This window comes from Neorhizobium galegae, from assembly GCF_017877055.1.
Lineage (GTDB): Bacteria > Pseudomonadota > Alphaproteobacteria > Rhizobiales > Rhizobiaceae > Neorhizobium > Neorhizobium galegae_D.
On the sequence record NZ_JAGIPG010000004.1, the window covers coordinates 224,687 to 337,981 of the forward strand.

A 113,295-nucleotide genomic window follows, 5' to 3' on the forward strand; every position below is an offset into this window, starting at 1 on the left:
GTTAGGCAGTCTGCTGGCACCCGCATCATCCGAACCAATGATGCGGGTGCCCATTCTTGCGGCGGTCATCAAAGTCCTGGCTTGACGGCCATTGCCGGCGGACACGCGGTGTTCGCTGAGCCATTTCCCTGCCGTATCGTCGCCATCGCCGTTGATCACGGACAGCCAATAGGCAAAACGGACCGCGGGCACACGATGGCGCAAGCGCTGCGGTCTGCGGGTTTGGAGAAGTACGTCCTCGGGATCTAGAGAACGGTCCGTTGCGGAGCCCGGATCGGTGGCGTCGAGTTGTGCAACAGCTGCAGGAGCTTGGTCTGCCGGGACGTGCCTGTCTTGGAGAAGATGTGCTTTAGATGCGTGCGCACGGTCGGCTCGCTGATGCCGAGCATGTCAGCCGCCTCTTTTCCGCCCAATCCCTGGGCAAGTGTCAACAGTACGCGAAGCTCGCTGCCGGTCAGCTGGTGAAGCCTTGCAAAGGCTTCACCAGGCATGAGCGGCGCCTGAACAGGATCCTGCATGAACACGGCGCATGAAGCTGCAAATGGCGCGACAGTGCTGCGGCGCCGACCGCTCTGGACTGGAAGAACGGTCGCAACATAGCCTGTGCCCTGCGCATCCGGGATGGCCAGGGAATATGCCGTCATATCGATATCGACGTCGTCACTCCCTGCTTGTTCAATAGCCCTCGACAGTGCGGCGCGCGCCGCCCGATCAATGGGAGAAAGCCGGTTGTTGATGATGCGAATGGAGTTGCCCGTTCGGATCTGGCGCTCGGCGGCGGCGTTCATATAAACGACGCGGCCATCGCCTGCCGTGAGGAAAACACCCGCAACGAGTGCATCGAGCGTACGTTCGAGGATCTCTGAATTTAGCGTTCTGATATCGAGCGCATCCGAAATGGCGAGCGCACGGCTGACATGCGGTGCGAGAAGCCTGAATAGATCGATATCGCGCTTTTGATAGTGCGCGACATTCACCCTTCGGGAGGCATGCATGGACGCCATGCGGCCCGCGGTTCGCAAAGCCGGGAACCAGATGATATCCTGGATTCCGAAGGGTTTCAGCACGTCTCGAAAGAACCTGGTTCCGAGCAAGTCGGAGGGGTTCATGGAGAGGACTCTGACGTCGCCGATGTTCGAAACGATATCGGCCTCTGCCATCGGACTTTGCGTGTAGTGCGAACCCAGTTTCTCCAAGAATTCCGTCTGGTATCCAAAAACAAATAATTGGTCATTTTGCGTGTGCTTCATGTCGTGCACACATATTCCGCCCGCGGAGCTTTCACATAGATCGGAAATACTTCGACACGCGTCCGGCCATTGGTGCGGATCGAGGGCGCAATCATAGATAGCTCCGATCGTATCTGATAACGCCTGCGCCGAGACTCCGTCTAAACTAACTGTGTTATGATCGGCGATGGGCTTGTATTGCAGCATTATTTTATATTGCCCCTGAGAGGAATTGCGCTACGAAGCATAGTGACTGGTTTCACACTGCCATATCAAATGATGTGGGTGATGATGATTTCGACGGCGACCCGGATTTCGTTGCCGAATTCGTCCACACGCTGCCGATTTTGTCTAAGTTGGCGGGCGATTGACAAGGATGGCGAGGATGGGGGAATTTATATGGCAACCTCTTTATTGAATCCTGCGCTGCTAGGGATGTTCGATATTGTCCGTGCGAAGGATCCAGAAGACCTCAGCGGTACTTTGCGCGTGAGCGAACGTGTTGCGAATTCGCGTCGCGTCTATACCTACCAACTGCAGGATCGTGCGCTCTGGCGCATACGATTTGATCAGCCGATTTTTACACTCGCAACGCGGGGCGCCGGCTCGATTCTGGCAAGTTACGTCGATAGCAGTTTTGCGACCGACGTCTCCGTCGATGGCGACGAAGGAGATCTTTTTTGTTTCACGACAATGCTCGCAGGCCATATGAGATTCGTACGAGGGGAAAAATCTACAACAGCCAGTAAACATGTCGGACTCGCCTGGAGACCCGATCCGAGCACTCGGCTATCGATTAGCGACGATAACGCACGAACGAACGTCTTCTTTAAGGTGACTGATTTGGAGAGTGCGCTCGAACACATGCTCGATGACAACTTGCGCCAGCCACTTGTCTTCGAAACTCATCTCGATTGGAGCGCCGGGCTGGCAGCAAGCCTGAAACGTCAGCTTGATTTCGTTATCCAGGAGTTTCAGCAGGAGGACGGCGTGGTGAGCAGTCCGGTCGCTCTCGCATCTCTGACGGACCTGCTTGTCTCCCTGGTCCTTCGCGGCGCCGCACACAACTATACTGATCGGCTAGCCAGTACAGCCGGGAGCGCAGTTCCAGCCTATGTTCGGCGAGCGGAGGATTTCATGCGCGCTCATAGCGCACAGCCTATTCGAATGTCGCATGTCGCTGCGGCCGCCGGATGCAGTTTGCGAACGTTGACCGCCGTATTCAACCATTTCCGCGGTACCACGCCCCTGGGGATGCTGCACGCTATCCGGCTCGATCTGGCGCGTGGCGAGCTCGCTTCCGGTACATCCGGCGCTTCGGTCAACACGATCGCCCGCCGATACGGTTTCACCAACACGGCAAGGTTCGCTGCCTCTTTTCAACGCCGGTTCGGCGCGACACCCACGGAAATGGCGCGGCGTGCGTCCACCCGGGGCTCAGGTCACCTCCTTGGCAGCGCCGACGATTTTGGATAGTTGCGTTCGACAGAGTTGAGGACCACGCTTTGACGAGAACGACGACTATCACCATCCCTGCAGCTTGGCTGAATCCTCTGCCGAGCGACTTTAAAATCCCGACATGGAAGTGGATATTGCTTCCAACCTCGGCATGGATGCTTTCGCGCAATCGGGGATACTGGGTCGGCGGCGAGTTCTCCCTACGAGCGGATGACGTTCACTTTGTCCAAAAAGGCGTGCTGAAATCTCCCCGCGCCGCGGAATGGACATTAACTCTTTCCGCCATTGACGACGTGGCATTTAAAAAGGGGTTTGCGTCGGACCTCATCGCCGTTCACCACGGCGGACAAGTCACCAAGATCATGAGCGTCCGTTCAGATGAATTCTTCACGGCCCTTAAGGCAGCGGTAGCTCTATCGCGGATCGCGCTTCCCGATTAGTGAGGCTTGGACGGCTCACGGCGCTCCCGCCTCGTGAATCGCCTGCTTTACGAGAACGGCATGGTGACAACCTCACCGATCTGCTGTTCTCCGATCCGGAGGGAATCCACCAATCGTTCCTTCTCCGTTTCGCTGAACATACCGACCCCGAAGCGAATGCCGTCCTGCCATGCTGGGCCGCGCTCCCATGCCTCGGTGTAGGCGAGAGCGAGATCGGCATGCCGTCGCGTCTGGTCGAGAGCTTCGAACAGAAGCACCGACTGGGCGGTGTTCTCAGAGTGCTCGGCCAGAACGCTGGACGGCCGCCATCGACGAACGTGGCGCATGGCTTCACGGCAGCTTTGGCCTTGGGGTGTTCCAGATCGACCTCGCCGGCCCGGCTCGGTCGTGAGTGTCACGCCAGCGATATCAGGGGCGGATGTTATCGCCACCGCTTTACATGGTCGACGAGTGCTCGAAGTTTCGGAGGGAGATTGCGCCGGCTGGGGTAATAAAGAAAGAAGCCGGCAAACGGTGGACAATACTCCTGAAGGAGAGGGACCAACTGACCGGATTCGACATAGGGTTTGAAGGTGTCTTCCATCCCGAAGGTGATGCCGCCGCCGGCACAGGCTGTTCGGATCATAAGCCACATGTCATTGGTGGTGATCTGCGGATCGACCGCCACGTCAAACTCCCGTTCATGCTGGCCAAATTCCCAACGATAGGGTGCGCGGTGTGGCGCTGGGCGCCAGCCGATGCAGCGATGGGTGGAGAGTTCCGAAGGATGTTCGGGTTTGCCGAAACGTTCGATGTAGGACGGCGCAGCGAAGGCGCCCTGACGTTGCTCGCCCGACGCCGGAACGGCGATCATGTCCTGGTCGATGACTTCGCCCAGCCTTACCCCCGCGTCATAGCCTTCCGCAACAATGTCGAATTCCTCGTCCGTGACGGTCACATCGATCTGAATGGCGGGAAAGGTGTCCGCGAAACGCGTCAGAAGCGGCCCTGAGATGAACTGCTCGGCGATGGATGACACCGCCAGCCTCAACAGCCCGCTCGGCGCGCTGTCGCGGTCCGCTGTCGCGTCGAGCGCCAGTCCGACTTCGGAAATCGCCGGCGCCACCCGCTGATACAGTTGTTCGCCGGCTTCTGTGAGACTGACACTGCGCGTAGTGCGCTGCACGAGCGCCACACCCAGCCGGTCTTCGAGACGGCGGATGGCCTGGCTGACGGCGGGCCTTGTGACGCCCAAATTCTCCGCGGCCACGCGAAAGCTCCGCGCTTCGGCGACGGCCAGGAATACAGAGATGCCATTCAGATCGGTCGCCATTGGTTAGAATTAGTTACCATGGTGGTCATCATTGGGCAAGTTGTTCGCTCTCCCTGGCGCGTCTACCTTGGATTTCACAATCAGGAGACAGCCGACATGACGCTTGATCACTACAAACTTCTGGGACGGTCGGGCTTGCGAGTTTCGCCGTTGAGCCTCGGAACGATGACCTTCGGTTCCGACTGGGGATGGGGAGCGGACGGCGACGAGGCCCGCCGTATCTTTGATCTCTACGTCGACCGGGGCGGCAACTTCGTCGACACGTCGGTAAATTATACGGACGGTCGCGCCGAGCGCCTGCTCGGGAGCTTCATCGGCGACAAGCGCGAGCGGATCGTCCTTGCAACGAAATTTACGATGGCACGCGACCCGGGCAATCCGAACTCCGGAGGTAACCACCGCCTGAACATGGTGCGCTCCGTCGAGCAGAGCCTCACGCAGCTTGGCACGGATCGCATCGACCTCCTTTATCTCCATGCATGGGACATGACGACCCGGCCGGACGAGGTCATGCGAGCGCTCGACGATCTCGTTCGGTCCGGGAAAGTGCTCTATCTCGGCATGTGCAACACGCCTGCATGGCGCGTTGCACAGATGCAGACGCTCGCCGACATCCGCGGCTGGTCCCCTTTCGTGGCGCTGCAGATCGAATACAGCCTCGTGGAGCGGACCGTCGAGCACGAGCTTCTGCCAGCGGCTGCGGCTTTGGGCCTCGGAGTGCTTCCGTGGTCCCCGCTCGGCGGTGGCGTGCTCACGGGCAAATATTCCCTCGCCGACATTGAGGATTCACGAGAAGCGACTGTGTCTGCTAGCCGGAAGGGTGTCATAGCTTCGTCCGGTCATCTGAACCAACGTGCGATCGAGATTGCGGGCGAGGTTCGAGCCGTCGCCGAAGAGGCCAACTCCACGCCATCGCGGGTGGCGCTTGCCTGGACACTGACCAATCCGGCCGTCGTCTCTCCCATCATTGGCGCCCGCACGCTCGCCCAGGCCGAGGACAATCTGGGAGCGCTGGATCTGGTACTTGCACCGGAACAACTGGATCGACTGAACCGGATCAGCGCACCGAGTCCCGTCTTTCCCACTCGCTTCACCCAACGTCCCCTCGTCCAGCAATTGATCTTCGGCGGTGCGGCGGTCGAACGCCGCGACTGACCGTGGAAACGACGTGAGGCCCGTCGACGCTGCACTCAGCCTCATTTTCGGTCGACAGGTCCCATCAAGCCCTCAGCAACAGGAAAGGACCGATACCATGACCATTCTCCCGACATACCACCGGGTCGCAGGCCGGAGCCGTGCAGCTCTAATCACACTGGCATTGCTGTCGCTCGGCCTGCCGGGCACAGCTATTGCCAACACCGCGGCAACGCAGGTGCAGGCTCCGGACGGTGCAGCAATCGAACGACAGAACAAGGCTATCGTCGAAGCCGCCTTCGAAAAATGGCGTAGGGGCACCTATGTCTTCGCGGAGCTTCTTGCTCCCGACGTCGTCTGGACGATCCACGGCTCCGGGCCGGTTGCCGGCACCTATCGCAACCAGAAGGACTTCATCGAACAGGCGTCGCGCCCTCTGACCAGCCGCCTTGCGTCGCCGGTCGTGCCGGAGGTGCACGACATCTTTGCCGATGGCGACGCGATCATCATCCGCTTCGACGGAACAGCGACCACGACCTCGGGCGCACCCTATCGCAACCAGTTTGTCTGGATATTCGAGATGAAGGACGGCCTCGTCGTTAATGCGGAAGCCTTCCTGGACCTCGTTGCCTATCAGCAGGTTATCGACAACAACGCGCCGCGTTCTCAATGACCAACGCCGGCTGCCTCGGCAGAACTTAATACCTGCCGAACGGCACCGCGCACCCATGCGCTATCACCTCAAGACCGAGAACATTCACGCTTAATGGAGCCAGACCATGCGACAGGCACTTGCGGCACTCATCACCGCCACCCTTTCAATTCAACCCGCAGAAGCACAGGAGGCCAATTTGCAGCCGAACCATCCCTACGCTGGCATGTGGATCACCGACGACAACCGTGTTCGCCATGAACTTCTGCCGAGCGGACGCTATGTCGAGGCTCGCGGTCAGCGCGAGCGCGCCTACGAGGGGCGCTACCAAGTCAACGGGACGCATATCGAGTACTGGGACGACACAGGCTTCACCGCCGACGGCGATTTCGTCGATGCGAACACATTGCACCATGGCGGCATGATCTTGCGACGTAAGCCAGCGACGCCTTGACGTACCAGGCGAGCAACCGCGATGCGGCAACGGCTTCAGGCCGCAGATCTTCCCAATCCATCTGGCGGGTCGGACGCCATTCACCGTCGCCCCGTTATCGTGACCTGTCCACCTCTCGCAGGAGGTCGATGAAGGCCCGTAACGGGGACGGCACGTGCCGGCTGCGCGGGTAATAGAGTGCCAGCCCCGGTGTCGGCGGACACCACTCGTCAAGTACGGTCACGAGTTGGCGGGACTCCAGAAACGGCCGGGCGAAGTATTCCGGCACATAGGCAATGCCACGGCCGTCCACCGCCGCCTGCACGAGAAGATCATTGTCATCGAGTGTGAGGTTGCCCGGCACATCGATCGCGACTTCGGCGCCGCGTTTGGAAAACTCCCAGCGATAGCGCTTTCCGCTGGGAAGGCGTTGGCGGATGCAGCAATGCGCATAAAGATCGTCAGGCGTATGCGGTCTTGCTTTCCCGTCCAGATAGGAAGGAGCCGCCACGGCGATGAAACGCACGTCGCCCCCGAACCTCACCGCGACCATGTCTTTCGGGACGGTTTCCAGCAGGCGTATTCCGGCGTCGAACCCCTGTTCCACGATATCGACGAGCCGACCTTCCGAAACAAGATCAAGCTCGACGTCGGGATAGAGATCGAGAAAGCGCGGAACGACGTCAGCAAGCAGGATGCGGGCGCCGCTCTTGTTCGCATTGATCCGCAGAGTGCCGCTTGGGGTACCACGTTCCTCCGAGAGCGTATCGAGCGCCTGATCGAGATCCTGAAGTACCGGATCGAGGCATGCGAGTAGGCGTGCGCCAGCATGCGTCAGCGAGACGCTGCGTGTGGTCCGGTTGAAGAGCCGGACGCCCAATTTTGCCTCGAGGGCAATGATCGCGTGGCTGAGGCCGGAGCGCGAAACGCCCATGACGTCGGCCGCTCTGCGAAAACTCTGGTGATTGGCCACCGCGGCAAAGGCGGCGAGATCGTTCAGGCTGGGGCGCACCATTCGTGATTTATCCTCACCATCTCATCTCAAATTGAGGATCTTATATCACCAATCCCGCAGGCCTACATTCGAAGATGAACAAATGAGGAGTTCACATGCCAAAGACTTGGTTCATCACCGGCGCTTCTTCGGGGCTCGGTCTCGAGATGACGCAGCAATTGCTCGCGCAGGGACACAGGGTGGTCGCAACGATCCGCCGCCCTGGGGCACTGACCCAACTCGAGCAGACTTACCGCGAGCGCCTTGATGTCGTTCCGCTCGATCTGGTCGAGCCGGAGAGCATAAGTTTAGCCGTTGAAGCAGCCTTCCAGCAGCACGGCCGTATGGACGTGATCGTGAGCAATGCCGGCTACGGACTGTTCGGTGCGGCGGAAGAGCTGACGAATGAAGAGATCGATCGACAGATCGCCACGAATCTCACGGGATCCATCCATCTGATCCGTGCCGCGCTGCCCCTTCTTCGGAGGCAAGGCGGCGGGCGGATCGTCCAGGTCTCGTCCGAAGGAGGGCAGATCGCCTATCCAGGCTTCAGCCTCTATCACGCAACCAAGTGGGGCATCGAGGGCTTCGTCGAATCCGTCGCACAGGAAGTGGCGCCTTTTGGTATCGACTTCATTATCGCCGAGCCGGGACCGACCGGCACGAATTTCGGAGCCAATCTCGTCCGTACGACACCGATGGATACCTACGACGGAACCCCTGCCGGGGCCGTTCGTCGGGCGATTGCCGAGGGCAGCTTCGAGATCAAGGGAGATGCCGCGCGCACCGTAGCCGCAATCATATCAGCCGCCGAGAGCGCGGCGCCGCCATTGCGGCTGGCGCTGGGGAGCACGGCCTATTCATCTATCTCACAGGCTCTTTCCGCACGCCTGTCTGCCCTTGAGGCGCAGCGCGGAGTGGCGAATTCCGCCGATCAGCAGGATCCGTGAACCGCAGCAGCGGCGGAAACACAGACCTCATGAACAGGAAGGAAAAAACATGTCCATTCGACCGGTTATATTGGCCCTTGCCCTCAGCATTTCGTCTTCTGCCTTCGCGCAGACTGCCGCAGAAAATCAGGTAGTAGGCACTTGGCGGATGATGTCGGCGACGATCGACCCCGGTGGGAAAAATATCTCCGCCTATGGAGAAAAACCCAACGGTCTTCTCGTCTTCACTCCCGACATGCACTTCGTGGAAGTTCTCACCGACGCCGACATCCCGCGGTTTGCTTCTAACGCTCGCGGTGAGGGTACGGACGACGAAAATCGCATGGCCATGTCACGCAGCATCGGGTTTTTCGGAACCTACACCGTGGATGAGAAGGGAGAATTCAGCGGAAACCGTGTCGAAGGGGCGACATTTCCGAACTGGATTGGCAGCGTGCGAACACGTGATGATCTGAGGCTGGTCGTTGACGGCGACCGCATGACTGAACAATTCCGTAGGCCGGAAGGCACTGAAATCAGGATCGAATGGCAGCGCGTCAAATGAGGCACCGACGGGTGGTCCTTTGCATAAGGTCTCTACCTTGCGAGCGTCCGCCCTTCGAGCATGACCAAAAACGAAGTTGAGCTATCCGGAGGAAAAGCATGCTTTTCAATCGCCGCTCCATGTTCAGGGCAGGAGCCGTAACCGCGCTGGCGCTTTCAATGCCTCAGATCATGACACGCGCTGCCTTTGCGGCCGCTCCACCGAAATCGGAAATCACCAACACCGGCTTTTACCGCTTCATGCTGGGTGAGTTCGAGATCACCGTCATTCTCGATGGCATGCGGACATTCGACGGACCTCATCCGACCTTCGGTGCCGATCGGGATGCCGGCGAGGTCCAGTCTCTGATGGAGGCGAATTTCCTGCCGTCGGATCGGATGATCGGGCAATTCAACCCGGTGCTCGTGAACACGAGCACCGACCTCATCCTGTTCGACACCGGCAACGGGCCTGAAGGCAGGGAGTTTGGCACCGGGCAGCTGGCGAGCCGTATCGCGGCATCAGGCTATGCGCCCTCCGATGTGACGATCGTCGCGATATCTCATCTGCATGCCGATCACATCAACGGGCTCATGGAAGGCGATCGCCCAACGTTCGGCCAGGCACGATATGTTGTCGGGCAGGCGGAGTGGGACTTCTGGACCTCGGCCGATGTATCCGGGACGCCGGCCGCCATGCATGCAACAGCTGTTCAGAGGAAGGTCCTGCCGCTCAGGGAGAAGATGACCTTCATCGGAGCCGACGCATCGATAGCACCGGGTGTCACAAGCGTGATGGCTGCCGGACACACCCCCGGCCACATGGCGTTCCTACTGGAATCGACAGGGCGCAATCTGTTGCTGACGGGAGATACGGCGAACCATTTCGTTGCTTCCCTGCAGAAACCGGATTGGGAAGTGTCGTTCGACATGGACAAAGGCGCTGCTGCCAGCAGCCGTAAAAGGATCTTCGGCATGCTGGCGTCCGAGAAAATCCCGTTTATCGGCTATCACATGCCTCACCCGTCGGTCGGCTATGTCGAGCCCTTCGGCGCGGGATTCCGCTTCGTGCCGGTGAGCTATCAATTCCTTATATGACGTCGGCAAGAACGAGTTACTCCTTGGCCTGCCAATCGAAATTCTTCGTATGGTCGAGAAACGTACGCATGGCGCGATTGGGACAGGGCAGCTGGGCCTACTCGCCGCAGCAGGAGGGAAAGATCCCTCCTGCTGTTTCACGCGTCATCGTAATCCGATACTTGACGGTTCGGCGCTGAGTGCGTTTTCGAACAACGTTTTTCCTGGACCGGAAAGCCACTGTTCCACCCTCAACATGGGTCCGAACTCACGTTCGAGGGCAGCGATGTCTGCGATCCCTGCGACCACGCCGTTATCGACGAGAGCAGTCAGCCGTTTCAGAAAGTTATTCTCGCTCAGCAATTCCTCGGAAAACCGCTGGTAGTGAATAGGGTGGCCTGCCGCACGTGAGAAGGCGTCTTGCAGATCCTTGCTTGTGATGTCTTGTCCCGACAGTTCTATCACCCGGCCGACATGGAGGTCTGGCTGGCAAAGGATCTGCGCGTTGATGCGCCCGAGATCATGGAGCGCTATCATCTGCATCGACTGGTCCAGCCGCGTAGCGAGTTCGATGCGGCCGAACAACGCCGGATTTAGAAGATGCTCCGATCTGCTTCTACGCAAGCTGCTGGTCAAATCGCATTAGATCGAGGGCATCCTTCGCCTTCCAGTGGTAACTCCTCATGTAATCGAGAAACGCACGCATGGCTGCGCTCGGGAGGCGGCGGCTGGGGTAGTATAGAAACCAGTGCGGCAAGGTGGGGCTCCAGTCGCAGAGAAGCTCCACCAGCCGGCCGGTTTGGATATACGGCTTGGCGTAGTCATCGAAGACATGGGCGATTCCTCTGCCCGCCAGCGCAGCTTGCAGTTCGTTGTGTGCAGAACTCACCGTCAAGCGTCCAGTTGGAGTGACTTCGATCTCTTCGGTTCCCTCGTCAAAGCGCCAGGTGACGAGCGTGCCACCAGGGAAACGGCGTCTTATACAGTCGTGACCAACAAGTTCGTGCGGTGTCTGCGGCTGTCCGCACCTACTGATATAGTCAGGCGAAGCTACGATTGCATAACGAAGCGCGGGTCCTAGCGGCAGCGCAATCATGTCCTGGGCCAGCTGCTTGCCGAACCTCACGCCCGCGTCGAAACCCTGTTCCACGATATCGATGACGGCCGCATCGCTGATGATCTCGATCTTCACCTCGGGATAAGCGTCCATGAAGTCGAACGCCAGCGGGCAGAGAAAATGATCGACAGCCGGTGCCGGCGCGTTGATCCTGAGAGTTCCGGATGGGCTATCACGCAATTCATCGACCTCTGCGATGGCGAGCCTGATGTCGCTCAACGCGGGTGCCAAACGTTCGAGAAGACGTTGTCCTGCCTCCGTTGGAAACACGCTCCTCGTCGTTCGATTGAGGAGCCGGATGCCGAGGGCCACCTCGAGGGTGTTCATCGTTTGGCTCAAGGCCGATGACGAGACCCCTCGCTCAAGTGCTGCTGCGCGGAAACCGCCACAACGCACGATGGCCACGAAGACATCGAAACTGTCCAAGCGAATTGGATCCATTGAGAAGTATTCCTAATCAGGCTGATAAACTTAACGCAGGTTATCAGAACAATCGACCCGTGTCATGGTTGGCGCAGAGTTTGACGCTTGTGCTTGATCTGCTTCCTTTTCGGTCACTTCGACCGCGCTATTCAGCGAAGCGGAAAGTACCCAATGCAGAAGGGAATACCGATGAACGCCTTCACCCTCAACAGACGCGCTATCATGCTGTCCGCTGTCGCGGGCGCATCGAGCATGCTCATTCCGAGCCTGGGTGGCTCCCGCAGAGCCAACGCCCAGGCCGCGTCCCCGGTGGCCGGCAATGCCGGTCACTACCGCTTCCGCGTCGGCGAAATAAGTGCGACTGTCCTGAGCGATGGTGTGATTGGTGGCCCGCCCCGCATCTATGCAAGTAACGCGCCGGAAGCCGAGCTTCAGGAGGTCCTGCGACAAGCATTTCTGCCGACCGACCACATGACGCTCAACCTCAACACGCTGCTGATCGAGACCGGCGGGCGGCGGATTCTGATCGAGGCCGGAGCCGGCAAGACCATGGGCCCGAACGGCGGGCGCATCTTCGATAATCTCGCGGCGATCGGTCTAGAGCCTGTGGACATTGACACGATCGTCATCTCCCACACCCACCCCGACCATGTCGGCAATCTGAGAACCGCAGACGGCGGCAAGGCCTTTCCTCGCGCCACCGTTTTTGTTCCGAAGGCAGATTGGGATTTCTTCGTCCGAACCGATCCGGACCTCTCTTACATGCCGGTCCCGGAGGAATTCCGTATGCGCTTCGCGGCGAATATCAAGAACAGCCTCACACCGGTCATGAAGGATATCGAGCTTTATGAAGCTGGCGCCGAGATCGTGCCGGGTCTGACGACGTTCGTCGCATCCGGCCACACGCCAGGCATGGCGACCTTCCTTGTCCATTCCGGGAACGATCAATTGCTGCTGACAGCCGATCTTGCCTATCATCCGGTCGTCAATGTCGATAGGCCCTGGCTTCCAGGCCCAGACCGCGACAAGGAGACGGCCCTTGCCTCCCGTCGGCGCATCTTCGATAGGGCGACCGCTGAGCGCATTCCCGTACTCGGCTTCCACTTTCCGTTCCCCGGCCTCGGCCGGATGCTGAAGACCGATGGCGGCTACGCCTGGGTGCCCGCCAACTGGCATTTTTGACGGTTAACAAAACAGGAGAGATCCCATGGACCAGTCAAAGATCAATAGACGTGGCTTCCTCTGCACGGTGGGTGCCGCAGCAACAGGGCTGGCACTCGCCACCAACGCTACGGCGCAGACCCAGGAAACGAATATGGTGTCGCCAGCCACTGGATCAAACCCGGATCTGCTGAGCCGCAGCTTGCCACGCACTGGCGAACGGGTCACAGCCCTGGGTCTAGGCACTTTCCTGACCTTCGACCTGAAGCCTGGCGATAGCCGCGACGCTCTCCGGCAGGTGTTCGAACGGTACGTGGCCGCAGGCGGCCGCGTCGTCGACACCTCGCCACTCTACGGCTCGGCCGAAGTCAGCGTCGGCCAGTTCATGGGCGAGTTTGAAGGATCCGGCGAGATGTTCCTCGCCAACAAGGTCTGGTCGACAGGAGAATATCTCGGAGATGAAAGCCATGCCGCGGAAAGCTTTCGGCAGTCGCGCATGCGGACATGGCGCGACACGATCAACCTCATGCAATGCCACAGCATCACCAATGCGCCTGTCATCATCCCGTTGATGAAGGCATGGAAGCAGGAAGGCCTGATCCGTCATGTGGGGGTGACCCACCACGAGTCGGCGGCGCAGGAGCAATTGCTGGCGATCGTCGAACGTGACGAAGTCGACTTCATCCAGACCAATTATTCAATCTTCAATCGCGATGCCGAGCGTCGCCTGCTCCCGGCCGCTGCCGACAAGGGCGTCGGCGTGCTGATCAACCTGCCGCTGGAAAAGGCACGTCTGATGAAAATCGTCGAAGGACGGCCGCTTCCTGGTTTCGCCGAGGAGTTCGGCGCGACGAGCTGGGCGCAGTTCTTCCTGAAATGGGTCATGGCGCATCCGGCCGTCACAAGTGTGCTTTGCGGCACCTCCAACCCCGACCACATGAGTGATAATGTCCAGGCGATGACAGGCCCGCTTCCGGACGAGCGCATGCGTGCCCGCATGGTTGCACATATGGACACGATTCCCGGCTTCGGCTCCATCGGCACGATGCCGTGGTATCCCGGCAAAGAGAATATGTATTCAGGCCTTATCCGGGAGGCACAGGCGAATTCCGCACAGCGCCTGCGGTAACGCCTCGCGACTATTTCGTAGTCACCGTAAAACAAATCACTGGGAGACCGACTTTGCCCTCCACCAGACGTTCGCTTCTGACGGCCTTTCTGACGCTGCCTCTCATCGACGTGACGAGAATGAAGGCGTTCGCGCAGGCTGCTCCCGACCTGGTGCTGACTCTCGCATGTGACGATGGAGACGAACCGACCCTCGAACGGGAAGCCGGCCCCTTCTTCAGGCCGAACTCCCCGCTCGAACGCGATCTCTATCCCCACGCGCCCGGTGGCGAGCGGATCACCGTCGCGGGGTTCGTCTTCGACAGTCGCTGCCGGCCTCTGCCTGGAAGCCTCATCGAGATTTGGCAAGCGGATGAAAATGGCGACTACGACAGCGTGGGTTTTCGCCTACGCGGACACCAGTTCGCTGACGCCCAAGGCCGCTGGTGGTTCAACACCATCGTGCCCGCGCTTTATCCCGGTCGAACGCGCCATTTCCATTTTAAGGTCCAGCGGCTAGGTGGGCGCGTCCTCACCACTCAACTCTATTTTCCCGGAGAGGCCAGAAATGCCGGAGACAGACTGTTTCACGAGGCACTCCTCCTGGATATCAAGCAAACCCGTGACGGAAAGTTCGGACGGTTTGATTTCGTAGTCTGACGAAGGATGGCATCTATAGCGGGAAGGCCCAGTCGCCCTGGTACTTTCTCGTTTTGATTTGTCGTGCATTGTGTGCATTGCAATTGCACAGCCTGAATGACCGATCCAAACCGGTGCGCGCGTCTCAAGGCCTCTACGGGAAATCGCGCTTACGACCGATCGAAGCAATCAACTCTGATTGCAGACGTGCGGGCAATCACCAACGGAAACTTTTGAAACGCGTGCGGCGAGCTTAGCTGTCTGCGACAGGTCTGCCGTTCTCGAACAAACGGTCGAAACGCCCCACCCTGCGGCAGGTGACGTAGCTCGAGTCAACTATCGAGCGACCATCTGAGGTGCTGTGTTCAGCCGTCGTCGAATCATTCAGGCAATCGCGTTACAAATGATCTCAACTTAACCAAGCTTTACGTCGTCGCATCCAAGGGTACGGGATCCCCCTCTGGTGCGGGCTGAGGGGCGTCGTCAGGCTTGCCGTCTTCGTCTTCCAACCCGAGTTGTTGAAGGATAACCTCTTTGATTTGCTGTTCGATCGCCTCTCGATCCTTTTGGCTCATTGCCGCCAGCTTGTCTTCATTAAGCTCCCGATCTTTCAGGAAGAAATAGCGGATACGTTCGGCCGGCGTCATCTTGGACACCTTCAGAAACTCGTCACCCGCATCGGGTTTCTCGTCTTTACTGAGAGCGGTGCGGTTAGGCTTTTGGTCCAACACAACGCCGTTGCTCTCCATCGACCACAGCGCATCCGCAAGCTTCGAGCCATATCGTGGATCAAGAGAGACGGAGGGGAGATTTCCACCTGCTTTTCCTTGCTGTGCTTCCCGGGCTATATCTTGTCCCGACAAGCGGGAGGTAGACTGCAGAAGTAGCGGGATCCTGGGGTTACCTGCAACGATCATCGTATTGATTCCCTTGAGTTGTTCTGCTCCTGAACATCGCATCGGCGGCTTGCTCGGGGCTGATCGTTTCGTCGACTGACTTGATGACAACGTGCGCGAGCATGCCATGGAGGCGGAGCGATCGCATTGTCGACGGCGGCAATTTTCCGTTCGGCGGTTCACGGTCGATGGTAACCATGCTCGCTTCCCGCTGAGCGCTCTTCAACCGATTGTGCTTATCGGGTGTTAAGCCAAGCATCGACTGGCTGTGAGCCCTTTCCGACAGCAATCAAAGCGTGATTCGAGGCTATCGGACGCCGTGAAGTCCGACGTCCGAAGAAGGCGGAGGATCAAATCAGGCGTTGAAGCCGGCGTCTACATTGAGAACTGCGCCGGTAATCAGACTTGCAGCGGGACCCGCCAGGAAGGCGACTGCGCCGGCGACTTCACGCGGCTCACCAAACCGACCAAGCGACGTGAGGCTCCGCTGATAATCGGCATTCTCGCCATTGGCCGGGTTCATCTCCGTGTCGGTTGATCCCGGCAGAACGAGATTCACGGTAATACCTTGAGGGCCGAGTTCGCGCGAAAGGCCGCGTGTGAACGACAGAAGCGCCGATTTCGACATGGCATAGGCCGTAACGCCCGGGAAAGGCACACGTTCAGCCAGAGAGGAACCGATCGAGATGATCCGGCCGCCGGATGAGAGATGCGGGATTGCTGCCTGTGCAAAAAGGACGGGCGCGCGAACGTTGACATCAAGCATGGCCTGCAGATCGGCGAGCGCCAAATCCGCGGTCATGCCGGCGGTTCCGATGCCCGCACTATTGACCAGAATATCAAGCCCCCCGAGTGTGTCGACCGTCTGGCTGACGGCGCGACCGATGGCCTCCGGGTCGGCACTGTCGGCCCGGATGGCAAGCCCGCGCCGGCCTTTCTCCTCGATAGTCTGAACCACGGACGCAGCCCTGTCCGCTGAGCGCTGATAGGTGAGCGCGACATCCGCGCCATTCTCGGCGAGCGCAATCGCGATCGCAGCCCCTATTCCCCGTGAACCACCGTTCACCAGGGCGCGCTTTCCAAGCAAATCCATGATCGTTTCCTTTTGTGCAGTGATCGATGCATAAATCGGTAAGCCCATTGCAAAGCGCCGTCAACTAATTTATGCAGTGATCGATGCATAATAAAGCTCCAACCCCTCCGGATCTCCCAATGCCGACACGCCCCACACGCGGTCGGCCGCGGGAATTTGATCGCCTGGCCGCGCTAGCAGCCGCGACAAGACTGTTCTGGATCAGGGGATACGAGGCCACCTCGATCGCCGATCTGACGGACGCAATGGGGATCGGAACAAAGAGCCTCTATGCGGCCTTTGGCTCGAAGGACGCGCTCTACGCGGAAGCGCTCCAATACTATTACACGACCTACGAGGGGTTGGTCTGGACGCGCTTCAGGGCTGCTTCGACCGCGAGAGAGGCGGCGCTGGCATTTCTTCAGGATTCCGCGATCGCCATGACGGGTGGAGATTGCGATCTGCCGCATGGGTGCATGGCGACGCTCGCGACCGTGGGCAGCGAAGGACATTCCGAACTCGGCGAACTCATGCGAACGACCCGTGCGGGTGGTTTCGATCTCCTCAAGGCCCGCTTCGACAAAGCAAAGGGCGATGGGGACCTCCAGGCCACGGCAGACACGACCAAACTGGCGAGGTTCGTGCAGACAGTCCAAAGCGGCATGGCGATCCGCGCCCGTGATGGAGCAGATCGCGCTGAACTCGAAGCCGTCGCGGAAATCGCCCTGGCCGGTTGGGACAATATCACTGCCAACATCTATCACAGCATGCAGAGCAAGGCCTGACCCTTTGCAGTGAAGGCCAATCAGAACGGTGGCGGGCTTCAAGGCTCCTCCCTTATGGGGAGCGGGACGAGCTTTCTGCGAAGCGGCTCGGCGAGCAGCCGACGGCGCGTGTGAACGCGGTGCTGAACGCGCTCGCCGACTTGTAACCAATCGAAAAGGCGATTTCCTCCATCCTTGCCGTTCCAGACTTGAGCGCCTCCTTGGCAAGCGCCATGCGCCATCGCAACAGGTACGAGATCGGACCGATCCCGACGATGGCACGAAAGCGCGTGGCGAAGGCGGACCGCGAGACACCGCAAAGCCTCGCCAGGGACTCGACCGTCCATTCTCGCCCGACATTCTCGTGCATGGCACGAATTGCTTTCGCCGCAACGGGGTCTCGAAGGCCGGCAAGCAGGCCGCTGCTGGCGGGGTCGACAGTTTGTTCCGGAAGACCCGATGCAGGCATCCTGAGAATTTCGACCAGCGCCAGCTCGACGAGACGGACGATGATGAACTCGCTGGCCGGTCCAGGGTCGCGGCCTTCGGATTCCATCAGTGTGAGCAGGTTGTGAAGCCGGTGGAGTTTGGGCGAACGAGAGGGGATCTGAACGATGGGCGGGAGAAGCCCCGTCAGGAGATCCTCGTTGGCTGTCGAAAACAGAAATTTGCCCATGTGAAGCGAAATCGGTCTTTCCTGACCGGAGCCCAGCTTCAACCGTCCCTCCTGTTTGGCGGCCACCGCCGCGACGCTGTCCAATGGCTCTACTTCCCTATTTGAGGTCAGCGTAAAGGAAAGCGTTGTCCGCAGCAGCACGAAGTCGCCCTTTTCCAGCGACAGCGGATCGCAACCAGGTCGTATCAACTGGCAAGTGCCGTCTTCTATCCAGCAAAACAACAGGTCTCCCAGCGCTGGAAAGTTCAGGCCCCAGTCACCGGCGGCGTCCATGCCGCGACCCAGAAGAGCGGCACGCGGCCGCAGCAGTCGGATAATATCAAGGAAGGGGTCCATTCTTGGGCTTTAGATAAAGTATTCTGGGGTTTGCATTATGGAACGTGCAGACACGATTGCATAATTTGCCGGGAAGACTGAACGAGGCTGTGGCCCCCATTACCGGAGAATTATGATGATTAAAGTCACCACCGCTGATATTGACCGCTTTCTTGCCGAAGACGATAACCAGCCTATCGTCATGCTCAATCTGCTTCGGTTCAAGGCAGATGGGGGGTGCCAGCGCTATCTCGACTACCTCGCCATGGCGGGACCGATCGTCGCCCGGTATGGCGCTGAAATCCTCTTCGCGGGCGACGGCGCGCCAACGCTGTGCGCCGAACCCGGTCAATCCTGGGACGCGGTGGCGCTGGTGCGCTACCCGAAACGGAAATCCTTCGTAGACATGATCGCCGACCCTGCCTACGCCGTTGCCGATCCGATTCGGATGTCGGCTCTGGAAGAAGCAGTGCTGCAACCAATCAGCATCATGAGGCTATGAGGGCGGAGGCACTCCCGCAATTTGAAAGGCTGTAGGAACGTGCCGCTCTTCGGTTACGCGATTGTGCACAAGAATCGGCAATGTTTACCCTTTCTAAGTCCCGCATGCCTTGCCGTTTAGGAATGGCTTTACAGCAGATCTTCGATGCGAATTGGCAGATGCCGGATCCGTCTGCCGGTCGCATTATAGACCGCATTGACTACGGCTGCGGTCGCTCCGACCATAGCGACTTCTCCCAGACCCTTGACGCCCGATGGGTTGAGCTTGAAGTCCGGTTGGTCGATGAAATCGACATCGATGGCGCCTATGTCGGCGTTGACTGGTACGACATATTCGGCAAGATCGTTGTTGAGCACACCGCCGAAGCGAGGGTCTGTTTCACCGACCTCGCGGAGTGCCGCGCCAATGCCCCAGATCACACCGCCCCTGACCTGGCTTTCTGCCGTGCGCCGGTTCATGACCCGGCCGCAGTCGGCAACGCTGACGACGCGTTTGACGCGCACGCGCCCGGTTGACGCCTCCAAGTGAACTTCAGCAAAATGGGCGATCCAGCTGAACGCCATAAATTCGGGATATTCAGGCCCGGTAGTGGACGGAATGCCTCTGCGCAATTGCTCGATCACCTGTGCGTCCTTGCCGAGCGGGATCGTATTAACTGTGACCTCCAGGACGGGACGGCGGGTCCGGGCAAGCTGGAGATGAATCGGTTCTTCCGACAATGCGCTGCCGGTCAGAAGGTTAAGCTCTTCGCGCAGTTTCACGGCGGCGCTTCGCGCTGCTGGCGCAGCGCTGCCCGTCCCCCATGAACCGGCGGTTACATGCTGAGGCGCATGTCCGGTGTCGCCGATGCGGATATCCAGTTTCTCTGGATCGACGCCGAGAACATCAATGAGCTCTGCTGCAATAACGCTGCGGATGCCTTGTCCCATCTCGTGACCGGACGTTGCGATTTCGCATCTTCCGCTTGCGAAAAGACGAAGCGTTGTCACAGCGGGCGTCATCGACCCCTTGTAACTCCCGCATGCGACGCCAAGACCTATGAGGTCGCCATTCTCCGCGACCAACGCGCCCGGCTCGCGCGAACGTCGGTTCCAGTCAAACAATTCCGCGCCGCGCCTCAAACAGTCCGCGAGATGGCGCGATGAGAATGGTTTGCCTGTGATCGGATCCCTTTGAGCGTCGTTTGCAATACGGAGCTCAACGGGATCCATTCCGACAGCCTCGGCAAGCTCATCCATCGCGCATTCGGTCGCATAGCTCGAGGGATGTTCATGGGGCGCGCGCTGATGGCCGGGGGTCTGGGTATCGACCCGGACGATGCGGTCACTTCCCAGCCAGGCACCATAGCCATACATGCGCGGAGGATTGGCGCCGTGCTCACACCCAAATCCATCATACCGGCTGTTCTGCTGGACCGTTTCATAAAGCCCTGCGAGCAAGCGCCCTTGTTCGTCTGCACCGAGCCGAACGCGGTGGCGGCTTCTTGGGCGATAGGATGCGGTATGGAACAGCTGACCGCGGGGCATTACGAGTTTCACGGGACGGCGCAGTAGAATGGCGGCGCTTGCAACAAGCACACTTTGCTCCTGAATGCCGTTCTTTTGTCCGAAACCTCCGCCGGTGTAGGGGCTAACGCCACGCAGGCGGGTTGGGTCCATTCCCATCATGCCGGCAAGGCCGCCAGCGAAAGCCGACGCCGCCTGCGTTCCCTCATAAATCCTGAGCTCGCCATCCTCGAACGCGGCGGTCGTCGAAATGAGTTCAATAGGGTTGTGATGCTGTTGGGGATGCAGATACTCGACATCGATACGATGACTGGCTGTAGCGAAGGCAGTCTCCGCATCACCGGACGAGAGCTGGCTCTCGGGCTCCGGCTCGCGGCTCGCACGGTCGTCTTCCATCGCTGCGCTGAACGCCTCTTCGGCATAACGCACCTTGACGGCTTCAGCGCCTTCTATCGCCGCCTCCAGCGTCTCGGCGACGACGAGAGCGACCGGCTCTCCGCGATGACGGACGATCGGGCCAGTCATCGGCTGATAACCCTTACTAGGTCGGCCATAGGCGCCACGGGCTGCAGGGGTTGTCTTGATCTGCGAGAAATCGTCATGTGTGAAAATGCGAACGACGCCTCGCACATTCGTTGCGGCAGTCAGGTCAATCGCTTCAATACGTCCCTTGGCGATTGTCGCTGGAACCGTCATCCCATGAAGCAGACCGGCGATCGGCTGGTCTGCCGCGTATAGTGCTCGACCCAGCACCTTTTCATAAGCATCGACCCGAGGGCGGTCAGCAGTCTGTTCCTGCGTCATTGCATCTTCCTTCCAGCTGTCATGATGGCATCGGCAAGGGTGCGAGCGCCAAGTTCAATCTTGAATGCGTTGTGCTTGCCGGCTCGGGCATCGGCGAATGCCGCTCTGCCGGCAGCCAACGCAATCTCCGCGTCGATCGCTCGACCATTCAAAAGCGACTCCGCCTCGCGCGCGCGCCAAGGCCGGGTGGCAACGCCGCCAAGAGCAATATGCGCCCGTCGCACGTGATCCCCATCCATCGCTAGCGCCACGGCGGCCGAGGCCAGGGCAAAAGCATAGGATTCTCGGTCGCGCACTTTGAGGTAGGTTGAGCGTCGGCCGGCCTCTGTCTTCGGAACAGATATCCCGGTTACAATCTCGCCGGGCATAATCGCGAACTCGAAATGGGGCGTTTTACCGGGCAATAGGTAAAACTCGGCAATGGGGATCGTGCGTTCTCCGGTTGGCCCCTGAAGTTGGATCCTTGCGTCCATCGCCGTCAGTGCGACGGGCCAGTCACCGGGTGACACGGCCGTACAAGCATCGCTGACGCCCAGCACGGCCTGCGTGCGGTCAAGCCCGCCGATCGCCGCGCATCCGGAACCTGGCTCCCGCTTGTTGCAGGGATAGGCGCCGATTGTTCCGTTCCGAAAATAGGGACACCGCGTTCGCTGCAGCAGGTTACCGCCGACAGTTGCCATGTTGCGAAGCTGTTGAGAGGCGGCTTTCGAGAGGCTCTCGGCCAATACCGGGTAGTCGCGGCGGACGACTTCATCTTCGGCAACGTCGGCCATAAGCGCTCCAGCACCAAAGAACAGAACGTCGCCGCCCGTATCGATCCGGTCGGCTCCCTCGAGCGATGCGATGTCGATCAGGTGATGAGGGCGCTCGACACCAAGTTTCATCAGGTCGTAGAGAGTGGTGCCGCCGGAGATGTAACAGGCCCCTTCGCCTGCCGCTGCAAATGCTTCGGTCGCTTCGCGAACAGTTTTGGCGCGGATATAGGATAGCGATCTCATGTTTCAGCCCCGCTCGATTTGGGGAGCTGCCTGTTCGATCGCAGCCACAATGCCGACATAGGCTCCGCACCGACAGATATTGCCGCTCATATATTCTCTGATTTCCTCTGGCGTCGACGCATGGCCTTCCTTGACGCAGGCGATTGCCGCCATGATCTGGCCGGGCGTGCAGTAGCCGCACTGCAAAGCGTCATGGTCAATGAACGCCTGTTGCATCGGATGCAGAGTGTCCGCGCTACCGACACCTTCGATGGTTGTAACATCGCGGCCATCGATTTTGGCGGCAAGCGTCAGACAGGAAGCGACCCTGCGCCCGTCGATGTGAACAGTACAGGCGCCGCACTGACCGTGGTCGCAGCCCTTTTTTGCGCCGACGAGACCCAGTCGTTCGCGCAACATATCAAGCAAGGACGCTCGTGCATCGATTTCCAGCACACTTGGCTGGCCGTTGATCTGAAACCTGACCTGGACAGTCACGCCGTTCTCTGGCGCAAGCTGCGAACTCGACGCTTGTGCCTGCGCCGCCACTGGCAGCATTCCAGACACTGCAACGATCGTTCCGGCCTCTAAAACCTGTCGCCGGGTGATCTCGAGAAACTGCCTATCATGCGGGTCTGACATCTGGATTTCGTCTCCTGTTGGATTGCAACAATGCTGGGCGTCATCCGTTTCGGCATGAAGCTTGGAAATCGCATATTTCTTTCAACGTAAGTCAGGCCAGGCGGAAAGATTAGCCGCGAAATCCAGCGCGGACTGATTAGTTACACTTAGCAATGGCATTAGAGGTAGGCACAGCGGCCGCAGCAGGGCTTGCGGCTTTCGCGTTCCGCTCAGGATCCAATCGAGAACCCAGCGTTCATTGCGCTGTTCAGCAACGGCAAGCGCTGCGTCGGCGTACCCGACAACGCGAGGATCGCGTTGGCAACCGCTGGCGCGATTGGTGCCACTCCCGGCTCACCCATTCCAGTCGGCTTGTTGTCAGACGCGACGATATAGGTTTCGACAGCGGGCATCTCGTTCATCCGCAAGACTGGGTACCGATCAAAATTCGTCTCTTGCACAAGTCCCTCCTTGAGCGTGACCGCACCGTACAAGGCGGCTGACAGCCCAAAGCCGATACTTCCTTCGATCTGTGCGGCGATCTGATCGGGCGCAACCGCAATTCCACAATCGACAACGGCAACCACGCGACGCACGATTGGCCGGCCATCGAGCAATCGGACTTCGGCGACCTGGCCGACGATCGTTCCGAATGCTTGGTGAATCGCCAGTCCCCGTGCCCAACCCGCTTCGAGTGGGGTATCCCAGCCTGCCCTGGCGCAAAGCTCATCAAGTACCGCCAGCCGGCGCGTGTCGCCGGCCTTCTGATATAAAAAGCGGCGATAGGATACCGGATCCTTGCCGGCCCGGCGCGCAAGCTGATCCACGACGTGCTCCATCACCATGGCGGTATGCGAATTGCCGACCGAACGCCAGAACCCGACGATGACCGGAAACGCTGGGGTAAAAATCTTGCCGTCGACAGTCGCTGCGGTCGAAAGATTGGGCGAGTCTGCGATCCCCTCAGTCGCCGTGAAATTGGGGGCGAGAGGAAGCAGGTTTTGGCAAACGGAATGGAAGCGCCAACGCTCCGGAAACCCGTCCGAACCCACCTGGACCCAAACCCGATGATGCGACATCGGTCGGAAATAGCCCGACCTCATGTCATCCTCACGGCTCCAGATCAACTTGACCGAACGACCCTCGACGCGCTTTGCAATCCGCACGCATTCGACGAGATAGTCAGAACTCATCGCACCGCGGCGACCGAACGAACCGCCGGCAGGGATCACCTCGATGTCGACCCGGCCCGGAACGGTCCGCGCGGTAAGGGCCGCCTGAACCTGATCGACCGTCGCCAGATGAGCGCCCGATGTGATCGCAACATCCCAGCCATCGACTTTCGCCACGCAATCGAGCGTTTCCATCGGGGCATGTGCCAGATAGGGGAAATCGAATGCAAACTCCACGACGTCGCCGTCGAAAGGTGCCTCGGGCGATTGACCCGTCGACTGGAAACTGCCGGGCTCCACATCGGTGCGGCCGGCTGCGATGTCGTGGAAATAGGCCACAAGATCGGGAGAGGAACGCATCTCAGCTTCGTTATCGTCCCATTCAATACGCAATGCGTCGCGCCCCCGCTTAGCGGCAAACGTCGTCTCCGCGAGTACGGCCACACCCGTCTCGATGGCGAACACATGGCTGACGCCCTTCACCTTCAATGCATCAGATGCATCGAATCGCAGCAGCTTTCCGCCAAAGCGCGGACTATGGGCGACCATCGCAACGAGCAAGTCTGGGCGCTGGATGTCCTGCGTATAGATTTGCGTCCCGGTGCTCTTAGCAAGGCTGTCCTTGCGCCGCACGCGGTCGGTGCCGACCAGCCGATAGTCTTGCCGCCGTTTTAGTACCGGCGTTTGGGGCGGGGTCTGCCGGGACGCGTCGGCCAGGAGCTCAGCGAAGGTCGCCGTTCGATTGGAGCCAGGATGGGATAGGACACCGTCGCGGACAACGACACCACTGCTTTGCATGCCCCAGCGAGCCGCCGCCGCCTCGACGAACATGGTGCGCGCCGCAGCACCCGCATTGCGCATCAGATCCCAGTTCGAAGCAATCGAATTTGAACCGGCTGTCATTTGCACACCGTAGGCGCGGAAGTTGCTGCGCGCGTCAACGACACGCACCTTATTCCAGTCCGCGTCGAGCTCTTCCGCGACGATTGCGGCGAGCCCTGCGTGGATGCCTTGGCCGAGTTCCTGTTGTTTGTTGACGATCGTCACCCAGCCGTCATCGGTGATGCGGATAAATGGTCCGAAGGCGCTTGGCTCCGGGTCGTCGCCGCCGCCTTGCAGGATGGCGCCGATAGCTTGCATCGGGTTGGTTGCGGCATAGCCGACCACGAGCGCACCACCGATCATCGATCCACCGAGGATCAAGCGTCGGCGGGTCACTCGAAATCGTGGCTTCCTGTCTGGGGAGTCGGTCACGGACATTCTCCTGTTGCCATCCTGCTCTCACTTGAGCCTGCTGACTATGGGCACGCTGCGCCGGTATCGAGCCAAGCCTTGATCAATGATCCGAACGCTTCCTGAGTGCCGGGCGCGGGCCTGCGGTTTGCGCCCGGATGCCAGGCCCAGCCAACGAGCTCGTCTTGCGCCATGTGATGAAGCAGCTCCTCACGGGTCATGTGCGAACGTGCCGGATCCAGAAGCTGCCTGCAGATGTCGCCGAGCGTCTTGCCCTGCCAGGCCATCTCGATCGGAGCGAGCCTCCATTTGGCGTTTCCCGGCACACCGGACGCCTCGAAGTTTTCGGCCTGATGGCATGTTGAGCAGCGAAGCGTCGGTGCGCCACGGCCATCGGCGCCACGTGTAACCCAGGGGGTATGCGGGCGCATCGCTTCTGTCTGGGTAGGACGGTCAGTGCGCGGATGGCAGTTCATGCAGCGTGGATGCTCGATCACACGGCCGGCTTCTTCGAATAGCGCCACAGACCGCACGGTCGGATCGGCAATCTCATCGAAGTCTGACACCTGACGCAAACGATCGAGTTCGGCGGGCTGCAGTCTGTCTTCAATCATTTGGGTCTGCGGCATGGTTCGGGGATAAAGGGCGTAGCCAAGGCCCGCGGCGGCGGCGACAAAAATCATCCCGAATATCGACGCAAACGCGATTTTGACCCGATGACGCCATCTTCCCTTTTTAGACGGGTGTCGTGTCATGTCGACGTACCGAGCTTTGCTGCCGCATCGTGGATGGCCGCACGAATTCGGGTATAAGTGGCGCATCGACAGAGATTGCCGCTCATTGCAAGGTCGATATCCTGATCCGTAGGTTGTTTGATGTTCCGCAGCAGTGCAATCGCGCTCATGATCTGCCCCGATTGGCAAAACCCACATTGCGGCACATCGTGCTTAACCCAGGCGTCGCGCAGGGCAACTGCTTCGGCGCCGTCCATGCCTTCGATCGTGACGATTTGCGCCGAGACGGCCGCTCGCACCGCGATCGAACAGGATCGAGCCGGCCTCCCGTCGAGGTGGACGGTGCAGGCGCCGCACTGAGCTGCGCCGCAGCCGTATTTGGTACCCGTCAGTGACAAAGAATCGCGAAGCACCCACAGAAGCGGGGTTTCACCGTCTTCGTCAACATCATGGAATCGGCCATTGACCGAAAGCGTGTAAGACATGGACTAAATCCCTTTGATAACGACAAATTAGGATCGCGCGACTTGATCGGATATACCCGATCCGACAAAAAACATGCCTGATCCTCTAGGCGGCTATAGCGTTAGGCCACTGGCGATTTTGGGACCCCATGTATTGGCGGCGAACATCCAGATGACGAAGGCAATGAAAGCGCTCGCGGCCACGAACAAGGCCGATACTGAGAGGTCGGCGCTCCCGGTACGCTTTTGCCGACCTGCGCGGATGACGAATTCTGCGACAATCAAGTTCGAGATGTAGAAAAAGAAAACCATGAGGGCGTCGAGCCAGTCGCTGAATTCCGCCATTGGGCCCGGCCGTGCGTGGAGATAGGACATGGTTGCGCTCAGCACCATGAGAGCGCCGTAGAGGTCGAACCCGACATCCATCAAAGTGCCGCCGATGGTGCCCTGTCCAACGATGAAAGCCAAACCTCCTGCACCAGCTGCCGCGGCCGAGCTTGAGGAAGTTCACCCAGTGTGGCCTGGAGCAGAATTCGCTGGCCAGACGTATAAGGCTACAGCACCGCGCAAACCCGGACCGTTCTTTACCATCTTCGGTGACCGGTCCCGAAACCAGAATGTGACTGTCACGACGGTGGTGCCCGGGCGCACGGTCTCGTCCAGGAATTTCGATAATCTGGGCATAGCGCTGGTCATCAGATAGCACGTGACGGCATCGGCATCTGCCAGATCGCATTTATAAAAGTTCTTTCCCACTACCGAGACGTTAGGGAGGTGTCTGGTCCGCAGCCTGGCGACGAAGCACGGGAAAGGCGAGATCTCCACGCCCCTCACATGGGCGTCTGGAAAAGCTTTGGTGAGCGCGATCAGAAGCGAGCCCCATCCACATCCCAGATCGTAAATCACAGCCGAGCGAGAAAGGTTCGCATCGCGCAAGAGAGCAACAACATCGGCCGCTTCCGCTTCCGCCAGCGGCCATGAGGGCACTCTCGTCAATGCGTGGAAGAACAACAGCGAAAGGCAGACCAACGAAACAGCGGCAAGCAGAACGACGGAAAATGCTTGATGCATGTGCGATCTCTCGGATTTAGCTTGGCCGGGTGCTGAAGGACCGCGTCGGGCTGTGATGGCATGTCTAATGCGTGCCGGATTCCGCCGGAACAAGAATAGCCATGCAGGTCTAGCCGCTGCTGGCTAGGATGGATTTTTCTGACCTTCGAACAACAAATCCTGATGTACCGGTTCGAGTGCCCTGCGCGGTCTTCGTCGACTGATACGATAGACGGCTGCAGGTGGAATATTGGCGAGGGTCCAGCCGATATACGTTGCCTTCAGGCCCAGACGGTCAAGCAAAGGTCTGGCGATCGGGCATCGTGGCCCGTAAGTGAATTGATAGAATGCTCCACCAGGGCGAAGATGCGAGAATGCCCCCTCCAGGATAGCATGCACCTTGCGCAACGGCATCGATAGAAGAGGAAGGCCACTGACGACAGCACCCACAGGCGCTGAGGCGCGAAGCGGCAACTTGCGCAACTGAGCAGCATCCATCTGGACGGTCTTTGCGGTTGGGAAGCGATCGCTGAGTTGGTTCGCAAACTCCACACCGTACTCGATCAGCACGAGGTTTTCTTCAGCAACACCTTGCTGCAGCAATGCTTCCGTAAAAACGCCGGTTCCAGGACCCAACTCGATGACTGTGCCCGTCTCCGCCGATATCTCGGCGGTCATAAGAGAAGACAACGCACGCCCTGATGGTGTGACGGAGGCGACGCGAAGGGGCGCGGAAAGCCACGCTCGAAAAAACAAAAACGCATCAGCAGTTTTACTTGTCATCGCGGGCTGGCTCCCGGGTTGAGGCGCATCGAATATCGTCGCTGAAGCCGCCACACGAAGGCTGTGAGTACTTCCGCGACAACAAGCAGGACCAGTATCTTTAGCGCGAGCGCGGACGAATTGATGCCAGGAATGGCCAGCACAGCCAGGTAGCCGCCGGCGATGAAAAAGCCGTTCCAAAGAGCGATGCCGACTGCTACTCCAAATACAAACCGCAGCGTATTCGTGCCTAAAAGCCCAGCCGCTATGGGCGAGATCAACCGCACGGTGGGAATGAGTTGCGACAGGATCGTAAGCGCTCCTTCCCGGGCACGCAGCGAGGACAATATCCAGTCGATACGTGACTGCGATAGACCCACCCGTCTGCCGACCCAGTAGAGAAGCTTAACCGACCTTTTTCTTCCGACAGCGCGTATAAGAAGATAGAGACCCAGGGCCCCCATAAAACTCCCGACCGTCGTCGCGATGACAGCGGTGTGGAGAGACCAGACGGCGCCATCGGCCGCGATACCTATGGCAACGAGAACACCATAAGAGGGCAGGGCAGGCAAGAAACGTTCCGCCAGCCCGATGGCAAACAGACCGAATATGCCATAGACCGCAATCCAGTCGACAAGGTTTCCGAGCGGGTCCATATCTCACCCCTCCCGTCTGATCGTTGTCGCGTCCAGACCGGCGAGCTCGCGAGGAGGAACCTGTGCATCGAACGATATTCCCGTCAGTTTTTCCGAAATCTCCCAAAGCTTATGTGCCACATGCTTCTCCATCGCCTGTCGCGGGGTCTGCGCTTCGGTCGGGTGTCCACGGGTCTCGCCGAGTTTATCCGGGCCATAATAGCCACCACCTCGGGCTTTTGGAGATGTAGCCGCAAACAGGGTCGGCAGCGCTCCTTGTGCAACAGGCTGGAACAGAAACCATAGGAAAGATCTGAGAAGGCCCTGAGCGCTGCGGCGACCGGGGCCGTTGTGAAGCAGATCCGTGCGCGATATCCCCGGATGCGCGGCGATACTCGTAATACCCCAGCCCGCTTCTTCGCTCCGCCGTTGGAGTTCGAGAGCAAACATCAGACATGCCAGCTTCGACTGACCGTAGACAGGCATGGGCTTATAGCTCCGCTCCGCTTGCAGATCGTCGAAGTTGATCGCGACGTTTGCGCCTCGCACGGCAATGCTGGAAAGCGTCACGACGCGTGGGGCGTTTGCCCGCATGAGCATCGGCAGGAGGTGGCCCGTCAGGGCGAAGTGGCCAAGGTAGTTCGTGCCGAATTGCAGTTCGAAACCGTTTTTGGTCGTCTGGCGCGTTGGTGGCGTCATCACGCCCGCGTTGTTGATGAGAACGTCGATGTGATTGCGCGTTTCGTTCAGTCTTTTCGCAAGCGCTTCGATTGAGGCGAGGTCGCCGAGGTCGACAATCTCCAGTGCGACCGATGCCTGGGGCGATCTTTCCTTGATGCGCCGGAGGGCTTCGGCACCCTTCGCCGGATTGCGCCCTGCGATGATCACGTCGCCGCCGGCCTGGGCCAGCGCAAGCGCGTCTTCGAAGCCCAAGCCACCGGTTCCGGTGATCAGGATCGTCCGGCCCTTTTGAGACGGCATGTCGTCAAGTGTCCACGGTTGTGACATTGTCAGTTCCTTCTGTTTCTGGTGGGGCAAGATGTCCGCCGAAGACGCATTGTTCGGGGCACGTCTTCGGCGGACAGAAGGTCGCCATGGGGTGAGGCGACCCTTCACGGATCCGGAGCGGGGCGGCTCCGGGTCCGAGCCTATTCGATGGCGTCGATCGGTTTGCTGAGGGGTGGCCTTGCCGCGACCTCGCGCGTTCGCTGCATCCAGGCCGGATATTCGGGAGCGATCCTGCTGACAGCTTCCAATTGGGCGACCTCATCCGCACTGAGCGTGATCTCTGACGCCCCGACGCTGTCGTCGAGCTGCGCGACCGTCTTCGTACCGACGATGACGCTTGCGACGTGCGGCTGATGCAGCAGCCATGCCAGCGCAATCCTTGCAACGCTGACACCTTTGTCGGCGCCAATGCGTTCCATCACATCGATCACGTCGTACGCTCGATCCATAGCGACCGGCGGAAAATCGAAAATGGTCCGGCGGCTACCTTCCTCGCCCTGCTTGTTGCGGCCGAATTTGCCGCTAAGCAGCCCGCCTGCAAGCGGGCTCCAAACCAGCAGACCGAGTTTTTCGGCCTTGATGAGCGGAACGATATCCCGCTCGATATCGCGACCTGCGAGCGTGTAGTAGTTTTGCGAGGTCACAATCTTCGCGATCTGAAGGCGCTCGCTATGGCCCAGCGCCCGCGCCATCTGCCAGGCCGACCAATTCGACACGCCGACATAACGAACCAGACCCTGCTGGACCAGCGCATCCAAGGCAGCAAGGCTTTCCTCGATAGGAGTTACGTTATCGACGTTATGAAGCTGGTAGAGATCGATATGATCGACCTGTAGTCGTCTCAGACTGGCTTTGACGCTATCGAAGATGTGGCCCCGGGAATTGCCGGCGTCGTTCGGCCCATGGCCCATGGGCCCGCAGACCTTGGTTGCGATGACCACGTCTTCTCGCCGGACACCGAGATTTTTAAGTGACTGGCCGACGATCTCTTCTGACGTGCCGCTCGAATAGATGTCCGCGGTATCGATAAAGTTGATCCCGTGCTCAAGTGCGCGGGCGATCAGAGCCTGAGCGTCGTCTTGCTGGACGTTACCCATATTGGCCCAGACCCCCTTGCCGCCGAAGGTCATTGTGCCAAGGCACAGCTCCGAGACGAAAAGGCCTGTATTTCCTAATGTATTGTATTTCATGACGAGGGTGCCCTGTAAGAGTATCCGGTTCCGAATCCGCTGCGGCGCATGTACGCCGCAGCGGTCATCCATCAGGCGATGCCGCCATTCGCGAAGACGTTTTGACCATCGATCCACGCCCCGTCCTGCGAGCAGAGAAGGCCGATGACATTGGCGATATCTTCCGGCTGACCCAACCGACGAAGCGGGGTGGCCTCCGGTATGCCGCGAAGCGCCTCTTCCCCGTGCTGACGCAAGAGTTGGGGGGCACGGCCGCCACCAGGGCGAGGAACGTGTGCCGGAAATTGTCTGTGCTGGACATTGGAATATTTCCTATGACGTTTCGAATGTTTCAGCCTGCTGTGGGGTTTTGCGGTCAGGGTTGGCGAAGGAAGGCGCCAACCCTTTGGTTCGCGATGAGGAGAGTGATGCCTGCCAGCACGGTCGACAGAGGCACGATCAACAAGCCAAGGCCGAGGCCGTTTGAAATATCGGCTGCGCTGGCGGCATCGCTGACTATGCCAACGATCAGAGGGCCCAGTGCAGGCCCGAGGAGGCCGCTTCCGATCATGACGAGGCTGGTCGCCTGCGCTTGACGTCCGGGACCGGCGATCAGATGCGCGGCGCCGAAGCCCCACGGCAGCATGAATGAAAATGACAGCATTCCAGGCACGAAGAGCGCAATGGACATCCAGCCAGTCGGGGCAAACAGTGCCGCAGTCGTCGTTACACTGGCGATCAGGAACAGAACTGCCGGAGGACCGAGCACCTTACCGGTGCCTGAGCGAACGGCAAAATCAAACCATCGGCCACCGCCCAAAGTCCCGATGATCCCCATCAACCCTTGCAACATGCCGAATGAAACGCCGACCTCTGTCGCGGTAAAACCGTAGGTGCGGATCAGAAACGGTATGGAAAAGGCATAGAAAGGCGCGCCTGCGAAGCCCAAGAAAATGGTGCCCGTGAACAACCAGCGGAACGCCGGAGACGACAGTAGGTCAAGGCTGGTTCGCAGAAATGATTCATCGCGAGCGGCTGTTGTTGGGAGAGGCGGAGTGGGACCGGCAACAAGAATGGTCAACAACCCGATCAAGATGCCGAGGGCTCCAGCACCGATCAGAACGACGCGCCAGCCGAAGACATCCGCAATCGCGCCGCCTGCCGCAAATCCCACCATCGTGCCCAAGGGGATGCCCATTGCGAACAGACCAATTGCGAGGCCGCGGCGCTCAGGGCCGATTTTGCGGACAATGAGAGCATGACCAGCCGGGACGGCGCCAGCCTCCCCGAATGCGACGCCGAAACGTGTGAGGGCCAGGAACAGGAAACTGGCGGCAAAACCACCGAGTGTGGTCATGACACTCCACACCAGCACGCAGGACACGAGTACGAACCGGGGTGATCCCCGATCTGCGACGCGGGCAAGCGGCAATGAGAGGAGTGCGTAGCAAACCGCAAAAGCGAGCCCCGTAAGAAGGCCCATCTCGGTGTCGGTCAGCGACAGGTCTGCTTTGATTTTCTCCGCCAGGATAAACGGCAGTATTCGATCGATCTGCGAGAACGCGTTGATCAGGAGAAGCACGATGCATATGGCGGCCATTCGCAGGCCTTTTACGTATTCCCGGTTGGACGCAACGGGTGGCGCTCGTGTCTCTAACGGGTCTATTGACCGGGCGACAATTTCTGTCATCTTGGGGTCACTCCTCGCTTGGTTGCACCCTTAAGCTAGATGGAGTGTCCAATGACCAGAATGCCCGAACCTTCAAGAAACTTGCCTATTCCTGCAGAAGAGGCGATGATGCCGGCGAAGAGCCACATATTGCCGTGGCCCCTGAAACAGCCGGAGCCCCGTTTGAATTCTCCATTGCTCTCTGCCGTATCGGCCTACATCGAAGACCAGGGTGGCGGGCAAGGCCTGTTCCCGACGGCCATAGAAGGCTTCAATATCGTCCGCTCGTTTCAATCGATGATGCCCATGCGCAACATCTATCGGCCGTCACTATGCGTCGTGCTGGAGGGAGCGAAGGAGTTGCAGTTCGGCGATGAACATCTCAACTACCGCAGCATGGAGTGCCTGGTCGTCAGTGTGGGCGTCCCGGCGACCGGAAGGATCGTCGAGGCCAGCGCTGCAACGCCCTATGTCGGCGTCATGGTCGATTTCGACGTTGCAACGGTTCGCGAGGTTCTCGAACAATTGGATGCGCCGCCACCGCAGTCCCACGCGACCGGCCCTTGCGCTTTTATCGCCAAGGTGGATCAACCGCTTTCCGATTGCATTCTTCGCCTCGTTCGACTGCTGGCAACTCCGAAGGCGATTCCGATCCTGGCGCCGTCGATCGTGCGTGAGATTTGCTATTGGCTGTTGAGCGGCCCGCATGGCGGTGAGATCTGCAAACTCGCCTGCCCGGAAACAAACATCGAACGTGTTGTGAGGGCCGTATCCCTGTTGCACACCAACTTCGCGGAAACTTTGCGGGTCGAGCAGTTGGCCGATGTTGCACGTATGAGCCAGTCTTCGTTTCACCAGCACTTCAAGGCACTGACCTCGATGACTCCGCTCCAGTTCCAGAAGCAACTACGACTGCTGGAGGCGCGCCGCCTCATGGTCACGCAAGCTGCCAATGTTGCCGAAGCGGCCTACAAGGTCGGGTACGAGAGCGCGTCGCAGTTCAGCCGAGAGTATTCAAGAACTTTTGGCGTCGCGCCTAAACAGGATGCTCTGAACCAACAGCGCCTCCACAACGAATACGCGAGCCGTACTGTTCGATCCGCCTAATCACGACAGGAAGCCGTTGCGGCTTGTACTCGCGACAGATGGTCATACCGAGTGGTCTTGGCTGTACCTAAAGGGTCAGCCGACCTGGAAAGGTCTCGGTATGAGCGGAAGTCGCCAGTTTTAGGTCGGAGTAACGCGATATTTGTCTTCCGACTGACGTTCGGCTGTTGCCCATCAGCTAATCTTGATGGACTTGAAGTCGTCGCAAGCCTTCTTCAGCGCGATCTCGATCGGGATGCGCTCGAAGCTGGATGCCGCGACAAAGCCGACGGCCTTGGAGTTCAGATTTACATATTGCGCATCCTCTGCCGTCGAGATCGGTCCGCCATGCGAAAGAAGAATGACGTCTGGATCTGCCACAAGCGCAGCATCGAAGATCTCACCGATACGGGTGATCGCGGCATCTATACCAATGGCGCTCTTCGAGCCGATGTCTCCACCAATGGTCAAACCCATATGGCCGACGATCACATCGACGCCGGCCCGTGCCATAGCGCGAGCATCCTCCGGGTTGTAGACATAGGCAAGCGTGAAGAGGTCACGCTCCCTTGCCTTGCGCATCATATCGACCTCGCATGCAAAGCCGAGACCTGCATTTTCCAGGTCGATCCTGTAGTTGCTGTTCTCGTGGCGGCTGAGCGTAGGAAAATTGATGATGCCGGAATATCCGATCGCCTTAACTTCGTCGAGCAGATCGTCGATGTCACGTGTCGGATCGATGCCATAGACGCCAGCGATAACCGGAATGGTCCGTTTTTTGGGCATGATGGACTGGCGTCCAAGTCGCAACATCACCTCATTGGCGTCCCCTACGGGTATTGCGCCGACAAGGCTGGGAAGTCCGTTCACCCGATAGTAGCCGGAGTTGTAGACGACGATGAGATCGGCTCCGCCAAGCTCGGCGCAGCGCGCTGAAAGGCCATTCCCCGCGCCGACGGCAAGAATTGACCTGCCTTGTGCCGTTTCGGTCGTCAGCCGCTGCAACACGTCATTTCGCGAAAATTTCGTCATCTTCTGCCTCGTCAATGGTTATTTCTGGCAAGTTGCAACAGAGTATCGGTCGCGAGCTCGGCGACCTCTGGATCGTTGATATGCGCATCGATCTTTATGAGAGAGATATCTGCTCGCAACGCGTGCTCGAGCTCCTCGACAAATGCCTGATCGGCAATCGGATCGAAGAAAGGCGCTCCTTCCGCATCGTAGGCAGAGAACCCCCGCGTGGGAACGATGGCCGCAACGGGTGCGGTCGCACGTTCGAGTTTGCTGGCGATGAATCTAGCCACGCTTGCAGCCTCTTCCGCCGACGTCCGCATCAGCGTGGTCGTCGGCGTATGCCGGAGAAACTGGCGCCCATGGAATTTTGCCGGGATCGTTTCCATAGGTCCGAAATTCACCATGTCTATCGCGCCGGGTAGAATGACTTGAGGGATCGCTTTTTCCACGGCCGCGTCGAGACGGGTCGGACCTGCCGTAAGAAAGCCTCCGACAACCTCATCCGTGATTTCCGTGGTCGTCAGATCCAGCATGAGGTTGATGCGCCCCTCCCGAATGAAGGTCTCGGCGGCTCGCCCACCGCTGCCGCGAGCGTGAAAGACGAGGACCTCATGGCCGAGTGAATTCAGACGTTCGAAGGCTGCATTCGCCGCCCGCGTCGTGGATCCGAAGGCGGTGATGCCGACACAGTTCGCTGGCGAACTTGTGCGATGCGCTTGGGCGTCAGTGACGAGCGCGCTCATCACAGCAGCGCTCCGGTCGAGAAGCGATCGCAGGTACTGCCCTGTTCCAAGAATGTCGACGACGGAATGGATGAGGACGACATCCTTGGCATCGACGATGCGGGACATATCGCCTGAAACCGTCGTTGCGACCAGAAGTTTGGGGATGCCGTATGGAAGCCGGGCGAAGGCCGCGCTGGCCAAAGCCGTGTTCGTTCCACCGCCCATGGCGAAAAAACCGCGCACCAGCCCATGGGACACCAGTGTGTCGAGGCAGACGGACAAGCCTTCCATCATCGTTCGAAGAGTAGCTTCCCGGTTCGCCAGCCGTCGCAGATCATCGATGTCGGATCCTGCGAGCGCCGCGATTTGTGTTGCCGATATATCCGGCTTCATCGTGGACGAACCCAACACTCCGCAATCAACCAGGATGTAACTGAGGCCATGCCGCTTGAACGCTTTGAGCAAAAGTTCGACTTCGCCAGGCTTCGTATCGAGCGTGGCGGCGATCACTACGCTTGGAGTCAGTTCCCTGCTGATATCTGGATTTAAAATCTCGGCACTCATATCGCTGCTCTTGTTCCGGCTCTCCGTCCGTCTGAAAGCAGGCTAATGTATTTGAGCCTCCGAGGTGAAGAACCAGTCAAACCTTTTGAGCATGACCAGTGTTGAACGAGCTCGCCGAATCCCCGTCTACTATTCGCTGCCGTGCGTGATCTGCAGAACGTCCTCGATCATATCCAGCGTGCTGCGCAGGAGTTCAATCGGACGCACGAAAGGCAGTCTTAGAGAATCCTGGAAGCCGTTTTCCGGCGAGAAGTCGGGACCCGCTGACAAAAGAAAGTTGCGACGCAATGCGCTTTGCCGGAGACTGACGGTGTTGACGCCCGGCATTTTGATCCAGAGCGCCGTGCCGCCGTCCGGCTCGATCCAGCACCAGCGAGATGGTCGCTGCACCAACTCCTGTCGCAACTTCGAAAGATGGTGTTGTAGCTCATTTCGACGATGGGCCCGCGCCTGCGCCAGATGAGGAAACATTCGCGCCGCAATCGCCTGATTCATGATGGGGTTGCCGAGGTCGCTGGCTGCTTTGAAGGCTGTGAGAGTTTTGATCAGGCCACGTCCCGAACGTATCCAGCCTATTCTTAATCCACCCCAGAAAAGCTTCGACATCGTTCCAATCAGTGCCGATCGGTTTTCGTCAAGGCTTCCTGCGAGCGGCGTGTTCGGAAGTTGCGCGGTCAAGCCCAGTTCGTTCTGCGAGCCGTCTTCAATCAGAAACACTTCATTTTTCTGAAGCATGGCGGATACGGCCGATCTCACATCCTGAGACAAGGTCCGGCCAAGTGGATTGGAAACGTCGGAGAAGAAATAGGCGACCTTCGGGCGACGAGATAGACGGGTTTCGAGTGCGGAAAGGTCGAGCCGTAGATCTCGGCCAAGCGGTGCGGAAATCAATCGGGCATTCTGGTGCCGGAAGGCCTCCAGGGCTCCGCGATAGGTTGGGTCCTCCACGACAACGGCGTCGCCTGGCCTCACGAGGATACTCGACAACAGCCAGATCGCCTGCTGGGCTCCGTTCGTGATGATAATATTATCCGGATGGGTTGGTAGACCGAGTTCGGAATAGTATCGGGCAACCTCCCATTTCAGATGAGGCATGCCGCTCGACAGATAACCCACATCCGCAACAGAGGGCAGCAGATCCTTACCCTGAATTCCGGCGACGACCTCCATAGCGACGGGTGACGGTTGAAGGGCGCCGCTGGACATATCGATCGCCGACGGTGGTCTGCCCTCATGCCCTCGCAAACTCACATTCGGGCGCTCTGCGACATGTAAATAAGCTGAAGAGCGCAGGATTCGATGTCCGCTCCCGTGCCTGCTTTCGATCAAGGCTGCTTCCCGAAGACTTGCATAGGCGGCCGTCACCGTTCCACGGCTTGTACCGAGCGCTTCGGCGAGCGGGCGTTCGGATGGCAAGTCGCTACCGATCGGCATGGCATTGTCATTGATGAGGTCCACCAAAGCGTTCTTCAGGCGTTCGGCCAAAGTGCCGTCACCGATAGACCAATTCCCGAGGAGTCTGCTGAGGCGATACGCGCTGACCTTGCTCAACACTCACCTTTGAGCCACTTGCCAATAAGTGGACTTTGCCATCTTCCCGATTTCCGCGCAATCCTTTCGAACGGAATACGTGTTTTCAGGCAATGATATGGAAGGTACTTGGATGACACGACAGGGTGCATCGAGCATCGCATGGGATCATGTTTTGACAAGCCTTGTGACCTCGGAAGAGAAGCTGACCCACGCTACTCTGGCAAAGGGGCTAAGTGAGTGGATTGATGCCGGCCGCCTGCCACGCGGCGCCCGGTTGCCATCGACCCGGGTCATGGCAGGCAAGCTTGGTCTCGGCCGAAACACCGTGCTTTTCGCTCTCAGTTGCCTTGTGGAAAACGGATACCTTGATTCGAGGGAGCGGTCGGGAATCTTCATAGGCGCATCACGCCAGGCGAGAACTGGCGATCGCTCCCCAAGCCAGATAAATAAAGGCCCTGACTGGGAAAAGAGGCTACCATCCAGTCGTCTCCTGCCGCAGTCGTCCGCCATGACAAACGCGGTGCGCGGCAGCATATCGTTGAGATTCGGCGAGTTCGATCTCAGCCTCTTCCCGACCAGTCACTGGCGGGAATGCGAGCGTGCGGCCTCCGGCCTCGGGGAGATTGCAAAATGGGGGCGGGACATGATCGATGGGGACGATGTGGGGCTGATCGAGCAGATCCGCCTCCACGTGCTTCCTCAATCCGGTATATGGGCGCGGCCGGACGAGATTCTCATCACCGTCGGAGCGCAGGAAGGTCGATATCTCGTATCGCGAGTTCTGGCGCGAGCCGGAACGCATATCGGAATCGAGAACCCCTGCAGCCTCGACCTGGCGCGAACCGTTCAACTCTCGGGCGCGATGGCTGTTGGCCTGACAGTCGATGCTCAGGGCGTGCTTCCATCGGAAGCCATGGATGCCTGCGATGCCGTTTTTCTAACGCCAGGTCATCAGAATCCGACGACCGCGCTTCTGTCTGCCGAACGACGGAAGGAAATACTGAAGCGGGCAGACTTCAATGACTTCGTCGTTGTCGAGGACACTTTCGAAACGGAGTTCATCAATGAAAGGGGAGGGCCAAGGGCGCTCAAGGCGGATGATGTCTCGGGTCGGGTGATCTATATCGGAACCCTTTCCCGGCTCATGGCTCCCGGACTCCGGATCGGCTTCATCGTCGCGCCATCCGCTTTCATCGACCATGTGCGAATGTTGCGACGTCTCGTACACCGCCATCCTCCGGCGAATAATCAGAGGTCGCTCGCGATCTTCATAGAACGGGGCTATTATCGCAGGTTCGTCAAACAGACGACCCAAATCCTTGAGCGCCGTGGACAATTACTGCTGACCATGGCTCGGCGCGATCTGCCGGAACTTATCTGGCACCATCAGGTGGGAACGTCCTGCTTTTGGGGAGAATTGCCGGCGGGCGTGGATAGCGATGCCGTCGCTACAGAAGCAAGGCGGCGAGGTGTTCTTGTGGAGGCCGGGTCTCATTTTTTCGCGGTCGATGGCCGATCCTCCAACTGTTTGAGGCTGACGGTTTCAGGCGTCAAAGAAGATCAAATAGAGAAAAGCGTTCGCGTTCTAGCCGAGGCCTATCGAGTTACCAGATCAGTCAGCAAGGAGCATATCTTGCGGCAATAGCGATTGGTCCTCCAAATTCTGCGAAGGTGGTTCTTCTGTCAGGCCTCCCCAGCGCTACTATCAGATTAATTGGATGGAAATCGAAGGATTTAAGAACATGTCCGAATTTTGGGTAACCGCTCCGCATGGTCCACTGCCGTCAAGGCAGAAGACAAGGTTCTTTCCGGTTCACGAGGGAAAGAAGTTCATCGTGACGGGAGCGGCAGGCGGCGTCGGTAGCGCGCTCGTGGCGCTTCTCGTTGCCGAGGGAGCAACCGTGGCGGCTTTGGACCTGCGAGAAGACGCGCTAAGTGCCACAGTTGCCAAATACGAGGGAAAAGTCGTTGGCATAGGCTGCGATCTCGGCCAGCAGCAGTCCGTCGAGACGGCCTTCCAGCAATCGACAGCGCAGCTCGGTTTCATCGACGGTGTGGTCAACAACGCGGCGCTTGTTCGTCGCGGCGACGCAATTAATGCAAGTTGGGACGACTGGCAGTCGACGATGGCAGTCAACGTCTATGGCGCCTTCGAACTCGCACGGCTCGCGGCGAGATCGATGGCCGAGAACGGCAGGCGTGGCGCGATCGTCAACGTGGCTTCGGAAGCCGGCAAGAAGGGCCATACGCAATCCATCACCTATGGGGCGAGCAAGGCCGCGCTGATCAGCATGACACGAATCCTCGCTGCCTCGTTTGCGCCGTACGACATCAACGTCAACTGCGTGTGCCCTGGCGGGATTGGCACGGACATGCTCCGTGCGGCGGCGGCAAATTATGCGCGCGTGAGCGGTGGTGACGTCGACGATATATTCCCACGTCTTGTCAGTTCGCAATTGAAGCGGCACATCACACCCGACGAGGTGGCGAGAACCATCTCGTTCCTCCTCTCCGACGATGCCTTGATCATCCGCGGCCAGGCCGTCAATACCGATGGTGGTGATACGCCTTACTGACCAAACCGGCGGAATCTTACCCTGGAGAACCTATGGAAAGTAATTGGAAAACCATCCCGGCTGTCCTGCGCGAGCCAAAGATCCGGCCGCTATTCGTTATGCAGCTTCAGGTCGCTCCCGCCCTTTCCGTGGGAACGACGGCATCCGGGCCGAAACGCGTTGCGATTGTGAAAGGCGGACAGGTCTCGAGTGATATTCCAGGCCTCGCTGCGACAGTTCATCCCGGCGGAAGCGACTGGCTGACGGAAAAGAGAGACGGGTCTCTCCATCTTGATGCCAGGATCGTATTGGAGACGAGCGGCGGCGACCAGATCCTGATGTCCTATACTGGTATTCGCCATGGCTCGGTGACCGTGATGCAAGACCTCGCTGCCGGCAAAGAGCTGCCGGCCGATGCTTATTATTTCCGCATATCGCCGCGTTTCGAGACGGCATCGCAACCGCTGGATTGGTTGAACCGCGTCGTCGCTTTCGGTATCGGCCAACGGCTGGCGGACGGGGTCAGATACAGTCTCTTTGAAGTGTCCTGAACGTAGGGCTGCAGGTTATAGGAGGCTGGATGAGTAAGAATGACCTGAACACGCCTGACGAGTATGTTTTCGTTCGCAAAATTCACTACGGCCGATATCTGGCCGTGGCTCTGATCATCTTGTTGCTGGGCATCATCGTGCGGGCCTTTGTCGTCGGGAAGATCGCCTGGGCGGTCGTCGGTGAATATCTTTTCGATCGCGACATCATGGCGGGGATCGTCAATTCAATGATCCTGACGGTTTTCGTAATGGTCGTCGGCGTAATGCTGGCTGTTACCGTCGCCTTGATGGCGGGTTCGAAGAACCCCGTGCTTCGCTATACCGCCCGCGGCTATATGTTTGTCTTCCGCTCCGTGCCGATCCTCCTGCAGCTGCTGATCTGGTATAATCTTGCTCTGATTTTTCCGCAGATCACGATACCGTTCGTGGTCTCGGTTTCGACCACCCAGGTACTGACGCCGTTCGTCGCGGCATTGCTGGCATTCGGGATCGCACAAGGCGCATATACGACCGAAGTCATTCGAAGTGGTCTGCTCTCGGTCGGCAGGGGGCAAGTGGAAGCGGCGGCTTCGATCGGCATGACCTATAGTCAGTCGCTCTATCGGATCATCATTCCCCAGGCCATGCGTGTCATCGTTCCGCCGCTCGGAAACGAAACGATAGGCATGGTGAAATACACCTCGCTCGCGAGCGTCATCCAGTACCGGGAAATCATTTATTCGGCGCAATCGATCTACTTCGCCAGCGGTCGCGTGATTGAAATGCTTATGGTCTGTGCGTTCTGGTATGCGCTTGTCATCGGCATATTATCCATCGTGCAGGGTTACATCGAGCGCTATTACAATCGCTCAAGTCGCGGAAGTGCTGCTGGTGAGGCCGATCTATGAAACCTATCATCGAGATATCCAAAGTCAGAAAAGCCTTCGGCACAGTTGAAGCGCTCAAGGGCGTGTCCTGCGACATCGCAGAAGGGGAAGTCGTCTGTATTCTTGGACCTTCCGGTTCCGGCAAAAGCACGCTGCTACGTTGCATCAATCAGCTCGAACGTCCCACTTCCGGCATCGTCAGGGTCGGCGGCGAGATCATTGGATACCGCGAGCAAGCCAATCACCTGTACGCTCTGTCCAACCGGCAGTTGGCGGCGCAAAGGTCGAAGATCGGAATGGTGTTCCAGCAGTTCAATCTTTTCCCGCATATGACCGTTCTTGAAAATGTCATCGAAGGTCCGGTGCGCGTGAAGAAAGAGCTGCGAGCCGCGTCAATTCAAAGTGCCCTTCAATTTCTCGAACGTGTGGGGCTGGCCGACAAGGCGAATGCCTATCCTTCTCAACTGTCGGGTGGCCAGCAGCAGCGTGTGGCGATTGCACGCGCATTGGCCATGAAGCCGTCCGTGATGTTGTTCGACGAGCCGACATCGGCGCTCGACCCCGAACTTGTGGGAGAAGTGCTTCTCGTCATGAAAGAACTGGCCCGTTCTGGTCTGACGATGGTGATCGTCACCCACGAGATCGCATTTGCGCGCGAGGCCGCGAACCGCATCATCTTCATGGACGGTGGTGCCATTGTCGAAGCCGGCAAGACGGGTGATCTGCTTGGCAATCCGAAAAACCCGCGAACCCGCGAATTCCTGGCCGCCGTGCGGCATTGACCCGCCGGTTTGCGGGTCACCTATGGTTCCGGCTTTTCCATCGCTCTGGTTCTTCCTCCAGATCAATAGCAGGTGAATATTACAACAGCGACGCTGGGAACGCAGCAGCTGAAGCACAAAACAACAAGAGGGAACAATGTCACAGGAAAAGATCACGCGATTTCGCTGGATGCGGAGTTTGGCTGGCGCCGGGATGCTGCTGCTTGGCACGGCGTCGATGATATCCGCCGCATCGCTACCGGAAAAGTACCAGAGCAAGGCGGTTCGCGTCGGTTTGCAGAACCAGTATGCGCCATTCAACTATATCGATCCCAAGACCAAGGAGCTGACCGGTCTCAGCGTCGACCTTTTTGCGGCCCTCGAAAAGAAAATGGGCGTGAAAATGGAAGTGGTGATTGCCACTTTCCCGGATCTTTTTCCAGGATTGCAAGCAGGTCGTTTCGATCTCATCGGAGCCGGGATCGCCGATAATGCCAAGCGGCGTGAGACACTGACATTCGCCGACTATCTGCGATCCGGTTATGTCATGATGACGACTTCGGACAAGACTTCGAGCGTGAAATCCTGGGATGATCTCTGCGGCAAGAGTGTCGCCTATATTCGCTTCGTTGCGCTGCTTGGGGACGTTCTGAAGGGTATAAACGAAAAGACCTGTGTCGCTAAAGCTAAAACCCCGATCACGATCGTCACAGACGATCTTCCCGTGCAACTGGGATTGAGCCAAAACCGCTACGAAGCGGCGATGATCGCCCAGGAATTGTATCTCTATCTGCAGAGCACTCAAGCCGGCTCCTACGCCCAGATCGGCGATGTCGTGAATGCATCGCTCTTCGGCATTGCCTTCCAAAAACCGGATACCGAATTGCGGGATGCGATCGGCGCTGGTATCCAGTCGCTGATCGACGACGGTACGTATGGCAAGCTGCTCGATAAATACGGTTTGAAGGCTATGAGCCTCGAAAAAGTCACGTTCGACGCCGGGCAGAACTGAAGTCTTCAGTTTGCCTAACTCGCATTCCGGATCTCGCGCTGATCGGGAATGCTCGAATCCATCCCGTCAGGAACAGACCAATGCCCCTTTTTTCCGGCGTCGTCCCGCCGCTCGCTACTCCTTTGACCAATTCCGGCGATCTCGACCTTGATTCCACCACTCGTCTGATCGAGTTCATGATTGACGCGGGTGTCCACGGATTATTTATGCTGGGAACCAGCGGAGAAGCCGTTTTCCACGACGCGGCCGCACGCGTCCGGTTGCTGGAGCATGCGGTCAAGATCAATGATGGTAGACTGCCGGTCTTTGCAGGTGTTATCGATACGGCTACGGATCGCGTTGTCGGACATGCCGCAGTCGCCAAGGCGATTGGAGTGAATGCGGTTGTTGCGACTGCTCCGTTTTATGCTCATACGCATCCGGTCGAGATCGCCGATCACTATCGGTACATCCGAGAAAAAGCCGATATACCAGTCCTTGCCTACGACATTCCATTCTGCACGCAGGTCAAACTAAGACCGCAGACCATCGTCCAGCTTGCCCAGGAAGGCACGATCATCGGCTTGAAGGATTCGAGCGGCGACGAACGGGATTTCCGGAAAATTCTTCTCGCCCTCGCCGATCACCCCGATTTTTCCGCATTCACCGGCTCCGAACTGGTCGTGGATGGCGCGCTTTCCATGGGCGCGCATGGGGTCGTTCCAGGTCTCGGCAATATAGATCCGGCCGGCTACGTACGCCTTTGGAATGCGGTTCAGCGAGGTGATCTGGCGGGAGCGCGCCGGGAGCAGGAACGGCTATGTGTGCTGTTCGACATCACTGGCGTGGCTATGGGTAGAATTGGTCTGAGCGCTGCTCTTTCAGGGGCAACCAAGACAGCCCTGCGCGAAAGAGGCGTGATCTCCACCAACATGGTGGCGAGACCACAACAACTACTGAACTCCGACGAAACGCAAAAGGTCCGTCAGATCCTCGCCGAGGTCGGCCTTTGACCCGCGGCCAGATAAGCTGACTAGCCATATCCACGCAAGGAGAAACCAAGCATGAAGTATCTTCCTTTTGGCGCGCATACGGGGCTTCGGGTCTCCGAATATGTCCTGGGTACCGCCATGTTCGGTACGAGATGGGGATATGGCGCCGAGCTGTCCGAATGCGAGAAGATCGTTCAAGCCTATCTGGAGGCCGGCGGCAACTTCATCGACACGGCAGACACCTATCAGGCGGGAGAGTCCGAGGAGATCATAGGCTCGCTGACGCAGTCGCTTCGCGACGAGGTGGTAATCGCGTCGAAATATACCGAGAATGATCGCGCCGGCTCTGGTGTTTTACAGACAGGCAATAGTCGCAAGACGATGATCCGGTCCGTCGAGCGCAGCCTCAAGCGCCTCAAAACCGATCGCCTCGACATGCTGTGGGTACATGTCGCCGATCAGGTGACGCCAGTGGAGGAAATCCTTCGAGGCCTGGATGATCTGGCGAGAAGCGGAAAGATTATCTATGCCGGCTTCTCAAACTTTCCGGCGTGGCGGATATCAAGGGCGACGGCGATCGCGGAACTTCGTAACACGCTTCCTGTCGCAGGGCTGCAATTCGAATACAGTCTTGTCGAGCGGACGCCAGACCGGGAATTCCTGCCGATGGCCTCGGCGCTCGAGCTGGGCATGGTCGCCTGGTCGCCGCTCGGCGGCGGTGTCTTGACGGGAAAGTATCGTGCCGGAGCGACCGGCCGCAAAGAAGCCATGGGCGGCGGCCTGTTCCATGCCGAAAGCGATGGCAGAAACACGGCGATCATCGACCTGCTGGAGGTCATAGGAAGGGAAACATCCAGCAATCCCGCGCGGGTCGCGATAGCCTGGGTAAGGTCGAGGGGAGTGCTGCCAATCCTTGGCCCGCGTAGCCTCGCACAGTTTCAGGATACGCTTCTGTCTACCGAGGTCACATTGTCTGCTGAACAGGTAGCCCGATTGAACGACGCAAGCGCAATCGAGCTTGGATATCCGCACGCCATTCTGGCAAGCGATTTCATCAGGAATAGTACGGCCGGCGGAAAGGCGCCAGATGTCATTTTCCCATCGAGATACGTCGCGTAGACAAAAGGAGAGTGCTCGAAATTGGCGCCTAGAGTAGTCTTGCAAGTCTTCCCACACCTTCGACGATCTGATCGTCGGTGACCGAAGCCACGGAAAGTCGAAGGTGATTTCGCGGTGCCGTTGACGTATGGAAGAAGCTTTCGCCCGCTTCCACGAGCAGGCCTGTATCCTGCGCCATTTCGGTCAATCGCGTGCCATCCTTTGAAAGGGGCAGTTCGCACCAGAATGAGGAGGTTCCGTCTCGATGGAAGACGGAGATCTCCGGGATGTCATCAGCCAGCGCGCGCTTGAGTAGATTTCCGCGTCGCTCAAGCTCCAGCCGCGCTTTCCTAACGAACGGGCGATAATGCCCCCTTTCGATAAAAAGAGCGAGTGCCCTTTGCGTGTTTCCGGGCGTATGACGATGCACCAGCCTCTGCAATTCACGGAGTTGTTCGATGACGTGCGGATGTCCCACCACATAGCCGATGCGGAGCCCCGGCGCCATCTGACGGCACAGGGTTCCAATGAAAATGACACGCCCTGATCGGTCGATGCTCTTCAGCGTGGCAAGCTTTTCCGGTCCATCGAGCAGGTCGGTTTCGAATGTGTCTTCGATGAGGACACAGTCGTTCTGCTCTGCTCTTTTCAGAATGTCGTGACGTCGCTGAAGCGGCATGACGGCCGTCGTCGGAAACTGGTGTCCTGGCGTCAGAACGGCAACCTGGCAAGAATCCAGTTCCGGCCCTGGGATAGCGCCTTCGCGATCGGTCGGTATGCTGACAACCTTCGACCCAGACAGTCGCGAAACCTCCAGGAAATCTGGCAGACAAGGGTCTTCAAGTCCGAAAGATACGCCAGGCCCGCCGAGCAGCCGGGCCAGGAGATAGCGCGCGCCTTGCCCGCCGAGCGTGATCAGAATTTCTTCCGGCCGTGCCCAGATGCCATGGCTTGGCAGGATCTGGGTTCTCAATTGGCTGATAAGCCGAGGGTCGTCTGCTTCGACGCTGTCTCTTCCCCAGTCTGAAATCTGGGTCAGGCTCATGGCCTCTCTCTCGCAGTCGCGCCATGCGTTGGCCGGAAAGAGGTGGAGGTCGAAGCCCGAACCGCGGAAAGGGATGTCGTACCCGATGTAAAAGGATTGGCGTCGTACCTTCGCGATAGGAGGCGTCGGTAGACGAGACCGCCATATCGTCTCGACGCTTTCTGTTGTCTCGTATGATCGTGGCGCTTGAGTCGCGACCTTCGCGACGTAGAACCCGGACCGCGGCTTCGCCACCAGATAGCCCTGGTCGACCAACATGCTCAGAGCGCGAAGGACGTTGTTACGGCCCATACTGAGGCGGGAGGCTATCTGTCGTGTGGGTGGAACTTGCGCATCTGCAGGCAGCGTGCCATCCAATATGCGCTCCGCAAGCACGCGCAGCATCTGCGTACTCTTCACCGCAGGGGTGCCAGTTGCGATCTCGTCTATTATCTCACCCCAAGCGATCGCGTAGTCGTGCCAATATCGCATTCGAACTTCCAATGTATCGCGGCCCTAGACGAGTCGTAGCATAATCCTGTCCCGATCGGTCGCGTCGATGAAGGCAGCGGCGAGTGCGTTCGTGTTTGCTTTTTGAAATGCCGCTGGTGTCCAGCCAAACTTCTCGCGAAGCCTCTCGTATTCATTCGAAAGCGTCAGATCCGTCGGGCCGCGCGCATCCGTGTTCACCCCGACAGATAGTCCCTGGCGGGCCAGACGGTCTATGGGGTGATCCTCATATCGGTCGAAGACATCGATCTGGATATTGCAGGAAGGGCAGACCTCCAGGTGAACATCCCTTTCGTTCAGAATATCGATCACAGCCCGGCTTTCGATCGATCTGACGCCGTGTCCGATACGGCGCACTCCCAATTTCTCGACGACTTCACGCACGCTTTCTGCTCCGAGCGCCTCGCCGGCATGCGCCGTGGCGTGTATTCCGAGTTCCCTAGCTTTCCGGAAAACGGGAATATGAGCGTCGAGCGAATAATTGGCTTCGTCACCGGCGAGATCGATGCCGCCAACTCCCTGTGCTTGATATATCTTTGCCAGCTTCACGACTTCCAAACCCATAGCGGTATCGAAATGTCGAAGCGTGCACAGGATGATCCGGCTTTCGACCGAATATTGCCGTTGAGCCTCCGACCGCCCTTCGAGAACGGCTTCAACGACATCCTGCGGCTTCAGCCCGGCAGCCAGGTGGAGGTGAGGGGCAAAACGGATTTCCGCATAGACGACACCGTCTTCTTCCAATTGCCTGAAGAGGTCGAGGGTTGCGATCTTCAAGGCACGAACGTTTTGCAGCAGTGCTTGTGGTGCAGCAAGAAAACCCAAATAATCAACCAGATCTCGACACTTGGGCGGGGCTAGATATTCGGCGCGGTAACGCTCAAACGTCATGTCGGAAATCAAAGCGCTGACCGACCGGAAGCTCAGGGAGCAATCCAGATGAAGGTGGAGTTCAACCTTCGGTATCGCCTGGGTATTCAGAAGATCAGACATCGGGCTTCCTACGCGGCGGCGGACAAAATAGCGCTCATAAAAAGCTGATGATATCTCTCGATATCGACCTCCCAGATGATTTCGATGCCGTTTTCGGTGCTGGCCGGAGCGGTGTTCGAACGAAGGCTACGTCGGTCGACGACCAGCATTCCCCTGGTGAACTCACCGGCCGTTTCAACGCGAACCGGCAATCTGTAGGTTTTCCGGATCAAGGACGGATGGGCGACCATGGCCAGAAGCAGGCCGACATGGCCAGAGCACTCTCGGATACCTAAAATAGATTCATAGAAATCGAGATAGAAGGGCAGGATCTTCGTCAGATGCTGGACAGCAGGATGAGCGACTGCTTTCATCGCCTGCACATCGGACTCGGTGATCCGGGCATCCATAGAGACGTCGAGCGTAACGATTGTGACGGGAAGTTCCGGCCGCAACACGATCCGCGCGGCCTCGGGATCTCCATCCAGATTTGCTTCGCCGGTCGGGCTCGTATTGCCTGACGTCGAATGCGCACCACCAAGCCACATGATGGATCCGACGGTCTTCATCAATTCGGGGTCGAGGCAATAGGCCAATGCGAGGTTCGTCAGCCGCCCCATCGCGACGATCGTCAGATCAGGCCCATAGCGCCTGATCTGTTCGAGCATGAAAACCGGACCATAGCCCGGCGTGACCTTCGATGCATAATCGAGTTTTCCAAGTGCACCTCGGGCATAAAGCCCGTGAACTTCGGGTGCGAAACCGCAGCCGGAAATCAGCGGGCCTTCCGCCCCACGCACGACGGGAATGTTCTTCCCCATCAGTTCGATCAACTCGATGGCATGATAGGCGCAATCTTCTGTCGCTCCGTTGCCATGGCCAGCCGTCACGCCGACAATCTCGATCTCCGGCATAAGCATGCCGTGAACAAAGGCCATCGCATCATCGAGACCGGTATCGGAATCGATCAAAACTTTTTTCATGATGAATTCCAATCAGTTAGTGCGCCACCGCACGGCTGCCGCCTCAACGAGTGCGACTATTCCAAAAAGCGTCAGTGCCAGAGCGGAAGAAGTCACGATCGATGCGTAAAGAACTTCGGTTCGATATTCGAATGTCGATTGGATGATGAGAACACCTATACCGTCCCGTGCACCGATCCACTCGCTGACGATAGCTCCGATGACGCAGGTGGTGCTGGCAATTCTCAGAGCCGAGAAAAGAAAGGGTAGCGAGCGGGGTAGCCGAAGACGGAAGAAGACTTCCCGCCGGCTGGCGGCCATGATGCGCATGAGTTCCAGTTCCGATGCCGAAACGGCCTCGAAGCCTCTGATCATATTCACCAGTGTGGGAAACAAGCAGATGATGGCCGCGATAATGACCTTGGACGTCACGGTCAGGCCAAAGATCAGGATCAGGATCGGCGAAAGCGCGATGATCGGTATGGTATTGAAGATCACGACGGCCGGAAAATACATGCGCCGCAATGTCTGGCTATGGATAAATAGGGTGGCGAGCAGAACGGCAACGGTGTTGCCCAGCGCAAAACCGCTGATCGCCTCGAGCGCCGTCGGATAGAGATTGTTCAGCAAAAGCCAGCGGTTCGTCCACAGCGCGGCGACCACGGCGAGCGGGCTCGGTGCGACGAACGTCTTCACCTGGAAGACGACGACCGCGGCATGCCAGAGGACCAGAAGAGAAACGATTCCAACAACCGGCCAGAGCCAGTTCTTCAATGAGCTGACCATTTCAAGCCTCCCCATAGGCGCGATGGAGGATGGTTCTCAGCTCCGATGCGATTTCAAAGAACTCCGCCGATGAGCGATCTATCCTGTTGCCGGGCTTGCGCTCCGTCAGATCGACCACCTGCATGATGCGCCCTGGATTGGCACTCATCACGACAACTTTTTCGCCTAGAAATGCTGCTTCGGAGAGGCCATGCGTCACAAAGACGATCGTCGTGCCGATTTCCCGCCAGATGCGCAGCAATTCCTCGTTCAATCGGTCCCTGGTGATCTCATCGAGGGCTCCGAACGGCTCGTCCATCAGCAGGATGTCCGGGTTTGTTACGAGGGCGCGTGCTATGGAAACGCGCTGGCGCTGACCTCCGGACAACTCACGAGGATAGGCGTTCTCGCGCCCGGAAAGCCCGACGAGAGCGATCATGTCCTCCGGACTGCGGTTCGGCCGCCCGGTTTTTCTCCATCCACCCACCTGCAATGGCAGCTGAACGTTTTGAAGAACCGTACGCCAAGGCAGAAGGGTCGCGTCCTGGAAAACAAATGAGATTTTCCGTTCCATTCGAGCGCTTCGAGGCTCAGTGCCGAAGACCGAAACCAAGCCTAGGCTGGCCGGGAGGAGATCGCCTATGGTACGCAGCAGCGTCGATTTTCCGCAGCCAGATGGGCCGATCAATACGATGAACTGACCAGCCTCTGCTTCCAGAGATACATCCCGGAAAGCGACAACGGACCGGTCCGCTAGCCCGAACGTCACACCCAGTTCATGCAATGAAAATGCACTATGCGCCATCGGGCTTATCCAAACCGCGGACGAGCGTCCGCTGTCTGTTCCAGAATTTCCTGGGTCATGACGCCGCCGAGATCGGGAACGCGATTTTTAAAGCCACCGCCCTTGTTGAAGAGATCGATTTCTTCCTGCATGCGTTTGCTGTCGATCCATCCCCAGCCGAAAGTTTTGGTGTCCTCTGAAAACGCGAGGTTCATGACCGTGTCGACCGTCTGATGTTCAACCTCGCGATCCATGTTCGGATAGGCGTCGCACATGATGTTGACGGCATCCCGGCGGTTTTCGTAAGCCCACTGCCAACCCTTGCCGACGGCGCGGACAAATCGTTTCAAGCCGTCCTTCCGCTTGTCGTAATCTTCTGCCGAGGTGAAATACGTACCCGTATAGTAAGGAATTCCGGCATCCTTGGCGCTCATCAGGATTCGATCGGCACCGAGCACTGACAATGCTTTCGTATTGGTTGAGAAGCCGACGCCCACATCGGCCTGACCCAGCAGGAGGGGAGACAGATCTGCGCCTGCGGTGACGATTTCCACCTTGCTTGCATCGATGTTGTTCACAGTGAGCATCAGGTTCATCAACCACCGACCGTTCGGGGTGACTGCAACCTTCTTGCCAACCAGATCAGCCGGTTTGCGAACAGGCGCTCTTGGAAGCGAAACGTAGACGAGCGGCGCATTCTGATACGTCGTCGCAAACATTTTCAGCGGTATTCCTTCGCCACAGGCGGCGAGCACCTGATTGGATCCCATCTGGCCCGCCTGTGCCTGGTTCGCCAGTACGGGAGGTACGGTCTGGGCGTTGGGGCCGCCGGGGCTGATCGTCAGATCGATGCCATCGTCTTTGAAAAAGCCACGTTGCAGGGCGACGATTTCACCGATCTTCGCATTGTCGATCAACCAGTCATATTGAATCCGCACAGCGGTTCGTCCCTGAGCATTGGCCGGGCCTACGGCAACGAACGCTGCACCCAGCCCGGTGGCTGCGAGGAAGCGACGTCTATTGAGACTTGGTTTGTAAAAATCCGAAACATCATTCATTTTAAAGCCCCTCTTATGGATTTCTTGTTGATAGAAATTTGTAGAGAGGACGCGTTTTAAGGAAGAGCCAGAAGCCCCAAAGTACGGAACCACGCTGCGGGCTGGCGCCCAACGTGGTCGTTATCCAGCCGATTTTCATGTTGGCTGGCTTTGCATATTGCAGGAACTGGCCCGTGACATTTATCGCCGGATATCTGCGGTGTCGGATATACCAACAGTATCCGCGGCGACGTTGCAGGCAGATAGCGCATGACTGTGTTTTCAAAATTCCTCATCTATTTCGTCGAGGTTTCCCGAACGAAGTCGATCCGGAAAGCTGCCGATAAGCTTCACGTCTCTGCATCTGCAATCGATCGCCAGATCCTGAAGGTCGAGCAAGATCTGGGAGTTGCGCTTTTGCCACCCTCCAACATTCCGCGCCGATTGACAGGCTGTCTTAGATCCTGCTCAATACACGAGACGATCTCATTGACCATCGGTGATCTCGAGGCCTTAATCCGCCGCCCGGGATTTCTGTGAGCCGGCGGTTCGTCTTGATTTAGACCCCTGATGGATCAGGGCCTCAACCCATATTGGGATCACATGGCACTGAAAGCGAGCGGCGCAGTCTGACCCGAGCAAGATGAAGCATTCGATTTTTTGCGGCTGTCGCGAACGGGAATTCGCCCGGGCGAAGAGTGGTTCGACGATAACCTCCGCGCCCCGGTGTCTAGACTCTGCAACCCTATCTTCCATATGGAACTCGACTCTATTCATCGGATATCTTTCCACTACGCGCTTCCAGGCGGTAACGGTGGCCCGGGTAAACAAGTCTGGCAGTCGAGACGACCCTGTTGCCCGACCAAGTCCGCCGGCGGATCGCAAGGCACGGTTCCGTTTTTAAAATCATTAGCAGCTTGCATTCCCAGCTTCTGGGCATTGTTGCTTCGACGACGTGCTCGGACCCGCTCAATGGCGCTGCAGCAGTGAGGTAGGCATTCGGCGTCAAAGAAGAGAAGTCCTTCTCCAGGTAGTTCGGCGCTGCCAACGGATTGACAAAGCGATCTTCGATTTGCACCGGAACACCGTTTTCACTGTGCACGATGAGCGAATGGAAGACGGTGCCACCGATTTCGAGTTCCAACGCATCAGCCACTTCCGGTGAGGCAGTTTCTCTCGCGAGAACTATGACGGCCGCTTCATGCGTGTTTCCGCGCTCGGCGATCTCGTCAGCAATGTTGCGCACCTCGAACAGTGCAGAATAGCCTTTGCGCTCCGCCACAAACGAGCCGACACCCTGAATGCGCACCAACTCGCCCTCGTTGGCAAGCTCCCGCAGCGCACGATTGGCGGTCATTTTGCTGACCCCGAGTTCGACAACGAGTTCGTTTTCAGAAGGTACACGATGCTTCGGCGGCCATTCGCCGCTGTGAATGCGACCCAGGATCATCTGTTTGACACCGGCGTAAAGCGGCGCGGTATCATTTTCCGAAAACTCGCGTTTCATCTCGCTGGGACGCTTCATTGCCCATTCCTTTTGCATCGAGGGAATCTGCCCTGCAAACAGACTTTTCTCTTGCATATCATGAAATCTCTCATATGGTACCCTATACAACCTCCTGATCGGTCATTTGAGTAAAATCGATGACGACAGGCAAGCCGGCGCAGACTGGTTTCATGTAGCCACAAGGTCAATGACAACTTCAGAGGAGATTGCATGCCATGAAATTCAAGACGCTTTTTCTTTCCACTGCGTTTGCGCTCGCGACATTCGCTGCCCCGCTCGCCGCCAAGGATTGGAAGACGGCGACCATAACGCTCGAAGGCGCCTACGCACCCTGGAACCTGACCAACGCCGACGGCTCGCTCGGCGGCTTCGAACCGGAACTCGCCAAGGTTCTTTGCGAACGAGCAAAGATCGAGTGCAAGCTTGTCGCGTCCGATTGGGACGGCATGATTCCCGCGCTTAATGCCGGCAAGTTCGATGTCATCATGGATGCGCTATCGATCACCGAGGAGCGCAAGCAGATCATTGGCTTTACGATTCCCTATGCCGCGACACCTGCCGCCTTCGCGGCGGCTAAGGATAGCCCCCTTTCCAATGCGGCAGGCACCGGCTTGACCATTAAGATGACGCCCGGCCAGACCGGCGTGAAGGAGATCGAAGCTCTCAAGGGAGCCTTCAAGGGCAAGACAATCGGCATCCAGGCCGCAACAGTCTACGCCAAGTTTGTGTATGACAATTTCGGCAGTGTTGCCGAAATCCGCGAATACAAGACCGGCGCCGACCGCGACCTCGACCTGCAGAATGGCCGTATCGACCTCGGCTTCGATGACGCCGTTTATTTCAACAACGCTTTCGAAGCCGCAAATGGCGCGCTTGCCTTTACCGGTCCCGAGATCATCGGCCCCATCTGGGGCGAAGGCGAGGGCCTCGGAGTGCGCAAGGCAGATAAGGACCTGAGCGATAAGTTCAACGAGGCGATCAAGTCGGCCCTTGCGGACGGCACGGTCAAGAACCTCTCGATGAAGTGGTTCAAGGTCGACGTCAGCCCGCAGCAATAAGCATCGGCTCTGGCCGAAACTCCGGTCCCCGCTTTATCGCCGGGGACCGTATGTTATTGTGACAGCTGCCCTTAAAGCGGCAGCGCGGGGAACCGATATGGCGACACTGGAACTGATTGGCTTCGGCTCGACAGGGTGGGGAGCGCTTCTGCTGCTCGGCGCATTGACGACGCTGGCCGTAACAGCGACCGCCCTTGCAATTGGCGCGGTACTCGGGACGATCATCGCCGGTGCCAAACTATCCGGCAATTGGCTGCTCGTTGCGATCGGCAATCTCTACACGACCGTTTTTCGCGGCATTCCCGAACTGCTGATCATCTATCTGATCTATTTCGGCGGATCGTCTGCGGTGACTGCGATCGGTGTGGCAATGGGCTACGAGGGTTTTCTCGGCCTGCCCTCCTTTGCGGCTGGTGCGCTTGCGGTCGGCATCATTTCCGGCGCTTATCAGGCGGAGGTCTTCCGTGGCGCCTATCTTGCGATTTCCAAGGGCGAACTCGAAGCGGCATCCGCAATCGGCATGCATGGCCGCTTGCGTTTCCGGCGCATCATCATGCCGCAAGTCTGGCGCTTTGCCATTCCCGGTCTCGGCAATGTCTGGCAGTTGAGCCTCAAGGACTCGGCGTTGGTTTCGGTGACGGGTCTTGCTGAACTGATGCGGACCAGCCAGGTTGCGGCCGGCTCCACCCGGCAATATTTCCTCTTCTTCATCGTCGGCGGCGCGCTCTATCTTATTCTGACCAGCCTTTCCGACCGCGTGTTCAACGGTGCCGAGCGGCGAGCCAACCGCAGCATGCCGGCAGCCGCGATGGGTCAGGCCTGAGGAGCGATCATGGATTTCCCTTTCCTATCGCAGACCATGATCACGCTCCTGAAGGCAGTGCCAATGACATTGGCGCTATTTTCCGCATCGATCTTCTTTGGCGGCGTGCTGGCACTGTTGATTGTCTGGATGCGCGTCGGCGGCAATCCGGTTCTTTCGGCGATTGCCAAAGGTTACGTCTTTGTCTTCCGGGGTTCGCCGCTTCTGATCCAGATGTTCCTGGTCTTTTACGGCCTCGCCCAATTCGGCTTCATCCGCTATTCCTTTCTCTGGCCGTTCCTACGAGAACCTTTCGTCTGCGCGGTCTTGTCGCTGGCGCTCTGTACGGCCGGCTACACGGCGGAAATCTTCCGCGGCGGCATTCGTGCAGTTTCTCCACGGGAGATCGAGGCCGCCCGCTCGATTGGTATGTCGGGCTTCCTGCTGGTTCGCCGCATCCTGGCGCCGATTGCCTTCCGGCATGCGTTGCCGGCTTATTCGACCGAGATCGTCCTGATGATGAAGTCGACGGCACTGGCAAGCCTGGTTACCGTGTGGGAAGTGACGGGTGTGGCTCAGCGTCTGATCTCGCAGACTTACCGCACGATGGAGATCTTCCTCTGTGCCGCCATCATCTATCTTGTTCTCAACTTCGTCATCCTTCAGGGCATGGCCCTGCTCGAATATTCGCTCTCCCGACATCGCCGCGCCGTCCTGCGGCGCTGAAGGCGTAGGATTAGACTGAACCCGATTGGAGCCTCCATGCCCGGCGTAACCCGACTTTCGGTCCGCAACATCCGCAAGAGCTACGGCACCCACGAAGTATTGCGCGGCATTTCCCTTGACGCTCAGGACGGCGATGTGATTTCGCTGCTTGGAGCATCGGGCTCCGGCAAATCGACGTTCTTGCGCTGTATCAACCTTCTCGAAACGGCGACGAGTGGAGAGATCTGGGTCGATGGCGAAGAGATCCGGATGGTGCACAAGAACGGCAGAAGCAAGCCGGTGAGCCAGAAGCAGGTCGACCATATCCGCTCCGAGCTCGGGATGGTTTTCCAGCAATTCAATCTTTGGTCTCACATGACCATCCTGCAGAATGTGGTCGAGGGTCCGGTACACGTCCTCAAACGACCGCGAGCCGAGTGCATAGCGGAAGCCGAAGCGCTGCTCGAAAAGGTCGGCATCGCCGACAAGCGTCATGCTTACCCGGCACATCTTTCCGGTGGCCAGCAGCAGCGTGCCGCGATCGCACGCGCCCTTGCAATGAAACCGAAAGTAATGCTTTTCGACGAACCGACCTCTGCTCTCGATCCTGAACTGGTCGGCGAGGTGTTGCGCGTCATGCGCGCGCTTGCCGAGGAGGGGATGACCATGCTCGTTGTCACTCATGAAATGAGCTTTGCACGCAACGTCTCCAATCGAGTGATCTTCATGCGCGAAGGTCTCGTGGAAAGCAGCGGCCCGCCGGAGGACATGTTCGGAGCCGGTGCATCGCCCGCCTTCCGCCAGTTCATCGGTCATTTCGGAAGCGGACAATGACCGTCACGATCGGGGATACCCTCGGCTGGCGCGACATCGCTCTAGTAGGCGAAGGGGAGGCACTTGCGCTGTCGCCGGCTGCGGCGGAGCGTATCGTGCACGCGGCCCGTATCGTCGAGCGCATCGTTGCAAGCGGCGTACGAGCCTACGGCATCAATACCGGCGTCGGCGCTCTCTCGGATACGATCGTCGATCGTGCTTCGCAAAGCCGCCTGTCGCATAATATCATACTGAGTCATGCCTGCGGTGTCGGTCCGCTCCTGGCACCGCGCGAAGTGCGAGCGATCATTGCCGCACAGATCGCTAATTTTGCACATGGCCATTCGGGCGTACGGGCGGAGATTGTCAGCCATCTGATCGCTTTTCTGGAAAGCGATTGCATTCCCGATGTGCCGTCGAAAGGTTCTGCCGGCTATCTCACCCACAACGCCCATTGCGCTCTCGTCCTGATCGGAGAAGGAGCCGCCTGCGTCTCCGGCCGGCCGATGCAAGGGCGCGACGCGTTGAAGGCGATTGGCCTTGCGCCGCTCGCCCTGGGGGCAAAGGAGGGGCTGAGCCTCGTGAATGGCACCGCCTGCGCGACCGGGCTTGCGAGCGTTGCCCTTTCGCGTGCAGCCCGGCTGCTCGACTGGGCTGACGCAATCGCCGCCCTCACCCTGGAAGCTGCCGGCTGCCAGATCGCAGCGTTCGACGAAGCGGTGCTTGCGCTGCGCCCTTCAAAGGGTATCGCGACTGTCGGTGCATCCCTGCGCGATCGGCTTTCAGGCAGCGGCCTGGTGACCGCCGCGCTGGGTAGGCGTACGCAGGATGCCCTCAGCCTGCGCGCCATACCGCATGCGCATGGTGCCACGCGCGATGTTTTTGAGCGGTCAGCCGAGATTGTCGATCAGGAACTCGCCTCGGTGACCGACAATCCCGCGATCTCGGGCACGCCGGAAAATCCGATTGTCTCGTCGCAAGCGCATGCCGTTGCTCCGGCGCTTGCACAGGCGGCCGATGGTCTTGCGATTGCGATCGCCCAGATCGGCGCAATGAGCGAGCGGCGGACGGATCGGCTTGTCAATCCGCTTGTCAGTGGTCTGCCGCCCTTTCTTGCGAGTGATGCCGGCAGCAATTCCGGGTTCATGATTGCCCAATATACGGCTGCGGCGCTGAGCAACGAGAACCGTCGCCTTGCTGCTCCTGCCTCCATGGACGGTGGGCTGACATCTGCCCTGCAAGAGGATTTCCTTGCGCATCCGACCGCCGCCGCAAACAAGCTCCTCGCCGTCATAGACAACGTCGAATATATTTTGGCGATTGAATTGATGGCTGCCGCGCAAGCCCATGATTTTTTGGAGACGGTCGCTCCGCGCGCTGGAGGAACCGAGGAAGTCCAGAAAATTGTTCGGGCATACGTGCCGCACTATGCTGATGACCGCCCGCTTTCCGGCGATATGGAAGCATTGCGGGCGCTGCTGCGCGACCGGCAACCACCCGCGATAATCTGAAGAAGGACGCTTTCAGGTGTCGCAGTGAATGCTGCAACGTTTGGCATTATACCGCGATCGGCGCATCCGTGTCCATCACATCCCCATTTCATTCAGTCAGTGTGGAACGCAGTTGTAGAGGCAATTGGACAGGCTTGTGCTGCCGTTAGCGGCCAAACGCAAACACTTCGATCATGACCGAAGCTTCGCGTCCTGGAGGCTGCAATAAGGGCCAATCTCTATTGCAGCCCGCCATGACATCCTTATCAACATCTGAAACAGCACCCTTTTTCGGCTGGGACGTGGTCGCTGCGACCATCGTTCTGGCAATATTCGGCTGGGGCGTCGGTTTTTACGGACCACCCATTTATCTGCAGATGGTGGTCCAGCGAACGGGATGGTCCCTGGCGCTCGTCTCGACGTAACGGACTGTTGGACGAGCTTCGAAGGTCCGTTATTTCTCACGACGGTCCGCACCGGCACCGCTAAGAGCGTTTGCCGACTTCATAACCTCGCAAACCGTCTCGGGTGACGGATGGACAGGCTATCTCGCCGCGACATGATCAAGCGTTCCAGACGATGCTACCTGCCAATGTAAGCTGCCAACTCGTCAGGCGTCCCATTTGGGAAAGCCTGCTTGAGAAACTCCAGAAATGCCGAAACACGAGCGCTGAGTAGTCGCCGGGATGGGTAGAGCGCCCACAGCGCGATCTCCGATCCTTCGATATCGCCCCAGTGCAACAAAGTGCCTTCGGCCAGATCATGGCTCACCAGAGATATCGGCAGTCGTGCGACGCCAACGCCTGCCCGCACCGCATCCCGCACCATAATCAGCGACGACAGAGCGAGGACCGGCTGGATTTTGATCTTCGCAGGCCCTTTCGAGGACATGACGGTCCAGGTCTGCTGCGCACTGGTTCCGCGCACGACCCCGGGCGCCAGGTGGCCCGGTGCCGGGCGGGCCAGATCGGGACTCGCCACCACGACTAGGCGGTCACGCAGGAAGGCGCGGCCGACAAGGGCTTCGTCCGGATCTGGATTGACCCGGATAACGAGGTCATATCCTTCCTCGATCATATCGACGGCTCGGTCCTCTGTCGTAATTTCCAGCCGCACTTCCGGATATTTCAGCGCAAAACGGGCCGCGATCTTACCCATGGCGGTCTGCGACAGAAGAAGCGGCGCGCTGATCCGCAATCGGCCGCGCGGCTTCTCGGCGCCCGATGCAATCGCCGTTGCCGTTTCGTCCAGTTCGGTCAGCAGAGCGGCTGTCCGCTCGTAAAGGGCGCGCCCTTCTTCGGTGAGCTTGAGGCTGCGCGCGCCACGCTCGAACAGTCGAAGCTCGAGGGCAGCCTCAAGCTCTGTTACCCGTCGGGACAGGGTCGCCTTCGGCCGCCCCGACGCCCGCGCTGCTTTGCCGAAGCCACCGTGGCGGGCAACGAGGTTGAAATCGGCAAGAGCGAGCAGGTCCATGAGTGTTCCACCTGTGAGACGGAGTGTCCAGATTAACCGTCTATCGAGCCGTCAGTGAACCATCCATATTCGGGGTGTCAAGCAAATAAACCTGGAGATACTTCCATGACCATCCTCGTTACCGGCGCCACAGGCAATATTGGCAGCCAAGTCATCCAGCACCTCGTCAACCACGGCGCAGACGTTCGTGCTCTCGTTCGCGATCCCTCCAAGGCAAACTTTCCGGCCGATGTCGCCGTGGTGAAAGGCGACTTTCTCGACGTCGACTCGCTTCGTACCGCCTCTGATGGAGTGTCGACGCTGTTCCTGCTGAACGCCGTCGTGGCCGACGAATTCACCCAGGCTCTGATTGCGCTGAATGTGGCCCGCGCCGCCGGCATCGAACGGATCGTCTATCTGTCGGTCATTCATCCCGATGTCTATGTGAACGTGCCGCACTTCGCCGGCAAGTTCGGCGTCGAGCGGATGATCGAGCAGATGGGCATGACCGCCACCATTCTGCGCCCTGCCTACTTCATTCAGAACGATCTGATGATCAGGGACGCCATTACCGGCTACGGCGTCTATCCGATGCCGGTCGGCGACAAGGGCCTCGCCATGATCGATGTGCGCGATATCGCCGAGATCGCTGCCCTCGAACTGCTGCGCCGCGAGCAGGCGGAGCAGCCGCTTCCGCTGACGCGCATCAACCTTGTCGGCCCCGATACGCTGACCGGAACGGATATCGCCGCCATCTGGTCAGACGTGCTCGCCCGCCCGATCAACTATGGCGGTGGCGATACGGCTGCCTTCGAGCAGAACCTCAAGCAGTTCATGCCGCCTTGGATGGCTTACGACATGCGCATGATGGGCGAGCGGTTCCTGACCGACGGCATGCTGCCCGAGGGCGGCGACGTCGAGCGCCTGACGACGCTTCTCGGCCGTCCGCTCCGCTCCTATCGCGCCTTTGCCTCGGAAACTGCGGCCTCTGCCTGAGGCGGGTCGTCCCACATCTCAAAACAAGGGCCATCACCATGATCTATTCGACCGCAACCGTTCCCGTAAATCCGGAAGGCGAAACAAAGCTCACTCGCGAGCAGATCTGGAAGGGTCTGGAACTGAAGGCGCGCGATGCACGCCTGTTTCTCCCGCCCGGTCTCTGCACCCGCTGCGATGTCGTCGAGGAAAGTGCGACCCACTTCGTGCGCGAAGCCACCATTGCCGGCTCCGACCTGCGTGAAATCATCACGCTTGAGCCCCAGAACAAGGTCACCTTCTTCCAAGCCACCGGCCCGCGCGAAGGTGCCATCGTCAACGAGTTGTTCGAAGACGAAGCCGGCGCGCTGCAGCTCAAATTCTACTGCTATATCGGCCTGCGCGGCAAGCAGCCTGATGGCCCGGAAGAACAGGCCGAGCAGACGCAGTTCGACAGCGACAAGGGCTACAAGTCCGCGCTGCTGTCGACGCTGAAGCGGACCCGCGAACTGCTCGCAGAGGGCAAGCTCTGATTACCCCAGCAATGAAATCAAAACGGGCCGCCTCTTGACGAGGCGCCCGGCCGTTCAAGAGGACCAAGACAATGATCACCTCCCTTACCGAAAGCAATGCTGCCGCAGCACCGAAAATCCTGATCCTCGGCGCCACCGGACCCACGGGCCGCCATATTGTCAGCCAAGCACTGACCCGTGGCTACGATGTCACCGTTCTGGTGCGCTCGCCGGAAAAAGCCACCGATCTCAAAGGGGCAAAGCTCGTTGTCGGAGATGCCCGCGACGAGAAGGCACTGCGCCAGGCGATCAAAGGTCGGGATGCCGTCATCAGCGCTCTAGGAACGCCGGCAAGCCCTTTCAAGGAGGTCACGCTTCTGTCGACCGCGACCCAAGCCCTCATCAAAGCGATGAAAGCAGAGCAGGTCTCGCGCCTGATCGCAATCACCGGAATCGGCGCAGGCGACAGCAAAGGACACGGCGGCTTCCTGTTCGACAATGTGATCTTCCCGCTGATCCTGCGCAACGTGTACGCCGACAAGAACCGCCAGGAGGCCAGGATCAAGGACAGCGATCTCGATTGGACCATCGTCCGTCCGTCGATCCTCAACAACAAGCCTGGGGGTAACACGATCAGGGCTCTGACGGATCTGAGCAACGTTCACGGCGGCTCGATCTCGCGGGCAGACGTGGCAACGTTCATTCTCGATCAGGTGAACAGGGATGCGTGGCTACGCAAGTCGCCGGTGATTACTTGGTGATGCAACACTGGGGCCGGCCGCATAGACGTCACCGTTCGGAGGGCGATGAGCACGCTTTCGCGGGGAAATGCCCTTACGGCATCAACCATCCGTAGGTCCCCCGCCATGATGGAAGGATCGACGTCAAGGTCGGCAGGATGGAGGACAGCGCGCCGATCGCAAGGGCGATAAGCGCAGCGCCGTGCCGCACTCATACGCCAATCGCTTCGGCGTGAACGCACGGAGGCTACACTTCGTAGGCAGGCTGGGCGAATGTGCTTGCGCGCGTCCATAGCCACATCGAAAGCCAAATCAACGCGGCTGCCAGGCCTGCCAGGCCGAGGTCAAGCGCTAGCTCCGGTACGAAGGCGCGAAGAGCAATCGGCATCGCACTTAGGCTGGAGATCGTCAGCGCGGTGGAGGCTGTTATCACTGACGATCCGGTTGATCGGTTTGCAGCGGTGGGGCCGCTTATCTGCGATGGGCGATTCGAAACCCGACACATTTCCAGATCATATCGACGCGGAGCCTGATTGATTGGGAAAATTCTGAATCCCTACGCCGGGACAACGACGCCGTGCGTCTGCTTGTCGAAGGAGCGATGCTGGAGGCCAAGCGGCGAAATTTGCTTCATTCAAACGACATCATGGAAACACAGATTGCCGGAAGGGCGCTCGTGTACGGGCTTGCCCGTATGTACATCGATGGTCATTTCGCGCAATGGGCGATGCCTGGACAGACGGCAGAAGATACTGTCCAGACGGTCCTAAAGAACTATATTTCGTCAATCAGGAGAGCCCCAGTTACACTCCCAGAGGAGACGATTTAATCGCCGACCGGCCATGGCGGTGGCCGTGGATGCGCAACCGCGAAGGAGCCATGGCAGTATCGCCACCTAACCGCCAACGCAAGACTTACGAGGCGGCGGCGTAGCGGCTGCGGCCGGTCTTCTTTGCCTCATAAAGAGCAAGATCGGCTCGGCGCATCAAAGCGTCTGTCGACTTCGCGTCATGGGGGTATCTTGCCAGACCGATAGAAATCCCGACCTCCAGCATTTGGCCGTCAACGACAATCGGATTGACCATTGCCTTCAACAGGCTTTCAGCCGCGCTGGCAGGATCGCCCTGTCTTGATGAGTGCTTGAACAGAACGACAAACTCATCTCCACCGACACGCGCAAGCAAATGCTGCTCGTCCAGAACCGAGCGGAAGCGTTGCGCCACCGCGTGGAGAAGAGCATCTCCGATCGCATGCCCATGCGTGTCATTAACTTCCTTGAAACGATCGAGATCGACCCACAGTAGCCCAAACTCCTGATTGGACAGCGCCTCTTTTCGCAGCTCGGCATTTAACAGCCTGCGATTCGGAAGTCCCGTCAACTCGTCATGGTTGGCGAGGTAGTCCAAGCGATCACGAGCACGTTTATGATCGCCAATATCGCGAACTTCGACGAGATGTCGCAACGTGTCTCCGGACAGGATCGGTGTTGTGTTGAGCGCAACGTCCACCCACACCCCATTGGCCGTCCTTAGTTGCCCTTCGGTCTCGTAAAGGCGAGGTGTGTGACGATTGACGCATGCCGGGAGTTCAAAAAAGTCGGCAACGGCACGACCTTCGATACTCGACCCTTCACAGCCCACGAGCCGTTCGAATGCCTTGTTTGCCGAGATGACCTCATCATCCTGACAAACAAGGATGCCGATCTGTGCGGCCTCAAGAATGCATCGCATCTGTTGGGCGTCAGCGGTCGCGTCGTGAGCACGTCGATCAAGCATAACCGTCACCAGACTGAAGACCACGATCAATGTTGTGACCACGGCAACGGAGAGTCCGAGGAGAAATTCCGACAGGTTCCCATCCGCAACTCGAAGAGACGGGTCTGTCTTAAGAAGGGCCGCACTCATCGCGGTGAAATGCAGGGTGCAGATAGCTGTACCGAATAAAGTGCCCGCGACAAGGCGAGACCCGACCGAAGCACGTCGACGTCCAGCGAACGTCGCCGCGATCACCAGTAGGCTGCCCGCGCAGAGCGAAAGCGCAACGAGAGGCAAATGCCACTCGAAAGTGCCGGCAAATAGCAGAGCCCTCATGCCGATGAAGTGCATGATGCCAATTGCGGCACTGAGAAGAAGACCGCCCGCGAGAGCGGTGACAAGACTAGGCGACAGTAACAGGGGCGTTGCAACTGAGGCAAAGGCAATTGCAAAAAAGGCTGACATTGCTGTGAGACCTACATCGTAGCTCACAAACGCAGCAGGTTGAAAACCCAGCATGGCAATGAAGTGCGTCGACCAAATTCCGCCACCCGCCGCGAAGGCAGCCACAAATACCCAAACGTTCTTCATACGTCCGTGTCGCGCTCTGGCATGGTCGAGGATCGTGAACAGTGCAAAGCCCGAAAAGAGCGCGACAACAATCGCCAGGACGACAAGCGTCGGATTATGATCGGTGCTGATGCAATCGAGTACACGAATGAACATATGAAACTCCGCTACTGGCTGAAATCGACTGCTGAGCGGGAGCCATGTCTCACTCGAGATAAAGGGCACTCACGATCGGGGAATATGGCTACGCCGGGCAAACACTGTCGACCCAACGATCGGCGCGGCCCTTAATATTGCTTTAAATTTATAGAGACGTTTCTATGCATCCGGACGTAAGAGGCTGAAAAAACGGAAATGCTTTTGCTCCAAACGGATCAGTATATTCTGTGGAAAAAGCCTGCCGCCTGCTGGTGTCGAGTTCCGGCGTCGCGTGACTCCTTTTCCGTCAGGTCAATCCCTTTCCATCGGGCGTTTCCTGGCATCAGACGGGCACTGGAATTTTTTATCTTGCCTCGCGCACATGTCGGGCAACAAGCACTCGAGTCGTTCGACTATGTCGCAATCTGCCGCTTTCCGCTGATCTTATGTCCACGTAAGCCACATATAAGCGGCGGCCGTCCAGGAAAAGCCGAGGCCGCCGCAGCCTTCGCCCGTTACGGGGTCGAAATATTCAGCAAAACCTTCCGCCTCGATCGCCTCGACCGTCGATCTGCGCAGTTCTTCCGCCGCTTCCGGATGACCGTTGCGCTTGAAGCCGTCGATCAGCAGCCAATTGATGATCGCCCAGGCCGGGCCGCGCCAGTAGCGTTTCGGTTCCCAGCCTGCGATACCCGGCTTAGTGGTCGGAAAGGCGACCTTGAGGCCCTTCGACCAGGCCTTCATCTCATCGACCACCGCATCGGCGATGCCCTTCTCCAGGTCGAGCGACAGGAGGGGGATGAAGCCTGCCTGTGTCGCGGCTTCGACATCCTCGCCGGAGATCAGGTCGCGCGATACGAAGCGTGACAGGGCCGGGCGCCACTGCGCGAGTATCGCCTTGCGGCTGAGCTCGTTGAACGCGGCGATCTCGGCGGCGTCCTCCATCCGGCCGAATTCGCGAGCGAGATGTTCGAGGTCCTCGCCGGCCTTCAGCAGGATAGCGGTGGTCTGGATCTCGGCGACCTTGAACGGTGCCTTTTCCCATTGCCTTGCGGGATCCCAGCCGCAGGCGGCATAGGTGTCGACCAGGTGTATGAAGCGGTTATAGTCCTCGTCGCGCGGGCGCATCGAGGCGTTCACATGGCCGGTATCCTTGCGCACGACCGGTGTGTCGGTGGTGGTCGGCACGCGGGCGAGCGCGATGTCCCAGGCCGGTGAGTTGTCGCTGCCGCTTTCCCAAGGGTGCAGCAGGGCCACCAGGCCGGTGCCTTCCGGATCGCGGGCGGAATACCACCAGTGATGCCATTTCAGCGCGGCCTCGTAGAGCGGCAGGGTGCGCGCCTCGGCGCCGCTGCCGGCCGCTTCGAACACCTTGCGCAGCGCGATCGCAAAGACCGGCGGCTGGGTGATGCCGGAAGTCGGGATCGTGTGACGGGTGCGCCAGACGTTCGGACCCGGGAAGTAGGTGTCGCTCGGCTGGTGGAAGACGATATGCGGGATCATGCCGTCCGCCCACTGCCCCTCGATCAGCCGCTCCAGTTCGCGATAGGCGCGGTCGGTGTCATAAAGCGCGAACCCCATGGCGACGAAGGCGGAATCCCAGTTCCACTGGAACGGGTAGAGCCTGTCGGTCGGCACCGTATAGCCGCCGCGGTCGTTGGCGACGAGGATGCGTTTCGCCTCGGTGATATGCACGTTCATGTCGGGTACTCCGGTATGCTCAGGCCGAAACGGCCGGAAAGGACTTGCCGCTTTCGGGCGAAAGCCAGGTAATGCGCTTGCGGTCGAGCTTCAGGCCGATCGTGTCGCCGCTCTTCACGGTTTCGGACGCCGGCAGGATGACCCGCACCGGCTGGTCGTGGATCGAGCCGGTCAGGAGCAGATGCGATCCCATCGGCTCGGCGACCCGCACCTTCATCTCAATCCCCTGCGGCAGCGGCGCCAGTTCGACCGCTTCGCCACGCAGGCCAAGTACGATTTCATTGCCGACATCTTCCGGCACCGCGAGCTGTTCCGCGCCGGCCACCACCTGGCCGTTCGAGACCGGCACCTTGATGAAGTTCATCGGAGGATTGCCGATGAAACCGCCGACGAACCGTGTGGCCGGATGATTGTAGATCTCGACCGGATGACCGACCTGCTCGACGACGCCGTTGTGCATGACCGCGATACGATCCGATAGGCCCATCGCCTCGGTCTGGTCGTGGGTGACGTAGATCGTCGTCGTACCCGCCGATTGCAGCACGGTTTTCAGTTCGGTGCGCATTTCGAGCCGCAGCAGGGCGTCGAGATTGGAGAGCGGCTCGTCCATCAGCAGCACCTTTGGCTCGACGGCCAGCGCGCGGGCGACCGCCACGCGCTGGCGCTGGCCGCCCGAAAGCTTGTTCGGATAACGGTCGAGATACGGCTCGATATGCAGCAGGCCGGCCGCCTTCTCCACCTGCGCCTTCACCCGCGCGTCGTCCGCCTTCTGCATGCGCAGGCCGAAGGCGACATTTTCGTAGACCGTCATATGCGGGAAGACCGCATAATTCTGGAAGACCATCGCCAGCCCGCGATCCTTGGGCGCCAGCCCGATGATCGACCTGTCGCCGATGCGGACATCGCCCGAGGTTGAGGTTTCAAGACCGGCGATGATGCGCAGGAGCGTGGTCTTGCCGCAGCCTGACGGCCCGAGCAGCGAGACGAACTCGCCATCGTTGATCGTCAGCGAGATCTCCTTCAGCGCCTGGAACGCCCCGAAACTCTTGCGGATGCGGTCAATGACAATATTGGCCATGTCGATGGTCCCGTTATTTGGAGGAAATGCCCCAGATCGCGAAGAGGTAACGCCTGACCGCGAAGATGAAGACAACGGAAGGGAGAATGAGCATGAGGCCGCCGGCAAAGCGGTAGTGCATCGGGCTTTCCGACAGCACCGTCAGCAGATAGGCCGTGAGCGTGCGGTTGCGCACCGTCAGTACCGAGGCGGCGAACACCTCGTTCCAGGATATGACGAAGGCGAACACGGCGGTGGCGACGATGCCGGGCAAAGCCAGCGGCGCGACCACCTTGAAAAAGGCCTGGACGCGGGTGCAGCCGAACACCCAGGCGGCCTCCTCGAGTTCCTTCGGAACGCCGAGGAATATGCCCTGGGTCACGAGCGCCGCAAAGGGTAGAGCCAGGACCGTGTGGATCAGGCCAACGCCGATGATCGTGTCATAGAGCCCGAGCCGGATGAAGGAGACGGTGAGCGGCAGCGCCAGGATCGCCAGGGGGAAGGCGCGGGTCAGCAGCACCAGAAGCCGGTAGCTGTCCTTGCCTCTGAAATCGTAGCGGGCCAGTGCATAGCCGGCCGGCGCGCCCAGCAGGATGGAAAGCGCCACCGTGATGCCGGCTGCCCCCAACGAGTTGAGAAAAGACTGGACGACGCCCTCGGTTTTCAGGAACAGAATGAAGGGTTCGAGCGAAATCCCGGTCGGCAAGCCCGTCTTCGGCCAGATATAGACGCCCTGGCGACCGCCGAGTGCCCCCAACGCCACCAGGTAGATCGGCACCAGAACCCAGGCGCAGAGCGCCGCAATGCCGCTCCACAGGAGCCAGCGGCGGGAGGAGGCGAAGCTTGCGGGACGGGAAGCTGTCTCCGTCGCGCTCATGGTTTCCGTACTCATGGCAGGCGCTCCGGATCGACTTTCAGGGCCTTTAGATAGATCAGCGTCGCGGCAAGCGAGATGATCATGATCAGCACCGCGTAGACCGCCGCGACGCTGTAATTCTGGTTCTGGTTCTGCCAGTTATAGGCCTCGCCGACGAGGACCGGGAAATTGCGCCCGCCGAGCGCGTAGACCACTGCGAACACCTCGAAAGCGAGCACGGTACGCAGGATCAGCGCCGATTGCAGAGCCGGCCGGATCAGCGGCAGGGTGATGCGCCAGAAGCGCGTCCATGGGCCAGCGCCGAAGATCTCGGCGGCTTCCTTGAACTCCTTCGGCACCTGGTTGAGGCCGGCGACGATGATGACCATGACGATCGCCGTGCCGCGCCAGATTTCCGCAACTGCGATGGCGATGAAAAGCGCGACCGGCGTCTGGTAGGACAGCCAGCTCGCCTGCCGGCCGATCACACCGAGGCTGAAGAGGAGCGAGTTGAAATAGCCGGTATTCTGCAGGATCGACAGCCAGACAAGGCCGGCAGCAAGATCGGAAATGCCAAGCGGGATGGTCCAGATCCAGAGAATGGTCTCGCGGCCGCGGCCGACCTTGGCGACCATGGTGCCCATGGCGAGCGCGATGGCGATCTGCACCGGCACGACGACGATCGTCAGAAGAAAGGTGTTCCTGACCGAGCGGGTGAAATTGATGTCGGTCACCATGCGCTCGGCATTCGCCAGCGACGGTGCGCCATTGTCCGAAAGAGCCAGCCAGATCGTCTGCACCAGCGGCACGACGAAGAGCAGCGCCAGAAAGGCGACTGACGGCAGGATCAGCAGATAGGGGATCCAGGGTCGGTTCTGGGTCATCGATTGCCCTCGCAAGGGGGCTTTGAGAATTGATCATACATCGACTTGTTCCTCTCTCCGCCGCCCGCATCGTGACGGAATGCAGGTACCGGGCGGTCCGCTGCCGCCGCTCCTCCGGATTTGGCATCCGGGCATTCGCGCCCGGATGCCATCAGCCTTGGGAGGCTTGTCGGATGGTGCCTTATTGAACCGGGCAGGCGCCGTCGCTCTTGGCGTCCGGGGCCCAGCAAGGCGCCTTGGCGTCGGTCATCAGTTTGGCCATGGTGGCGCCCTGCTTGGCGAGCACGTCGGCGATGGGCTCGTTCTGCAGCACGATGCGCTGGAAGGCGTCCATGTAGACCTTGTTGAATTCGCCGCCCTTGTCGCCGAGGCCGACCGGGAGAAGCGAGATCACGGCATCCTTGGAGGCCTGCGTCTTGGTGACCGCACCGGCGAGAAGCGCCACGCCCTTGTCGAGGTCGGGCGGCAGCTGGACGTTGAGGGTCGGGAAGAAGCCGACCTTCGAAGCCGTCAGCAGCTGGGTCTTCTCTGCCGTCAGCGTTTCGATGACCTTCGTGGCCCCTGCGATGTCCGGTGCGCCCTTCGGAATGGCAAGCCCTGCCAGAACCGGCATGTAGCCACGCCCCTTCGGGCCGGCCGGTGCCGGGAAGACGACATAGTCATCCGGCGCGGCCGAGATGGCGTTCTTCAGGCGAGCGACATGATCCCAGGCGACCATGACTTCGCCCGAGGCCAGGGGCTCCTGCATGAAGTCGTAATTGGTCGAGTTCGGGGTGACATAGGCCCAGAGCGCCTTCAGCTTCTCCCAGCCGGCTGCAGCATCGGAATTCTTGAAGGTGCGCACCACGCCCCCGGTGAAGGACGGATAGAAATAGCCTTGGAAATAGCGCGCCATCAGGCCCTTCGGACCAGCCGGGAAACCGATCTGCGGCTGGCCTGTGGCAGCTTGCATGTTCTTGCCCCACTCGATTAGCTGGTCGTAGGTCAGCGCATTGATATCCGCACCTTTCGGCAGGTATTGCAGGGCTTCCTTCTTGGCGGCCATGACATAGGTCGCCTGCATCCAGGGAATATACTGCTGTGTCGGCTTGCCGAGCTTGCCGAGATCAAGGACCGATTGCGGCATGCCGCCGGCGGCAAGCTTCTTGGCAAGCTCGTCGAGCGGTTCGAGCTGGCCCTTGTCGGAGAGCGGCGAAAGCTCGCCATGCAGCGCGCCGACGAGGCTGACGGTGTGCTTGCCGGCCTGCGCTTCTGCCTCCATGCGCACTGCGAACTGCGGCGGCTCCTCGACCACATAATCGACCTTGCCGGCATCCTTCAAAAGGTCCTGCCGGACCACGGTCGCCTCCTCGATCGGGCGAAGCTGGGTGGATACGAAAACCGTCTGGGCAAACACCGGCGAGGCAAACGCCAGCACGGTCGAAGCCAGAATTGTAAGTGACACGATATGTTTCATCTTCTCCTCCTTCATTTTGTGCGTCTTGAATGCATTGCTGTCTATGCGGCCACGGGCGGGCGGCGGTGGCTGTCGCGGTCGACAAATTCGATCGCGTGAAGCTCCTGAAGATCTTCGGCGGGCTCTCCCGCGATGGCGCGCAGGAGCAACGAGGCGAAGGTCGCGCCGAGGTTCTCGCCGGTCATGCGCATGGTCGAGAGCGGCGGGCTGGTGAAGGCGCCCATCGACAGGTCGTCATGACCGACGATGCTGATCTGGCTGCCGCCGTCTACTTCGCGCAGTGCCCGAAGCGCGCCGATCGCCATTTCGTCGGTGGCGCAGACAAGGGCCGTCGGACGCGATGGCTGGCGCAGAAGTTCGAGGGCTGCGAGATAACCGCCTTGTTCGAGCGGCGCTCCTTCGGCGCAGAGATCGGTCGCGAGCCCGCATTCCTCCATCGCCGCCTGCCAGCCGCGGCGACGGACATGCGCGAAGTAATATTCCTGCGGACCGGCGATATGACCGATGCGTCGATGCCCCGCTGCATGGAAGCGCAGCGTTGCGGCGCGGAACCCGGCAAAACCATCGCCGTCGATGAACGGATGGGGGATTAAGCTTTCGGTGCGGCCGTTGGTGACGAAGGGAATGCCCCGCGACTGGAGGTATTCGACGCGCTCGTCCTGGCGTTTGGTGCGGACCAGCAGCATGGCGTCGACGCGACGCCCATCGACGAAACGCTGGCATATTTCAAGTTCGCTGACACCCCGCGGCACAGGCGCGATGACGAGATTGAGACCGGCCGCGGCGAGATGTTCGGCGCAGCCTGACAACATGTCAAGGAAATGAGGAGGGCCGACGTGGCCAGGATCACTCGGCAGCGTCACGGCGACCAACTCAGCACGCTGCTTACGCAACCGACGAGCGGAGGCATTCGGCCGATAACCTGCGGCCTCTGCGGCCTCGCGAACCCGCTCACGGGTGGCCGCGGACACGTCGGAATAACCATCAAGTGCCCGGGACACCGTGGTAATCGACAGTCCGAGCGAATGTGCCAGCTGCTTCAGATTAGCCAAGATCTTCCTCCCGAATTGAAATACCCATCCTCCAAAACGTTTTGGGAGTCAATCAAAACGTTTTGGAGACTTGGTCTGGCGCCATCGCCGGCCCAGCCGGCAGTACGGCTAGGTTTTGTCGGACGGCGCACTGTGCTAGAGTTGGACAAGCACCCGAACGCTGAGCCAGCTGTTCCAGCGCGAGACCGGGATGACATTCGTTCGCTGGAGACAACAACCGCACATCGGCCTGGCGCTGCAACAGCTTGCTCAAGGTGACTCGGTCACCAACATTGGCGGCGATTTTGGATACGAGAGCGTCAGCGCGTTCATTTCGATGTTCAGGCGAACACTCGGTACCACGCCAGCGCGTTACTTTGATCACGCGGGATCGAATGCCCTGGAGCGCAGCGATCGGAGGGCGCTCGCACACAATCGAAACAGGTCAGATGCCCAAAAAGCCGATGAAGACACAGGGAACATTATTTCACTCAGGCGGACCTCAAAATAAGCTGGGTTTTGCTTCTACTCGGCACGACCGACAAGGATGCTCTTTATCACAGCCGCCCATCGGAACCTTCTTGGTTGCCGAGTGAGGAAGAGCCAGATTTCTTCCACGCGGGGGCAGGCGGCGAGCAAATTGGGAAAGAGGGCGTGCCTCGGAACTGCGTTGAGCCGCCGCAGCATCCCGCTTCAACTGCCGCAGAATGGTGTCGTCGCTGTCCGGCATGCCGCGCCGCTCCATCAACCGCTCGCCAGGAGTTTCACTGTCACCGACTGACCCTGGACTGGCGGATCCTGGAGACTACGGCGGGACCAGCCATGCCTACTTCGGCTTCGTCGTCCACAATCGGGTCAGATGCTGATCGCGGATCCAGCAGCGGAAACAATCCACCCGTCGTCAACAGCGAGCGCGACACCCACTATCTTGACCCCTGGGCCGGGCGACCATTTCGATTTTGTTCGCATGCCCGCCCATAGCGACAACCTCGCTAACGGCAGGTGAACCACAAAGTGAGGAAGAAACCGATTAAACTGCGAAACGACACCGGTTTTCACAACTGCGCCTCGCCTGACCCTTAACCAGGATTAAAATAACATGATTTTCTTACTCATGTTTATTGCAGTCTTGAACAATATCGATGATATAGGCAGTGGTTGCGACGTGATCCTGGAGGTTGCACTTTGCGTAGCTCACTCCATACGTCTTTTGGAAAGCTGGGAGACCACTGTCTTTGATATTTCACGTATTCGAGTTGATTTATGGGCTTGGGAAAAAAGGGCACGCGATTCGCGATGTATATGGAGCATCGCAAGGCATTGGTCGATTATGCCGTGCCTCTGACGGGTTCCAGGGATGAAGCGGAAGACATCGTGCAGGAAGCCTTCCTGCGCTTCGTACCTGATCAGGACGAGGAACCTACACCTCCGAAGACCTACCTTTACCGCATCGTCCGCAACCTGTCTTTCAATGCACGTTCCCGCAAGAAACGGGAAAGGGCCGTGGATCCGGGCGATATCCCCTGGTGGGCGCTTCCGCAATTTGTCGACACGCCGGAGAACGACCTTCTCTTCTGCGAGCAGGTGAAGCGTGTCGCGAGCGTGATCGAGAGTCTTCCGGATAGGGAGCGGACGGTCTTGCAGATGTATCGCCATGAAGGTTTGACAATGTCGGAGATCGCAGACCGTCTTAAGATCTCTGCACCGACTGTCTACCGGCTTTTGAAGAATGCAATGGAAGAGATAAGGCAGCACATGGCGCTAGGCCAGTAGAAAGCACGAAATCACCAAAAAGATCGTATTCCATGAAAAAATCGCTTTGCCCGATTGTCTATAGAGAAGAAAACAAGGGGATCGGCCTCTGTCGTGGTCGCGGCATGGAAATAGACCATCGATGATCTTCTCAGATAACGATGCACGCGCACGCGCGATATCGGACCAGGCTCTGGACTGGCTGGTCCGGATGCGGGAGAACCCTGACGAACCGGGCTTGCGCGGCGCGTTCGAGAGTTGGATCCTCGAATCTCCCGAGCATCGACGCGAATGGGAAAAAACCTGCCATCTGTGGAAGGCGATGGGTCAAGCATCCGACTTTTATCCTCGCAAGCCCGCCCGGCGGCGCGTTCGGAAACGGTTGATCGTGGGTGGTGCTGTGGCCGCCGGCCTGGCGATCTGTCTTCTGGTCTTCGTCGCGCCGTCCTTTCTCATCCGGCTGCAGGCCGACTACTGGACCGAAACTGCACAAACTCGGACCGTCACTCTCGCCGATGGCACCACCGTTCTTCTCGCGCCGGACTCTGCCATCGCCATCGGTTTTGCAGGTCGAGAGCGGCGGGTCACTCTCCTTTCGGGAGAAGCATTCTTCAACGTGACGCATGATGAGGCACACCCGTTCAGAGTTGCCGCAGGGGATGTCACCGTAGAGGTTCTCGGGACGGCCTTCGATGTGAGCATAGCTGAAGACAATATTGCGATCGGACTTGCTCGAGGCTCCGTGAAGGCGACAGGAGCTGTCGCCGGCGCACCGGTCGACCGCACCCTCATTCCCGGTGAAATCATCATGGTCGATCATTCGACGGGTGGAGTCCGCGAGGAAAAAGCCGATGTCGCGGATATAGGCGCCTGGCGCGAAGGACGTCTTTACGTCACCAACGCCACAATCGGTTCGGTCATCGAACAGCTCCAACGGTACCATTCCGCATGGATTTCAATTCCTGACGCATCACTTGCGCGCCAGAGAGTAACGGGGATTTACGACCTCAATGCCCCAGACCAGGCACTCGGCGCTCTGGTCGATCCCTATGGTGGCAAGGTTCGCAAGGTCTCGAACCTCTTTCGCGTCGTGTCTCGTTTCTAAAAAATATGACAATAAAAATCATGATTTAGCGGGAAGCCGAAGATTCCTGTGAAATAGCGATGATGCCAGTTTGTCTATTAGATCGAAGGCAGCCGAACCGAGGTGCCGCAGATCAGGAGAAACAACGGCATCATGGCGTTGGGGACTGTTCGCAAGAACGAAGTGTTTAGAAGCAGGGGAAAGGCGAGCAGCGTCCTTTTATGGAGTTCGGCCGCTATCGCGGTCTTCTGCGGCATGCCGGGTGCGGGAGCTCAGACGGCCGCCTCGAACCAGGCACCGCAAATCGCTGGCCAGGGCGAGGTTCGCGAGTTCAATATTCCGGCACAGCTGCTTGCAAGCGCGCTTGCCACATTTAACCGGCAATCAGGCATTCAGATAACACAGGCGTCCGGAGCAACCGCGCGCAACATAGCGGTCAAAGCGGTTCGCGGCAGCATGACGCCACGACAGGCGCTGGCCGAGATCCTGAGCGGGACCGGCATCCCCTATCATTTCACAAGCAACCGCGCCGCTGTCATCGGCGCACAACAGACGGTGAACGGGATTGCCACTGACGACAGCTCGACGACGTTGGCTCCCATTATCATCACGGCAAAGACTAATCGGAACGCCGCCTCCGGGCCTGGCTATCAGGGCACGCCAGATTGGGTCTACGAGACGCCTTCCAGTGTCAGTGTGATAAGCCGCGAGGCGATCCAGAACGCCCCAACACGCACGACGCGAGAGCTGTTCTCCGGCGTCGCCGGCGTCAATGTTTCGAGCGACAATGCACAAAATCCTGGCACCAACGTGAATATCCGCGGTCTGCAAGATCAGACCCGCATCAACACCATGATCGATGGCGCAAGGCAGAATTTTCAGCGGAGCGCGCATGGCTCGAGCGGTCAGACCTACATCGATCCGTCCTTCATCCGCGAGGTCGATATCGAGAAAAGCGGTAGTTCTGGCGTTGGCGGTGCCGCAACATTGGGTGGCTCCGTCAACTATCGAACGCTGACGGCCGACGATCTGATCGAGCCTGGACGGGATTGGGGTGCCGAGCTCGACGCGACGACCGGTACGAACGCCTATCATTTTGCCGGATCTGATTCTGCTGCAGTGCGTTTGTCGGACTCCTTTTCGATCCTCGGCGGTATCAGCTACAAGAATATCGGCGAATACGAACCGGGCGAACACGGCGCCAACTACAATACGGTAGCCAATCCGAACACGATCGACGGCTCGCAGGTCTGGTCCGGTCTTCTCAAGGCGGAGATGGCACCGACCGATGACGCAACGCTGGATCTCAGCTGGCTTCGCTACAAGTCCGAGTTCATCTACAGCGCTGCGAGTGAAGGCGGTCTCGACGACATCAACGATATCACGAATGACACGGTCACCGCGACGTTCGGCTGGGACCCGGACAGCGAACTGATCGATCTGAAAGCGCGGCTCTGGTACAACCGCACGCAGGATCAGGAAGATCGCGCCGCTCGCCCGGCCTATGGCGCAGCTTCGGTCACTTACGAGATGCAGGGGATTGGCGGCAGCCTGGAGAATACCAGCCGCTTTACCCTGCCATTCGCAGATCTGGCGCTCAACTATGGCATCGAGGCATTTCGCGACGATGGCGACACGTCAGCCAGCGGCGATTTGATCGACGACGATCCGTGGGCAGCCTGGTGGTACCAAGGCGCAAACGGCTCCGGCACGCGCGACGTGGTTAGCGGCTTCGCAAACGCCAAGTTCGAGCACGATACGTGGCTGACCGTCGATGCCGGCATCCGGTACGATCACTACAAGATAAGCGGCACAACCGGCGTCATCACGCCCGCCCGGACAATCCCCGGCGTATGTATCTTGTGGAGACCAAACGGCGCATGCGCTCGATATTCCAACAGTACGACGATACCCGCTTCGTTGAGCGAAGTGGATGCCGATCTATCCGGAGGAGGGTTCTCTCCAACTTTCGGTGTAACGGTAACGCCAACGGATGGCTTGCAGCTATTCACAAAATACTCCCATAGCTATCGACCGCCGACCATCACGGAAGCGGTTATAGGCGGGTCGCACGTCGGCAGCTATTCCGCAGGCACCGTCTTCGCGCCCAATCCTTCGATCGAGCCGGAAGAGGCGGATACGTTCGAGATCGGGGCCAATTTCAAATATGACGATGTGTTTCAGTCAGGTGACGCGCTGCGCATGAAGGTTGTCGCCTTCTATCGCGAAGTCGACAACTACATCGCCATGGGTCAAATCGATCTCTCGGCCAATCAAACGGACTATCTGGCCTACGTCAATCTTGATGGCAAGACACCCATGAAGGGCGTCGAACTGGAGGCCAGCTACGACGCCGGTCGGTACTATATTGGCGGTTCGTTCAGCTATCTCGATGCCGACTATGCGACAAACTACACCTATAACGGCACGTCCAATCTGACGACGTCCTATATCCTTTTCGTTCCACCGAAGACGAAGTTCACCCTTGATGGCGGCGTGCGCTTCTTCGAGGAGAAGCTGACGCTTGGGGGGCGTGTCACTCATGTGGGCGCCGCAGATGGCAACATTGGCGGCTCCTTGAGCGGCGCCTTGGTCAGCACGTGGCAAAGCGGGGACTACACGCTCTATGACATTTACGGGTCGTACAAGTTCAATCCAAAGACCACGCTCCGCTTCGCCGTCAACAATGTGACAGACGTCCGGTACATGCCGGCGCTGGGACAGACGAGCTATCCCGCACCAGGGCGCACGGCGACGGTGTCGCTGAATTTCAAATTCTAGGATTTCGCGCCGGCGGCGCGGAAACGAGGTTCGCTGAAAGCGGACAAACAGTAGTGAAACCAACCAAGGAGTATGGAAATGTCACTCTTGATTTACACGACCGACGCAAGCGCCGATCTCGTCGACTACATCGATTCCTACATTGCTGCGGTTCCCTCTCTCGGAACGCCGGGGCGCTACGGCAGCTTCAACCCTACGACCGCTCCCTACGACCAGTGGTATCAAGGCAACAACTCCTCGGCCTACACCGCGGTGCTTGACGGTGACTTCACCAGTTACACACAGGGAAATCTGACTGGCACCGCCGACACCTTTGAATTCGGTTACGGGCTGACCAGCTCCGGTGGGCTCTACTCTGTCACGGAGGTCGAACTGACGTTCGATTTCCGCGATCTCAACGTCAATCCTCAGGATAGCTTCGACTATCTCGTCTACGGGTTCGTCTCCGCCAATTCGTCCTATGTCTACGACTACTTCGACGATGTCGGCACGATCCAGGTAGGCACCAGCGCAAACAACACTCTGGCCGGCTTCGATTCTACCGATTACTTCTACTTCGAAGCCAATTGGGGCACCGATGTGATCAACGACTTCACCGACGGTGAAGACTACATCGTCCTCGATAGCGACGTCTGGGCGAATTTCGCCGCATTCGACGCGGTGGCCGATATTAGCGGCAATACCGTGACGCTTGGCGGCAATACGATCACGCTCGCCGGCTTCGCTGGCTCGCTGACCAGCGCCGACTTCCAGTTCGTCGCTGACCCGTCGACGATCGCGTGATTGACAGATGACGAACCGGTCAAAGGTTCGGGTGCCGTCGCAGCTTCAAGCTGCGGCGGTCACCTTCCCCCTCAAGCAGAGTATTTTTGGAATTGCCCTGATCAGTGGCGTCGTCAACATCCTTGCGTTGACCTCGCCCCTGTTCATGCTGCAGGTCTATGACCGCGTCCTGGCAAGCGGCAGCGTGCCGACCCTGGTCGGTCTCGCCATGCTTGCCGCGGGACTTTACGCGTTCCAATCGCTGCTCGACATTCTGCGCGCCCGTGTGCTGCTGAGGATCGGAGAGCGTTTCGACGGGCAATTTTCCGGGCGCGTTCACGATGCCGTCGTCCGCCTTCCGCTCCTGACGCGCATGCCGGGTGATGGGCTGCAGCCACTTCGCGATCTCGACAACGTTCGAGGCTTCCTTGCTGGCAATGCACCGACTGCATTCTTCGACCTGCCGTGGATGCCTCTGTATCTCGGCATCTGCTTCCTCTTTCATTTCTGGATCGGCATGACGGCACTTGTCGGCGCAATCATGCTTGTCTCACTGACGCTCGTCACGAATGCTTTGTCGCAAAAGCCGATCCGCGACACGATCACCCACAACATGGCCCGCAATGGACTGCTGGAGGCGGCTCGCCGTAATGCCGAAGTCGTTCAGGCGCTCGGTCTCGCAAGTCGGATCGCTGCCCGATGGCACAAGGCCAACGCGGAATATCTCGCCGCCAACCGGAGAACCGGCGATGTGGCAGGCGGACTGGGTAACATTTCGAAGTCACTGCGTATGATGCTGCAATCGGCCATTCTCGCCGTTGGTGCTTATCTGGTGATCACGCAGGAGGCCACCGGAGGTGTCATGATCGCAAGCTCGATCATGATGAGCCGGGCACTGGCTCCGGTCGACCTGGCCATTTCAAGCTGGAAACCGTTCCTCATGGCGCGCCAGAGCTGGGGACGCGTGAAGGATCTCCTGGCAAAGATCCCGGAAGCCGCTCCTGTCATGGCGCTACCCGCACCGGAGCGCGAATTGCGCATCGAAAATGTGACGATCGTCCCGCCTGGACTTCCGCCCGGCGAGAAGAGACCGACGGTGACCGGTCTAGCATTCGCCATTCAAGCTGGAAGCGCGCTCGGCGTCATTGGTCCATCAGGCTCCGGCAAGTCGACCCTTTCGCGCGCCATCGTCGGGGCTTGGATGCCCGCCTCCGGCAAGGTACGCATCGATGGTGCAAGTCTCGAGCAATGGGACCGGGAAGCGCTCGGCCGTCATATCGGCTACCTGCCTCAGGGCGTCGAATTGTTCGACGGCACCATTGCCGAAAACATCGCCCGGTTCGAAGGCAAGCCTGATCCTGACGAGATCGTTGCCGCGGCCAAGGCTGCGGGCGCGCACGAATTGATCCTGCGCTTCGAGCAGGGTTACGAAACGCCAATCGGCGAGGCAGGATCGGCGCTCTCAGCCGGCCAGCGCCAACGCATCGGTCTTGCCCGCGCCCTCTACCGCGATCCCTTCTTGGTGGTTCTTGATGAACCGAACGCCAATCTTGACGCGGAAGGCGAGCTCGCCGTCGTGCGGGCGATCGCCTCCGTACGTGCACGCAAAGGGATCGCGGTTGTCGTTGCCCATCGGCCGAGCGCCATCGGGGCCGTGGATTGGGTGCTGGTGATGGAAGGCGGCCGGGAGAAGGTGTTTGGTCCACGCGATGAAGTACTTTCCAAGATCGGAAAGGGCGCCGTGGCGGCGCCAGGCGGGAGCGCGAAGAGTTTTCCAGCGACCGGTTTTGGAATGACGCCTTTGCGGGTGATCGCCAATCCGGGGCGTCCCGTACCAGGATCCAACCAAGCCGACACGACTGATGATGGCAGCATGGAGGATCCTGATGTCCGGCATTGATCAGAACAGCGACGTTTCCCGCTCAATTCGCCGCCACCTGATGGTTGGCCTTCTGGCGAGTGTCGTGCTCGTCGGTGGAGCCGGAGCGTGGGCGGCCGTCACCAACCTCTCGGGTGCGGTCGTCGCATCCGGGCATTTCGTCGTCGATTCCTATGTCAAGAAGGTCCAGCACCCGACCGGCGGCGTGGTCGGCGAAATCCTGGTTCGCGAAGGCGAGGAGGTCAAAGCCGGTGATGTCGTCATGCGGCTTGACGCTACCCAGACGCGCGCCAATCTCGCTATCGTCACCAAGCGGCTGGATGAGCTGGCAGCCCGGCTGGCGCGGCTCGAAGCCGAGCGGGACGACCTGGCGAGGGTGGCCTTTCCCGATTGGCTCCTCGCGCGACGCGAGGCTCCCGACGTAGCCTCGGCGATCCATAGCGAGACGCGCCTATTTGAATTCCGCAGGGCATCCCGGGAGGGCCAGAAATCCCAGCTTGCCGAACGTATCAACCAATTCGAGCACGAGATCGAAGGACTCAAGGCCCAGGAAGTTGCCTATGCTCAGGGTCTCGAGGTTCTGGAGTCGGAGATCGCCTCGCAGCAGGAACTCCACAGCCGCGGCATCGTTTCAGTGCAACGGCTCAACAGCCTCAAAACCCAGGCAGCAACGTATGGCGGCGAACGAGGCGAGAAGATCGCCTATCAGGCGCAGGCGGCCGGCCGCATCACTGAAACACGTCTGCAGATCCTGCAGATCGATCAGGATCTCAAGACAGAAGTCGGCCGGGAGCTGAGAGAGGTTCAGGCGCAGGTTGGCGAATATGTCGAGCGCAAGGTGGCCGCTGAAGACGAGCTGCGACGGATCGATATCGTCGCGCCGCAATCGGGAATCGTCCACCAGCTCGCAGTTCACACGGTTGGCGGGGTGATCAGCCCCGCCGATCCGATCATGTTGATTGTGCCGGAAGGCGACGATCTGGCCCTGGAAGTTCAGATCGCCCCGAAGGACATCGACCAGATCCAGCTTGGTCACAAAGCGGTGCTTCGGATGTCGGCCTTCAATCTGAGGACCACGCCGGAATTGAACGGATATGTCAGCCGCATAGCGGCCGATCTGACGACGGACGAAAAAACCGGCTTCTCCTTTTACCTGGTGCGCCTTTCGGTGCCGCACGCGGAATTGGCGAAACTCAAGGACCTGACACTCGTGCCCGGTATGCCGGCTGAAGCGATGATCCAGACGGGCGAGCGCACGGCGCTTTCCTATCTCGTGAAGCCGCTATCCGACCAGATCAATCGGGCCTTCCGGGAAGAGTAAGACAAATTGATCATGATAGCAGAGGAAAAAACGGAATGAGTGCAGTGGAAATGGTGGAACTCTCATCAGCAAGGGAAGAGAGCCGCACGAAGCGTTTGAAGGCCGCAACACATGAGGCGCACGAGCGTCTCGATAAGTTTATCATTGCGGCCGATCCCTTCGCCAGCCGGCCGCGATACGGCCGGTTCCTGATGATGCAATATCTGTTTCATCGTGATCTCGACGCGCTGTTCTTCATGCCTGCGCTTGACGCGATGCTGCCGGATCTTGAAGGCCGCCGGCGCCTAAAATTGATCGAACAGGATTTCGCCGATCTCGACCTGCGTCTCCCCGACACCGAGGAACCTCCTCGCTTCAGCGCGGCAAGCGGTGTCGACGTGGTGGAAGCTTTGGGTTGGCTCTATGTGATCGAAGGCTCCAATCTCGGCGCTGCCTTTCTCCTGAAATACGCCTCCAAGCTCGACCTGAACGAGAATTTTGGCGCACGACACCTAGCCGGTGCTCCCGAAGGTAGGGGCCTCCACTGGCGCACATTCACGGCCGCCGTCGATAGAATGGACCTGGGCAATAGCCAGGAACGTTCAGTCATAGCGGGCGCGGAGGCTGCTTTCCGCCATGTCCAGAGGGTCGCAGAGGAGACGTTCAGATGACGGCGAGGACTTCTTCTTCCATGACATCAATTGTCGTTCATCGCGTTTCGCGGAGACGCGAAAGCTGTCCTGACTTCGCTCGTCCCGGCGGGATGAAGATGAGGGCTCCATAGTAAGAACCGCCGCGAGCAAAGGTAGCGAGAAGCGCCCGTGGCAGAACAGGAGGAAATGCCGATGACACGTCAACCGTTCCTGCCTTCCTTGCTTTCGACCACGGCCGCCCAAGGAATGCCGTCCTCGAGCAATGAAGGAGCTCCGCTGCCTTCTTTATCCGGTTCAGGATTGTCCGGTGAATTTTTCGGCAATTGGAGCGTCGTTTGTGTCGGTCGAGAAGGTCGGAAGGTTCATGTTGCGCGCTTTCGCCGTGCTCAGATGGGGCCGGCCTCGAAACCTTTGATTGATCTGGGGCTGTCAGGAGCCGGCGCGATGCTCGGTGTCCTGACGATGCCTCATGGCCTTAAACACACCGAAGGCGTCCGATTGCAGGTGGACAGTGGTGAACTATTCCCCAAATTGCCCTTTGCTTCCTCTGGCCCTCTTGGCGGGGTGGTCAGATTGGACATGAAAGCAGAAACCGTGACGGGTCTTCGAGCAGCGGAGAACTTCAAAATCTACGCGCGGGCTGCCTCGACGGGGAAGAGACTGGTTTTTTCCATTCCGCTCGACGGCTTCGCTGCGGCTGTGGATCGTCTGCAGGAACTCAAGCTCTCCCGTGTTATTTGAGATTGCACATCGGTCAACTGCCTTCAGTTGACCGGTGCGCCCAGCCTGACACAACTGGGTTGGCTGGCAAGCCATCGGGGCCGCGGAGGCGGCCTGACACTTGCGGAAGGCGCCGAGACGCTTCCGCTTGGAATGATTGTCCATACCCTTCAGCTCCCCATCAGGAACGTGCTCCATCATATCGCGCCGTCGACTTCATCCCTCCAGGAAGCGGAGCAGTCGCGCCTTGCCTGTCTCGATCGTTACACGTTGGACGATCTCGCGAGCGGGCGTGCGGAGAACTGTCGTCATGAACGCGATGAGAGCCTGTCGGCCAGCCGCGATCGGATCACATCGAGCGCCACAAAGGCTCAATTGCCCCATAAGGAAATCCGCAGTTCAAACAGGCTCGCACCTGCAAGCAGGATGGGGTAAAAAGCGGCACGTGAGTAATGATCGTCAACGAAGGGTGTCAATTGGTCGTGATCGACGAGCGGTTGTCGAAGGGGCTTGTGCGCGCCGAAACGCGCGGCCTCACGGACGCGCTGAAGCAGCATACCGGAGAAGTGCTCAGGACCTTTCATGAAAGGGTAATGGCGCACTTCGAAAAACAGAGCCGTTTGACGCTTCCCGAAATGCAGGCAATGGCCGTCGATCTCCACAACAGCGCCAAGACAGCGTTCAATCCGCTTTGGTGCGATCTGGAGATCTCAGCCCCGACGCGCGGGCGCCCGCAATCCGGCGACTACGAAATGCTCCATTATTGGATCAACCCCAAGCACGTGGAGGGCACCGCGAACCGTCTCATGATGATCGCGATGTTTTCGGCGTGGGGAAGTCGTAAGCAAGCCTCCATGCGGGCGCACGACACCTTGACGAGCTTCTATGAGCATGCGGCGCACCGGCTGCTCCAGCGATGCGGCAGCAACGAAGCGGCGGTCCGTGCGATCGGCGAGCGCCTGGTCGAAACAATCATAATCCCGACCCTCGCGCTTCACGATGCTCCGTCGTCACTCATCGAGACGGAGCTGGCGATCCCTTTCATGGACGGGCTTCTGATCGGACGGTTTGTCAGGCGGTCTCCGGACACGATCGCTGGTGACCATAAAATTATCTCGAAGGCTGGCTGGCGTACCCGGCCCATCACATTCGGCGCGTTAGCCGAGTTCGTCGTCAAGACCTACATCGGTCCGAACGAGATGACGGATCGTCAGGAACGGATCGCCTATCAGGTCGAATCGTGGTTGGATATACATCGGAAAGAAGCCGAGACAATCCGCCGCTATATCACCTATAAACTCGGAGCGTTGTGGGATAGCGGTCATATGCGCCGAGATGAGTTCGATGCGCTCGCGGCGGATTACCGGCGGATGCACGAGAGGGTATTTATGCCAGGAAGCTCTCTCCCGATTGGCTCGTCCTTTCGATAGGGACGCGGCAATTTCGATATCTCATGAGTTAACCCTCTCGTGAGGACGGGCATCAACGACGACGACGGGACTGCACTAAGTGGCCTTGTCGCAAACTTTTCTTGAGTGTGCAGTTATCTCGTAAGCGGCTGCGATGTTGAGGCTCTTGCCGATGGCGGTCTCTTTCGGCTCCGGGGTGTTCTCATCGGCACGGTGGCCTTTCAGTGCTATTCAGCACTGCTGGGCGTCCGCCTTCCCATGGCTGCGATCCTGACCGGTGATGCGGACATCGCCCAAGACTATGCCATAAGTCGAGAGGTTGAAGACAGTCTGCCTCCGATCGTTGAGCTGCTGCAGGCGTCGATGCCAGTTTCCGGCCAGTTCCACATCGATCGGGATCCGCGGCCTCGTCGGCGTTTCAGAATGCCGACGCGAGCGATTCCACACGGTCCTGATCGAGGGCGCAAAAAACCGCGAAGAAATTGAACTCCCGTTTGGAGAATAGGCTGTCTTCCGATTCGAAAGCTAAGCAGTTGATATGATTCGAAGCGGCGGAGACAAATCTGATGCCGAGAGTTCGAGTCCGCTCAAGACCCGCGGCTGTTCCAATGTGTCGGCAATGTCTTTGGCGTGTGCATGTTGCCGTAGAGATAGGCCCAGAATGTGCCCCTTTCTTCGATGGCCGTCCTGGACCACACCTGATCCACAGCCATCTCACCGCACCAATATGCATAGACAAATGGCGCGCGCAGGTCATGGTGAAGAAAGGCGAGGCGGGACTTGGTCACGTCGGAAGACTGTAGGGAAGCCGCCGCAATCCCCGGCACGACTTCATCGAGAGATCGGCCTTCACCGAGCACCTTCCAGGCAGCACGGCACCTGAGTGCCGAACGAAGACGTTGCAGATGTTGGCCGAGATGATCCTCCGGCGTTTCGATCCAGTCGAGAAACTGCAGGCCGTTATCGGCAATGCCTTCGAAGAGGGCGGAGCTTGCCGAACTTGTGACGACTTGAGCCGCATCAAGCGGCATGAGGCCCTCCATTACGCGCCGTTCGCGCAGCTTGAGATGAACGAGATGGCCGGGAAACGCTTCGTGCACCGCCAGATGCTTGAGGCTGAACGCAGTGTACGGAAAGCCGACATTCAGCAGCACCTGCCTGCCGGGGAAGTCACAATAGGCCGAATACGGCACATCCCGTCGGGCGACCGGCTTTATCCACTCGTCGTCCAGCCAGCAGGCGTTCAATGCGGTCGCCAAAGCGCCGCAGCGCGCCCGCGCCTTGCGCTGAAAGTCTGCAAGCACGTCGAGCACCTTGTCCTCCGGTATTCGAGCATGCTCTTCCCAACGCCCAAAGTCCTCCAAAAGGCTCCCGCCTCGAAAGCCGAGCTCGTCCAGTGCTTGACGAATGCCCTTGTGATAGCCCGTTATGACCTCATCGGGGATGTCACGGACGTCGACACGGATCTGCCGCTCCAGTCTCTCGGCGAAAGTGATGGGATCGCCGCGGAACGTGGCGATCAAAGCAAGCAGCGAATCGGACATCTCGTCGAGCCAGTCCCCACGCAGTGCAGTTTCCGCTTGCCCAAGACGGTCGCGCAGGGACAGGAGCGCGGCTTCTGCCTCCTCGTAGCTGTCAAATCGCTGCGGCACGACCTCGGCGACAGCGACCGGTATCAGCCCCTCGGCGTCCAGAATGCCGGCATTGCGATTGCGGCTGCGGTAGAGCATATCAAGACCGGCCGATATCGCCGCCAATTCTCTTCCCAATTCCATCCACTTTGCTCCGCTGTTCGTTGTATCTGAAGGCTCGTTGCGACGACGAGCAGGTGCCGGCCGTCAGCCGGAAGCCTGGTCGAAAAGCGCCATCTATTTGAATGCGTGGCTTTTCACGAAACCGCCGTCCTTGACGATGATCGGCATATGGGCGCCCTGATGTGTGAGCAGCGACATGTCGTCGAGCGGATTGCCGTCGACCACGATCAGATCGGCAAAGGCGCCGGCTGCGACGCAACCGATCTTGCCCTCCATCCTGAGCAGCTTCGCCGCGACATGGGTTGCCGAGGCGATGACCTCGTGAGCGGGCAGCACGCGTGCTCGGATCAGGAATTCCTCGGACTGGTGCCTGTGCATCTCGCCGAGAAGATCGGTGCCGTAGGCCATCGGCAGGCCTGCCTCGCGCATGATCGAGAGCGATTCCATGCCGGCAAGCCGCACAGAATCCACCTTGGCGACGGAGGCGGGCGGCAGGCCGAGCGCCGCGCCCTCGACGCCGAGCTTCTCGTAGGTGACGAGTGTCGGCACCGAGATGCAGCCGTTCTCGACGGCGAATTTCGCCGTTTCCGGTGTGATCAGGTTGCAGTGCTCCAGCGAATGGATGCCGCATTCGATTGCGCGGCGGATCGCCTTGTCGGTGTAGAGATGGGCAGCGACATAGGTGCCGGCGTTCTCCGCTTCCTCGGCCGCGGCGATCAGCTCCTCCCGCGAAAACCCGAGAAAATGGATCGGATCCGTCGGCGAGGCGATGCCGCCGTTTGCCATGACCTTGATGAAATGCGCGCCCGATTTCAGCTCCTCGCGCGCGGCCTTGCGCACTTCCGGCACGCCGTCGCAGATGCGGCCGAGATTGCCGAGCATATGGCCGGTCTTCGGGGTCGGTGTATCGTCGTAGGGGCCGCGGTAATCCGTGTGGCCGCCGGACTGGGAGAGCGCCTTGCCGCAGATGTTGAGCCTCGGCGTCGGCCATGGCGCTTCCTGTGTTGCCGCAAGCAGGCCGGATGTGGCGCCGCCAAGATCGCGGACGGTGGTGAAGCCGCGCATCAGCATTTCGCCCATGATCTTGAAGGCGCGCACCGTGACGATCGGATCGGGAAGCTTGGCGTTCTGCCCGAGGTTCGCCATGCCGGCGATGACATGCACATGCGCATCGATCAGGCCCGGCATCAGCACTTTGCCGGATAGATCGATGCGTTCGGCGGCAGCGCTGGTGATCGAGGGCGATACCTCGCGGATCACATCGCCTTCGACAAACACCGACATCGGCTCGCTTGCCTCCGGGCTGGTTCCATCGACGATGCGGGCATTTTCGAAAAGGATGGCGGCCACGGATCTGTTCCTTCTCAGGCTTTGGATGCGCCGCCGGCGCGGCGGGCTTCGAGGAAGGCGGGGATCAGCAGAGGGGCAAATTTCCTGGCGATCTCCACATGCCTTTCCTCGTAGAAGAATTCCTCGTGCAGCAGGTTGATCGTGCCGATCGTCTGGCCGTCATAAACGACCGGAATGTTGATTGCCGATCCAAGGCCGAGGCTGGCGATCAGTTCATGGTCGAAGAAGGCCCATGCGATCGCCTGCGCGTCGCGACCGAGAAACGGCTTCTGCTGGCGCAGCACCAGTTCGCCCCAGGGGGTTACCCCCATCGGCTTGCGCCCGAACACTGAATAGGCTTCCGGCATGTTGGAATAGATGCGCGAAACCTCCTGGCCGTCGACATAGAGCATGGTCAGCAGCTTGTGGCCGACCGTTTCGGCAAGGGCCGGATCCAGCGCCTCGAACAGGCGTTGCGGTTGTCCCGGTTCGGACAGTATTGGCAGAAGCGTTTCTATCATCAGTCTTCTCCAATTTCAGCGGTGATGACAGGCGACGGAATGATCCTCGCCCTTCTCCTCGAGGGGTGGATCGACCTGCCGGCAGATGTCGGTCGCCAGCGGGCAGCGGGTGTGGAAGGCGCATCCGACGGGCTTTCGGGTAGCGCTCGGAATGTCGTCGCTTGCCGCGCTGAACGTGTGGCGATGATGCGGATCGTGCGACGGCGCGGAACGCAGCAGCAGTTCCGTATAGGGATGCAGCGGTTTGCCGAAGATCCAGGTCTTGCGGCCGATCTCGACGATCTTGCCGAGATACATCACGGCCACCCGGTCCGAAACGTGCTCGACCACGCCGAGATCATGGGAGATGAACAGATAGGAGAGCCCGAGCTCTTTCTGGAGGTCGGCGAGCAGGTTGAGGATCTGCGCCTGAACCGAGACGTCAAGCGCCGAAACGGGCTCGTCGCAGACGATGACCTCCGGTTTCAAAGCCAATGCCCGGGCAATGCCGATCCGCTGCCGCTGGCCGCCCGAAAACTGGTGCGGAAAGTTGTCGGCCTGGTCGGGCCGCAGGCCCACCAGCGAGATCAGCTTGGAGACCTCGGCACGCCGCTCTTCGGGGGTGCCGATATTGTGGATGTCGAGGGGAGCCCGGATGATGTCGCGGACCCGCTGGCGCGGATTGAGTGAGGAGAACGGGTCCTGGAAGATGATCTGCATTCGCCGGCGATGCGATTTTGGTACGCTGCCCTTGCGGGCCAGCGCCGCTTCGCCATCAAGCACGATCCGTCCGTCCGTCGCCTTCACCAGCCCCATGAGCGCCAGGCCCGTGGTCGATTTTCCGCATCCGCTTTCGCCGACCAGGCCGAGCGTCTGGCGGTAGCGGATATCGAAGGAAACGCCGTCGACGGCTTTGACCTCGCCGACGCGACGCTGGAAAACGCCGGAACGGATGGCGAAATGCACTTTAAGGTCTTCGACCGCCAGCAGCGGAGGGGCAAGTTCAGCCATTGTCGTGCTCCCAGCAGGCGGCAAAATGGCCGGGTGTCTTTTCGATGAAGGGTGGCCGTTCTTCGAGGCAACGCGCCGACGCGCCGGGACAGCGCGGTGCAAACGCGCACCCTTTCGGCAGGTCCCAGAGTGGCGGCACGGTGCCGGGTATGTCGGTCAGCCGTGCCGAAACAATTCCACCCGCTCTGTGGGGAACGGCACCCATCAGGCCGATCGTGTAGGGATGGAGCGGGTTGTCGAAGAGTTCGTAGACGCTGCATTCCTCGACCCGCCGCCCGGCATACATGACGATCACCCGGTCGGCGATTTCGGCAACGACGCCGAGGTCATGCGTAATCAGGATCTGGGCGGTGCCGAGCCGCTTCTGAAGATCGGCAATCAGCCCGAGGATCTGCGCCTGCACCGTGACGTCGAGCGCGGTCGTTGGCTCGTCGGCGATGATGATCTTGGGCTCGCAGGCGAGCGCCAAAGCGATCATCGCACGCTGGCGCATGCCGCCGGAGAGTTCATGCGGATATTGCCGGGCCCGGCGTTCCGGATCCGGCATCTGCACCAGTTCCAGGCATTTGACGGCCCGGGCGAAAGCCTCGCGTTTGCCGACCTTGCGATGCTGGCGGACGGATTCGGCGATCTGCTCGCCGATCGTCAGGACGGGGTTGAGGGCCGTCAGCGGCTCCTGGAAGATCATGGCGATCTGGTCGCCGCGAAAATCCTCGACCCGCCGCTGATCCATGGCAAGGAAATCCTCGCCATGGATCCTGATCGAGCCGGATGCGACGCGGGCGCTGTCGGGCAACAGGCGGAGCAGCGACAGCGCCGTCATCGACTTGCCGCAGCCGCTTTCGCCGACGAGGCAGACCGTCTCGCCGGGACGCACCGAAAGGCTCATCTCGGAGACGACGGGGAAGGCCCCATTTTCCCCGACGATCTCGACGTTCAGGTCGCTGACCGCAAGTGCCGGTTCGGCATGTTCCATTGCCCGATTTTCCATTCATTCAATCCATCTGCCGGAGGTTCCGATCAGTCGGTGGACCCTTCGATATTGCCGACCATGAAGCCATAGTCGCCTGCCTCGACGAGGTTGCGGGTGAGATGCTGCATGACCATGATGCCGGTTTCGAACGGTGTCGGGATTTCCTCGATCGTCTCGAAGTCGTAGGGGCTGACGACGCGGCCGAGCAGCGAACCACCCTTGATGATCTCGCCGTTTGCCGGCGACAGCGGCTCCAGCCAGCCGCCGTGCTTGGGGCGGATGCCGACGAGTTCGGTGACCACGACCTGCTTCGGATTGGGCTTCACGTGCCCCTCGATCGAGCCGATCAGGCGAAGCTGGTTCATGAGGCCGTCGACGGTGCGCTTCGCATAGGGCGTCTGGTCGACGATGCCCCCGCCGAGCTCGATCGTCACCACCTTGGTGCCGTGGCGATCCATGGAGACGGACTTGCTGGTGCCCGCGTAAACCGTACCTGCCTTGCCGGCGGTGGGCCGATAGAGGATCTTCGAACCGAAAGCACGCGACAGTGCCTCGTCGTTCCAGATGTAGACGTAATCGACCGTCGGCCGGTCGGTACCGGAATGCAGGTCGAGATTGTAGTCGATCTTGGCGTAGAACTCATGCGCCAGTGCATCGGCAAGCTGCTGGCTGTAGGTGCCGCGCGGATCACCGGGGAATTCGCGGTTGAGGTTGAGCTGGTCGAGCGGATTGTGGCGGTGGTTGACGGCGAAGGAACGCGGGTTGGCGACCGGCAGCAGGACGATGCGGCCCTTGAGCGGCATGTCCTTGATGATACGGAACAGGTCGAGGATAGCTTGGGAGCCGGTATTTTCATTGCCATGGATTGAGGCGCAAATCCCAACCGTGGGACCGTCCTGCTCACCCACTAGCTCATGCATGAAGATCACGGCATCGCTGCCGTCCGCGTGGGTCGTGAATTTATGGCGAAGCTTGTTGATCGACTTGACCATGGATGTTTCCTTTCGCTGTCGTTTTTGCGTCTCTGATCGAAGAGTTCTGCCTATTTCTTCTTGCCCGCCGAGCGGGAAAGGTGGCGGGGGTCCAGCGCATCGCGCAGGCCGTCGCCGAGCAGGTTGAAGCCGAGCACGGTGATCATGATCGTGGCGCCGGCGATGATCGCCAGCCACGGTTCGTCGCGCATGAACCGCGTGCCGTAGGCGAGCGTCCAGCCCCAGGTCGGCGCCGGCGGCGGCAGGCCGAAGCCGAGGAAGCTGAGCGCCGATTCCGCGATGATGGCGGTCCCGAAGCCGAGCGAGGCGAGCACAATGATCGGCCCGGTGGCGTTCGGCAGGATCTCCTTGAGGAGAATACGCAACGGATGAGCGCCGAGTGCCCGCGCTGCCTGCACGTAGTTCTGTTCGCGCAGCATCAGGGTCGTGGCGCGCACCACCCGGGCATATTCGGTCCAGGCGACGACGATGATCGCGATCGCCACGTTGACGATGCCGGGGCCGAGCACCGCGACGATCGCGAGTGCCAGGACGATCGCCGGAAAACCTAAGAAAATGTCGGTGATCCGCATCAGGATCAGGTCGGTCCAGCCGCCAAAATAACCCGCGGTCAGTCCGACGGCGGTGCCGACGATCGCCGAGACCGTGACTGAGATACAGGCGATCATCAGTGATACGCGCGCTCCGTAGATCAGTCTCGACCAGAGATCGCGGCCGAAATTGTCTGTGCCGAGCCAATGGGTCAACGTCGGGCCGGAGAAGCGGTTGCGCATGTCCATCTGCTCGATGCCATGCGTCGAGAGATAGGGCGCGAACACGGCGCTGAAGACGATCGCCAGGACGATGATGGCGCCGAGAATGAGTGATGTATTGCGGAAACGTCTACCCACTCGCATGAGCCTAACCCAACCGGATGCGCGGATCGACGACCGCATAGAGAAGATCGACGACCAGGTTCACCAGCGCGAAGATGATCGCGAAAGTGAGCACGATGCCCTGGATGAGTGGAAGGTCGCGCTGCGAGATCGCGGTGATGGTGAGCTGGCCAAGTCCCGGCCATGCGAAGATGCTTTCCGTCAGGACCGCGCCGCCAAGCAGCGCACCGAAGCGCAGGCCGATGACGCTCAGCACCGGCAGAAGCGCGTTGCGCAATGCATGCCGGACGATGACGCGCTTGCGGCGCAGGCCCTTGGCATAGGCGGTTCGCACGAAATCCTCGCGCAGTACTTCCAGCATCGCGGTTCTGACGAGGCGCGAGATGATCGCGGCCGAATTGGCGGCAAGTGCGAAGGCCGGCAGCAGGATATGCGAAAACGAGTCCAGCAATACGCCGGGCCGGCCGCTGAATGCCGCCAGAAATGCCTTCGGAAACGGAACTCCGCGGCCGATCGACGGCAGCCAGCCGAGCGTCACCGCAAACAGCAGCATCAGCAGAAGGCCGAGCCAGTAGACCGGCATGGAGACGCCGAGCTGGGCGAACACCATCGCAGCCGTGTCGATGATCGAGCCCTGCCTGGTCGCGGCGATGACGCCGAGCGTGACGCCGATCAGGCAGGCAAGAATAAGGGCGACGACGGCAAGCTCCACCGTTGCGCCCAGCCTGCCGGCGATGATCTCGGAGACCGCCTGGTTCTGAAAGATCGAGCGGCCCATGTCGCCCTGCAGCAGGTGTGCAAAGTAGGCACCGAGCCGGATGTACCAGGGGTCATTGAGGCCGAGCGCATTGCGCAGGTTCTGGATCGCTTCCGGCGAAGCTTCCTGGCCGAGCAGGACCGAAGCGGGATCGCCGGGGATCAGCAGCAGCAGGCCGAAGGTGACGATGACCATGCCGGCAGCCATCGGGATCAGCAGGAGCAGTCGGCGGACAATGTAGGCTAGCATGGGGAGATCCCCCTTGGCTCGATCAAGGTTCGGGTCATGACAGTACGACCTCATCGAAGCGGCGAGGGTAGGTCGTCATTGGCTCGGGGCCTGATTCCGTCACCAGAACCGTATCGGCGAGGCGGAAACCGCCGACTTCGGGCACGTAGAGCGCCGGCTCGCTCGAACAGATCATGCCCTGCTCCAGAATGGTCTGGTCGCCGGCCTCGACCCACGGAGGCTCGTGGAAGGCGACGCCCATGCCGTGGCCGACGCGATGTTTCAGATAGGGCGTCATGCCCTGTTCGCGGATATAGGTGAGCGCGGTTATGTCGGCGGAGGCGCAGGTACGGCCGGCGATCAGGCCCGCCGTTCCGATCCGCTGGGCCTCCTGGGCGATGGCGTAATATCTCTCGTGCTCCTTGCTCGGTTCGCCGAGCACGAAGGTGCGTTCGCTTTCCGCCGAGCGCCCGCCGACCCGGCATCCCAGCGACAGGATGAAGCTCTCTCCCGGCCGGATGCGGCGGCTGGAGATGAGGCCGTGCGGATAGGCCGAATTCGGGCCGCCATAGATGAGGCCGCCGGCGAGCGTCGGCACATTCATGATGTCCTCGTGCTCGTTGTCCATGATGTCGAGGGCATGGCGCACGACATGCGCTTCCAGTGTGATCTCGCTCGGCAGCGGCTTGCCGGCCCGGAAGGCCTCGGTGACGAGATCGACCCCGGATCGAACCATCGCATCGGAAATCCGCGCGGCCTCCCGGTGCAGGACGATTTCCTCCGGAAACTTGACCTGGCGGAGCTTCGTGACGATGTCGGTGGGCAGGACGCGGTTGTTCGGAAAGAGGCCGGCGATCTCAGCCGCACGGCCGACGGACAGGCCGTAGGAATGAGCAATATCGCCCCTGATGTCGCCGATCGAGCGGGCAAGCAGCGAAAAGGCGCGCTCGACACCGGGGAATTCGAAATAGACCAGCGTTTCGGCCGCCATCGTCTGGCGCTCGGCATGTTCGCGTTCCAGTTCGGGGATCAAGAGGATCGCATCCGTCCGTGTCAGCGCCAGGGCGACCGGACGTTCGTTCGGCCGGAAGGAAAAGCCGGTCGTGTAGAGCACGTCATCGGCGGCATCGAGCAGCAGCAGGCCGATGCCCCGGGCTTCCATGCGAGCGCGGATATCACGATGGAGCCTGGCGTAGAATTCCGGTGCGAGACGTTGGCTGAAGCTCATTTCGGGTCCTCACGCGACGACGATGTCGTCGAGTTGGCGGGGATAGACGGTCATGCTGTCGGGACCGCCCTCGGCAATCAGAACGGTGTCGGCGATGCGGTATCCGGCGAAGTCCGGCACGAAGATCGCCGGTTCGCTGGAGGTGATCATGCCCGGTTCGAGAATGGTCTGGTCGCCGCCTTCCACCCATGGCGGTTCGTGGAACATGATGCCCATGCCATGGCCGACGCGATGCAGTAGATATTCGCCCATGCCGCTGTCCCGGATAAAGGCGAGTGCCAGGTTGTCGGCCGAAGCGCAGGTCCTGCCGGCGATCAGGGCCGCGGTCGCCATGCGCTGCGCTTCGAAAGCAACGGCATAATGCTCCTGCTGGACCTTCGATGGTTCGCCGATGAAGAAGGTGCGCTCGCTCTCGGCCGCCCGCCCGCCGACCCGGCAGCCCAGCGACAGGATGATGCTTTCGCCGATCTTCACCGGATTGCCGGTCGGCATGCCGTGCGGAAAGGCCGACCGCTGGCCGGAATAGACCAGGCCGCTTGCGAGGCTCTGCACGAGCATGACGTCCTCATGTTCCTCGTGCATCGTCCGCATCGCCTGACGCGAGACGTAGGATTCGATCTCGACCTCGCTCGGCAGCGCGCCGCCCTTGCGCATGGCGTCGCGGATCATCTCGACGCCGACCTCGACCATCTTGTCGGAAAGTCGGGCCGCCTCCCGGTGCAACCGTATTTCCTCGGGATGTTTCTTCAGCCGCATCTGCTGGACGATATTGCTCGGGATCACCCGTTCGGCGTTCGAAAAGGCCGCTTCTATCTGCGGCACGCGGGCAAGCGAGATGGCATGGCTGTAGGCGACGGTGCCCTTGAAGCCGGCAAAGGCACGGCCGAGCACGTCGAAGGGTTTGTCGATGCCCGGGAATTCGAAATAGACGATCGGCTCGGCGGCAATCTCCTGATGCGCCGCGTGGCTGCGCTCAAGTTCGGGAATGAGCAGGAATGCGCCTGTGGCCGTGATCGCGAAAACCACCGGGCGTTCCGTCGTATAGTGCGAGAAGCCCGTCGTGTAGATGACGTCGTCATTGGAATCGAGGAGCAGCAGGTCGATGCCGGCGGCCTCCATCCGGGCGCGGATATCGCTATGGATTTTCGCGTAGAACTGCGCGCCGAGACGCTGTGAGAAAGCCATCGGATCACCTGAAACCGCAATATGCATCAAGAAACGCGGGCCGGGGACGGGCCGGCCCGCAACCGGGTCTCAATCCTTGAGCCCGATCATGCCGCGCATGTTGCCGCGCGAGGTCGCCTGCACTTCAAACGGCAGTTTCTTCGAATAGAAGAGCTGATAGCCCTGGTCGGAGACGATGTAGTAGGGCAGGTCGTCAGCAAGGATCTTGGCGGCAGTCTGATAGGCCTTGGTGCGATCCGCCTGGGTGGTTGCCGAGCGGCCCTGTTTCAGCGTCTCGTCGACAGCCGGGTTGGAATAACCGCCCCAGTTGGTCGGGCCACCGGTCGAGAGTTGGCCGAACAGCAGCCGGTCCGGATCGACGATGTTGAGCCAGCCGAGCAGCGCGATCTGGTGCTGGCTCTTCTGGACGTAGTTGGTCGAGAAGGACGGCCAGTCGGTGATCTGCGTCTTGGCGTCGACGCCGGCCGCCTGGAAGGTCGCCTGCATGAATTCGATCGACTGGACGCGATTGCTGTCCTCGCTATGGGTGGAAAGCGTGACCGTCAGCGGCTTGCCGCCCTTGTCGAGAATGCCGTCGCCATTGGTGTCCGACCAGCCTTCTTCCTTGAAGAGCGCCTTGGCGCCTTCGACATCGAAGCCCGGCTGCTTGATGTCCTTGGAATAGGCCCAGGACGACGGCAGGATGACGGACGAAGCCACCTCGTCGACACCTTGGAAAATGTCTTCGACGATGGTCTTCTGGTCGATCAACATCGAGAATGCCTTGCGCATCTTCGGGCTGGCGAGCAGCGGGTCCTTGACGTTGAAGTTGATGTAAGTGACGCCGAGGCCGGCCTGGACGACGTTGCCGAAACGCTTGTCCGCCGCCAGCCGCTTGACGTCCTGCGGTGCCAGCGGCGACTGGATGATGTCGAGGTCGCCGGCCTCGAAGGCCTGGGCACGGGCCGAACCGTCACCGATGATCTTCAGGCTGACCTTATCGGCCTTCGGTTTTTCGCCCCAGTAGTTCGGGTTGATTTCCATTTCGATGGCGCTGCCGCGGGTCCAGGAGGAAAGTTTCAGCGGGCCGGCGCCGACCGGCTTCAACGCCATGTCCGCACCGCCTTCGACGAGTGCCTTCGAGACGATGCCGATGTCGAGATAGCTGAGCAGCGGCGCGTAGGGCGCGGACAGCGTGAACTTCACCGTCTGCGGATCGACCGCCTCGACTGCCGAGATCGGCGTATAGAGCGCCCGCATCGGCGCGTTGAAATCCTTGTTGAGGATGGTGGTAAAGGTGAAGACCACGTCGGCGGCTGTCAGCGGGCTGCCGTCGGAGAATTTCAGATTCGGACGAAGCTTGAAGATCCAGGTCGTAGGATTGGGCGTTTCCCAGCTCGCGGCGAGGTCCGGCTTGGCTTCAAGGCTCGGCGTCAGATGCACGAGGCCGGAATAGAGGAGGTCGGTGGCGCGGTAGGCTGTCGTATCCCGGGCAAGCCGCGGATCGAGCGTGCCGGCATCCACATCGGTGCCGATGGTAACCGTCGCGGCCTCGGCCGTGGACAGCGCGGTGAAGGAAAGTCCTGCAAGCAGGAATGCGGCTGTGACGGATAGTGCTTTGCTCATGTCCTGTTCCCTTATTGGTTTTGATGGATTCAAAGCGTTGGCATCAGCGGGTCTTGGTTCTCCGTGAGGTGAGGTCCGAGACCTTGGTCGGAGCCTCGCCATCGGCGATCTTGTTGTGACGTAGTTCGGCGAGCGCCGGCGCCAGAAGATTTTCGAGCACGCCCGGATCCGGCGAATGGCGGTATTCGAAGCAGCGCTTGTTCGGTCCGGCGAGATCGGCGACATGGTCGGCGCCTGATGCATAGATCACCACGTCGCAGCGGCTGATGATGTCCGGCAGATCTTCTGCATAGGACCAGGCGACGGTGATATCCGAAATATGCGGCGCAAATTCGCGCACGCTGGGGCGCATGATGGCGATATAGTCCTTGAGTTGCGTGACGGCTGCGATCCGGGTGCGCGGATCGAGAAGCGCAAGCGACTGCCGGGTCCGCTCGGATGGAATGAAGCGGATCGCCAGGATATTGGCCTCCGGAACGAACCCGCGGATTTCCGCCTCGCGATGTACGAAGGTGAGGACCAGGTCGGCATTGCGGCATTGTTCGCGGATTTCGGCGTTGTCACGCACCTGATCAGCGGTGACTAGGGTGATCACGTCGTTAGCGGCAAGCGTCGGACGGATCTGCTCCACATAGTCGCGCGCCGGCGCCTCGAAGATCCCGACGAAAACGATATTCAGATGGGCCCGCGGCTTCCTCAGCCTTGCCTGCGCCTGCACCATGGAGGCAAGCGTGACCGGGGCAATCCCGAGCTGTTCGGCTTTTTCGAGCAGGCTGTCGATATCCGCGCCGAGCAGGTTTGCCGGCGCGACGCGGCCGATCTGCCGGTTCGGTTCGTAGACGGTAAAGGCCCCGAGCCCGGCCCGGATCTCGACCAGCCCTTCGGCACGGAGCTGCTTGTAGACCTCCGCCACGGTCATCGGCGCGATGTCGAGTTCGGCTGCGAGTTGGCGTACCGACTGCAGCTTCACCCCCTTCGGCATGTCGCCGAAAGACAGCATGTAGGCCAGCAGCCCGTATAGCTGCTTGCCGACGGGGACCGGGAGCGACCGGTCGATGCTGGAGGCGTCAATCGTGAACATCTGTGTATTACTCGTTTGATACACCAACCGTAACACGGGATACAGCGATGGCAATCCCCTTCGTAAAAAATTGCATATTTTAGCAGCAAGGCGATTGAATGCCCTCAAAGATTCCAATTATAGTGCCCGACGAGCGAGGATCATGTCGCAAGCGGCCATTCCTGAACGGCGGGGTGTATCAATGGATTATGTCAACATGGGCCGCACCGGCCTGAAAGTCTCGCGGCTCGCACTTGGCTGCATGACCTTCGGATCGAGCGAATGGGCACCGTGGGTGCTAGGTTCCGAAGACAGCGCCAGGATCATCCGGCAGGCCGTCGATCTCGGCATCAACTTCTTCGATACGGCGGACATGTATTCGCTCGGCAAGAGCGAGGAGATTACCGGCAAGGTGCTGCTGGATCTCGTTCCCCGCCACAAGCTGGTGATCGCCACCAAGCTTTTCCATCCGATGAGTAGTGACATCAACGACCGCAGTCTGTCGCGCAAGCATATTCTCGATGCCGTCGACGGCAGCCTGAAGCGTCTCGGGACCGATTATATCGATCTCTACCAGCTTCACCGTTTCGATTATGGCACGCCACTGGAGGAGACGCTGGAGACCCTGAACGACGTGGTTCGGGCCGGCAAGGTCCGGTATCTCGGCGCATCCTCCATGCATGCCTGGCAGTTCATGAAGGCGCTTGGGATGCAGCGGCAGAATGGCTGGGCTCCATTCGTTTCGATGCAGCCGCATTACAACCTCATCTATCGCGAAGAAGAGCGCGAAATGCTGCCCTTGTGCCTCAGCGAAGGTGTTGGCGTCGTGCCCTGGAGCCCGCTTGCCCGTGGCCGGTTGGCCGGTCGGACCGATGGCGAGACAACGCGCAGCCAGACGGACGGGACGGCGCGGGCGCTCTACGACCGGACGAAGGCTGCCGACGATGCGGTGATCGCCGCCCTTAAGGCGGTGGCGGAGCATCACGGAAAACCAATGGCGCAGGTCGCCTATGCCTGGGTCGCGAGCCGTCCGGCTATTACTGCACCGATCGTCGGCATCTCGAAGCCGGCACAGTTCGAGGATGCCATCAAGGCGTTGGAGATTAACTTGACTGCCGAGGATGTCGCGGAACTCGAGCGGGATTATCTGCCGAAACCGATTGCCGGGCACGTTTAGTCGTAGGGCTGGAAGAGTGGGGTGAGCAGTCGGCAGCAAAGGTTCTCGCTTGGTCTCGGCGGGTTACCGTCAACAACCTGATTGCCGAAGATTCATATCCCATCAAGAGCTAATAGCCCTGCGAAATCAAAATTATGGGTCTATTGCTCTTCTCGGCCGGCGGATCTCTAGATGACGCCGAGCCCCTTCATATTGCAATATCGACCCTTCCGATAATGATAAGGTTGTGCACCGCAATTCCCATCGCCTCTGTTGCGCGAGCGATCAAGTGCGTCATTTGGATATCTGCATTAGATGGAGTGGGGCCGCCGCTCGGGTGGTTGTGGATCACGTTAAGTCACTCTCGGTCACGATGGATCATCGTGGTGCACGGTGGAGCATCTCTGGGTTTTGAGTTTCAAAGAGGCATTACGGGGAGGTTCCAGATCGAGGAGCTTGGGGCAGGGAACTGGGAGATGGAAATCGAGGACTACTCACGCCTCCTGTCCCTTCTCCGATCTGATCGATTTTTGCGGCCACGGTTCAGCTTTTGACTATTTCCTTCGCCGCCCTTTTTAGCTCAACAGTTTTCGTTGCGGCCGCAGGTTCAAATCCTGCCCCCGCAACCACTGAGACTTGTAACAGCATCCATTCCTGCTCACGCTCGGCCAGCAAGGCTTCGCAGCGGCGTAGGAATCTTGTCTTGTCGGCAAGTGACTTGAACTCCCCAGCGGAACGTTTGCGGACAAACTCCGCCGATTGTTGATCCCGCAGCTCCCGCGAGACCTCGCGCCAGGCTTCTTGTGCCGCCAGGATGGCGGCGAGGCGGCCGTGGATGGTCAGTTCCGCCGATTTGCCGTCGGCTGATGGTGCGATGACCACCTTTTGCAGGAGCTGGCGGGTGATTGATATCCAGCTCTCCTCGACATCAGTTTTTCGCGTTGACAGCATCGTCTTGACGGCTGTGATCGCGCTCTGGAGCATACCGGTGTTAAGGGGTGGTGTCACCACGGGTGCGGCTGTTGATGGCGTCGCGGCCAACTGGCTAGCCAGTGTCAGGCGCTGATGTTCGAGTTCATCGAGCATATGATCAAGCGCGGGGATGGCGGCGTGCCCTGCCATCAGTCGTTCGGCGATCTTCTCGCCGATTGCCTTTTGCTTCGTCACAATTGCGGTGATCTCGGTTCGTAGCCGTTCGGGTTCCACGACTGCCCGTTGCTGTCCTCGTGCAACAGCCGCCTTGATGTCGCGGTTGATGCGGTCGAGATTATCGGCACCGAGCAGATTGTCCGGCACCGCCGACACCACCCGTTCCTCGAGTTCGAAACGGTTGATCGTTTTGCTGTTCGTGCAGACAATTCCGCCGAGATGGTCGGTCGGCAGCTTCTTCTTCCGATTGGTGCAGCCGTAACGATCCTTCGCCATAATGGCATATGGCCCGTAACAATGGGCGCATTCGAGAATGCCGCTCAGCAGATATTGTGGCCGGTGGGCCTTGTTCAGGCGGTTTGTGGTCGTATGGGAGAAGCTCTGTTCGACTTCCAACTGCCGCTTCTTGACCGAAGTCCAGAGCGCGTCTGAGACGATCCGCAGATCGGACTGTTCCCTGACAACCCAATCATCGCGGTCATTCGGGCGCGCGACCCGCTTCTCTGTATCAGGGTTCTTGCGATACTCGCGCCGGTTCCACACGACGCGGCCGATATAGAGTTCGTTGTTCAGGATGCCGGTGCCACGGCTGACATGTCCCCGAATGGCCGTGTCGCGCCACTTGGCTCCGCGAGGTCCAGGTACGGCGGGTATGCGACCGTTGAGTTCGACCGCAATGTCTTTCGGCGATCGCCCTTTGGCATATTCCTCGAAAATCCAGATGATGATCCGCGCTTCGGCTTCATCGATCTCGCGCAGACCGGGAATGCGGTCCCCTCGTTCGTCATAGGCTTGCTTTACACGGTAGCCATAAGCAATGCCGCCGGCGGCCTTGCCCTTCTGGACCGTGGTTCTCATGCCTTCGCGGGTCCGGTAGCGCCCTTGCTCGACCGTTTCCTGGCTGAGGACCGCGCCGATGTTCATCTCGATATCGGAGATGCGGGCATTGGCTCTGGCGGTCCAAAGCTCGACATCGTGATAGCTCAGCTTCTTGCCGATCTGTGCGCTGTGAGCGACGTCTCGGGAGAGACGATCTGTCGACAGGCAGAGCACGATGTCGATGCCGCCCCGCTCCACGCGCCTCAGTAATTGCTGGATGCCGGGCCGGCGCTTGTAGCTCGTGCCACTGACGGCGCTGTCGTGAAAAGTGTCGACGAGGTGCCAGCCATGTTGGTCGATGACCGCCTGGCAGCGTTCGATCTGTGTCTCGATCGACTGCTCGTCCTGGCGATCGGTCGAATAGCGCGCGTAGACGATGACGTTTTTGCTCATGAAGGCCCCTTATGCTTGGTACCTAGGGAGAAGACAGGCCCGGTACAAGCGACGGGCTCCGTGGCGGGCTCAGATACCCGAGGCCTCACCGGTTCAATCACAAACGCCGTTCAAAGAAGTAACGGGGGGAGCGATGATCCTTTCGTGAAAACGGCGTTAGTGACAGTTTCCTGGGTCAGAAGGGGCCATCCATTGGGTCCTTGGTCCCGTCGCCTTTGATGTGATCGCCTGCCCAAAGATGTGGCTTGCGGCGGAAATCCCAGCCACCGTCGACATATCTGTCGATGAGATCGCCCAGCGCCCGGTCTGAGGCCGCCTGATCAAATCCCTGCTCGACCAGCTTCTCCAAAATCGCTTCCTCGACCCTGTTCATACGGGCCGGATTGCCTTCGCGCTCGGCAAGCTTCGCAGTGTTGACAATCAACCACTGCAGCGCAATCCGGGCGATATCGTCGCGGCCGGGGCGGCGTAGCTTCTTCTGCGCATCGCGATATTCCTGTTGCCGCGCTCTCTGCTCTCGAAGCCGTGTGGCTTTGGATTTAGGCATCAACGTCTCCTGCAAACGCCGTTCGCCCGAGAATCGAAAATATCGTACGCGGAATCGAAGACCGTCGGTGGAGCGGCGGACAGTATTGCGTGTGGAGCAGGGCAAACGACCGTGTCCACATATGGAAATCGATGTGGTGCAGCTGCGTGCCGACTGATATCGAAAAAGCTTGATTGGTCTGCGTCACGGCCATTCGACTCCATCTAAATGGCGGACAAAGACGATATCAGGGAATCCCTGGCGGACGACTTTGCTCATCCATTCGCAAGCCTCCATCTCGGAAAAGCGACCATGCTCATAGGGTACGAAGAAGCTCGGGTGATACCGGGTCTGATGGACTGACATCCAGTAGAATCCCTCAAACCAAACCTTGTCGTCTTCATTAAGTAGATCTGATCGGCTGAACGCTGCTGTCGCATCCCGGGTTATCGTTTGAATAGCCTTGGCCGTATCTTTTGTGACTGAGACGACGAAGCGTGGAATCCGCCCATAGTCTTCCTCGAAAATCTGCATCTGATACGGATAATCGAGAATGCATCCGTGATCGTTGAACGCCAGGGTTCTGTAGATGTCGATGTACCCGGCAAGGTGCGGATGAGGTTGCACCAATTTGCCCAGAAGCCGCACCGAGTTCGCCTGTAAGTGGCTCAAGATTTTTATCGCTAGGCTTCGGAGCGCGGCCTCGTGTTGCCTACACAGCGCGGATATCCAATCGCGGTCAAGAGGGTCCTCGGTCCGAGCATCCACCTTGATGTCCGTCGGCGTGAGGGTCACGGTAATGTCCGTGCCGATAGGCACCGGCTGGCTGACGTAGATGGCGGCACCGTCACCTATAAATGGCAGGATCTGGTTGAATGAGGTTAACTTTTGGGTGTTGAGATCGCGGTTCAGCTCCATGGCGTGACCTCCATGCCGAACGCCGAGTAGAGTACGGCAATCCTCGTCGGAGCAAACGGTATCGTATGGACGCCCGCAGGCGTTCCGGTGATCAAGTTATTGTTCATAATGGGGAAATCTGCGTGGAAACTGTAATTAGGCTGTGGCCGATCCATAAGCCTGTCAAGCAAAAAATGCCGACAGCTTCCTACGAGCAAGAAGTGACCCGATGCGTGGTGTCCCGATTCAACGGTCCGTGGGGAAGGCAATAAAGGCCGCTAAACACGCCTTGAACTCATAATGAGTTGGCCCGGCCTGTAAACGCCGTTACCGTTCGAATCGACGATGTCGAAGGCGGAATCAGCGGCATCGCGAACGGCGTTCGACCAAGAATCGCGGTCGGGTAAATTTGAATCGGGAACCTACCGCGTTGAATCGAAAATGTCAGCGTTTGAATCGAGAGTGTGCAACGTGTTTTGATTTAAAACACGTCGTCATGACTTATCTTACCGGCAAGGCGCGTCGGCATATGTGAGAATGCCTGCAAGACAATGGCAAGAGGCGCGTTTGCTACTTCAAAGGGGCGTTGCAAGGTCTCACCCCGGACATTCGCGCCCGGAGTGCCGATGTCCTCAGGCTTCGCGATGCGCTTTTTGCAGTGACGAGCGAACCGCCTTTATGTGGGTTCGATTTTGCACTTCCGCTTCGATCGCGGAAACTCGCTCCGGCGTCAGTTTGCCGGTGGCGATCAATTCGTCCGTCAAACGGTCGATCAACAACCGTTCCTCCAGCAGAATCGAGCTGGCGCGCTGCAGTTCCATCTTCAACACGTGATCAACGCGAGCGCGAAGGTGGGGATCGGTCCGCCGCAGACGCTCGAGATCGTCGTCATCGGCTACTTTGCTAAAAAGCAGCCTCTCCCCCATGCCGAATTGCGCCTCCGCAAGTGTTGCCAATCGTGTGGCCATGCCAAGATCGGAGCGATCATCGCCCCCTGCGCCGTCGCTGGTTGTTCGGAGTATCATTTGCTCTGCCGCGATGCCTCCGAGGCAGACGGCAATTTGATTGAGATAATATTGGCGATCGCGGCGATGGAAGGACGGCAGGTCGAAGACTGCGTGCCCGCCTGTCGATGTCGACCGACCCGCAAGAACACGATCCGCAAGCTCCGTTCTGACGTATACGCCGTGGTTGAGACGCAGCCCAACAATCGTGTGGCCGACCTCGTGAATGGCATTGGCGCGCAGGTACACCTGATCGAGTCGAACAAGTTCTGGCAGAGCGGCGGCGACATCGCTGACCAGGATAGCCCTTCCCGTACGCCGAGCAATCCTCTTGGCGTCGCGTACAGCCTTTGCGAGATCCGCTCCGGACATGCCGTCGGTGCATGCGGCCAGCGCCGAGAGATTGCCAACCGAAATTGCCTGATCCAGTTGCTGATGAAGGATGGCGATCCGATCCGCCGCATCGGGCAGGGGAATCTCGACATGCTTGTCCAGCCGTCCCGACCTGACGATCGCGGGATCGATACGTGTAATTTTGTTGGTCGCGCCGACGACAACAATGCCCTCTCGTCCATCGACGCCGTCGAGGCATTCAAGGAAAGCGTTGATGACCTGAACGGAATAGTCGCGATGATCATGCGTGAAGCTGTTTCGGTCGCCAAAACTATCCGCCTCATCGATGAAGAGGATCGCAGGTGCTTGCTCTTTTGCGCGAGCGAAATCCTTGCGCATGGCCTTGAGCAGGTCGCCGAGATGACCGCATGCCTGCCACTGCCCGAGGGAGGCTGTGACCAGGTTGGCTTTACACTCTTTCGCGAGGGCCTTTGCATAGATTGTCTTGCCGACGCCTGGAGGCCCTGAGAGCACGATGCCACGGTCGACTTCCGACCAGGGCAGTTCACCTGCCGCCCATGCCCGGAGATCTTTCGCGAGATCGAGACCCCATTGCCTGGCAGCGCCATAGCCGTGCATCTCGCTCAATGGCGGGGCCTCGGTCTCGGATCTTATTTTAGGCGCTTGGGAGGCGGTCCCCTCAAGGCGCTTTAAGACATCGAGAGCCTTGCGGCCGGGTCGCAGTGTCGCCCAGACCAGCGCCAGCGGATGGGCGAGGATTCGCGCTGCTTCCTCCAGACTTATCTCGACCTGGTTGATCATCCGCGAAGCGGCCTGGAGGTCGCGCGCTGAGATTGGTGGCAGGTCGAGGATCGCGTCGGCGGCAAGTCGCAAGGGCGTTGGAATCGCCGCATGGCTTTCCGCAAAGGCAAGCAGGCGCTGCTTCGACTGATACTGTTCGGCAAAATCCGACAGGATCGTGCTTTCCTTGCGTTCGGCCCTGATCGAAAAATAGTCGATGTTGTCACGTTCGTAGCGTTCTTGACCGCCGTGAAGGGCATCGATCGCACTGCATTTGTAGTCGCCGGTATCGTAACCCTCTGGCACAATAAGAATGACAAAGGCGTTAGAGCCGCGCACGAATGCACGGTGCTGTCTGAGAGTGCGGATCAGGCTGCAATAGAGCGCATAATCCTTGACAGAGGTCATGCGGCGTGGCCGACGATTGGTGCGAGGTCGTTGCTTTTGCATTGTGAAATCCTGTCTATGGCTCAAGGCCACGATGGCACGCGTCACTGGCGAGCGTGGTGAATGACGCTCGGTTCGATGCGTGGACGTGTGGGAATGATGGGACGACAGCCGAGGGTGCGTCGGAGCGGCGACTCCGATCGCAGTCGGGTCAATGATCAGTGACGTGGTTGAGCAGTCTAGTGAACCGCGCTTGTTCCCGGTCGAAACAACCCGACCGTAACTGTCCGCAACGGGGCCGTTGTTTTGCGTGGCCTTCCACGCGGTCGTTTTGCTTGCGGGGGGTCGATTGTCACAGCTGGCTTCACCTTGTCGGCGCTGTCCACGATGTGGTTGGCAGCGCTGCCCACTGCATCCCGGATTGCCCTGGCCCAAAGGTCACAAATCCCACGGCGATAAGCTATGGTCGCGGATTGCGCGATGACCCCCGCACCGGGTACACCTGTCAGCTCATCGAGCCGAGCCAGTGACCAGATGCCATCGGAGACATCGGTATCGGTTCGCGATCCATCGATAATTGCGACCGACACCCGCTTAACCGCGAGGCGCTGGTGATCGCGCCACAGGATATCGGGCAACACGAGACCTGCCGCCTGCATCCGATTTTTGAGTTCGCTGAGTTTAGATCCGCCGAGATAGCCGCCGAGGCTTCGCTTGACATCGATGACGATGGCCTCAGAGGTGCGGCGGTTGGCCAGAACCAGATCAGGATGATAGTGCCGCCGCGATCGTCCCTCTGGATCCAGTGATAGGGAGCTGATCGTCCCTTCATCCGAATTGCGCTCAATCAGCGCCAAGGCTGCGTCAGATACCGGCAACTTCATGCCGCTCAGGACGGCGAAATCACCGTTGCGCCGCGCGAGAGCGACAACGATGCTCTCAAGAAGGCGGCCTTCATCGACGGTAATGCTGCGGCCCAAAGCGGCCAGACCTTCGGAATCGCCAGAGACCGCCTGGCGGGTGGCTTCCTGGTGCATGGTGCGTTCCAGCGCTTCCTGCACCAATTGATGGATATCGCCCGGGATGGGGGTGGCTGCGGACGCGTCAAAGCATTCGGCCACGAGGCCGGTCAAAATGGTGGTCATGGAAAATCCCTGTCTGAAACTCAGTGAGCGACGGTTGAATGCGCAGGTGTTGAGACGACTGCGCACGACATCGTGTGATGCGTGTCAGCCCGTCGTGACAAGGATGAGGGAGGGGAGGACAAAGTAGCGGATGCTTTTCCGCGAGGGAAGATAGAGGTATGGGTCATGTAGCCCGATTCCTTCTTACCAAGGTTGAGGGTCAGGCTCTCGTTCGGTGTTCCAGCACCGGCGGGAGCCGCTATTGTGCAAGCCATGTTGCTCGCGCCGGGTACCTATAGATTCGAAGTATCCGGCTGGCAATCCTGCTGTGGAACTTCCCTGAACTATGGTTAATTTTTGGTTGGACGGGTCGCGAGGAGGATCACGGCCAGGCGTTCGCTCTCGGCTGCTCCAGACTGTTCGTCGGGCTTAACGCGTCCGGGTTTGGCTCCAATATAGCTGCCCGGTCGATTTGCTGGCGCAGTGCGGGTCAGGGCGACCTCCATCTTACATCGAGTGCTGTTCGCGAAACTTGCTGATCGCTTCGAGCATGAAACGCAGGCACCGCTCCTCCGTTGGTTCATCCTCTAAATCTTTGTCAGCACCTTCGCGGCTCGTCTCTGCGTGAAGCCAGGCGAGAGATTGCGGGCCGCGTTGCACGATGAATGTCAGCAGTCCTGCTTCCAACAGCAAACGCCAACGACACCCATCGACCGTGCCGCAACCCAGTGGGTGCTCCGCTCCCGCATCCAATGCCTCGACATCAAATCGCTGCGTGGCTTCAAGGCGCTCCAGACATTCCTCGCTTACGTCGTAGTCGTCAAAATCGTTGAGCCTGGGAAACCCGGCTTGCTCATTTGGCACCCACAACCACGTCATGACATAAGCGCCATTGCGCGTGCGCTCGATCGGTGCGTCATCATGCACATGGACGTAGTCGCTGAAGCAGTCGGCAGCCTTCCTGAACGCGGCGGCATCGGCATGTTGATGAGCTTTAAGCTTTTCTAGAATCGACGGATGATCCACCCTCTCCAAAACCACTGCGACTTCTTCGTTGTTTAATTCTACCCACATTGTTGCGTACCAGTTTGACGCCCAAAGGCAGGCTCAATGAATATTCTGTCGGCCGCAACACCCTTTTGGGATGAGTTAGAGGTGCGGCCCTTTGGAAGAAGCGGCCGTGAGACGTGGATGGAAGTCGACGCATCTGTCAGAGGCAGACCATGACGGCCTGAAGAAGCTCCATGTTCACGTTTTGCAATTGAGGGGGCAGGTTCAGCTACCGGCAGGTGGAAGGCCCGATGCTCTCTGGCGAGGATAAATGAAAGCCAAGAGCGCTCAGAAAAAATAGACAAGCAATATCATATACTTGATATTTTTGACTCTGGAATCGCCACTTTGGTAATTGACGAGCGAAGCAATTGGCGGAACCCTTTTAAGTATCGAAACTCCCGGAAATACAATATGTCCCGCCATCCCCTTAACCTCTCCATCAATGAACGCATGGAGCGCGATCCAAAAACTGTTCTTCTTGCTGATGCTATCGTGAACGGTAGACTATCTCCGACGATAGATATTTATGATCTCGCAGATTATCCCGGATTAAACTTCGACGATCGATATCAGGCTCTCGCTTATATGCGGCATGCTTGCCGGATCATCGTCGATCGCGAAAAGTTCTGTTTGCTGCTTGTTACCTTTGATAGCCAGGTTTGCCTCGGGCAGGTCAATCGTTCACGGGGGGAAACCCCGGATGAATGCGGTTTTGCGCTTTCGAAAATTGCAGCCGATTACGTCAGGCAGTGCGCGGCAACAAATACCGAGATCGAGCCTCTCGACATCATCGCGATGCCGCTGGGCCAGTATAAGGCTGGGCACGGTATGGTCGCCGATCAATATGGCGTCTCGCTTGGATCTTATTCCTTCGACTACCTCGAGGGTATGCAAGCCGCATTGAGCCTGTTGCTGACTGACGCCGCGTAAATCCGGCTCTCGTTCACCGTCCAATCTCATCGAACAAATTAGTCGGACCTTCCCGCTCGGAGGTCCGCAGGAGAACCTATGTCTGCATATCTCAATCTAGTCTTGAAGAAGAAAATCCTCGCCACGACGAAAGTCGGCGATGGCACTCATGATGCTCTTGAGCAAGCCGAACGCATGATCAGCAATCTGCATCACTTTATCAACATCGAAGAGGGGCGACACGAGATCATTGATCTGCCTGCGCCCGTTGATCGCGAATCGATGCCCGAATGGATCACCCCTTTGAGGATCGTGACTACAGCCGAGCCGCCTCAAGGTCGAAAGATCAAGGACAAACGCCGGGTTGCACCCGATCGCTGGATTGGCATTCGTGACCATTACATTCTCATAGACAGGTTTACCCGGCCGCTCGCCGAGACGCTCACGAATGTCTTTGTGGAAGGTCGCGATGTTTACAACGATGCCAACATAAACGAGTTGCTCGCGGCCAGCTTCGACGCCTTCGCCAAGCATTGGAATCTGCCAGCTGCAGAACTTGTCAAGGCGTTCGTCCTTCCAGCTCCTTATGCTTGGAGGCTTGAGAAAAACGGCGTTCGCATAGTGCGGGAAAGCGAGGGGCCGCTGCATCGAGCGTCGGATACCAGCCATACTGTCACGCTGCACTAGCTAACTGGCCGCGCTTTGCGAACGCCATGTGTTCTGCAAAGCGGCGGCAAAACTCTTCGTCTTCTTCAAATTCCAAAAAGGAAAAAAGCCATGTCAACCGACCAACATGTTCACGATCTGCCGCTCCTAAGCCTGATGGCCTCCGAACTCGGGCGTGGATCAAGTCTCCAGATGATGCCAAGCCTGCCCGATAGTCGCATGACAATCACCAGTACGTCAGAAGCGCGCTGGTATGCGATCAATCCAGACCTCAAGCGCGCCAATGAAATGTTCCTGCGGAAGCAGCGCCTCTTTTTTGACGAGTTTGCGGAGAGTTGCCTGAGAGGCTTCAGGCGCATCTTCCCGCGTGTGACAAGAACATCAATGATATCTACCGCAGGTCAGGTTGTCATGGCCGATGACGAGGTTCAATTTGCCGGTGACATTATCATGATCGGCTATCGCGATGGGTCTCGGCAGTATCTCCCATATAGGCATCCGTTCGGTGTCACCCACCGGCAGGAGACGTGGAAAATGGTGTCCAGAGACATAGAGAGCCACGGGATAACAGGCCGCGATGCGTTGATGTCACTCGTTGATGCGGCTTCGCACTGGGCGGCAAGTCGGGATGAAAAATGGCGGCTGAGTTTTTTTGATCCCTTGGGCGTCTGCTGGACCGGTACGATCTGCCCATTCGCCCTCGATGAGGACCCAGACCATACGCTGCATGCGTTGCCAACCAAAGACAGCGGGGATGGTGGGATGCTGGATCTCTTCGCTTCGGTGTATTGATCTCTGGCGGGGGTCCTTCAGAATACGTAGATCGTCGGCAGGAATATGCGTATAAACGTGTAATTTTCTCGTCTATCAATCTATTAACCGCGCTTCTCTAAATATAAATTAAGAATTTCTGTTGATTGTGTTAATTTTTATTGTGACCACCGATAAGGGTTACTTATCGATGGTTAGCACGCAAGCCCATAGAACCATGCAGTGACGGACACAAACTATCCGCTGGTGTCCGTTTCGAAAATCATTTACCATGATTTCAATGTCTTACGACTTGGCCAAATTGCCCATCTCAAGCCTGCTGCGGCCGATTTCGGACGCTGGCGCCGCTGTGGCTTTTACTTCCCGATTTCAATGAAACGCTAAGCTGAAAATCCAGCCCGCATTTTTGACCTAACGATTTCATCACCGGGGCAGGGGAGGGGCCTTTAAAGCCCTGACGCCTTGGTAAGATTGGTACGGAAGCGATCGCGCCGTCGCTGATATTTGCGCGTCATCTCGGCCGAGGCGTGCCCCAGCTGCTTTTGCACGTACCGTTCCTCGATCTCTGCCGAGGAGGCAAGGCCGGCGCGCAGCGAGTGGCCTGAGAACAGCGATGCCCGCTCGCCTTCCGGCAGATCGGAGCGGACGCCGGCGGCGAGCGCGGTCTGCTTGACGAGGCGAGCGACATGCTTGTCGGAGAGCCGCTCGACGTCGATAGTCTTGTTGTCCTTGAAGATGCGCCGGAAGAGCGGACCTCTGGCGATCCGGCCAAAGCGGATCCAGCTCTCCAGCGCAGCAACGGGGCAAGTTTGGTCGGAAGCGCCGCGGCCGACCTCGACCTCGCGCCATCCGGTCTTGCCGCGCAGCGTCACCAGCACACCCTCGGGAAAAATCTCGATCCAGCCATGGCCGTCGCTGCGATCGTCGCGGACGATGTCGAGCCCGACGATCTCGGAGCGTCGTAGGCCGCCGGCGAAGCCGAGCAGCAGGATGGCCCGGTCGCGCAGACCCCGCAGATCATGGCCGAGCGTGTTGACCATCGCTTTGATGTCGTCGCCCAGCACCGCCTCCTTCTGCCGTGGCGGCGTTGCGTGCCTGCGGCGAATGCCGGCAAGCACCGTCGCAATATGCCGATCGGAGCGATCCATCGGCACGCCGCGCTGGGTAAAGTTCCACGCCAGGCCGGACAGACGCCGCTCGATCGTGGCGACCGAAAGGGGAGGGACCCCGCGCTTCGGATCGCCTGAGGCACAGGCGCCGATATAGAGGCCGATGACCTGGCTGGACGGCGGCATGAGCTCAAAACCTTCCCGGCGGCACCAGGCGATAAAATGCCGCCAGTCCTTGGCGTAGGCGTCACGGGTGTTTTCGGAACTGGCGGCGTTGGCGTAGGCGGTCGCGGTCTCGACGAGGGCTTCCAGTCGCGCCGAGACACGGGGTGTCGGCCGCGAGGCGACCGTCGCTTGCGGGGCGGAGGCACCAATTTCCATGACAATGTCGACGACGTCGGGCAGATCGTCATGAGCAATATCGGCGATTTTGGACGTGTTTGCCGGGGGATTTTCCATGGTTTCGGAGGCTACCATCATATGTCCGATAATGCAAGATTATCGGTCGTTTTTGCACCCAGACAGGCTGTGCGGTTTAAGCTCGACTTGATCGCCTAATCCGCACAGACCGGATGCTCCGTATGGCGCCGCTTTGGCTTGGAGACCACCAAGCTCTCTTGTTTCATCAACCGCTGCACAACCTTCTCAGAGATGGTGACGCACTGCATTGTCAGCGAAGCCTGCAGCGCCCCGGCGCGCAACGCGCGGGCGACGATCTGTCAGTCACGCGCCAGATATCTCGGATTCACCCACCCCTCCCGGCCAGAAATCTTGACTCGGACATGAGCCCAACCAGCCTCCGTCCCGATAACGGCGACTGACACACCTGTAGCGAGTTTTTCCACGAGCACATATTGCGTTCCTGGTCCCTCGCGCATGTTGAGGTTCGTGATCGTTTTCGCGATTTCGGCACTCGGAGGATCCGGTACGCCCGGCGAGATGGGCACGGCCGGCGCTGTCGCTACCGGCGGCGTGGCTCTAACCTCTCTGTTCTCGAGGGTCGGAAGTGACGGCTCGCTGTTATTTTTCCAGTCATTCCCACTGTCTCGCGGAGTGGCCAATGCAATCTGCGCGGCCGCATCGAAAGCGGCCCTCAGATCCGGATCGATATCTCGGAATTCGCGGTTCACTGCCTGGCTTTGGATCAAGATTGTTTGTGTTTTCGCTTCGTTATCTGAAGCTGGTCTTGTGATGGTCGTATTGGGATTATCCGCTTGGATCGGTTGTTTCCCGCTGAAAGGTTTTTCAGGGGTGCTTGCCTCGGGTTTCGGCAACAAATTAACGAAAATCGCGACTATCGCGATCGCGCCGACAATGATCCAGGGTTTGCGGGCGGAAGCTGACATCGATCACTAGCCCATGTCCATCTCCAACAGTTTTAGCAGAATTCAGGGCCGGAAAAATACAGTAGCGGGCAAGGGCAGCGCGGTTCGAGGCTGTCGATGAACATATCGCCGCCAAATGACTTCCGTTCAAATGAAATATTCATATAAGGGACCTCCGGTTTAGATAGAATTTGTCTCGATCTAGTTTGCTGCAATCCCGAAGGTATCAAGGACTTCGGGAGTGATCGTTCCGGTGACCTTCAGCTTATAGTCGGTCTGCATCGCGATCAGCGCAGTTTTGCAGGCCTGCCCCACCTGACCGTCGATTAGACCGGAGTAGTAGCCGTAAGCCGTCAGCGCGGTTTGAACCTGCATCGTGATGCGTTTGAATTTGTCCGTATTGCCAGGAAGTGGCTTCAGCGGAACAGGCGCGGGTATTGTTGCCGGCGCGCTGAGAAGAGGGGCCGGATTTGCCGGTACGCTTGGCGTAACAGGTGCCGCGGGTACGGTCGGATAGACCGACCTTGCCGGCGGCGTGTATGATGGGGAAGGGGCAGTATAGGTTGGCGAACTCGAACCGCCGTAGCTGTAGCCACTACCACTGCTGGATCGATGGCTGGAGTGAGAGCTATGGGACCGATGGGAGCTGTGCGAGCGATGTCCCGCGAGCGTGAAGATATGGTTCAGACGAAGGCGCTCCAGAATAGAAGGAATAGGGCTCTTTGTAAGCCCTGCGTCCGCTATCGGCATTGCATCCGACTTTGTCGGCAGGAACCCCGCCGCCAAAAAGGACGGTATCAGAAATATCCGCGATTTCATATTGGCCCCAGCCCATTAAACCCCTCCTTGTGATCATACCACTGAAAAAAGCCACCACAAGTTTCGCGAGCACCGCAGCCGTCACAAAAATCGAGATATTTTCGTTTCCAGTCGGAAATCGTCGATGGCGCGTATCCGCGATAGTCCTGAGGAACCGAGCAGAGCGGGAAATTGTAAAGCCACGCTTTTAGACCGCGGGCGGTGACGATATCGATCGCGCGCGCGGCCTGTTCAAAATCCGCAGACGTGTCCTTGAAGGACGATGCCCAGTTCATCCGGCCATAGCCGATCCTTTCAAGCTGCATAATCGCCCAGACCGAGATAAACCCGAGGCGGGTCGCGATGAACTCCGCAACGCCGATCAGGTCCTCCCAATTCTGTTGCAAGACGACCGTTCGAAGTTCGACAGAGGCCCCCGCCCGCATCAGTGTCGCAAGCCCACGTTCAAGGCTGGCGAACGCCCCCTCCTTCCCAACGATCCTGTCATGGGTCTTAGGGTTAGCGGAATAGAGCGGCACACCCCAGAGGATGCGATCCGAACCGAGTGCGACAAGCCGTTCCGCGTCCTGGGGCTCGAAATGTTGCGCATTCGTCAGGATGTGAAAACGCAGGTCGGGCCGGCTGGCGCTGACGGCAAAAAGCATCTGAAACAGCCGTTCCTTGTGGAGCAATGGTTCACCGCCGGAGATGCCGATCACTGCATCGCGCGGGGCGAGCGAGGCCGCGATGGCAAGCTGGTCGAACAGGTCGAAATGGTACTTCTTTGGCGGCTGCGAACACATGACACATAGCTGGTCGCATTGCTCGGTGACCAAGAAGGTGTTGTGATTTGAATTCGCCCGAATGAGGCGATGCGCACTTGCCTGTCCGGGCAGAACCAGGAGCACGTCACCGTCCAAGCTTTCATGAGGCCGTGCATACACCGTAAACGAGAAACCATGATACTCGTATTCTCGCCGATCGCCGTCGATATCGAGAATGATGGCGTCGTGCTCGGTTCGATTGTCCACGGGTTGATCGAGCAGCCGCACGACCAGCGGCTCCACGATTGGTAAAGGATCGACCTTGAGGCGCAGATCGATCATCGATGGACCTTCGCGAACGAGGAGTCAAAGCGGGGTGCTCCGGACCAGATGGCGAGGGATTTGCCGACCTTGGGATCTTCCGAATAGATCAGAGAGAAAATCTTG

At 59.1% G+C, this 113,295-nt stretch carries 112 protein-coding genes and 4 pseudogenes (1 of these 116 running past the window's edge); 49 read left to right on the forward strand and 67 right to left on the reverse strand.

The annotated features are described in order from the left end of the window. Window positions 1–245 precede the first annotated feature (245 nt). Complete coding sequence (locus J2857_RS24335; protein ID WP_210012679.1) at window positions 246–1,250, reverse strand: helix-turn-helix transcriptional regulator; 1,005 nt, start codon at window positions 1,248–1,250, stop codon at window positions 246–248. Between the two features lie 267 nt (window positions 1,251–1,517). Here J2857_RS24335 and J2857_RS24340 point away from each other — a divergent pair, with 267 nt between their 5' ends. Beyond that, window positions 1,518–2,705 carry a helix-turn-helix domain-containing protein gene (locus J2857_RS24340; RefSeq protein ID WP_210012680.1) on the forward strand — a complete coding sequence of 396 codons (1,188 nt, stop codon included), beginning with the start codon at window positions 1,518–1,520 and terminating at the stop codon, window positions 2,703–2,705. Window positions 2,706–2,734: 29 nt separating this feature from the next. Beyond that, window positions 2,735–3,127: a hypothetical protein gene (locus J2857_RS24345; RefSeq protein ID WP_210012681.1), complete on the forward strand. Its 393-nt coding sequence runs from the start codon at window positions 2,735–2,737 to the stop codon at window positions 3,125–3,127. 136 nt (window positions 3,128–3,263) lie between these two features. Here the strand turns inward: J2857_RS24345 and J2857_RS31525 are convergent. Both J2857_RS31525 and J2857_RS24355 read right to left on the reverse strand, forming a co-directional pair. Then, a pseudogene (locus J2857_RS31525) lies at window positions 3,264–3,390 on the reverse strand (nucleotidyltransferase family protein); the annotation flags it as partial. 158 nt (window positions 3,391–3,548) lie between these two features. Beyond that, window positions 3,549–4,439 carry a LysR family transcriptional regulator gene (locus tag J2857_RS24355; protein WP_210012683.1) on the reverse strand — a complete coding sequence of 297 codons (891 nt, stop codon included), beginning with the start codon at window positions 4,437–4,439 and terminating at the stop codon, window positions 3,549–3,551. A gap of 96 nt (window positions 4,440–4,535) precedes the next feature. On the opposite strand from J2857_RS24355, the gene J2857_RS24360 reads away from it, so the two are divergent. From J2857_RS24360 to J2857_RS24370, 3 genes are all read left to right on the forward strand, one after another. Further along, a complete protein-coding gene (locus J2857_RS24360) occupies window positions 4,536–5,594 on the forward strand; it encodes an aldo/keto reductase (RefSeq protein ID WP_210012684.1) in 1,059 nt (352 codons plus the stop codon). A gap of 97 nt (window positions 5,595–5,691) precedes the next feature. Further along, a complete protein-coding gene (locus J2857_RS24365) occupies window positions 5,692–6,246 on the forward strand; it encodes a nuclear transport factor 2 family protein (protein WP_210012685.1) in 555 nt (184 codons plus the stop codon). Window positions 6,247–6,352: 106 nt separating this feature from the next. Then, the gene (locus J2857_RS24370) at window positions 6,353–6,679 is read left to right on the forward strand and encodes an Atu4866 domain-containing protein (protein WP_210012686.1); all 327 of its coding nucleotides are present in this window, start codon (window positions 6,353–6,355) and stop codon (window positions 6,677–6,679) included. Window positions 6,680–6,773: 94 nt separating this feature from the next. Here J2857_RS24370 and J2857_RS24375 read toward each other — a convergent pair whose 3' ends face one another. Further along, on the reverse strand, window positions 6,774–7,673 hold the full coding sequence (locus J2857_RS24375) for a LysR family transcriptional regulator (RefSeq protein ID WP_210012687.1): 900 nt from the start codon (window positions 7,671–7,673) through the stop codon (window positions 6,774–6,776). A gap of 95 nt (window positions 7,674–7,768) precedes the next feature. On the opposite strand from J2857_RS24375, the gene J2857_RS24380 reads away from it, so the two are divergent. The 3 genes from J2857_RS24380 (at window position 7,769) to J2857_RS24390 (ending at window position 10,222) form a co-directional block, all read left to right on the forward strand. Beyond that, window positions 7,769–8,602 (forward strand): SDR family oxidoreductase, encoded by an 834-nt coding sequence (locus J2857_RS24380; RefSeq protein WP_210012688.1) that lies wholly within the window; start codon window positions 7,769–7,771, stop codon window positions 8,600–8,602. 49 nt (window positions 8,603–8,651) lie between these two features. Continuing rightward, complete coding sequence (locus tag J2857_RS24385) at window positions 8,652–9,146, forward strand: lipocalin-like domain-containing protein (protein ID WP_210012689.1); 495 nt, start codon at window positions 8,652–8,654, stop codon at window positions 9,144–9,146. A 98-nt stretch (window positions 9,147–9,244) separates the two neighbouring features. Continuing rightward, on the forward strand, window positions 9,245–10,222 hold the full coding sequence (locus J2857_RS24390; RefSeq protein WP_210012690.1) for an MBL fold metallo-hydrolase: 978 nt from the start codon (window positions 9,245–9,247) through the stop codon (window positions 10,220–10,222). Between the two features lie 144 nt (window positions 10,223–10,366). Here the strand turns inward: J2857_RS24390 and J2857_RS24395 are convergent, their stop codons facing one another. Both J2857_RS24395 and J2857_RS24400 read right to left on the reverse strand, forming a co-directional pair. Then, the gene (locus tag J2857_RS24395) at window positions 10,367–10,744 is read right to left on the reverse strand and encodes an NmrA family NAD(P)-binding protein (protein ID WP_210012691.1); all 378 of its coding nucleotides are present in this window, start codon (window positions 10,742–10,744) and stop codon (window positions 10,367–10,369) included. Window positions 10,745–10,817: 73 nt separating this feature from the next. Next, window positions 10,818–11,759: a LysR family transcriptional regulator gene (locus J2857_RS24400; RefSeq protein WP_210012692.1), complete on the reverse strand. Its 942-nt coding sequence runs from the start codon at window positions 11,757–11,759 to the stop codon at window positions 10,818–10,820. 171 nt (window positions 11,760–11,930) lie between these two features. On the opposite strand from J2857_RS24400, the gene J2857_RS24405 reads away from it, so the two are divergent. Genes J2857_RS24405 through J2857_RS24415 form a run of 3 tightly spaced genes read left to right on the forward strand, consistent with a single transcriptional unit; the run spans window position 11,931 to window position 14,669 of the window. Continuing rightward, a complete protein-coding gene (locus J2857_RS24405; protein ID WP_210012693.1) occupies window positions 11,931–12,923 on the forward strand; it encodes an MBL fold metallo-hydrolase in 993 nt (330 codons plus the stop codon). 25 nt (window positions 12,924–12,948) lie between these two features. Further along, window positions 12,949–14,031: an aldo/keto reductase gene (locus J2857_RS24410; RefSeq protein WP_210012694.1), complete on the forward strand. Its 1,083-nt coding sequence runs from the start codon at window positions 12,949–12,951 to the stop codon at window positions 14,029–14,031. 53 nt (window positions 14,032–14,084) lie between these two features. Then, complete coding sequence (locus J2857_RS24415; protein ID WP_210012695.1) at window positions 14,085–14,669, forward strand: intradiol ring-cleavage dioxygenase; 585 nt, start codon at window positions 14,085–14,087, stop codon at window positions 14,667–14,669. A 404-nt stretch (window positions 14,670–15,073) separates the two neighbouring features. Here J2857_RS24415 and J2857_RS24420 read toward each other — a convergent pair whose 3' ends face one another. The 3 genes from J2857_RS24420 to J2857_RS24430 form a co-directional block, all read right to left on the reverse strand. Beyond that, window positions 15,074–15,565 carry a hypothetical protein gene (locus J2857_RS24420; RefSeq protein ID WP_210012696.1) on the reverse strand — a complete coding sequence of 164 codons (492 nt, stop codon included), beginning with the start codon at window positions 15,563–15,565 and terminating at the stop codon, window positions 15,074–15,076. Then, a complete protein-coding gene (locus J2857_RS24425) occupies window positions 15,549–15,743 on the reverse strand; it encodes a hypothetical protein (protein ID WP_210012697.1) in 195 nt (64 codons plus the stop codon). Before J2857_RS24425 ends, J2857_RS24420 begins: the two co-directional genes overlap by 17 nt. A 156-nt stretch (window positions 15,744–15,899) precedes the next feature. After that, window positions 15,900–16,640: an SDR family NAD(P)-dependent oxidoreductase gene (locus J2857_RS24430; protein WP_210013032.1), complete on the reverse strand. Its 741-nt coding sequence runs from the start codon at window positions 16,638–16,640 to the stop codon at window positions 15,900–15,902. A 116-nt stretch (window positions 16,641–16,756) separates the two neighbouring features. Here J2857_RS24430 and J2857_RS24435 point away from each other — a divergent pair, with 116 nt between their 5' ends. Beyond that, complete coding sequence (locus tag J2857_RS24435) at window positions 16,757–17,401, forward strand: TetR/AcrR family transcriptional regulator (protein WP_210012698.1); 645 nt, start codon at window positions 16,757–16,759, stop codon at window positions 17,399–17,401. A gap of 52 nt (window positions 17,402–17,453) precedes the next feature. On the opposite strand, the gene J2857_RS24440 is transcribed toward J2857_RS24435, so the two are convergent. Then, the gene (locus J2857_RS24440; RefSeq protein WP_210012699.1) at window positions 17,454–18,392 is read right to left on the reverse strand and encodes an AraC family transcriptional regulator; all 939 of its coding nucleotides are present in this window, start codon (window positions 18,390–18,392) and stop codon (window positions 17,454–17,456) included. Window positions 18,393–18,504: 112 nt separating this feature from the next. Here J2857_RS24440 and J2857_RS24445 point away from each other — a divergent pair, with 112 nt between their 5' ends. Then, on the forward strand, window positions 18,505–18,873 hold the full coding sequence (locus J2857_RS24445; RefSeq protein ID WP_245363795.1) for a DUF1330 domain-containing protein: 369 nt from the start codon (window positions 18,505–18,507) through the stop codon (window positions 18,871–18,873). Window positions 18,874–19,001: 128 nt separating this feature from the next. Here the strand turns inward: J2857_RS24445 and J2857_RS24450 are convergent, their stop codons facing one another. From J2857_RS24450 to J2857_RS24515, 14 genes are all read right to left on the reverse strand, one after another. Next, complete coding sequence (locus J2857_RS24450; RefSeq protein WP_210012700.1) at window positions 19,002–21,182, reverse strand: xanthine dehydrogenase family protein molybdopterin-binding subunit; 2,181 nt, start codon at window positions 21,180–21,182, stop codon at window positions 19,002–19,004. Continuing rightward, window positions 21,179–22,180 (reverse strand): FAD binding domain-containing protein, encoded by a 1,002-nt coding sequence (locus J2857_RS24455; protein WP_210012701.1) that lies wholly within the window; start codon window positions 22,178–22,180, stop codon window positions 21,179–21,181. Before J2857_RS24455 ends, J2857_RS24450 begins: the two co-directional genes overlap by 4 nt. 3 nt (window positions 22,181–22,183) lie before the next feature. Next, the gene (locus tag J2857_RS24460) at window positions 22,184–22,801 is read right to left on the reverse strand and encodes a (2Fe-2S)-binding protein (protein WP_210012702.1); all 618 of its coding nucleotides are present in this window, start codon (window positions 22,799–22,801) and stop codon (window positions 22,184–22,186) included. Between the two features lie 209 nt (window positions 22,802–23,010). Next, entirely contained in the window at window positions 23,011–25,206 is a 2,196-nt protein-coding gene (locus J2857_RS24465) for a xanthine dehydrogenase family protein molybdopterin-binding subunit (protein ID WP_210012703.1), read from the reverse strand. 44 nt (window positions 25,207–25,250) lie between these two features. Beyond that, complete coding sequence (locus J2857_RS24470; protein ID WP_245363797.1) at window positions 25,251–25,868, reverse strand: Isoquinoline 1-oxidoreductase subunit; 618 nt, start codon at window positions 25,866–25,868, stop codon at window positions 25,251–25,253. A 68-nt stretch (window positions 25,869–25,936) separates the two neighbouring features. Continuing rightward, window positions 25,937–26,404, reverse strand: a complete 468-nt coding sequence (locus J2857_RS24475) for a (2Fe-2S)-binding protein (protein ID WP_210012705.1) — start codon at window positions 26,402–26,404, stop codon at window positions 25,937–25,939. A gap of 93 nt (window positions 26,405–26,497) precedes the next feature. Beyond that, on the reverse strand, window positions 26,498–26,851 hold the full coding sequence (locus J2857_RS24480; RefSeq protein WP_210012706.1) for a hypothetical protein: 354 nt from the start codon (window positions 26,849–26,851) through the stop codon (window positions 26,498–26,500). A 39-nt stretch (window positions 26,852–26,890) separates the two neighbouring features. Further along, window positions 26,891–27,454: a class I SAM-dependent methyltransferase gene (locus J2857_RS24485; protein ID WP_210012707.1), complete on the reverse strand. Its 564-nt coding sequence runs from the start codon at window positions 27,452–27,454 to the stop codon at window positions 26,891–26,893. 123 nt (window positions 27,455–27,577) lie between these two features. Continuing rightward, window positions 27,578–28,216, reverse strand: coding sequence for a class I SAM-dependent methyltransferase (locus J2857_RS24490; RefSeq protein WP_210012708.1), 639 nt, complete (start codon window positions 28,214–28,216; stop codon window positions 27,578–27,580). After that, entirely contained in the window at window positions 28,213–28,851 is a 639-nt protein-coding gene (locus tag J2857_RS24495; RefSeq protein WP_210012709.1) for a DedA family protein, read from the reverse strand. The genes J2857_RS24490 and J2857_RS24495 overlap by 4 nt, the downstream gene beginning before the upstream one ends. Before the next feature lie 3 nt (window positions 28,852–28,854). Further along, window positions 28,855–29,838: an oxidoreductase gene (locus tag J2857_RS24500; RefSeq protein ID WP_210013034.1), complete on the reverse strand. Its 984-nt coding sequence runs from the start codon at window positions 29,836–29,838 to the stop codon at window positions 28,855–28,857. Window positions 29,839–29,978: 140 nt separating this feature from the next. Continuing rightward, a complete protein-coding gene (locus J2857_RS24505; protein WP_210013035.1) occupies window positions 29,979–31,028 on the reverse strand; it encodes an aldo/keto reductase in 1,050 nt (349 codons plus the stop codon). A 71-nt stretch (window positions 31,029–31,099) separates the two neighbouring features. Beyond that, window positions 31,100–31,264 carry an SDR family oxidoreductase gene (locus J2857_RS24510; RefSeq protein ID WP_432420179.1) on the reverse strand — a complete coding sequence of 55 codons (165 nt, stop codon included), beginning with the start codon at window positions 31,262–31,264 and terminating at the stop codon, window positions 31,100–31,102. A gap of 119 nt (window positions 31,265–31,383) precedes the next feature. Continuing rightward, the gene (locus J2857_RS24515; RefSeq protein WP_210012710.1) at window positions 31,384–32,697 is read right to left on the reverse strand and encodes an MFS transporter; all 1,314 of its coding nucleotides are present in this window, start codon (window positions 32,695–32,697) and stop codon (window positions 31,384–31,386) included. A 162-nt stretch (window positions 32,698–32,859) separates the two neighbouring features. Between J2857_RS24515 and J2857_RS24520 the strand changes: the two genes are divergently transcribed. Continuing rightward, window positions 32,860–33,783, forward strand: coding sequence for an AraC family transcriptional regulator (locus J2857_RS24520; protein ID WP_210013036.1), 924 nt, complete (start codon window positions 32,860–32,862; stop codon window positions 33,781–33,783). 174 nt (window positions 33,784–33,957) lie between these two features. Here J2857_RS24520 and J2857_RS24525 read toward each other — a convergent pair whose 3' ends face one another. The 3 genes from J2857_RS24525 to J2857_RS24535 form a co-directional block, all read right to left on the reverse strand. Beyond that, window positions 33,958–34,794: a phosphoenolpyruvate hydrolase family protein gene (locus tag J2857_RS24525; RefSeq protein WP_210012711.1), complete on the reverse strand. Its 837-nt coding sequence runs from the start codon at window positions 34,792–34,794 to the stop codon at window positions 33,958–33,960. Between the two features lie 11 nt (window positions 34,795–34,805). Beyond that, window positions 34,806–36,065 (reverse strand): Tm-1-like ATP-binding domain-containing protein, encoded by a 1,260-nt coding sequence (locus tag J2857_RS24530; RefSeq protein ID WP_210012712.1) that lies wholly within the window; start codon window positions 36,063–36,065, stop codon window positions 34,806–34,808. Between the two features lie 129 nt (window positions 36,066–36,194). Continuing rightward, a complete protein-coding gene (locus J2857_RS24535) occupies window positions 36,195–37,616 on the reverse strand; it encodes a PLP-dependent aminotransferase family protein (RefSeq protein ID WP_210012713.1) in 1,422 nt (473 codons plus the stop codon). Window positions 37,617–37,728: 112 nt separating this feature from the next. Here J2857_RS24535 and J2857_RS24540 point away from each other — a divergent pair, with 112 nt between their 5' ends. From J2857_RS24540 to J2857_RS24575, 8 genes are all read left to right on the forward strand, one after another. Continuing rightward, entirely contained in the window at window positions 37,729–39,243 is a 1,515-nt protein-coding gene (locus tag J2857_RS24540; RefSeq protein ID WP_210012714.1) for a PLP-dependent aminotransferase family protein, read from the forward strand. Between the two features lie 97 nt (window positions 39,244–39,340). Next, entirely contained in the window at window positions 39,341–40,174 is an 834-nt protein-coding gene (locus J2857_RS24545; RefSeq protein WP_210012715.1) for an SDR family NAD(P)-dependent oxidoreductase, read from the forward strand. Window positions 40,175–40,206: 32 nt separating this feature from the next. Next, window positions 40,207–40,704 carry a DUF3237 domain-containing protein gene (locus J2857_RS24550; RefSeq protein ID WP_432420180.1) on the forward strand — a complete coding sequence of 166 codons (498 nt, stop codon included), beginning with the start codon at window positions 40,207–40,209 and terminating at the stop codon, window positions 40,702–40,704. A gap of 29 nt (window positions 40,705–40,733) precedes the next feature. Further along, window positions 40,734–41,591, forward strand: a complete 858-nt coding sequence (locus J2857_RS24555; RefSeq protein ID WP_210012717.1) for an amino acid ABC transporter permease — start codon at window positions 40,734–40,736, stop codon at window positions 41,589–41,591. Beyond that, window positions 41,588–42,352 carry an amino acid ABC transporter ATP-binding protein gene (locus J2857_RS24560; protein ID WP_210012718.1) on the forward strand — a complete coding sequence of 255 codons (765 nt, stop codon included), beginning with the start codon at window positions 41,588–41,590 and terminating at the stop codon, window positions 42,350–42,352. Before J2857_RS24555 ends, J2857_RS24560 begins: the two co-directional genes overlap by 4 nt. Window positions 42,353–42,488: 136 nt before the next feature. Next, a complete protein-coding gene (locus tag J2857_RS24565; RefSeq protein ID WP_210012719.1) occupies window positions 42,489–43,343 on the forward strand; it encodes a transporter substrate-binding domain-containing protein in 855 nt (284 codons plus the stop codon). Between the two features lie 80 nt (window positions 43,344–43,423). Beyond that, window positions 43,424–44,335, forward strand: a complete 912-nt coding sequence (locus tag J2857_RS24570) for a dihydrodipicolinate synthase family protein (RefSeq protein WP_210012720.1) — start codon at window positions 43,424–43,426, stop codon at window positions 44,333–44,335. Between the two features lie 51 nt (window positions 44,336–44,386). Beyond that, the gene (locus J2857_RS24575) at window positions 44,387–45,433 is read left to right on the forward strand and encodes an aldo/keto reductase (RefSeq protein ID WP_210012721.1); all 1,047 of its coding nucleotides are present in this window, start codon (window positions 44,387–44,389) and stop codon (window positions 45,431–45,433) included. Between the two features lie 28 nt (window positions 45,434–45,461). Here the strand turns inward: J2857_RS24575 and J2857_RS24580 are convergent, their stop codons facing one another. The 6 genes from J2857_RS24580 to J2857_RS24605 are packed head-to-tail and all read right to left on the reverse strand — an operon-like array spanning window position 45,462 to window position 51,487. Beyond that, window positions 45,462–46,928, reverse strand: a complete 1,467-nt coding sequence (locus tag J2857_RS24580; protein WP_210012722.1) for a PLP-dependent aminotransferase family protein — start codon at window positions 46,926–46,928, stop codon at window positions 45,462–45,464. 24 nt (window positions 46,929–46,952) lie between these two features. Continuing rightward, a complete protein-coding gene (add, locus tag J2857_RS24585; RefSeq protein WP_210012723.1) occupies window positions 46,953–47,939 on the reverse strand; it encodes an adenosine deaminase in 987 nt (328 codons plus the stop codon). A gap of 8 nt (window positions 47,940–47,947) precedes the next feature. After that, window positions 47,948–48,913 (reverse strand): nucleoside hydrolase, encoded by a 966-nt coding sequence (locus J2857_RS24590; protein WP_210012724.1) that lies wholly within the window; start codon window positions 48,911–48,913, stop codon window positions 47,948–47,950. Further along, window positions 48,914–49,666 carry an ABC transporter permease gene (locus J2857_RS24595; protein ID WP_245363800.1) on the reverse strand — a complete coding sequence of 251 codons (753 nt, stop codon included), beginning with the start codon at window positions 49,664–49,666 and terminating at the stop codon, window positions 48,914–48,916. It abuts the gene before it with no gap. A 1-nt stretch (window position 49,667) separates the two neighbouring features. Continuing rightward, a complete protein-coding gene (locus tag J2857_RS24600; RefSeq protein WP_210012726.1) occupies window positions 49,668–50,450 on the reverse strand; it encodes an ABC transporter ATP-binding protein in 783 nt (260 codons plus the stop codon). Window positions 50,451–50,455: 5 nt separating this feature from the next. Then, on the reverse strand, window positions 50,456–51,487 hold the full coding sequence (locus J2857_RS24605; RefSeq protein WP_210012727.1) for an ABC transporter substrate-binding protein: 1,032 nt from the start codon (window positions 51,485–51,487) through the stop codon (window positions 50,456–50,458). 249 nt (window positions 51,488–51,736) lie between these two features. Here J2857_RS24605 and J2857_RS31530 point away from each other — a divergent pair, with 249 nt between their 5' ends. Further along, window positions 51,737–52,006: a helix-turn-helix domain-containing protein gene (locus J2857_RS31530; protein WP_432420181.1), complete on the forward strand. Its 270-nt coding sequence runs from the start codon at window positions 51,737–51,739 to the stop codon at window positions 52,004–52,006. Window positions 52,007–52,235: 229 nt separating this feature from the next. Here the strand turns inward: J2857_RS31530 and hutC are convergent, their stop codons facing one another. After that, the gene (gene hutC / locus J2857_RS24615) at window positions 52,236–52,991 is read right to left on the reverse strand and encodes a histidine utilization repressor (protein WP_210013037.1); all 756 of its coding nucleotides are present in this window, start codon (window positions 52,989–52,991) and stop codon (window positions 52,236–52,238) included. A 197-nt stretch (window positions 52,992–53,188) separates the two neighbouring features. On the opposite strand from hutC, the gene J2857_RS24620 reads away from it, so the two are divergent. From J2857_RS24620 to J2857_RS24645, 6 genes are all read left to right on the forward strand, one after another. Further along, on the forward strand, window positions 53,189–54,031 hold the full coding sequence (locus J2857_RS24620; protein WP_210012729.1) for a transporter substrate-binding domain-containing protein: 843 nt from the start codon (window positions 53,189–53,191) through the stop codon (window positions 54,029–54,031). Between the two features lie 97 nt (window positions 54,032–54,128). After that, window positions 54,129–54,854, forward strand: coding sequence for an ABC transporter permease (locus tag J2857_RS24625; RefSeq protein WP_210012730.1), 726 nt, complete (start codon window positions 54,129–54,131; stop codon window positions 54,852–54,854). 9 nt (window positions 54,855–54,863) lie between these two features. Then, window positions 54,864–55,559, forward strand: coding sequence for an ABC transporter permease (locus J2857_RS24630; protein ID WP_210012731.1), 696 nt, complete (start codon window positions 54,864–54,866; stop codon window positions 55,557–55,559). A 36-nt stretch (window positions 55,560–55,595) separates the two neighbouring features. Next, the gene (locus J2857_RS24635) at window positions 55,596–56,372 is read left to right on the forward strand and encodes an ABC transporter ATP-binding protein (RefSeq protein WP_210012732.1); all 777 of its coding nucleotides are present in this window, start codon (window positions 55,596–55,598) and stop codon (window positions 56,370–56,372) included. After that, a complete protein-coding gene (locus J2857_RS24640) occupies window positions 56,369–57,862 on the forward strand; it encodes an HAL/PAL/TAL family ammonia-lyase (protein WP_210012733.1) in 1,494 nt (497 codons plus the stop codon). Before J2857_RS24635 ends, J2857_RS24640 begins: the two co-directional genes overlap by 4 nt. A gap of 233 nt (window positions 57,863–58,095) precedes the next feature. After that, a complete protein-coding gene (locus tag J2857_RS24645; protein WP_210012734.1) occupies window positions 58,096–58,266 on the forward strand; it encodes a hypothetical protein in 171 nt (56 codons plus the stop codon). A gap of 157 nt (window positions 58,267–58,423) precedes the next feature. Here the strand turns inward: J2857_RS24645 and J2857_RS24650 are convergent, their stop codons facing one another. Further along, on the reverse strand, window positions 58,424–59,314 hold the full coding sequence (locus J2857_RS24650) for a LysR family transcriptional regulator (protein WP_210012735.1): 891 nt from the start codon (window positions 59,312–59,314) through the stop codon (window positions 58,424–58,426). A 105-nt stretch (window positions 59,315–59,419) separates the two neighbouring features. On the opposite strand from J2857_RS24650, the gene J2857_RS24655 reads away from it, so the two are divergent. From J2857_RS24655 to J2857_RS31535, 4 genes are all read left to right on the forward strand, one after another. Then, window positions 59,420–60,289: an NmrA/HSCARG family protein gene (locus J2857_RS24655; RefSeq protein ID WP_210012736.1), complete on the forward strand. Its 870-nt coding sequence runs from the start codon at window positions 59,420–59,422 to the stop codon at window positions 60,287–60,289. 38 nt (window positions 60,290–60,327) lie between these two features. Further along, complete coding sequence (locus J2857_RS24660) at window positions 60,328–60,801, forward strand: SRPBCC family protein (protein WP_210012737.1); 474 nt, start codon at window positions 60,328–60,330, stop codon at window positions 60,799–60,801. 71 nt (window positions 60,802–60,872) lie between these two features. Further along, a complete protein-coding gene (locus J2857_RS24665) occupies window positions 60,873–61,541 on the forward strand; it encodes an NAD(P)-dependent oxidoreductase (protein ID WP_210012738.1) in 669 nt (222 codons plus the stop codon). A gap of 454 nt (window positions 61,542–61,995) precedes the next feature. After that, the gene (locus J2857_RS31535; protein ID WP_210013038.1) at window positions 61,996–62,349 is read left to right on the forward strand and encodes a WHG domain-containing protein; all 354 of its coding nucleotides are present in this window, start codon (window positions 61,996–61,998) and stop codon (window positions 62,347–62,349) included. A gap of 85 nt (window positions 62,350–62,434) precedes the next feature. Here J2857_RS31535 and J2857_RS24675 read toward each other — a convergent pair whose 3' ends face one another. From J2857_RS24675 to J2857_RS24705, 7 genes are all read right to left on the reverse strand, one after another. Beyond that, a complete protein-coding gene (locus J2857_RS24675; protein WP_210012739.1) occupies window positions 62,435–64,000 on the reverse strand; it encodes a diguanylate cyclase domain-containing protein in 1,566 nt (521 codons plus the stop codon). A gap of 426 nt (window positions 64,001–64,426) precedes the next feature. Continuing rightward, complete coding sequence (locus J2857_RS24680; protein WP_210012740.1) at window positions 64,427–65,683, reverse strand: MGH1-like glycoside hydrolase domain-containing protein; 1,257 nt, start codon at window positions 65,681–65,683, stop codon at window positions 64,427–64,429. A 19-nt stretch (window positions 65,684–65,702) separates the two neighbouring features. Continuing rightward, on the reverse strand, window positions 65,703–66,761 hold the full coding sequence (locus J2857_RS24685; protein WP_210012741.1) for an ABC transporter ATP-binding protein: 1,059 nt from the start codon (window positions 66,759–66,761) through the stop codon (window positions 65,703–65,705). A 13-nt stretch (window positions 66,762–66,774) separates the two neighbouring features. After that, on the reverse strand, window positions 66,775–67,632 hold the full coding sequence (locus J2857_RS24690) for a carbohydrate ABC transporter permease (RefSeq protein WP_046605761.1): 858 nt from the start codon (window positions 67,630–67,632) through the stop codon (window positions 66,775–66,777). Continuing rightward, window positions 67,629–68,480 (reverse strand): carbohydrate ABC transporter permease, encoded by an 852-nt coding sequence (locus J2857_RS24695; protein ID WP_040124232.1) that lies wholly within the window; start codon window positions 68,478–68,480, stop codon window positions 67,629–67,631. The genes J2857_RS24690 and J2857_RS24695 overlap by 4 nt, the downstream gene beginning before the upstream one ends. Before the next feature lie 181 nt (window positions 68,481–68,661). Next, window positions 68,662–69,936: an ABC transporter substrate-binding protein gene (locus J2857_RS24700; RefSeq protein WP_210012742.1), complete on the reverse strand. Its 1,275-nt coding sequence runs from the start codon at window positions 69,934–69,936 to the stop codon at window positions 68,662–68,664. Window positions 69,937–69,977: 41 nt separating this feature from the next. Continuing rightward, window positions 69,978–70,988, reverse strand: a complete 1,011-nt coding sequence (locus tag J2857_RS24705; RefSeq protein WP_210012743.1) for a LacI family DNA-binding transcriptional regulator — start codon at window positions 70,986–70,988, stop codon at window positions 69,978–69,980. Between the two features lie 190 nt (window positions 70,989–71,178). On the opposite strand from J2857_RS24705, the gene J2857_RS24710 reads away from it, so the two are divergent. Then, window positions 71,179–71,478, forward strand: coding sequence for a helix-turn-helix domain-containing protein (locus tag J2857_RS24710; RefSeq protein ID WP_210012744.1), 300 nt, complete (start codon window positions 71,179–71,181; stop codon window positions 71,476–71,478). Window positions 71,479–71,619: 141 nt separating this feature from the next. Here J2857_RS24710 and J2857_RS24715 read toward each other — a convergent pair. Next, window positions 71,620–71,936 (reverse strand): annotated as a pseudogene (locus tag J2857_RS24715) (ISL3 family transposase); the annotation flags it as partial. Between the two features lie 327 nt (window positions 71,937–72,263). On the opposite strand from J2857_RS24715, the gene J2857_RS24720 reads away from it, so the two are divergent. The 11 genes and pseudogenes from J2857_RS24720 to J2857_RS24770 form a co-directional block, all read left to right on the forward strand. After that, window positions 72,264–72,740 carry an RNA polymerase sigma factor gene (locus tag J2857_RS24720; RefSeq protein ID WP_245363802.1) on the forward strand — a complete coding sequence of 159 codons (477 nt, stop codon included), beginning with the start codon at window positions 72,264–72,266 and terminating at the stop codon, window positions 72,738–72,740. A 121-nt stretch (window positions 72,741–72,861) separates the two neighbouring features. Beyond that, a complete protein-coding gene (locus J2857_RS24725; RefSeq protein WP_210012746.1) occupies window positions 72,862–73,824 on the forward strand; it encodes a FecR family protein in 963 nt (320 codons plus the stop codon). A gap of 102 nt (window positions 73,825–73,926) precedes the next feature. Next, window positions 73,927–76,584, forward strand: a complete 2,658-nt coding sequence (locus J2857_RS24730) for a TonB-dependent receptor (protein WP_348635718.1) — start codon at window positions 73,927–73,929, stop codon at window positions 76,582–76,584. 78 nt (window positions 76,585–76,662) lie between these two features. Then, on the forward strand, window positions 76,663–77,367 hold the full coding sequence (locus J2857_RS24735; protein ID WP_210012747.1) for a hypothetical protein: 705 nt from the start codon (window positions 76,663–76,665) through the stop codon (window positions 77,365–77,367). A gap of 7 nt (window positions 77,368–77,374) precedes the next feature. Beyond that, window positions 77,375–79,246 (forward strand): type I secretion system permease/ATPase, encoded by a 1,872-nt coding sequence (locus J2857_RS24740; RefSeq protein WP_210012748.1) that lies wholly within the window; start codon window positions 77,375–77,377, stop codon window positions 79,244–79,246. Continuing rightward, a complete protein-coding gene (locus J2857_RS24745; protein WP_210012749.1) occupies window positions 79,233–80,546 on the forward strand; it encodes an HlyD family type I secretion periplasmic adaptor subunit in 1,314 nt (437 codons plus the stop codon). Before J2857_RS24740 ends, J2857_RS24745 begins: the two co-directional genes overlap by 14 nt. Window positions 80,547–80,581: 35 nt before the next feature. Continuing rightward, entirely contained in the window at window positions 80,582–81,196 is a 615-nt protein-coding gene (locus J2857_RS24750) for a biliverdin-producing heme oxygenase (protein ID WP_210012750.1), read from the forward strand. 174 nt (window positions 81,197–81,370) lie between these two features. Beyond that, window positions 81,371–81,919 (forward strand): invasion associated locus B family protein, encoded by a 549-nt coding sequence (locus J2857_RS24755; protein WP_210012751.1) that lies wholly within the window; start codon window positions 81,371–81,373, stop codon window positions 81,917–81,919. Between the two features lie 27 nt (window positions 81,920–81,946). Continuing rightward, window positions 81,947–82,333 (forward strand): Rrf2 family transcriptional regulator, encoded by a 387-nt coding sequence (locus J2857_RS31540; RefSeq protein ID WP_210012752.1) that lies wholly within the window; start codon window positions 81,947–81,949, stop codon window positions 82,331–82,333. A 17-nt stretch (window positions 82,334–82,350) separates the two neighbouring features. Next, the gene (locus J2857_RS24765) at window positions 82,351–83,328 is read left to right on the forward strand and encodes a hypothetical protein (RefSeq protein ID WP_210012753.1); all 978 of its coding nucleotides are present in this window, start codon (window positions 82,351–82,353) and stop codon (window positions 83,326–83,328) included. A 120-nt stretch (window positions 83,329–83,448) separates the two neighbouring features. Beyond that, window positions 83,449–83,738 (forward strand): annotated as a pseudogene (locus tag J2857_RS24770) (GSU2403 family nucleotidyltransferase fold protein); the annotation flags it as partial. A 156-nt stretch (window positions 83,739–83,894) separates the two neighbouring features. On the opposite strand, the gene J2857_RS24775 reads toward J2857_RS24770, so the two are convergent. The 12 genes from J2857_RS24775 to J2857_RS24830 form a co-directional block, all read right to left on the reverse strand. Beyond that, on the reverse strand, window positions 83,895–85,082 hold the full coding sequence (locus tag J2857_RS24775; RefSeq protein WP_210012754.1) for a hypothetical protein: 1,188 nt from the start codon (window positions 85,080–85,082) through the stop codon (window positions 83,895–83,897). Between the two features lie 93 nt (window positions 85,083–85,175). Beyond that, complete coding sequence (locus J2857_RS24780) at window positions 85,176–86,411, reverse strand: metal-dependent hydrolase family protein (protein WP_210012755.1); 1,236 nt, start codon at window positions 86,409–86,411, stop codon at window positions 85,176–85,178. A gap of 14 nt (window positions 86,412–86,425) precedes the next feature. Next, on the reverse strand, window positions 86,426–86,911 hold the full coding sequence (locus J2857_RS24785; protein WP_210012756.1) for a GAF domain-containing protein: 486 nt from the start codon (window positions 86,909–86,911) through the stop codon (window positions 86,426–86,428). 15 nt (window positions 86,912–86,926) lie between these two features. After that, entirely contained in the window at window positions 86,927–87,901 is a 975-nt protein-coding gene (locus tag J2857_RS24790; RefSeq protein WP_210012757.1) for an ABC transporter ATP-binding protein, read from the reverse strand. Next, window positions 87,894–88,892, reverse strand: a complete 999-nt coding sequence (locus J2857_RS24795) for an ABC transporter ATP-binding protein (protein WP_432420182.1) — start codon at window positions 88,890–88,892, stop codon at window positions 87,894–87,896. Before J2857_RS24795 ends, J2857_RS24790 begins: the two co-directional genes overlap by 8 nt. 29 nt (window positions 88,893–88,921) lie before the next feature. Continuing rightward, the gene (locus tag J2857_RS24800) at window positions 88,922–89,866 is read right to left on the reverse strand and encodes a succinylglutamate desuccinylase/aspartoacylase family protein (RefSeq protein WP_210012758.1); all 945 of its coding nucleotides are present in this window, start codon (window positions 89,864–89,866) and stop codon (window positions 88,922–88,924) included. Window positions 89,867–89,916: 50 nt separating this feature from the next. Beyond that, window positions 89,917–90,762: an ABC transporter permease gene (locus J2857_RS24805; RefSeq protein ID WP_210012759.1), complete on the reverse strand. Its 846-nt coding sequence runs from the start codon at window positions 90,760–90,762 to the stop codon at window positions 89,917–89,919. A 4-nt stretch (window positions 90,763–90,766) separates the two neighbouring features. After that, window positions 90,767–91,747: an ABC transporter permease gene (locus tag J2857_RS24810; RefSeq protein WP_210012760.1), complete on the reverse strand. Its 981-nt coding sequence runs from the start codon at window positions 91,745–91,747 to the stop codon at window positions 90,767–90,769. Between the two features lie 34 nt (window positions 91,748–91,781). Beyond that, complete coding sequence (locus J2857_RS24815; protein WP_210012761.1) at window positions 91,782–92,954, reverse strand: M24 family metallopeptidase; 1,173 nt, start codon at window positions 92,952–92,954, stop codon at window positions 91,782–91,784. 9 nt (window positions 92,955–92,963) lie between these two features. Beyond that, window positions 92,964–94,139 (reverse strand): M24 family metallopeptidase, encoded by a 1,176-nt coding sequence (locus tag J2857_RS24820; RefSeq protein WP_210012762.1) that lies wholly within the window; start codon window positions 94,137–94,139, stop codon window positions 92,964–92,966. Window positions 94,140–94,208: 69 nt separating this feature from the next. Then, entirely contained in the window at window positions 94,209–95,744 is a 1,536-nt protein-coding gene (locus J2857_RS24825; RefSeq protein WP_210012763.1) for an ABC transporter substrate-binding protein, read from the reverse strand. 43 nt (window positions 95,745–95,787) lie between these two features. Further along, window positions 95,788–96,825, reverse strand: coding sequence for a GntR family transcriptional regulator (locus J2857_RS24830; protein WP_210012764.1), 1,038 nt, complete (start codon window positions 96,823–96,825; stop codon window positions 95,788–95,790). A gap of 181 nt (window positions 96,826–97,006) precedes the next feature. Between J2857_RS24830 and J2857_RS24835 the strand changes: the two genes are divergently transcribed. Further along, a complete protein-coding gene (locus tag J2857_RS24835; RefSeq protein ID WP_210012765.1) occupies window positions 97,007–97,981 on the forward strand; it encodes an aldo/keto reductase in 975 nt (324 codons plus the stop codon). Between the two features lie 187 nt (window positions 97,982–98,168). On the opposite strand, the pseudogene J2857_RS31050 reads toward J2857_RS24835, so the two are convergent. From J2857_RS31050 to J2857_RS24870, 7 genes and pseudogenes are all read right to left on the reverse strand, one after another. After that, window positions 98,169–98,318: pseudogene (locus J2857_RS31050) on the reverse strand (JAB domain-containing protein); the annotation flags it as partial. A gap of 185 nt (window positions 98,319–98,503) precedes the next feature. Beyond that, window positions 98,504–100,381 (reverse strand): recombinase family protein, encoded by a 1,878-nt coding sequence (locus tag J2857_RS24845; RefSeq protein ID WP_210012767.1) that lies wholly within the window; start codon window positions 100,379–100,381, stop codon window positions 98,504–98,506. 175 nt (window positions 100,382–100,556) lie between these two features. Beyond that, the gene (locus J2857_RS24850; protein WP_210012768.1) at window positions 100,557–100,943 is read right to left on the reverse strand and encodes a hypothetical protein; all 387 of its coding nucleotides are present in this window, start codon (window positions 100,941–100,943) and stop codon (window positions 100,557–100,559) included. Between the two features lie 168 nt (window positions 100,944–101,111). Continuing rightward, window positions 101,112–101,825, reverse strand: a complete 714-nt coding sequence (locus J2857_RS24855; RefSeq protein ID WP_210012769.1) for a hypothetical protein — start codon at window positions 101,823–101,825, stop codon at window positions 101,112–101,114. A gap of 611 nt (window positions 101,826–102,436) precedes the next feature. Next, on the reverse strand, window positions 102,437–104,350 hold the full coding sequence (locus tag J2857_RS24860) for an AAA family ATPase (protein WP_210012770.1): 1,914 nt from the start codon (window positions 104,348–104,350) through the stop codon (window positions 102,437–102,439). Between the two features lie 218 nt (window positions 104,351–104,568). Next, a complete protein-coding gene (locus J2857_RS24865; protein ID WP_210012771.1) occupies window positions 104,569–105,474 on the reverse strand; it encodes a hypothetical protein in 906 nt (301 codons plus the stop codon). Between the two features lie 486 nt (window positions 105,475–105,960). Beyond that, window positions 105,961–106,527, reverse strand: a complete 567-nt coding sequence (locus tag J2857_RS24870) for a hypothetical protein (RefSeq protein ID WP_210012772.1) — start codon at window positions 106,525–106,527, stop codon at window positions 105,961–105,963. A gap of 390 nt (window positions 106,528–106,917) precedes the next feature. Here J2857_RS24870 and J2857_RS24875 point away from each other — a divergent pair, with 390 nt between their 5' ends. From J2857_RS24875 to J2857_RS24885, 3 genes are all read left to right on the forward strand, one after another. Further along, the gene (locus J2857_RS24875; protein ID WP_210012773.1) at window positions 106,918–107,436 is read left to right on the forward strand and encodes a hypothetical protein; all 519 of its coding nucleotides are present in this window, start codon (window positions 106,918–106,920) and stop codon (window positions 107,434–107,436) included. 78 nt (window positions 107,437–107,514) lie between these two features. Further along, window positions 107,515–108,102 carry a hypothetical protein gene (locus J2857_RS24880; RefSeq protein ID WP_210012774.1) on the forward strand — a complete coding sequence of 196 codons (588 nt, stop codon included), beginning with the start codon at window positions 107,515–107,517 and terminating at the stop codon, window positions 108,100–108,102. Between the two features lie 90 nt (window positions 108,103–108,192). Next, window positions 108,193–108,873: a hypothetical protein gene (locus J2857_RS24885; RefSeq protein ID WP_210012775.1), complete on the forward strand. Its 681-nt coding sequence runs from the start codon at window positions 108,193–108,195 to the stop codon at window positions 108,871–108,873. 425 nt (window positions 108,874–109,298) lie between these two features. On the opposite strand, the gene J2857_RS24890 is transcribed toward J2857_RS24885, so the two are convergent. The 5 genes from J2857_RS24890 to hxsB form a co-directional block, all read right to left on the reverse strand. Continuing rightward, a complete protein-coding gene (locus J2857_RS24890; RefSeq protein WP_210013041.1) occupies window positions 109,299–110,420 on the reverse strand; it encodes a tyrosine-type recombinase/integrase in 1,122 nt (373 codons plus the stop codon). Window positions 110,421–110,680: 260 nt separating this feature from the next. Then, window positions 110,681–111,307, reverse strand: coding sequence for an SH3 domain-containing protein (locus tag J2857_RS24900; RefSeq protein ID WP_210012776.1), 627 nt, complete (start codon window positions 111,305–111,307; stop codon window positions 110,681–110,683). Window positions 111,308–111,487: 180 nt separating this feature from the next. Beyond that, on the reverse strand, window positions 111,488–112,105 hold the full coding sequence (gene hxsA / locus J2857_RS24905; protein WP_046605906.1) for a His-Xaa-Ser repeat protein HxsA: 618 nt from the start codon (window positions 112,103–112,105) through the stop codon (window positions 111,488–111,490). Beyond that, window positions 112,102–113,190, reverse strand: coding sequence for a His-Xaa-Ser system radical SAM maturase HxsC (hxsC, locus tag J2857_RS24910; RefSeq protein ID WP_210012777.1), 1,089 nt, complete (start codon window positions 113,188–113,190; stop codon window positions 112,102–112,104). Before hxsC ends, hxsA begins: the two co-directional genes overlap by 4 nt. Continuing rightward, on the reverse strand, window positions 113,187–113,295 hold the end of the coding sequence (hxsB, locus tag J2857_RS24915; RefSeq protein ID WP_210012778.1) for a His-Xaa-Ser system radical SAM maturase HxsB. Its footprint extends 1,301 nt past the window's final position; the window shows 109 of its 1,410 coding nt (coding positions 1,302–1,410); its start codon lies off the right edge, out of view; its stop codon occupies window positions 113,187–113,189. Before hxsB ends, hxsC begins: the two co-directional genes overlap by 4 nt.

Excerpts from the sequence above, each read along its gene's own strand:
- J2857_RS24335 (WP_210012679.1), bottom strand. The coding sequence starts at position 1,250 with ATGAAGCACACGCAAAATGACCAATTATTTGTTTTTGGATACCAGACG.
- J2857_RS24340 (WP_210012680.1), top strand. The coding sequence starts at position 1,518 with ATGATGATTTCGACGGCGACCCGGATTTCGTTGCCGAATTCGTCCACA.
- J2857_RS24355 (WP_210012683.1), bottom strand. The coding sequence starts at position 4,439 with ATGGCGACCGATCTGAATGGCATCTCTGTATTCCTGGCCGTCGCCGAA.
- J2857_RS24360 (WP_210012684.1), top strand. The coding sequence starts at position 4,536 with ATGACGCTTGATCACTACAAACTTCTGGGACGGTCGGGCTTGCGAGTT.
- J2857_RS24365 (WP_210012685.1), top strand. The coding sequence starts at position 5,692 with ATGACCATTCTCCCGACATACCACCGGGTCGCAGGCCGGAGCCGTGCA.
- J2857_RS24370 (WP_210012686.1), top strand. The coding sequence starts at position 6,353 with ATGCGACAGGCACTTGCGGCACTCATCACCGCCACCCTTTCAATTCAA.
- J2857_RS24375 (WP_210012687.1), bottom strand. The coding sequence starts at position 7,673 with ATGGTGCGCCCCAGCCTGAACGATCTCGCCGCCTTTGCCGCGGTGGCC.
- J2857_RS24380 (WP_210012688.1), top strand. The coding sequence starts at position 7,769 with ATGCCAAAGACTTGGTTCATCACCGGCGCTTCTTCGGGGCTCGGTCTC.
- J2857_RS24385 (WP_210012689.1), top strand. The coding sequence starts at position 8,652 with ATGTCCATTCGACCGGTTATATTGGCCCTTGCCCTCAGCATTTCGTCT.
- J2857_RS24390 (WP_210012690.1), top strand. The coding sequence starts at position 9,245 with ATGCTTTTCAATCGCCGCTCCATGTTCAGGGCAGGAGCCGTAACCGCG.
- J2857_RS24395 (WP_210012691.1), bottom strand. The coding sequence starts at position 10,744 with ATGCAGATGATAGCGCTCCATGATCTCGGGCGCATCAACGCGCAGATC.
- J2857_RS24400 (WP_210012692.1), bottom strand. The coding sequence starts at position 11,759 with ATGGATCCAATTCGCTTGGACAGTTTCGATGTCTTCGTGGCCATCGTG.
- J2857_RS24405 (WP_210012693.1), top strand. The coding sequence starts at position 11,931 with ATGAACGCCTTCACCCTCAACAGACGCGCTATCATGCTGTCCGCTGTC.
- J2857_RS24410 (WP_210012694.1), top strand. The coding sequence starts at position 12,949 with ATGGACCAGTCAAAGATCAATAGACGTGGCTTCCTCTGCACGGTGGGT.
- J2857_RS24420 (WP_210012696.1), bottom strand. The coding sequence starts at position 15,565 with ATGATCGTTGCAGGTAACCCCAGGATCCCGCTACTTCTGCAGTCTACC.
- J2857_RS24425 (WP_210012697.1), bottom strand. The coding sequence starts at position 15,743 with ATGGTTACCATCGACCGTGAACCGCCGAACGGAAAATTGCCGCCGTCG.
- J2857_RS24435 (WP_210012698.1), top strand. The coding sequence starts at position 16,757 with ATGCCGACACGCCCCACACGCGGTCGGCCGCGGGAATTTGATCGCCTG.
- J2857_RS24440 (WP_210012699.1), bottom strand. The coding sequence starts at position 18,392 with ATGGACCCCTTCCTTGATATTATCCGACTGCTGCGGCCGCGTGCCGCT.
- J2857_RS24445 (WP_245363795.1), top strand. The coding sequence starts at position 18,505 with ATGATGATTAAAGTCACCACCGCTGATATTGACCGCTTTCTTGCCGAA.
- J2857_RS24450 (WP_210012700.1), bottom strand. The coding sequence starts at position 21,182 with ATGACGCAGGAACAGACTGCTGACCGCCCTCGGGTCGATGCTTATGAA.
- J2857_RS24455 (WP_210012701.1), bottom strand. The coding sequence starts at position 22,180 with ATGAGATCGCTATCCTATATCCGCGCCAAAACTGTTCGCGAAGCGACC.
- J2857_RS24460 (WP_210012702.1), bottom strand. The coding sequence starts at position 22,801 with ATGTCAGACCCGCATGATAGGCAGTTTCTCGAGATCACCCGGCGACAG.
- J2857_RS24470 (WP_245363797.1), bottom strand. The coding sequence starts at position 25,868 with ATGATTTTTGTCGCCGCCGCCGCGGGCCTTGGCTACGCCCTTTATCCC.
- J2857_RS24475 (WP_210012705.1), bottom strand. The coding sequence starts at position 26,404 with ATGTCTTACACGCTTTCGGTCAATGGCCGATTCCATGATGTTGACGAA.
- J2857_RS24485 (WP_210012707.1), bottom strand. The coding sequence starts at position 27,454 with ATGCATCAAGCATTTTCCGTCGTTCTGCTTGCCGCTGTTTCGTTGGTC.
- J2857_RS24490 (WP_210012708.1), bottom strand. The coding sequence starts at position 28,216 with ATGACAAGTAAAACTGCTGATGCGTTTTTGTTTTTTCGAGCGTGGCTT.
- J2857_RS24495 (WP_210012709.1), bottom strand. The coding sequence starts at position 28,851 with ATGGACCCGCTCGGAAACCTTGTCGACTGGATTGCGGTCTATGGCATA.
- J2857_RS24500 (WP_210013034.1), bottom strand. The coding sequence starts at position 29,838 with ATGTCACAACCGTGGACACTTGACGACATGCCGTCTCAAAAGGGCCGG.
- J2857_RS24505 (WP_210013035.1), bottom strand. The coding sequence starts at position 31,028 with ATGAAATACAATACATTAGGAAATACAGGCCTTTTCGTCTCGGAGCTG.
- J2857_RS24515 (WP_210012710.1), bottom strand. The coding sequence starts at position 32,697 with ATGACAGAAATTGTCGCCCGGTCAATAGACCCGTTAGAGACACGAGCG.
- J2857_RS24525 (WP_210012711.1), bottom strand. The coding sequence starts at position 34,794 with ATGACGAAATTTTCGCGAAATGACGTGTTGCAGCGGCTGACGACCGAA.
- J2857_RS24530 (WP_210012712.1), bottom strand. The coding sequence starts at position 36,065 with ATGAGTGCCGAGATTTTAAATCCAGATATCAGCAGGGAACTGACTCCA.
- J2857_RS24540 (WP_210012714.1), top strand. The coding sequence starts at position 37,729 with ATGACACGACAGGGTGCATCGAGCATCGCATGGGATCATGTTTTGACA.
- J2857_RS24545 (WP_210012715.1), top strand. The coding sequence starts at position 39,341 with ATGTCCGAATTTTGGGTAACCGCTCCGCATGGTCCACTGCCGTCAAGG.
- J2857_RS24550 (WP_432420180.1), top strand. The coding sequence starts at position 40,207 with ATGGAAAGTAATTGGAAAACCATCCCGGCTGTCCTGCGCGAGCCAAAG.
- J2857_RS24555 (WP_210012717.1), top strand. The coding sequence starts at position 40,734 with ATGAGTAAGAATGACCTGAACACGCCTGACGAGTATGTTTTCGTTCGC.
- J2857_RS24560 (WP_210012718.1), top strand. The coding sequence starts at position 41,588 with ATGAAACCTATCATCGAGATATCCAAAGTCAGAAAAGCCTTCGGCACA.
- J2857_RS24565 (WP_210012719.1), top strand. The coding sequence starts at position 42,489 with ATGTCACAGGAAAAGATCACGCGATTTCGCTGGATGCGGAGTTTGGCT.
- J2857_RS24570 (WP_210012720.1), top strand. The coding sequence starts at position 43,424 with ATGCCCCTTTTTTCCGGCGTCGTCCCGCCGCTCGCTACTCCTTTGACC.
- J2857_RS24575 (WP_210012721.1), top strand. The coding sequence starts at position 44,387 with ATGAAGTATCTTCCTTTTGGCGCGCATACGGGGCTTCGGGTCTCCGAA.
- J2857_RS24580 (WP_210012722.1), bottom strand. The coding sequence starts at position 46,928 with ATGCGATATTGGCACGACTACGCGATCGCTTGGGGTGAGATAATAGAC.
- add (WP_210012723.1), bottom strand. The coding sequence starts at position 47,939 with ATGTCTGATCTTCTGAATACCCAGGCGATACCGAAGGTTGAACTCCAC.
- J2857_RS24595 (WP_245363800.1), bottom strand. The coding sequence starts at position 49,666 with ATGGTCAGCTCATTGAAGAACTGGCTCTGGCCGGTTGTTGGAATCGTT.
- J2857_RS24600 (WP_210012726.1), bottom strand. The coding sequence starts at position 50,450 with ATGGCGCATAGTGCATTTTCATTGCATGAACTGGGTGTGACGTTCGGG.
- J2857_RS24605 (WP_210012727.1), bottom strand. The coding sequence starts at position 51,487 with ATGAATGATGTTTCGGATTTTTACAAACCAAGTCTCAATAGACGTCGC.
- J2857_RS31530 (WP_432420181.1), top strand. The coding sequence starts at position 51,737 with ATGACTGTGTTTTCAAAATTCCTCATCTATTTCGTCGAGGTTTCCCGA.
- hutC (WP_210013037.1), bottom strand. The coding sequence starts at position 52,991 with ATGAAGCGTCCCAGCGAGATGAAACGCGAGTTTTCGGAAAATGATACC.
- J2857_RS24620 (WP_210012729.1), top strand. The coding sequence starts at position 53,189 with ATGAAATTCAAGACGCTTTTTCTTTCCACTGCGTTTGCGCTCGCGACA.
- J2857_RS24625 (WP_210012730.1), top strand. The coding sequence starts at position 54,129 with ATGGCGACACTGGAACTGATTGGCTTCGGCTCGACAGGGTGGGGAGCG.
- J2857_RS24630 (WP_210012731.1), top strand. The coding sequence starts at position 54,864 with ATGGATTTCCCTTTCCTATCGCAGACCATGATCACGCTCCTGAAGGCA.
- J2857_RS24635 (WP_210012732.1), top strand. The coding sequence starts at position 55,596 with ATGCCCGGCGTAACCCGACTTTCGGTCCGCAACATCCGCAAGAGCTAC.
- J2857_RS24640 (WP_210012733.1), top strand. The coding sequence starts at position 56,369 with ATGACCGTCACGATCGGGGATACCCTCGGCTGGCGCGACATCGCTCTA.
- J2857_RS24645 (WP_210012734.1), top strand. The coding sequence starts at position 58,096 with ATGACATCCTTATCAACATCTGAAACAGCACCCTTTTTCGGCTGGGAC.
- J2857_RS24650 (WP_210012735.1), bottom strand. The coding sequence starts at position 59,314 with ATGGACCTGCTCGCTCTTGCCGATTTCAACCTCGTTGCCCGCCACGGT.
- J2857_RS24655 (WP_210012736.1), top strand. The coding sequence starts at position 59,420 with ATGACCATCCTCGTTACCGGCGCCACAGGCAATATTGGCAGCCAAGTC.
- J2857_RS24660 (WP_210012737.1), top strand. The coding sequence starts at position 60,328 with ATGATCTATTCGACCGCAACCGTTCCCGTAAATCCGGAAGGCGAAACA.
- J2857_RS24665 (WP_210012738.1), top strand. The coding sequence starts at position 60,873 with ATGATCACCTCCCTTACCGAAAGCAATGCTGCCGCAGCACCGAAAATC.
- J2857_RS24675 (WP_210012739.1), bottom strand. The coding sequence starts at position 64,000 with ATGTTCATTCGTGTACTCGATTGCATCAGCACCGATCATAATCCGACG.
- J2857_RS24680 (WP_210012740.1), bottom strand. The coding sequence starts at position 65,683 with ATGAACGTGCATATCACCGAGGCGAAACGCATCCTCGTCGCCAACGAC.
- J2857_RS24685 (WP_210012741.1), bottom strand. The coding sequence starts at position 66,761 with ATGGCCAATATTGTCATTGACCGCATCCGCAAGAGTTTCGGGGCGTTC.
- J2857_RS24690 (WP_046605761.1), bottom strand. The coding sequence starts at position 67,632 with ATGAGTACGGAAACCATGAGCGCGACGGAGACAGCTTCCCGTCCCGCA.
- J2857_RS24695 (WP_040124232.1), bottom strand. The coding sequence starts at position 68,480 with ATGACCCAGAACCGACCCTGGATCCCCTATCTGCTGATCCTGCCGTCA.
- J2857_RS24700 (WP_210012742.1), bottom strand. The coding sequence starts at position 69,936 with ATGAAACATATCGTGTCACTTACAATTCTGGCTTCGACCGTGCTGGCG.
- J2857_RS24710 (WP_210012744.1), top strand. The coding sequence starts at position 71,179 with ATGACATTCGTTCGCTGGAGACAACAACCGCACATCGGCCTGGCGCTG.
- J2857_RS24720 (WP_245363802.1), top strand. The coding sequence starts at position 72,264 with ATGTATATGGAGCATCGCAAGGCATTGGTCGATTATGCCGTGCCTCTG.
- J2857_RS24725 (WP_210012746.1), top strand. The coding sequence starts at position 72,862 with ATGATCTTCTCAGATAACGATGCACGCGCACGCGCGATATCGGACCAG.
- J2857_RS24735 (WP_210012747.1), top strand. The coding sequence starts at position 76,663 with ATGTCACTCTTGATTTACACGACCGACGCAAGCGCCGATCTCGTCGAC.
- J2857_RS24740 (WP_210012748.1), top strand. The coding sequence starts at position 77,375 with ATGACGAACCGGTCAAAGGTTCGGGTGCCGTCGCAGCTTCAAGCTGCG.
- J2857_RS24745 (WP_210012749.1), top strand. The coding sequence starts at position 79,233 with ATGTCCGGCATTGATCAGAACAGCGACGTTTCCCGCTCAATTCGCCGC.
- J2857_RS24750 (WP_210012750.1), top strand. The coding sequence starts at position 80,582 with ATGAGTGCAGTGGAAATGGTGGAACTCTCATCAGCAAGGGAAGAGAGC.
- J2857_RS24755 (WP_210012751.1), top strand. The coding sequence starts at position 81,371 with ATGACACGTCAACCGTTCCTGCCTTCCTTGCTTTCGACCACGGCCGCC.
- J2857_RS24765 (WP_210012753.1), top strand. The coding sequence starts at position 82,351 with ATGATCGTCAACGAAGGGTGTCAATTGGTCGTGATCGACGAGCGGTTG.
- J2857_RS24775 (WP_210012754.1), bottom strand. The coding sequence starts at position 85,082 with ATGGAATTGGGAAGAGAATTGGCGGCGATATCGGCCGGTCTTGATATG.
- J2857_RS24785 (WP_210012756.1), bottom strand. The coding sequence starts at position 86,911 with ATGATAGAAACGCTTCTGCCAATACTGTCCGAACCGGGACAACCGCAA.
- J2857_RS24790 (WP_210012757.1), bottom strand. The coding sequence starts at position 87,901 with ATGGCTGAACTTGCCCCTCCGCTGCTGGCGGTCGAAGACCTTAAAGTG.
- J2857_RS24795 (WP_432420182.1), bottom strand. The coding sequence starts at position 88,892 with ATGGAAAATCGGGCAATGGAACATGCCGAACCGGCACTTGCGGTCAGC.
- J2857_RS24800 (WP_210012758.1), bottom strand. The coding sequence starts at position 89,866 with ATGGTCAAGTCGATCAACAAGCTTCGCCATAAATTCACGACCCACGCG.
- J2857_RS24805 (WP_210012759.1), bottom strand. The coding sequence starts at position 90,762 with ATGCGAGTGGGTAGACGTTTCCGCAATACATCACTCATTCTCGGCGCC.
- J2857_RS24810 (WP_210012760.1), bottom strand. The coding sequence starts at position 91,747 with ATGCTAGCCTACATTGTCCGCCGACTGCTCCTGCTGATCCCGATGGCT.
- J2857_RS24815 (WP_210012761.1), bottom strand. The coding sequence starts at position 92,954 with ATGAGCTTCAGCCAACGTCTCGCACCGGAATTCTACGCCAGGCTCCAT.
- J2857_RS24820 (WP_210012762.1), bottom strand. The coding sequence starts at position 94,139 with ATGGCTTTCTCACAGCGTCTCGGCGCGCAGTTCTACGCGAAAATCCAT.
- J2857_RS24825 (WP_210012763.1), bottom strand. The coding sequence starts at position 95,744 with ATGAGCAAAGCACTATCCGTCACAGCCGCATTCCTGCTTGCAGGACTT.
- J2857_RS24830 (WP_210012764.1), bottom strand. The coding sequence starts at position 96,825 with ATGTTCACGATTGACGCCTCCAGCATCGACCGGTCGCTCCCGGTCCCC.
- J2857_RS24835 (WP_210012765.1), top strand. The coding sequence starts at position 97,007 with ATGGATTATGTCAACATGGGCCGCACCGGCCTGAAAGTCTCGCGGCTC.
- J2857_RS24845 (WP_210012767.1), bottom strand. The coding sequence starts at position 100,381 with ATGAGCAAAAACGTCATCGTCTACGCGCGCTATTCGACCGATCGCCAG.
- J2857_RS24855 (WP_210012769.1), bottom strand. The coding sequence starts at position 101,825 with ATGGAGCTGAACCGCGATCTCAACACCCAAAAGTTAACCTCATTCAAC.
- J2857_RS24860 (WP_210012770.1), bottom strand. The coding sequence starts at position 104,350 with ATGACCTCTGTCAAGGATTATGCGCTCTATTGCAGCCTGATCCGCACT.
- J2857_RS24865 (WP_210012771.1), bottom strand. The coding sequence starts at position 105,474 with ATGACCACCATTTTGACCGGCCTCGTGGCCGAATGCTTTGACGCGTCC.
- J2857_RS24870 (WP_210012772.1), bottom strand. The coding sequence starts at position 106,527 with ATGTGGGTAGAATTAAACAACGAAGAAGTCGCAGTGGTTTTGGAGAGG.
- J2857_RS24875 (WP_210012773.1), top strand. The coding sequence starts at position 106,918 with ATGTCCCGCCATCCCCTTAACCTCTCCATCAATGAACGCATGGAGCGC.
- J2857_RS24880 (WP_210012774.1), top strand. The coding sequence starts at position 107,515 with ATGTCTGCATATCTCAATCTAGTCTTGAAGAAGAAAATCCTCGCCACG.
- J2857_RS24885 (WP_210012775.1), top strand. The coding sequence starts at position 108,193 with ATGTCAACCGACCAACATGTTCACGATCTGCCGCTCCTAAGCCTGATG.
- J2857_RS24890 (WP_210013041.1), bottom strand. The coding sequence starts at position 110,420 with ATGGAAAATCCCCCGGCAAACACGTCCAAAATCGCCGATATTGCTCAT.
- J2857_RS24900 (WP_210012776.1), bottom strand. The coding sequence starts at position 111,307 with ATGTCAGCTTCCGCCCGCAAACCCTGGATCATTGTCGGCGCGATCGCG.
- hxsA (WP_046605906.1), bottom strand. The coding sequence starts at position 112,105 with ATGAAATCGCGGATATTTCTGATACCGTCCTTTTTGGCGGCGGGGTTC.
- hxsC (WP_210012777.1), bottom strand. The coding sequence starts at position 113,190 with ATGATCGATCTGCGCCTCAAGGTCGATCCTTTACCAATCGTGGAGCCG.